The sequence below is a fragment of the Rhodomicrobium sp. R_RK_3 genome, from assembly GCF_002198715.1.
In the GTDB taxonomy this organism is placed as follows: Bacteria; Pseudomonadota; Alphaproteobacteria; order Rhizobiales; family Rhodomicrobiaceae; genus R-RK-3.
In genome coordinates, this window is record NZ_MWLK01000036.1 from 1 (window position 1) to 115,343 (window position 115,343).

General features: G+C 64.8%; 85 protein-coding genes and 1 tRNA gene (1 of these 86 running past the window's edge). 40 read left to right on the top strand and 46 right to left on the bottom strand.

The features are described 5' to 3' along the window. Positions 1-470 precede the first annotated feature (470 nt). Positions 471-2,825 carry a heavy metal translocating P-type ATPase gene (locus BLEFHOIH_RS21775; RefSeq protein ID WP_245297143.1) on the bottom strand — a complete coding sequence of 785 codons (2,355 nt, stop codon included), beginning with the start codon at positions 2,823-2,825 and terminating at the stop codon, positions 471-473. Between the two features lie 87 nt (positions 2,826-2,912). Here BLEFHOIH_RS21775 and BLEFHOIH_RS21780 point away from each other — a divergent pair, with 87 nt between their 5' ends. Together BLEFHOIH_RS21780 and BLEFHOIH_RS21785 are read left to right on the top strand one after the other, a co-directional pair. Further along, positions 2,913-3,188 carry a metal-sensitive transcriptional regulator gene (locus BLEFHOIH_RS21780; RefSeq protein ID WP_088348465.1) on the top strand — a complete coding sequence of 92 codons (276 nt, stop codon included), beginning with the start codon at positions 2,913-2,915 and terminating at the stop codon, positions 3,186-3,188. Between the two features lie 271 nt (positions 3,189-3,459). Beyond that, the gene (locus BLEFHOIH_RS21785) at positions 3,460-5,103 is read left to right on the top strand and encodes an MFS transporter (RefSeq protein WP_088348154.1); all 1,644 of its coding nucleotides are present in this window, start codon (positions 3,460-3,462) and stop codon (positions 5,101-5,103) included. 31 nt (positions 5,104-5,134) lie between these two features. Here BLEFHOIH_RS21785 and BLEFHOIH_RS21790 read toward each other — a convergent pair whose 3' ends face one another. After that, on the bottom strand, positions 5,135-5,956 hold the full coding sequence (locus BLEFHOIH_RS21790) for a GntR family transcriptional regulator (RefSeq protein WP_088348155.1): 822 nt from the start codon (positions 5,954-5,956) through the stop codon (positions 5,135-5,137). Positions 5,957-6,475: 519 nt separating this feature from the next. On the opposite strand from BLEFHOIH_RS21790, the gene BLEFHOIH_RS21795 reads away from it, so the two are divergent. After that, entirely contained in the window at positions 6,476-6,940 is a 465-nt protein-coding gene (locus BLEFHOIH_RS21795; RefSeq protein ID WP_125461851.1) for a hypothetical protein, read from the top strand. A 113-nt stretch (positions 6,941-7,053) separates the two neighbouring features. After that, positions 7,054-8,202, top strand: coding sequence for an MFS transporter (locus BLEFHOIH_RS21800; RefSeq protein WP_125461852.1), 1,149 nt, complete (start codon positions 7,054-7,056; stop codon positions 8,200-8,202). On the opposite strand, the gene BLEFHOIH_RS21805 is transcribed toward BLEFHOIH_RS21800, so the two are convergent. The 7 genes from BLEFHOIH_RS21805 to sbnA all read right to left on the bottom strand — a co-directional run bounded on the left by BLEFHOIH_RS21805 (position 8,199) and on the right by sbnA (position 15,913). Next, the gene (locus BLEFHOIH_RS21805) at positions 8,199-8,996 is read right to left on the bottom strand and encodes an IclR family transcriptional regulator (RefSeq protein WP_088348158.1); all 798 of its coding nucleotides are present in this window, start codon (positions 8,994-8,996) and stop codon (positions 8,199-8,201) included. The genes BLEFHOIH_RS21800 and BLEFHOIH_RS21805 overlap by 4 nt on opposite strands. 68 nt (positions 8,997-9,064) lie before the next feature. Next, on the bottom strand, positions 9,065-10,594 hold the full coding sequence (locus tag BLEFHOIH_RS21810) for a tripartite tricarboxylate transporter permease (RefSeq protein ID WP_088348159.1): 1,530 nt from the start codon (positions 10,592-10,594) through the stop codon (positions 9,065-9,067). Between the two features lie 4 nt (positions 10,595-10,598). Beyond that, entirely contained in the window at positions 10,599-11,012 is a 414-nt protein-coding gene (locus BLEFHOIH_RS21815; RefSeq protein WP_088348160.1) for a tripartite tricarboxylate transporter TctB family protein, read from the bottom strand. Further along, positions 11,009-11,992 carry a tripartite tricarboxylate transporter substrate binding protein gene (locus BLEFHOIH_RS21820; protein WP_088348161.1) on the bottom strand — a complete coding sequence of 328 codons (984 nt, stop codon included), beginning with the start codon at positions 11,990-11,992 and terminating at the stop codon, positions 11,009-11,011. The genes BLEFHOIH_RS21815 and BLEFHOIH_RS21820 overlap by 4 nt, the downstream gene beginning before the upstream one ends. A gap of 288 nt (positions 11,993-12,280) precedes the next feature. Further along, a complete protein-coding gene (locus BLEFHOIH_RS21825) occupies positions 12,281-13,588 on the bottom strand; it encodes a pyridoxal-phosphate dependent enzyme (RefSeq protein ID WP_088348162.1) in 1,308 nt (435 codons plus the stop codon). Continuing rightward, complete coding sequence (locus BLEFHOIH_RS21830; RefSeq protein WP_088348163.1) at positions 13,585-14,772, bottom strand: Xaa-Pro peptidase family protein; 1,188 nt, start codon at positions 14,770-14,772, stop codon at positions 13,585-13,587. The genes BLEFHOIH_RS21825 and BLEFHOIH_RS21830 overlap by 4 nt, the downstream gene beginning before the upstream one ends. Positions 14,773-14,923: 151 nt before the next feature. Then, the gene (gene sbnA, locus BLEFHOIH_RS21835; protein WP_088348164.1) at positions 14,924-15,913 is read right to left on the bottom strand and encodes a 2,3-diaminopropionate biosynthesis protein SbnA; all 990 of its coding nucleotides are present in this window, start codon (positions 15,911-15,913) and stop codon (positions 14,924-14,926) included. Positions 15,914-16,200: 287 nt separating this feature from the next. Between sbnA and BLEFHOIH_RS21840 the strand changes: the two genes are divergently transcribed. Next, entirely contained in the window at positions 16,201-16,626 is a 426-nt protein-coding gene (locus BLEFHOIH_RS21840; protein ID WP_170937321.1) for a ParB N-terminal domain-containing protein, read from the top strand. 9 nt (positions 16,627-16,635) lie between these two features. On the opposite strand, the gene BLEFHOIH_RS21845 is transcribed toward BLEFHOIH_RS21840, so the two are convergent. Further along, on the bottom strand, positions 16,636-16,893 hold the full coding sequence (locus BLEFHOIH_RS21845) for a hypothetical protein (protein WP_245297145.1): 258 nt from the start codon (positions 16,891-16,893) through the stop codon (positions 16,636-16,638). Between the two features lie 286 nt (positions 16,894-17,179). Between BLEFHOIH_RS21845 and BLEFHOIH_RS21850 the strand changes: the two genes are divergently transcribed. Together BLEFHOIH_RS21850 and BLEFHOIH_RS21855 are read left to right on the top strand one after the other, a co-directional pair. After that, complete coding sequence (locus BLEFHOIH_RS21850) at positions 17,180-17,497, top strand: hypothetical protein (protein WP_088348467.1); 318 nt, start codon at positions 17,180-17,182, stop codon at positions 17,495-17,497. 9 nt (positions 17,498-17,506) lie between these two features. Continuing rightward, positions 17,507-18,097 (top strand): hypothetical protein, encoded by a 591-nt coding sequence (locus BLEFHOIH_RS21855; protein WP_088348166.1) that lies wholly within the window; start codon positions 17,507-17,509, stop codon positions 18,095-18,097. A 66-nt stretch (positions 18,098-18,163) separates the two neighbouring features. Here the strand turns inward: BLEFHOIH_RS21855 and BLEFHOIH_RS21860 are convergent, their stop codons facing one another. Both BLEFHOIH_RS21860 and BLEFHOIH_RS21865 read right to left on the bottom strand, forming a co-directional pair. Next, positions 18,164-20,689 carry a PBP1A family penicillin-binding protein gene (locus BLEFHOIH_RS21860; protein ID WP_125461853.1) on the bottom strand — a complete coding sequence of 842 codons (2,526 nt, stop codon included), beginning with the start codon at positions 20,687-20,689 and terminating at the stop codon, positions 18,164-18,166. Positions 20,690-20,718: 29 nt separating this feature from the next. Continuing rightward, positions 20,719-21,885, bottom strand: a complete 1,167-nt coding sequence (locus tag BLEFHOIH_RS21865) for a carboxylate-amine ligase (protein ID WP_088348168.1) — start codon at positions 21,883-21,885, stop codon at positions 20,719-20,721. A 51-nt stretch (positions 21,886-21,936) separates the two neighbouring features. Between BLEFHOIH_RS21865 and BLEFHOIH_RS26430 the strand changes: the two genes are divergently transcribed. The 7 genes from BLEFHOIH_RS26430 to BLEFHOIH_RS21900 all read left to right on the top strand — a co-directional run bounded on the left by BLEFHOIH_RS26430 (position 21,937) and on the right by BLEFHOIH_RS21900 (position 29,920). Beyond that, a complete protein-coding gene (locus BLEFHOIH_RS26430; RefSeq protein WP_125461854.1) occupies positions 21,937-22,173 on the top strand; it encodes a hypothetical protein in 237 nt (78 codons plus the stop codon). A 316-nt stretch (positions 22,174-22,489) separates the two neighbouring features. Next, positions 22,490-23,872 (top strand): 3-deoxy-7-phosphoheptulonate synthase class II, encoded by a 1,383-nt coding sequence (locus tag BLEFHOIH_RS21875; RefSeq protein ID WP_088348170.1) that lies wholly within the window; start codon positions 22,490-22,492, stop codon positions 23,870-23,872. Positions 23,873-24,103: 231 nt separating this feature from the next. Further along, positions 24,104-25,057 carry a hypothetical protein gene (locus BLEFHOIH_RS21880; RefSeq protein ID WP_125461855.1) on the top strand — a complete coding sequence of 318 codons (954 nt, stop codon included), beginning with the start codon at positions 24,104-24,106 and terminating at the stop codon, positions 25,055-25,057. 26 nt (positions 25,058-25,083) lie between these two features. Beyond that, positions 25,084-25,557, top strand: coding sequence for a cupin domain-containing protein (locus BLEFHOIH_RS21885; protein WP_088348172.1), 474 nt, complete (start codon positions 25,084-25,086; stop codon positions 25,555-25,557). 101 nt (positions 25,558-25,658) lie between these two features. Continuing rightward, positions 25,659-27,323 (top strand): NAD+ synthase, encoded by a 1,665-nt coding sequence (locus tag BLEFHOIH_RS21890; RefSeq protein ID WP_088348173.1) that lies wholly within the window; start codon positions 25,659-25,661, stop codon positions 27,321-27,323. After that, positions 27,320-28,657: a glutamate--tRNA ligase gene (gene gltX / locus BLEFHOIH_RS21895; RefSeq protein WP_088348174.1), complete on the top strand. Its 1,338-nt coding sequence runs from the start codon at positions 27,320-27,322 to the stop codon at positions 28,655-28,657. Before BLEFHOIH_RS21890 ends, gltX begins: the two co-directional genes overlap by 4 nt. A 423-nt stretch (positions 28,658-29,080) precedes the next feature. Beyond that, a complete protein-coding gene (locus BLEFHOIH_RS21900; protein ID WP_170937323.1) occupies positions 29,081-29,920 on the top strand; it encodes an ankyrin repeat domain-containing protein in 840 nt (279 codons plus the stop codon). A gap of 211 nt (positions 29,921-30,131) precedes the next feature. On the opposite strand, the gene BLEFHOIH_RS21905 is transcribed toward BLEFHOIH_RS21900, so the two are convergent. Next, positions 30,132-31,919, bottom strand: coding sequence for a zinc-ribbon domain-containing protein (locus BLEFHOIH_RS21905; protein ID WP_125461857.1), 1,788 nt, complete (start codon positions 31,917-31,919; stop codon positions 30,132-30,134). 156 nt (positions 31,920-32,075) lie between these two features. Between BLEFHOIH_RS21905 and ftsE the strand changes: the two genes are divergently transcribed. The 5 genes from ftsE to BLEFHOIH_RS21930 all read left to right on the top strand — a co-directional run bounded on the left by ftsE (position 32,076) and on the right by BLEFHOIH_RS21930 (position 37,795). Then, on the top strand, positions 32,076-32,735 hold the full coding sequence (ftsE, locus tag BLEFHOIH_RS21910) for a cell division ATP-binding protein FtsE (protein ID WP_088348177.1): 660 nt from the start codon (positions 32,076-32,078) through the stop codon (positions 32,733-32,735). A 4-nt stretch (positions 32,736-32,739) separates the two neighbouring features. Continuing rightward, positions 32,740-33,714, top strand: a complete 975-nt coding sequence (locus tag BLEFHOIH_RS21915; protein ID WP_125461858.1) for an ABC transporter permease — start codon at positions 32,740-32,742, stop codon at positions 33,712-33,714. Between the two features lie 46 nt (positions 33,715-33,760). Then, on the top strand, positions 33,761-34,495 hold the full coding sequence (locus tag BLEFHOIH_RS21920) for a YdcF family protein (protein ID WP_170937324.1): 735 nt from the start codon (positions 33,761-33,763) through the stop codon (positions 34,493-34,495). 4 nt (positions 34,496-34,499) lie between these two features. Beyond that, a complete protein-coding gene (locus BLEFHOIH_RS21925; RefSeq protein WP_088348180.1) occupies positions 34,500-35,261 on the top strand; it encodes a lysophospholipid acyltransferase family protein in 762 nt (253 codons plus the stop codon). A 224-nt stretch (positions 35,262-35,485) separates the two neighbouring features. Then, entirely contained in the window at positions 35,486-37,795 is a 2,310-nt protein-coding gene (locus BLEFHOIH_RS21930; protein ID WP_088348181.1) for an adenosylcobalamin-dependent ribonucleoside-diphosphate reductase, read from the top strand. Positions 37,796-37,881: 86 nt separating this feature from the next. Here BLEFHOIH_RS21930 and BLEFHOIH_RS21935 read toward each other — a convergent pair whose 3' ends face one another. After that, the gene (locus BLEFHOIH_RS21935; RefSeq protein ID WP_088348182.1) at positions 37,882-38,178 is read right to left on the bottom strand and encodes a hypothetical protein; all 297 of its coding nucleotides are present in this window, start codon (positions 38,176-38,178) and stop codon (positions 37,882-37,884) included. A 718-nt stretch (positions 38,179-38,896) separates the two neighbouring features. Here BLEFHOIH_RS21935 and acs point away from each other — a divergent pair. Then, on the top strand, positions 38,897-40,846 hold the full coding sequence (gene acs, locus BLEFHOIH_RS21940) for an acetate--CoA ligase (RefSeq protein WP_088348468.1): 1,950 nt from the start codon (positions 38,897-38,899) through the stop codon (positions 40,844-40,846). A gap of 85 nt (positions 40,847-40,931) precedes the next feature. Here acs and BLEFHOIH_RS21945 read toward each other — a convergent pair whose 3' ends face one another. The 7 genes from BLEFHOIH_RS21945 to BLEFHOIH_RS21975 form a co-directional block, all read right to left on the bottom strand. Then, on the bottom strand, positions 40,932-41,675 hold the full coding sequence (locus BLEFHOIH_RS21945; protein WP_088348183.1) for a response regulator transcription factor: 744 nt from the start codon (positions 41,673-41,675) through the stop codon (positions 40,932-40,934). Between the two features lie 148 nt (positions 41,676-41,823). After that, positions 41,824-42,195, bottom strand: a complete 372-nt coding sequence (locus tag BLEFHOIH_RS21950) for a hypothetical protein (RefSeq protein ID WP_125461859.1) — start codon at positions 42,193-42,195, stop codon at positions 41,824-41,826. 199 nt (positions 42,196-42,394) lie between these two features. After that, complete coding sequence (locus BLEFHOIH_RS21955) at positions 42,395-42,952, bottom strand: toxin-activating lysine-acyltransferase (RefSeq protein WP_088348185.1); 558 nt, start codon at positions 42,950-42,952, stop codon at positions 42,395-42,397. Between the two features lie 44 nt (positions 42,953-42,996). Further along, positions 42,997-44,328, bottom strand: a complete 1,332-nt coding sequence (locus BLEFHOIH_RS21960; RefSeq protein ID WP_210191742.1) for an HlyD family type I secretion periplasmic adaptor subunit — start codon at positions 44,326-44,328, stop codon at positions 42,997-42,999. Then, positions 44,325-46,121, bottom strand: a complete 1,797-nt coding sequence (locus BLEFHOIH_RS21965; RefSeq protein WP_088348186.1) for a type I secretion system permease/ATPase — start codon at positions 46,119-46,121, stop codon at positions 44,325-44,327. The genes BLEFHOIH_RS21960 and BLEFHOIH_RS21965 overlap by 4 nt, the downstream gene beginning before the upstream one ends. A 233-nt stretch (positions 46,122-46,354) precedes the next feature. Continuing rightward, the gene (locus BLEFHOIH_RS27435) at positions 46,355-49,933 is read right to left on the bottom strand and encodes a putative Ig domain-containing protein (RefSeq protein ID WP_170937325.1); all 3,579 of its coding nucleotides are present in this window, start codon (positions 49,931-49,933) and stop codon (positions 46,355-46,357) included. Positions 49,934-50,042: 109 nt separating this feature from the next. Then, positions 50,043-56,267: a peroxidase family protein gene (locus tag BLEFHOIH_RS21975; protein WP_088348188.1), complete on the bottom strand. Its 6,225-nt coding sequence runs from the start codon at positions 56,265-56,267 to the stop codon at positions 50,043-50,045. 522 nt (positions 56,268-56,789) lie between these two features. Here BLEFHOIH_RS21975 and BLEFHOIH_RS21980 point away from each other — a divergent pair. The 7 genes from BLEFHOIH_RS21980 to BLEFHOIH_RS22010 all read left to right on the top strand — a co-directional run bounded on the left by BLEFHOIH_RS21980 (position 56,790) and on the right by BLEFHOIH_RS22010 (position 68,346). Further along, positions 56,790-57,938 carry an ABC transporter substrate-binding protein gene (locus tag BLEFHOIH_RS21980; protein WP_088348189.1) on the top strand — a complete coding sequence of 383 codons (1,149 nt, stop codon included), beginning with the start codon at positions 56,790-56,792 and terminating at the stop codon, positions 57,936-57,938. 57 nt (positions 57,939-57,995) lie between these two features. Next, positions 57,996-58,871 carry a branched-chain amino acid ABC transporter permease gene (locus BLEFHOIH_RS21985; protein ID WP_088348190.1) on the top strand — a complete coding sequence of 292 codons (876 nt, stop codon included), beginning with the start codon at positions 57,996-57,998 and terminating at the stop codon, positions 58,869-58,871. Continuing rightward, positions 58,868-60,640 carry a branched-chain amino acid ABC transporter ATP-binding protein/permease gene (locus BLEFHOIH_RS21990; RefSeq protein WP_088348191.1) on the top strand — a complete coding sequence of 591 codons (1,773 nt, stop codon included), beginning with the start codon at positions 58,868-58,870 and terminating at the stop codon, positions 60,638-60,640. The genes BLEFHOIH_RS21985 and BLEFHOIH_RS21990 overlap by 4 nt, the downstream gene beginning before the upstream one ends. Then, positions 60,640-61,371 carry an ABC transporter ATP-binding protein gene (locus BLEFHOIH_RS21995; RefSeq protein WP_088348192.1) on the top strand — a complete coding sequence of 244 codons (732 nt, stop codon included), beginning with the start codon at positions 60,640-60,642 and terminating at the stop codon, positions 61,369-61,371. The genes BLEFHOIH_RS21990 and BLEFHOIH_RS21995 overlap by 1 nt, the downstream gene beginning before the upstream one ends. A 48-nt stretch (positions 61,372-61,419) precedes the next feature. Continuing rightward, a complete protein-coding gene (locus BLEFHOIH_RS22000; RefSeq protein ID WP_088348193.1) occupies positions 61,420-62,205 on the top strand; it encodes an SDR family oxidoreductase in 786 nt (261 codons plus the stop codon). 96 nt (positions 62,206-62,301) lie between these two features. Beyond that, the gene (locus BLEFHOIH_RS22005) at positions 62,302-64,872 is read left to right on the top strand and encodes a PAS-domain containing protein (RefSeq protein WP_125461860.1); all 2,571 of its coding nucleotides are present in this window, start codon (positions 62,302-62,304) and stop codon (positions 64,870-64,872) included. A 198-nt stretch (positions 64,873-65,070) separates the two neighbouring features. Beyond that, positions 65,071-68,346 (top strand): diguanylate cyclase, encoded by a 3,276-nt coding sequence (locus BLEFHOIH_RS22010; RefSeq protein WP_088348195.1) that lies wholly within the window; start codon positions 65,071-65,073, stop codon positions 68,344-68,346. Positions 68,347-68,409: 63 nt separating this feature from the next. Here BLEFHOIH_RS22010 and BLEFHOIH_RS22015 read toward each other — a convergent pair whose 3' ends face one another. Then, on the bottom strand, positions 68,410-69,336 hold the full coding sequence (locus tag BLEFHOIH_RS22015; RefSeq protein ID WP_088348196.1) for a manganese catalase family protein: 927 nt from the start codon (positions 69,334-69,336) through the stop codon (positions 68,410-68,412). A 224-nt stretch (positions 69,337-69,560) separates the two neighbouring features. On the opposite strand from BLEFHOIH_RS22015, the gene gntA reads away from it, so the two are divergent. Next, positions 69,561-70,253: a guanitoxin biosynthesis heme-dependent pre-guanitoxin N-hydroxylase GntA gene (gene gntA / locus BLEFHOIH_RS22020; RefSeq protein ID WP_210191744.1), complete on the top strand. Its 693-nt coding sequence runs from the start codon at positions 69,561-69,563 to the stop codon at positions 70,251-70,253. Then, a complete protein-coding gene (locus BLEFHOIH_RS22025; RefSeq protein WP_088348198.1) occupies positions 70,250-70,837 on the top strand; it encodes an urea carboxylase-associated family protein in 588 nt (195 codons plus the stop codon). Before gntA ends, BLEFHOIH_RS22025 begins: the two co-directional genes overlap by 4 nt. A 135-nt stretch (positions 70,838-70,972) precedes the next feature. Here the strand turns inward: BLEFHOIH_RS22025 and BLEFHOIH_RS22030 are convergent, their stop codons facing one another. Then, a complete protein-coding gene (locus tag BLEFHOIH_RS22030) occupies positions 70,973-75,796 on the bottom strand; it encodes an NAD-glutamate dehydrogenase (RefSeq protein ID WP_088348199.1) in 4,824 nt (1,607 codons plus the stop codon). 224 nt (positions 75,797-76,020) lie between these two features. Here BLEFHOIH_RS22030 and BLEFHOIH_RS22035 point away from each other — a divergent pair, with 224 nt between their 5' ends. Continuing rightward, positions 76,021-77,028, top strand: coding sequence for a glycosyltransferase (locus BLEFHOIH_RS22035; RefSeq protein WP_170937326.1), 1,008 nt, complete (start codon positions 76,021-76,023; stop codon positions 77,026-77,028). Between the two features lie 14 nt (positions 77,029-77,042). Here the strand turns inward: BLEFHOIH_RS22035 and BLEFHOIH_RS22040 are convergent, their stop codons facing one another. The 5 genes from BLEFHOIH_RS22040 to BLEFHOIH_RS22060 all read right to left on the bottom strand — a co-directional run bounded on the left by BLEFHOIH_RS22040 (position 77,043) and on the right by BLEFHOIH_RS22060 (position 80,986). Further along, complete coding sequence (locus BLEFHOIH_RS22040; protein WP_088348201.1) at positions 77,043-77,282, bottom strand: CDGSH iron-sulfur domain-containing protein; 240 nt, start codon at positions 77,280-77,282, stop codon at positions 77,043-77,045. Between the two features lie 114 nt (positions 77,283-77,396). Beyond that, positions 77,397-78,017, bottom strand: coding sequence for an ABC-type transport auxiliary lipoprotein family protein (locus BLEFHOIH_RS22045; protein ID WP_088348202.1), 621 nt, complete (start codon positions 78,015-78,017; stop codon positions 77,397-77,399). A 69-nt stretch (positions 78,018-78,086) separates the two neighbouring features. Continuing rightward, positions 78,087-79,037, bottom strand: a complete 951-nt coding sequence (locus BLEFHOIH_RS22050; RefSeq protein WP_088348203.1) for an MlaD family protein — start codon at positions 79,035-79,037, stop codon at positions 78,087-78,089. Between the two features lie 6 nt (positions 79,038-79,043). Beyond that, positions 79,044-79,820, bottom strand: a complete 777-nt coding sequence (locus BLEFHOIH_RS22055; protein ID WP_088348204.1) for an ABC transporter ATP-binding protein — start codon at positions 79,818-79,820, stop codon at positions 79,044-79,046. After that, positions 79,820-80,986: an ABC transporter permease gene (locus BLEFHOIH_RS22060; protein ID WP_170937328.1), complete on the bottom strand. Its 1,167-nt coding sequence runs from the start codon at positions 80,984-80,986 to the stop codon at positions 79,820-79,822. The genes BLEFHOIH_RS22055 and BLEFHOIH_RS22060 overlap by 1 nt, the downstream gene beginning before the upstream one ends. A 112-nt stretch (positions 80,987-81,098) precedes the next feature. On the opposite strand from BLEFHOIH_RS22060, the gene dgcA reads away from it, so the two are divergent. Beyond that, positions 81,099-82,073 carry an N-acetyl-D-Glu racemase DgcA gene (gene dgcA / locus BLEFHOIH_RS22065; RefSeq protein WP_088348470.1) on the top strand — a complete coding sequence of 325 codons (975 nt, stop codon included), beginning with the start codon at positions 81,099-81,101 and terminating at the stop codon, positions 82,071-82,073. Here dgcA and BLEFHOIH_RS22070 read toward each other — a convergent pair. After that, entirely contained in the window at positions 82,039-83,250 is a 1,212-nt protein-coding gene (locus BLEFHOIH_RS22070) for an MFS transporter (RefSeq protein ID WP_170937329.1), read from the bottom strand. The genes dgcA and BLEFHOIH_RS22070 overlap by 35 nt on opposite strands. 116 nt (positions 83,251-83,366) lie before the next feature. Between BLEFHOIH_RS22070 and BLEFHOIH_RS22075 the strand changes: the two genes are divergently transcribed. Then, entirely contained in the window at positions 83,367-84,098 is a 732-nt protein-coding gene (locus tag BLEFHOIH_RS22075; protein ID WP_210191855.1) for a hypothetical protein, read from the top strand. A 210-nt stretch (positions 84,099-84,308) separates the two neighbouring features. On the opposite strand, the gene BLEFHOIH_RS22080 is transcribed toward BLEFHOIH_RS22075, so the two are convergent. Next, complete coding sequence (locus tag BLEFHOIH_RS22080) at positions 84,309-87,494, bottom strand: hypothetical protein (protein WP_088348208.1); 3,186 nt, start codon at positions 87,492-87,494, stop codon at positions 84,309-84,311. Positions 87,495-88,000: 506 nt separating this feature from the next. On the opposite strand from BLEFHOIH_RS22080, the gene BLEFHOIH_RS27095 reads away from it, so the two are divergent. From BLEFHOIH_RS27095 to BLEFHOIH_RS22105, 5 genes are all read left to right on the top strand, one after another. After that, positions 88,001-88,390, top strand: a complete 390-nt coding sequence (locus BLEFHOIH_RS27095; protein WP_088348209.1) for an Hpt domain-containing protein — start codon at positions 88,001-88,003, stop codon at positions 88,388-88,390. 197 nt (positions 88,391-88,587) lie between these two features. Then, positions 88,588-88,908, top strand: a complete 321-nt coding sequence (locus BLEFHOIH_RS22090; RefSeq protein WP_088348471.1) for a 2Fe-2S iron-sulfur cluster-binding protein — start codon at positions 88,588-88,590, stop codon at positions 88,906-88,908. An 85-nt stretch (positions 88,909-88,993) separates the two neighbouring features. Next, positions 88,994-90,025, top strand: a complete 1,032-nt coding sequence (locus BLEFHOIH_RS22095) for an NAD(P)/FAD-dependent oxidoreductase (RefSeq protein ID WP_088348210.1) — start codon at positions 88,994-88,996, stop codon at positions 90,023-90,025. Positions 90,026-90,388: 363 nt separating this feature from the next. Further along, positions 90,389-93,925, top strand: coding sequence for a hybrid sensor histidine kinase/response regulator (locus BLEFHOIH_RS22100; RefSeq protein ID WP_088348211.1), 3,537 nt, complete (start codon positions 90,389-90,391; stop codon positions 93,923-93,925). Positions 93,926-93,941: 16 nt separating this feature from the next. Beyond that, entirely contained in the window at positions 93,942-94,622 is a 681-nt protein-coding gene (locus tag BLEFHOIH_RS22105; protein ID WP_088348212.1) for a response regulator transcription factor, read from the top strand. 117 nt (positions 94,623-94,739) lie between these two features. Here the strand turns inward: BLEFHOIH_RS22105 and BLEFHOIH_RS22110 are convergent, their stop codons facing one another. The 9 genes from BLEFHOIH_RS22110 to BLEFHOIH_RS22150 form a co-directional block, all read right to left on the bottom strand. Further along, entirely contained in the window at positions 94,740-95,444 is a 705-nt protein-coding gene (locus BLEFHOIH_RS22110) for an ABC transporter ATP-binding protein (protein ID WP_170937347.1), read from the bottom strand. Continuing rightward, positions 95,437-96,171 (bottom strand): ABC transporter ATP-binding protein, encoded by a 735-nt coding sequence (locus tag BLEFHOIH_RS22115; protein ID WP_088348214.1) that lies wholly within the window; start codon positions 96,169-96,171, stop codon positions 95,437-95,439. The genes BLEFHOIH_RS22110 and BLEFHOIH_RS22115 overlap by 8 nt, the downstream gene beginning before the upstream one ends. Next, positions 96,168-97,187, bottom strand: a complete 1,020-nt coding sequence (locus BLEFHOIH_RS22120; RefSeq protein WP_088348215.1) for a branched-chain amino acid ABC transporter permease — start codon at positions 97,185-97,187, stop codon at positions 96,168-96,170. Before BLEFHOIH_RS22120 ends, BLEFHOIH_RS22115 begins: the two co-directional genes overlap by 4 nt. After that, the gene (locus BLEFHOIH_RS22125; RefSeq protein WP_088348216.1) at positions 97,187-98,065 is read right to left on the bottom strand and encodes a branched-chain amino acid ABC transporter permease; all 879 of its coding nucleotides are present in this window, start codon (positions 98,063-98,065) and stop codon (positions 97,187-97,189) included. Before BLEFHOIH_RS22125 ends, BLEFHOIH_RS22120 begins: the two co-directional genes overlap by 1 nt. 211 nt (positions 98,066-98,276) lie before the next feature. Then, positions 98,277-99,530, bottom strand: a complete 1,254-nt coding sequence (locus BLEFHOIH_RS22130) for an ABC transporter substrate-binding protein (protein WP_088348472.1) — start codon at positions 99,528-99,530, stop codon at positions 98,277-98,279. A 56-nt stretch (positions 99,531-99,586) separates the two neighbouring features. Next, the gene (locus BLEFHOIH_RS22135) at positions 99,587-100,393 is read right to left on the bottom strand and encodes a putative hydro-lyase (protein WP_088348473.1); all 807 of its coding nucleotides are present in this window, start codon (positions 100,391-100,393) and stop codon (positions 99,587-99,589) included. Positions 100,394-100,521: 128 nt separating this feature from the next. After that, the gene (locus tag BLEFHOIH_RS22140; protein WP_245297148.1) at positions 100,522-101,448 is read right to left on the bottom strand and encodes a LysR family transcriptional regulator; all 927 of its coding nucleotides are present in this window, start codon (positions 101,446-101,448) and stop codon (positions 100,522-100,524) included. Between the two features lie 138 nt (positions 101,449-101,586). Then, positions 101,587-103,635 (bottom strand): TRAP transporter fused permease subunit, encoded by a 2,049-nt coding sequence (locus BLEFHOIH_RS22145; protein WP_088348218.1) that lies wholly within the window; start codon positions 103,633-103,635, stop codon positions 101,587-101,589. An 11-nt stretch (positions 103,636-103,646) separates the two neighbouring features. Then, complete coding sequence (locus BLEFHOIH_RS22150) at positions 103,647-104,633, bottom strand: TAXI family TRAP transporter solute-binding subunit (RefSeq protein ID WP_245297149.1); 987 nt, start codon at positions 104,631-104,633, stop codon at positions 103,647-103,649. A gap of 398 nt (positions 104,634-105,031) precedes the next feature. Between BLEFHOIH_RS22150 and BLEFHOIH_RS22155 the strand changes: the two genes are divergently transcribed. Together BLEFHOIH_RS22155 and BLEFHOIH_RS22160 are read left to right on the top strand one after the other, a co-directional pair. Continuing rightward, positions 105,032-106,033, top strand: a complete 1,002-nt coding sequence (locus tag BLEFHOIH_RS22155; protein ID WP_170937331.1) for an HWE histidine kinase domain-containing protein — start codon at positions 105,032-105,034, stop codon at positions 106,031-106,033. Beyond that, entirely contained in the window at positions 106,030-106,407 is a 378-nt protein-coding gene (locus tag BLEFHOIH_RS22160; RefSeq protein WP_088348220.1) for a response regulator, read from the top strand. Before BLEFHOIH_RS22155 ends, BLEFHOIH_RS22160 begins: the two co-directional genes overlap by 4 nt. A 10-nt stretch (positions 106,408-106,417) precedes the next feature. On the opposite strand, the gene BLEFHOIH_RS22165 is transcribed toward BLEFHOIH_RS22160, so the two are convergent. After that, on the bottom strand, positions 106,418-107,674 hold the full coding sequence (locus BLEFHOIH_RS22165) for an MFS transporter (protein WP_088348221.1): 1,257 nt from the start codon (positions 107,672-107,674) through the stop codon (positions 106,418-106,420). Between the two features lie 738 nt (positions 107,675-108,412). Between BLEFHOIH_RS22165 and BLEFHOIH_RS22170 the strand changes: the two genes are divergently transcribed. Then, complete coding sequence (locus BLEFHOIH_RS22170) at positions 108,413-111,031, top strand: type III effector HrpK domain-containing protein (protein WP_088348222.1); 2,619 nt, start codon at positions 108,413-108,415, stop codon at positions 111,029-111,031. A 239-nt stretch (positions 111,032-111,270) separates the two neighbouring features. Here the strand turns inward: BLEFHOIH_RS22170 and BLEFHOIH_RS22175 are convergent. The 6 genes from BLEFHOIH_RS22175 to ssuC all read right to left on the bottom strand — a co-directional run. Continuing rightward, positions 111,271-111,345, bottom strand: a tRNA-Thr gene (locus BLEFHOIH_RS22175). Between the two features lie 114 nt (positions 111,346-111,459). Then, positions 111,460-113,142 (bottom strand): cyclic nucleotide-binding domain-containing thioredoxin-disulfide reductase, encoded by a 1,683-nt coding sequence (locus BLEFHOIH_RS22180; RefSeq protein ID WP_088348223.1) that lies wholly within the window; start codon positions 113,140-113,142, stop codon positions 111,460-111,462. 137 nt (positions 113,143-113,279) lie between these two features. After that, on the bottom strand, positions 113,280-113,687 hold the full coding sequence (locus BLEFHOIH_RS22185; RefSeq protein WP_088348224.1) for a cupin domain-containing protein: 408 nt from the start codon (positions 113,685-113,687) through the stop codon (positions 113,280-113,282). Positions 113,688-113,748: 61 nt separating this feature from the next. Continuing rightward, entirely contained in the window at positions 113,749-114,228 is a 480-nt protein-coding gene (locus BLEFHOIH_RS22190) for a hypothetical protein (RefSeq protein ID WP_088348225.1), read from the bottom strand. 26 nt (positions 114,229-114,254) lie between these two features. Continuing rightward, on the bottom strand, positions 114,255-115,094 hold the full coding sequence (locus BLEFHOIH_RS22195) for an ATP-binding cassette domain-containing protein (protein WP_088348226.1): 840 nt from the start codon (positions 115,092-115,094) through the stop codon (positions 114,255-114,257). Further along, positions 115,091-115,343, bottom strand: the end of a protein-coding gene (gene ssuC / locus BLEFHOIH_RS22200; protein ID WP_088348227.1) for an aliphatic sulfonate ABC transporter permease SsuC. The gene runs 536 nt beyond the window's last position; 253 of the gene's 789 nt are visible here — the last part of the coding sequence; the start codon falls outside the window, past its right edge; its stop codon occupies positions 115,091-115,093. The genes BLEFHOIH_RS22195 and ssuC overlap by 4 nt, the downstream gene beginning before the upstream one ends.

Consider the following 115,343-nt stretch of genomic DNA (forward strand, 5'->3'; position numbering starts at 1 on the left):
CCATCCCCCTCCCGTAAACTCACCCCCGTTCCTTCCCCGGAGGGACGCAGGGACTCGAGACCGGCTCGCCATGTGGGGATGGAATTGCGGCGCCTGAGGAATCCGCGAGGGACCCGCCAGCGCTTAACGGCGCCCGGCCTTGCGGTGGGTGTAACGGACCCGCACTCGGGGGCTCGATGGAACGGCCCTCCTGCCGCTGGGATGCGGCAGGGCTCAGGCCATGTGACGCGATTTCGCGTGATGCGCCAGCGGCGTGATGGCCTTGGTGTGCATGGACCACGCTCGATAAGAGCGCCGGACAGAGCTTGGAATACCGCCGCGCGCGGGCAGCCCGCAGGCTGCACTTTATACCAATACGGACCAGCCAACCGGCGGCCCGCGCGTCCCTCAAGGGACGGATGACCGAACTGCCGCCGAGCCTCGCGGGCAAAAGCCCGGCGAGGGGACCGGCGCTGGCGCGGCGGCGCGCCTCAGATCGCCGCCCGCCGCAGCCGGAGCGCATTGCCGATCACGCTGACGCTCGACAGCGACATCGCCGCCGCCGCGATCATCGGCGACAAAAGCAGCCCGAACAGCGGATAGAGCAGCCCGGCCGCGACCGGGACCCCGGCGGCGTTATAGACGAAGGCGAAGAACAGGTTCTGCCGGATGTTGCCCATCACCGCCGCCGACAGTTTTCGCGCCCGCACGATGCCGGCGAGGTCGCCCTTCACCAGCGTCACGCCGGCGCTCTCGATGGCGATCTCGGTGCCGGTGCCCATGGCGATGCCGACATCGGCGGCGGCGAGCGCGGGCGCGTCGTTGACGCCATCGCCGGCCATGGCGACGACGCGGCCCTCGGATTTGAGCCGCGCGACCACCCGCGCCTTGTCCTCGGGCAGGATGTCGGCCTCGATCTCGTCGATGCCGAGGACGCGCGCGACGGCCTCGGCGGTGGTGCGGTTGTCGCCGGTCAGCATGACGATGCGCAGGCCCGCGGCGCGCAGGGCGGCCAGCGCCTCGGGCGTCGAGGCTTTGATCGGGTCGGCGATGGCGAGGATGCCGGCCGGCGCGCTGTCGATGGCGGCGAAGATCGCGGTGGCGCCGTCCGCGCGCAAACGCTCGGCCTCGGCGGCGAGCGGGGCGGTGTCGATGCCGGACGCCTCCATCATGGCGCGGTTGCCGATGACGACGCGGCGGCCATCCACCACGCCGCTGACGCCCTTGCCGACGGGCGCGTCGAACTCCGCCGCCTCAGCCAGCGTCAAACCGCGCGCCGTGGCGGCCTCGACGATGGCGGCGGCGAGCGGGTGCTCGCTGGCGCGCTCAAGGCTCGCGGCGAGGCGCAGCAGCTCGTCCTCGCCGATGCCGCCGGACGGGCGGATGGCGACCAGCGTCGGCTTGCCCTCGGTCAGCGTGCCGGTCTTGTCGATGACGATGGTGTCGACCGCCTCCAGCCGCTCCAGCGCCTCGGCGTTCTTGATCAGCACGCCGGCCTGCGCGCCGCGCCCGACGCCGACCATGATCGACATCGGCGTAGCGAGTCCGAGCGCGCAGGGGCAGGCGATGATGAGCACCGAGACCGCCGCCACCAGCGCGAAGCTGAGGCGCGGCTCGGGGCCGAACACGCTCCAGGCGATGAAGGCGAGCGCGGCGGCCGCGAGCACCGCCGGCACGAACCAGGCGGAGACCTGGTCGGCGAGGCGCTGGATCGGGGCGCGGCTGCGCTGGGCTTCGGCGACCATCTGCACGATGCGCGCCAGCATGGTGTCGCGGCCGATCTTGTCCGCCCGCATGATGAAGCCGCCGCCCTGGTTGACGGTGCCGCCGATGACGCGCGCGCCGGGCGCTTTGGTGACCGGCATGGATTCGCCGGTGACCATCGACTCGTCCACCGCGCTGCGGCCTTCGAGCACCTCGCCATCGACGGGAATGCGGTCGCCGGGGCGCACGCGCAGCCGGTCGCCGGCGGCGACGAGCTCGAGCGCGATGTCCTCGTCGGAGCCGTCGGCTTTGATGCGGCGGGCGGATTTCGGGGCGAGGTCGAGCAGGGCGCGGATGGCGCCGCTGGTCGCCTCGCGGGCGCGCAATTCCAGCACCTGGCCGAGCAGCACCAGCACGGTGATGACGGCGGCGGCTTCGAAATAGACGGGGACCGCGCCATGTTCGCCGTGCAGCGCATGCGGGAAGAGGCCGGGGGCGAGCGTCGCGGCGACGCTATAGCCCCACGCGACGCCGGTGCCCATGGCGATCAGCGTGAACATGTTAAGATTGCGCGTCACCAGCGACTGCCAGCCGCGCTCGAAGAACGGCCAGCCGGCCCAGAGCACGACCGGGGTGGCGAGGAGGAGTTGCACCCAGTTCGAGGCCGGCGGGCTGAACGGATGCCAGCCGAACAGGTGCCCGCCCATCTCCAGCGCGAACACCGGCAGCGTCAGCGCGAGGCCGATCCAGAATCGGCGCGTCATGTCGACGAGTTCGGGATTGGGGGCGGCGTCGGCGGTGACCAGTTCGGGCTCCAGCGCCATGCCGCAGATCGGGCAGGAGCCGGGGCCGATCTGGCGGATCTGCGGATGCATCGGACAGGTGTAGATGGTGCCTTCCGCGACCGGCTCGGCGGGCGCGGCAGTCTCCGGCGACAGGTAGCGCGCGGGGTCCGCCTCGAATTTCGCCCGGCAGCCGCCGCAGCAGAAATGATAGTTGTGCCCGTCATGCTCGGCGCGGTGCATACTCGTCTCCGGATCGACGCTCATGCCGCAGACCGGGTCTTTCGCCGCGGCGGGCGCTCCGGAGTGGTGATGATGGCCGTGAGACTGGTCGGGCGCGGCATGGTCATGGGGTGTCATCGGAGATCCTCGCATCGGCGCGCCGGGCTATACCCCGGCTGGGTATTTTGCGTTGACATTTATACCCCCGCAGGGTATCTGTCAATGATGCAAGTCAAGACGAAAGAATCCTGCGCCAAGCGGCTGAGCCGGGTCGAGGGGCAGGTGCGCGGCATCGCCCGCATGGTCGAGGACGACCGCTATTGCATCGACATCGTCACCCAGATCGGCGCAGCCCGGGCGGCGCTGCGCCGGGTCGAGGAGGCGATTTTGCGCGATCACGTCGCCCATTGCGTCGAGCACGCCATCGCCAGCGGCGACGCCGAGGAACAGCGGCGCAAGATCGCCGAGCTGATGCAGGTGCTCGCCCGCACCGAGCGCTGAATTCCGCTGATGCAGGCATTTTTCCGGCGGCATTTTGGCATCTGATATGTTTCGCCTCTTTACGCGCGCGGCAACCCCAATATAGATTAAGAGTTTGCGCCGTAAAAACCGGCGGCAAAAGAGTCCGGGCGCGTTCCACTGAGGGCTGGTCAATAAGTTGCCGTTCCTATAAGTTGGCACCGCAATCCGTTGGGGCTGGTGGAATAATAACAAGCATTTAGGGTGAGCGCCGTGCCTCGCCCCTGCGCCAGTTGGGTTTGGGGGAGGGTCTATGCGTTACGTCGCTGCTGAACGTGCGGCAAAGCGGCCGGCGATTGTCTTCGTAAGCCCGGCCGAGCACCGCAGGGTCGTCTTCGCCTCATCGCTCGGGACTGTATTCGAGTGGTATGATTTCTACCTCTACGCGACGCTGGCGCCCTTCTTTGCTTCGCTGTTTTTCCCGCCCGGCAATGACACTGCGGCTCTGCTTTCCGCCTTGGCGACCTATGCGGCCGGCTTCCTGATCAGACCTTTCGGCGCCATCTTTTTCGGCCGCATCGGCGACCAGATGGGGCGCAAATATGCGTTCCTGATCACCATCGTGCTGATGGGCACCTCGACCTTCGCCGTGGGCCTGCTGCCGACTTACGAGCATATCGGCTGGCTGGCGCCATTGATGCTGGTGCTGCTCCGCCTCGCGCAGGGATTCGCGCTGGGCGGCGAATATGGCGGCGCGGCCACCTATGTCGCCGAGCACACGCCGGTTTCGCAGCGCGGCCTCGCCACCAGTTGGATCCAGACCACGGCGACCGTCGGCTTCCTGCTGTCGCTGATGATCATCGTGCTCTGCCGCTCGTTCATTCCCGAGGACCAGTTCAAGAGCTGGGGCTGGCGCATCCCCTTCCTGATCTCGATCGTGCTGCTGGTCTTTTCCGCCTATATCCGGCTCAAGTTGAACGAGTCGCCGCTCTACCAGCACATGAAGGAAGCCGGCGAGATCTCGCGCGCGCCGATCTGGGAGAGCTTTTTCCGGCTCCCGAACGGCTGGTACATCTTGCTGGCCCTGCTCGGCGCCACCGCGGGCCAGGGCGTCGTCTGGTACACGGGACAGTTTTACGCGCTGTTCTTCCTGCAGATCACGCTGAAGATCGATTATGACGCGGCCTATCTGATCATGATGATCGCGCTCCTGATCAGCACGCCGTTCTTCGTGATCTTCGGCTGGCTGTCGGATAAGATCGGGCGCAAGCCGATCATCCTGGCCGGCTGCCTGCTCGCCGCGCTCACCTATCTGCCGATCTTCACGGCGCTGACCAAGGCGGCGAACCCGGATCTGGCCAATTTCCAGCGCAACGTCAAGGTCACGCTGACGACCGATGCGAGCACTTGCCAGTTCCACCTCTTTGTCGGCCCGTGGTCCGAGTTCTCCGATTGCGACCGCGCCAAGGATTATCTGACCAAGCTCGGCCTCTCCTTCGAAACGCTGGACCGGCCCGGCGCGCCCGGCAGTATCAAGATCGGCAATCTGACGGAGCTGCCGATCGACCGCTGGGACGCCAGGAACCGCAAGGACAATGTGCTGATGGCCCTCACCATCCAGGGCTATCCGCTCTCCGCCGACCTCGCCAAGATGAACATGCCGGTGGTGGTCCTGCTGCTGGTCTTGATGATGATTTATGTCTGCATGGTCTACGGCCCGATGGCGGCCTTCCTCGTCGACCTCTTCCCGACACGTATCCGGTATACCTCGCTGTCCTTCCCCTACCACATCGGCAACGGCTGGTTCGGCGGTCTGCTGCCGCTGGTGGCAACCGCAATGGTGGCGGCGTCGGGCAACATTTATTACGGCCTTTGGTACCCGATCGGCATCGCCCTGATGACCTTCGTCGTTGGCCTGATTTTTCTGCGCGAGCGAATCGGACGGCCGCCAAGGTGAATGCGCTGCGCCGCAGGCATCCGCCCAGGCGCTACCGGCTCGAGCCTGGCCGCAAGAGCGGATAGGCTTCGTAGATCTTATGCTGCCGTGTGCTCGCCAGGGCGTGCATCTTATGCGTCTTGGCCTGGAAGCGCTTCTGAAGTTTCTCCAGCGCCGCCTGGTTTTCGCCTGCCTGGAACAGCCTGACCCAATCGTCGAGCTCCTCGGCGGCCAGATCGCTATCGGCGCATTCGAGCCAGAGAATTCGGCTGATGCGGGTGCGCTCGCATAGATTACCGACCAGTTCGGTGAACTGATCGTTGCCCAGTGGCAGGACGAGGTGCCGATACAGCTTCTCCCGCGCGATCGCCGCCGCCAGTCCGGGTGACAGACGTTCTGTGTGGCCATTACCGTTCAGCGGCGGTGCCGTTAGCTCGGCGGGAAACTGAAACGGCTTTCGGCTGCGTGTTTCAACGGCGCATTTCAGCAGGCAGAACAGCAGCTCGAGAATCTTATTCTGCTCCGTGGGAATGAACTCCTTGTAGAAGAATCCGCGCCCGGGCTTCGGATCGATGAGATGCTCGGCGGCAAGCCGGATCAAGGCTTCGCGGATCGGAGTGATGCTCATGCCGAAGTGGCGCGATAATTGTCCAATCTGCAATCGTTCCGGCGGCCGGATCACGTCGCAGAGAATGTAATCCTTGAGACGACGATAGACGTCGTCGGACAGCAAATCGTCCTGCTGGGCGTGATCCACAGGGCTCATGCTTTCGCTCACCGGAAAAAAGACGCGCGCGCCCGCTATTGCTGGGGCTAGATGCTCGATGCGCGGGCCAAAGGAGTCTTTATAGGAGGTGATGGCATCCTGGGTCAAGGTAAATTGCGACGGATTGTATGGGATGACTAAGATTGATAATGCATAGGTTAGATATGATAACACGAATTTCTTTGTTATATTGCTGTCACTGACCGCATGACTGGATCGAATTGCGCGTAAAGCATCATCAAGAATGGTCAATACGTTCAAACACTTCGGTTGTGAGTACTGCTTAGAGCGGCGGCTTTGCTGCGTTGCCGCCTCCGGGTCCCACCTCTCCGGGCACCCGGAAAAATCGCCCAAATCCGAAAGGCCGTTCGTCGATATCTCCGCAATAAATTAAGTTGGAATATATTCTTTACTGCCGCTTTTAAGCGCCTAACTTGGCTACTCACCAAATGTGAGTGGTAAACGGCAATGTTGAATACTAAATCTCGCCTGCTTCCTGGAGCAACGGGGCGGGCAGGGGCGGCTGTTGTCGAATGCGATGTGCTGCGCGGCGTGTTTGAAGATCAAAATGGCCGCCTCCGGCAAGCCACAGTGGTCTTATCGGCCGGGAGCCCAGGCGCGCCGGTCTTGCTGGCCGCGGACAATGGCACCGTCATCGATGTGCTCGGCCGGTTTCCGGGGCTGGCCATCCTACCGGTCACGATACCGGCCCGGCATCCTGTCGCGGCCGGGCCCCTCCCCCTGCCGCGCTATGATGGCGCCGAGATCGAGACATTTCACCTGCTGCGATGCCTGTTGCGCCGCGCCATCCGCGATGCCGATTCCTGGCTGCTCGGACAGGTCGCGACATCGAGCGCGCGCATCCATCAGCGCCGCCAGCCAAAACCGGGATTTGATGCCTTGCTGAACGTGGCAGCGAGTTTCGATGCCATCGGCGTCGCCGTTGCGGCCGGAAACCGTGCGGCGCTGCTTTTTGATCCGGGAAAGCAGGACCTCGAATGGTCGATGCACGCTGCCGCAAGGGCCTTGCGGGAACTCGGCATGGGCTGCGTCGTCGATGCACCGTCACGCTCAATCCGTCCCGGGCTCTAACCGGAGCTGCACGCGTGTCATCCGCAGAGCATTTTGCGCGCGACGGCCTGGCCGGTCGCGCGAACGCCTCCCCGCCAGTTATGGAGCGGCGAGCGATTCTCGTCGTTCTGGCATTGGGCATCACACAGATCATCGGCTGGGGTTCGCTGCTGTTCATGCCTGCTGTGCTGGCGCGATCGATCCAGGCCGATCTCGGCATGTCGCCGGAGATGACTTTCGGCGGCGTCGCGCTGATGTATCTGGTCGGCGCGCTGGGAGCCCCCGCCGCCGGGCGGTCGATCGACCGCTGGAGCGCGCGCTTCGTCATGGGCGCCGGATCAATGGCGGCCGCCACCGGCCTCATCTGGCTCGCGCACGCGCAAGGACCGGCAGGCTATCTCGCGGCCTGGGGCCTGCTCGGCGTGACCTGCGCCTCGGCGCTGACCAACGCGGCTTGCGCAGCGATTGCCCAATCGGCCGGGGGCGCGGCCTTGCGCGGCGTCACCGCTCTGATGTTCGTCACAGGGCTCGCCGGCCCGCTGACCCTGCCGGCGGTTTACTTGCTGGACGGCGAACTCGGCTGGCGGGGCGTGTGCCTGCTGCTGGCGGCAATGCATCTGGCGATCTGCCTGCCGCTTCACCTCGCATTGCCCGGGCGGGCAACCGCGCACGCGCCCGCACCCTGCCTACCCCCAGATGGCTGGACTTGGCGCTGCCAGCACGAAGCCTTTCCCCTGCTTTCCGTCGCGCTGGGGCTGAATGTTTTCGTCACGGCCGGGCTCTCCGTCCACCTCGTCGGGCTGCTGCGAACGGCTGGGTTCGCCGACGCGACAGCCATCTCATTGGCGAGCCTCGTCGGCATCGCGCAAGTCGCGGCGCGGGCGGCGCAATTCACGGCGGGACGGCATTGGCTGCCGACAAGCTTCGCCCTGACCGGCGCGGCGCTGCTGCCCGCCGCGATGGTCGTGCTCCTGCTGCCGCTCGCGCTGACGGCGGCGGTCGACGCCGTTTTGGGCGGGATCTTCGTGCTGCTGCTCGGTCTGTCGAACGGGCTGATGATGGTGGCGCGGGCGGCCGTTCCCGTGCAGATCTTCGGCATCGCGCAATTCGGCATGTGGACGGGAAAGCTAGCCGCGTTCCAGAACGCCGCCGCCGCGATCACCCCGGTTGCCTTCGCGGCGGTGCTTGGCAGGGGCGGCGCGGTTGCGGCATTGCTGCTGGCGGGGATCGCCGCGCTCATCTCGCTGACGGCGGTGGTCGTGATGATCCGGCGGAAGGCTTAAGCCGCGTTGAACTGCCGGTCCGGCTGAGGCAGCAGAGATTGCGGGCAGCCGAGGCCGCGCGACAATCTGGATGCCGCATCCAGCACCAGCCTCGCCGGCGCGCGTAAATCCGGCGCCGTCGCGGCACTTCCCGCGAAGGCCACGCTGAGGCCCGCGACCACCTCGCCATCCGCATTGCGGACCGGCGCGCCGATGGAGATCACGCCGGGCAGATTTTCCTCGAGCGAGGTCGCATAGCCGAGACGCCTGACCTCTTGCAGGCTTTCGATAAGCGCGGGCAGGCTGACAATCGTCCTCGGCGTGAGCTTCAGCAGCGCCTCCTTGCCTAGGAGTTTATTGACCGCCTCATCGCTCATCCCGGCGAGCAGCGCTTTGCCCATCGCGGTGCTGTGGAGATAGGCCGCCTCCCCCGGGATGGCGGTAATCGCAATCGGCCCGCTGCTCTGCACGGCAAGCAGGTAGACCGCGCTTGCCCCGCGCACGCCGCACAGGAAGCCGCTCAGCCCATGCTCATTGGCGAGCACCTGCAATTCGGCATTGGCGCTCGAGATCAGCTTGTCGTGCCGCAGCAGCGAGCTGCCCAGGCCCAGCGCGCGCGGCCCGATGCGGTAGCGCCGGGTCTCGGCGACCTGTTCCAGATAGTGAAACTCCGTCAGCGTGTTCACCAGCCGCTGCACGATGGTCGTGCTGATCTCGAGGCGGCGCGCCATCTCTCGCACGCCGAGGGCGGTCGGCGAAGCGTCCAGCAGTTCCAGGACCATCAGGCCGCGCTCAAGCGATTGGCTGGTATTCATTCAAATCCCGAAAGGAACGATGTTCCGATAGTTGAGAGATCGCCCGGCGCTGTCAAGCCGGGCTCCCGTTATTCGGCCGGCAAAGTCGGAGCCTGCGCGATCTCGGCCCGGCCCCGCCCTAGGAACCTCAAGGCATAGGGTCCGACGATGACCGCAGCCGCCGCAACCAGGAACCCGAGGCTGATCGGGCTTTGCAAGAACACCACCGGATCGCCGAAGCCGATGATCAGCCCCTGCCGCAGATTCTGCTCAAAGAGCGGCCCCATCACAAACGCCAGCAGCAAGGGGGCGACGTTGAAATCCGCCTTGCGCAGCACGTAACCGAGGACACCGAAGCCGATCATCGCGGTGACGTCGAACAGGCTGTTGTTGAGGCTAAATGCACCGATCACGCAGAAAGACACGATCAGCACCGCCATGATGCCGCGCGGCACCCTGAGCAACGCCACGAACAGGCCAATCAGCGGCACGTTGAGCACGATGAGCATCAGATTGCCGACGAACATGCTGGCGATCACGCCCCAGAACAATTCCGGATGCTCGACGATGAGCTGCGGTCCGGGCGTCACGCCCTGGACCAGCAGCGCGCCCATGATGACCCCGATAACGGCGTTGGCGGGAATGCCAAGGCACAGCAGCGGAATGAAACTCGCCTGCGCGCCGGCATTATTGGCCGCTTCCGGTCCCGCGACGCCCTCGGGCGTGCCGGTGCCGAAGCGCTCGGGATGACGCGAGATGCGCTGCTCGAGCATGTAGCTGGCAAAGCTGGAGATCAGCGCGCCGCCGCCCGGCAGCAGGCCGAGGAAGAAGCCGAGGACGCTGCCGCGCAAGGCAGGCCCGACCGAGGCCCGCGTTTCGGCGCGGTTGGGCAGCAGGTCGCGGACGCGCGTGCCGTAGCGCAGGATCTCGCTCTTGCCGTCCCGCTCCTCCGCCATGGCGAGCACTTCGCTGAGCCCGAACAGACCCATGGCGACGATCGCGACGCCGAAACCGTCCCGCAATTCCGGCACACCGAAAACATAGCGCTCCTCGCCCGAGACCAGATCGACGCCGACCGTGCCGAGCAGCAGCCCGAGCGCGACCATCGCCAGCATGCGGATGCGCGAGCCCTGCCCGATCCCGAGGATCAGCGTGAAGCCGAGCACCAGCAGCGCCGTCTTCTCGACCGGGCCGAAGGCGAGCGCCATGCCGGCGACTTGCGGTCCGACCAGCGCGATGCCGAGTGTCGCTATGATCCCCGCGCCGAAGCTGGCGAAGGCGCTGATGCCGAGCGCGGCGCCTGCCCTGCCCTTGCGCGCCATCTGATAGCCGTCGAGGCAGGTGATGACGCTGGCCGCCTCGCCGGGGATCTTGATCAGGATCGAGGTGATCGAGCCGCCATACATGGCGCCGTAATAGATGCCCGACATCAGGATGATGGACGAGGTGCGGTCGAGATAAACCGAGATCGGCAGTAGCAGGCTGATCGTCGCCGTCGGCCCGAGGCCGGGCAGCACGCCGACTGCGGTGCCGACCAGACAGCCCAGGAGCGCGACCAGCAGATTAGTCGGGGTCAGGACGATTTCGAAGCCCATGCCGAGATTGTGGAGGATTTCCATGCGGTCACCAGAATATCGGCTTGGGGAGGGCGACGTGCAGCAGCCGGTCGAACAGCAGCCAATTGCCGAGCACACTCGCCCCCGTCACCGCCGCGACGGTCGGCATGCGGAAGGCTTCGACCAGCCGCAGGATGATGGCGGTGAACAGCGCCAGCGCCGGGAGCATGCCGAGCAGCATCACCGCCGGAGGGATGGCAACGAGCCCGACGGCGTAGCAGGCGGCGCGAGGCAGATTGCCCGGTCCTTCGGCGCTGCCCGGCTCGCGGGTGAAGGAGCCCAGGCTTGCGAGCAGCAGGATGACCGCGGCAGCCATCGGCAGGAGGCCGCTCCCCGGCGCGCCGTAGGACCAGATTTCAAGCCCGCGCCCCAGATAGAGCGCGAGCAAGGCGGAGATGCCGAGTGCGAGCGGGCCGATCATGGCGACCCCTTGGTTTTCAGGCCGAGTTCATCGATCTGCTCGCCGAGCTTTTTGTAATTCTCCTCGACATTGGCCCTGAATTCCGCACTGGAGAGATAGATCGGGCTGGCATTGGCGGTGGCCAGCGCGGTCTTGTAGGCCTCCGAGCCGGTCATCTCCTTGATCAGCCCTTCCCAATAGGCGACGACGTTCTTCGGCAGCTTGGCCGGACCGAACAGGCCGTAAAGCGCCTCGGTGGCGAGCGGATATTTCAGCTCCCTGAAGGTCGGCAGGCTTTCGTAGCCGGCAAGCTTTTCGGTACCGGTAAAGGCCAGCAGCCGCACCCTTTTGGCGGCAACCTGCGGCCCGTAATCGGCCGACACCACCGCCTCTATGTGATTGCCGAGCAGCGCGGTGATCGCCTCGGAGCCGCCTGCGAAGGGCACGAAGGTCGCCTTGATGCCCTCTGTGCGGAAGGCGGCCTCGACGGCCAGATGGGCGATGCCGCGCACGCCTGCCGTACCCCAGCGCAATTTGCCAGGATTGTCCTTGGCGAATTTGATCAGCCCGGCCCAATCGGTGATCGGGCTTTCGGCGGCGACGTAAAAGGCGATCGGGATATAGGCGTAGATGGAGATGAAGGTGAAATCGGCGAGCGTCTGGTAGGGCAGGCTCTGCAGATGCGGCACCGTCAGGAACGGGCTCACCGAATAGAAGCCGAGCGAGGCGCCGTCGGGCACGGCGCGGGCGACCTGGCTCGGGGCGATGGTGCCGCCGGCGCCGGGCCGGAATTCGACGCCGACCGCGATATTGCGTTTGGTGCGGGCATAGTCGGAGACGAGGCGGGTGAGGATGTCGCTGGCGCCGCCCGCCGCGAAGGGCACGTAGATGGTGACCGGCTGGGTCGGATAGTCCTGCGCGGCTGCGCGTCCAAAAATGCCGGGGATCATGCTGCCCGCGCCGAGTGAGGCCGCGGCGAAGAGAAAATCGCGTCTCTGCATGGTTTGGCTCCGGTTCTGTTGACCTCCCGCACCGCTGTATTCGCCCGCATTGATCCGATTATCGGGACAGCGTTACGATATATCTCACTAAAATATTATCTTTGGATGTGGCTGTCAAATATTATGACAGTATTTTGACATCTATGCGGGCAGTTGCGCGGCATCGCACCAGGATCTGACATAGATCACGGTTGTAATACGCATTTTTGTTTGGATATTAATAAATAGATACCCAAGCTGAGACGCGAGGGTCGCGCCCAAGACTTGCAGATCAGGTGGCGATCAGCGCTAGCCGGCGGATGTCACGATCTTCTTCCGCTCGTCCGGCGACGTGCCGAAACCGTAATGCTCTTCGAGATAATCCAGCGCGTTGTCCAGCGAACCGCCGGTAGCCGGCAAGGGCCGCGCCTCGGACAGGGAGCGGTCCAGATCCTTCAGCCCGCTTGCGGTGACGACGGCCAGCACGGTTTCGGCTGGCTCGATGACGCCGCCGGCGCGAAGCCGTGCAATGGCCGCCAGGGGCGTCACCGAGGCCAGTTCAGCAAAAATCCCTTCGCTGGCGGCGAACTCTTCCTGCAGGCGGATCAGCCCGTCATTGCCGATCGCCACCGCCGTGCCGCCGGACTGCCTCAACACCTGGAGCGCCTGGAATGCCCCTTGCGCCGCACCGATGGAGACCGCCAACGTGTCGAATTCGGCATCGACCTCGGGCACGAGATCGCCGCCCACGGCCAGCGCCGCCCTCAGCGAGCCGAAGACCTCCGCCGCCGCCATTTTCGGCAGCCGGGCGATGACGCCGCGCTCGTGGAGATCCAAAAAGCCCTGCCACATGCCGAACAGCGCATCGCCATAGCAGACCGGCATCACCACCCAATCGGGCACATCGCCATCCATCTGCTGCGCGACCTCATAGGCCAGCGTCTTATAGCCCTCGAGGCCGATGGGATGGCTGCCGACCACCGGCGCGCGGAAAGGCGAAGTGACGAACCAGCCGAGCCGGTCGACCGCGTCGGCGAGCAGAGGCCAGCGCGCCGATTTCGACGCCAGCGGCAAGACCATCGCGCCATATTTGCGCGCCTGCGCCAGTATCGGCCCGGCGCTATGAGCGTAGGTGACCATGACACAAGGCAATCCCGCTCGCGCGGCATAGGCGGCGAGCGAGGCGCCCGCATTGCCCGACGAACTGGTGGCGACGATCTTCGCCCCCATCTGCCGCGCCGCCGAGATCGCGACGGTGCTGAGCCGGTCCTTATACGACCAGGTCGGATTGCGCGTCTCGTCCTTGAGCAGCAGCCGGCCGACGCCGAGCCGCTTGCCCATGGCAGGCGCGGCGAGTAGCGGCGTCATGCCCTCGCCGAGCGAGACCGCATCGCGAGCGGCGACCGGCAGCATCGCCTCATAGCGCCAGAGGTTTTGCGGGCCGCCTTGCGTGGCGGCAAAATCCCATCCGGCGCGTGTCTCGTGGGAATAGGCGACGCGGAGATTGGCCGGCGCATCGCTTTGGCAATCGAGACAGCCGCGCGAATCCAGCACGAGTTGGAGCGGCGAGGCGCGGCCGCAGCGGATGCAGGCATATCCTGCGAGGGCCTTGCTCATAGCATCACCATGCTGCCGTCGGTCTGCATCAGCGATTCCACCCCGTCCGCGCGTACCACCAGCATGTCCTCGACCTGGAGGCCCCAGGCGCCGAGTTCGTAATAGGGCGTCTCGACGCAGAGCACCATGCCCTCCTCGATGGTCTCGCTGCTGTTCGGCCCGAGGTCCGGCGCGTCATAGCCGTCGAGGCCGATGCCGTGGCCGACATGGGTGCGCCGGTAATGCGGCAAGCCCTCGCGGCGGACGGTCTCGACGACGGCATCGAAGAGGTCACGGACCGCAAGGCCCGGGCGGAGGATGTGACAGGCGCGGCGGACGCCGGCCTGCAGCGCGCGGTGATAGGCGGCGGCTTTGGCAGATGGCTCGCCGAGGACTCCGATGCGAGCGATGTCGGAGCGGTAATGCGCGTAGCGGCCGCCGACATCGAAGCGGATGATCTCGCCGGGGCGCAGCGCCCGGTCGGAGGGCTGGACGTTGGTCATTGCGCTGCGGGTGCCGAAGCCGATACAGCCGAGCACGGGCATGCCGCCTTCGAGCACGGTGCGGGCGTGGAAGGCGAGCGCCAGATCGCGCTCCGTCGCGCCTTCGCGGGCGATCTCGAGCGCGGCGGCGATGGATTGCTCGGCAATGCGGGCGGATATTCGTAAGCGTTCGATTTCTGCCTCGGTCTTCACAGCACGGCAGCGGCGGAAGATGCTGTCGGCGGGCACGAATTGCGCGCCGGGAAATGCGTCGCGCAGGGCGGTCAGGTAGCCGGGTGTCAGGCCGAGCTCTTCGACGCCAATGCGGGCGGCGGCCAATCCGCCGTCGCCGATGGCGTTGCACAGCGCCGCCAGCGGGGTGCGCTCGTCGGGCAGCGCGTAGAGTTCGGCGTGATGCTGATCGATGGCATCCAGCACGGCCTCCTCATCGCGCTCGATGACAAAGTCGCTAAAGCGGCGAACCTGCCGGACCCAGGGCTTCTGGTCCGCGATCAGGTCAAGCATCGAGGTTCCGGTGATGATGACGGGCTCGCCGAGCTTAGGATCGGGCAAGAGCACATAGGTCTGCGGCCCGCGCCGCACCCATTGGGACAGCGCCCAGAATCCGCTGCAATAGGTGACATTCTCCGCGCTCGTTGCGACGACGGCTTGAAGCCCATCGGCAGCCATCAGACGGCTCAGTCGGTCTGCGTTCAACAGCATCGACAGCCTCTCGATTGAGCGCGGGCGCCTGAACTGGGGGCGCGCCGCGAACGCAAAATGTCCCTATATTCGGAACGATGTTCCTGTATTTAAAGTATAAACGCCTGCCGCCAATGTTGTCAAATGCGCAGCACTGCGGATGGGATGCGGGTCAGGCGGCGGTCGCCGGCGAAAAGCCAAGTCTCGGCACCTCTCCGAAGCGCGCCTTCACCCAATCATCATTATAGATCGTATCGAGATAGCGCTCGCCGAGGTCGGGCGAGATAGCGCCGATCACCGCTTCCTTGCCGAGGCGCGGCTTCCATGCCAGCACCGCCGCCAACACCGTCCCTGTCGAGCCGCCTGCGAGAAATCCATGTCGCTGGGCCAGATGCCGGCACATGCCGATGGTGTCGCGCTCATCGATCATTTCCATTGCGAACAGCCCAGCCGGATCGAACAGCTCCGGCCGCCGGCTCGCCCCGAGCCCGGGAATATGCCGCTTGCCCGGCTTGCAACCGAAAGTGACCGAGCCGGCCACGTCGACGGCGACGATCTTTACCTCCGGCCGGTGCGCGCGGAAATGCCTGACGCAGCCCATCAGCGTGCCGGTCGTGCCCGCGCCGATGAAGAGATAGTCGAGGCGCGGAAAGCGCTGGTCGATGGCGGTCGCGGTCCATTGCCGGTGCGCCTCGGCATTGGCGGGATTGGCATATTGATTGGTCCATACGACCCGCGGGTCCTCGCCGAGCAGCCGCTTGATGTAGCGGATGCGGGTGCCGAGATAACCGCCATTCTCGTCCGGCTCCGTGACCGTGACGATATGGGTGCCGAGCGCTTCCATGATCTTGATGTTGCGGGCCGAGGCATTGGGATCGACGACGCAGGTGAAGTCGTAGCCGCGCCCCGCGCAGATCATGCTGAGCGCCACGCCGAGATTGCCGGACGAGGACTCGATGATCCGGCTGTCGGGCAAAATCTGCCCTTCCTTTTCCATCGTGTTGATAAGGTTCAGCGCGGTCTTGATCTTGACCGAGCCGGCGGTATTCAGCGCCTCGATCTTGACGAAGACGGGCTGCGGCAAGATCCCTTCGAGCGGCACGAAGACATCGTCGTTGAACAGTTCGCAAGCCCTGGAAAAAGCGGGAGCGTTCGCGGTCATCTGGAGATCTCCTCTTGGATCGGAGAAGCGAACCGCGCGCCTTGCCCAGGCGAGCCAAGCGTCGTTAAGAATACGCCGGACGGGGTCTGCTCCTTCAGAAGCCACTAAGCTGCACAAATATTGAGCTTCTTTCAAGCAAAAATGATGCATAAATTACTGGGTTGCAAAATATATACTGTAAAAATATTATGATCGAACAAAATATTTCTTCCGAATATTCTTGCTCACCAAACTTGTTTGCGCTGTTTAGGGCCTCCCCTGATGTCGGGGTTTGTGGAGGTGTTCCAATGAATGACATGCATGCGCTGCCCCATGGCGATTGGGTTGCTCTCCTGCCGCTGACGGCATTGCTTCCGCATGAGGAGCACGACGCCGAGCGCGCCGGTCTTCTCTCCGCTGAGATCCAGGCCCAGGGTGTCTGGACGGAGCCCTTGCTGATCGAGCGGCGCCATTTCATCATCCTCGATGGACATCATCGGTGGGAGGCGGCCAAGCGCTTGAATCTTGCCACCGTGCCGGCCCGCATGATCGCATATGGCGATCCCCGGCTCTCGCTGACATCGTGGCGCCCCGGCGAACGCTGGACGCCGCGCGACGTCATTGCCCGCGCCCTGACCGGCAATCTGTGCCCCATCAAAACGACGCGGCACACGTTGCGCGCCGTCTCAGCCGCCCTCCCCTTCGGCCTGGCCGAGCTGAGGCGCGCTCTGTAGGTCAACAGGTCAACGCGCCTCGAGCAACCGTTCTTCATTGGCTCTGACATGGGTGCGGAAGCGGCAGATCACGCTGCGCACCGATCCGCCGTAAGCCAGAGTGCCCAGCGCTTCAGCCACGGCGTCGCTCTTTTCGGCGACCATGCCATAGGCTTCGGACCGTGCGGCGGCGCCGCCATCCGCGAGCTTTCTCATTCTCAGGCCGATGACCGCTTGCGCCTCGATCCCGAGCAACATCGTCTGCAGCGTCAATTCGATGCAAGCCAAAAACATCTTCTTCTCCTAGGAGGCATCGAACTCACGGGCGGTCGGAGGGGTGGGCGCGGAACCCGATGCATCTGAAGCCGTCCCACGCATTAGCAACAACCTTTAGCGGTGCGCTCTGTTCCTGCGGCGCAAGAGACAGTCTTGCAGATGAATGCAATGCCGGCTGTGCAGAATCAGACAGTGCGAACGGCTACGGAATTCGCAGCGCGCGGAACAAACAGACGCCCGTCTGGCTTGTCGAAGGGAGCCGCTCGAAAACGCGGCCCCCAAAATTATGGAGAACCAGATGCGCAAAATTTCATTGGGATTGGCAGCGCTCGCTTTGACCTGTTCGGCCGGACTGGCACTTGCCCAGACCGCTGGCTCGGCGTCCGAGCCTGCCGCGGAAAAGCCAATGACGTCGAACCAGGCGGAAAAGCCCCCGCTGACCGGCGCCAATAGCTTCACCGAAGCCCAAGCCCGCGAACGCATCGCGGACGCCGGCTTCCAGGAAGTAAAGGGGCTGAAGAAGGATGACAAGGGCGTCTGGCGCGGCCAGGCGATGAAATCCGGTCAATCGGTCGAGGTCGCCCTCGATTTTCGCGGCAATGTCGTTCAGCAATAGGGGACATCCATGACACGCACACTCACTCACGTTTATGACGACCCGTCCGTGGCGAGCGAAGTGGTCGCCGCATTGGAGGGCGCCGGTTTCACGTCCAGCGAAATCAGCATCGTGAAGCAGCATGACACCGAAGTCGCCACGACGGCCAGGGACGACAGCGCCCAGGACGGCGCGACGACCGGAGCCGGCATCGGCCTGGTTGCTGGTACCGGCGCCGGTTTGCTGGCGTCGCTCGGCATCATCGCCATTCCGGGCCTTGGACCGCTGGTCGCAGCGGGTGTGCTCGCCACGACGCTGGCGACTGCTGCCGCCGCGACGGTGACCGGCGGCTTGCTTGGCGCGCTCGTCGACTACGGCATTTCGCCCGAGGATGCGGAGGTTTATGCCGAGAACGTCCGGCGCGGCGGCACGCTGGTCTCGGTCCGCACCGACGAAAAGCGCGCCGATGAAGCCGAGGACATCATGCAGGAATTCGATCCGGTGGACATCTCCGCTCGCGGCGATGCGTATCGCGGCGACGGCTGGACTCGTTACGACCCGGATGCCCCTGCCTACACGAGCAACGAGGCTCAGGCCGAGCGCAACCGCCAGCGCCTGTAATTCAGGGCTTGCATACCTGATGAAGCTGGGCCCCTCGCGGGCCCAGCTTTTTTTGCACCAAACGGTCTACTCGGCTTGGTCTCCCATATCGCAGCGCTGACGCGCACCGCCATCATAGGGCTGGTAGGTGCAATCCGACTCGTCGAAGGATCGGTATCGCCGTGAGCAGCGGTTGACATCGCAAGACGCGCTGCGGGCGGAGGTCGGCAGCAGATCGGCTGTCGGCTGCAGAACGTCACCACCGCTCGGCGCCATTTCGCAAAGCCGCCGGGGACCGGCATACGACCTGTAGGTGCAGTCGGACGGATTGAACGACGAGTATCGGGCGGCGCAGGCGTCCAGATCGCATTGTGCGCGCGGAGAACTCGCCATCGAATTTCCTGCGGAACTTGTTGCCGCATTCGCATCGAAGCCGAATGGCGCATTCCCCGCAGAGAGCGCGCCGCCCGGCTTATCGAGCAGCGGAGTTGCGGCGCTTACGAAACGCTTCCAGATCTGCGCCGGCAGCGATCCGCCGGTCACGCCCTCCATCGGCGTGCGGTCGTCGTTGCCGACCCACACGCCCACCACCAGCGCCTCGTTGAATCCCACGAACCACGCGTCGCGATAGTCCTGGCTGGTCCCCGTTTTGCCGGCCGCCTCGCCGCGGTCGAGCCTGGCCGCCCGGCCGGTCCCGTGTTCGACCACTCCCCGCAGCAACTGGATCATCTCCTCATCATGCGGCAAGGGTTGAGCCGATACGATCGGCGGCCCCAGGGAGCGCAGGCCGCTGCCCTCCTGGCCAATCGCCGTGATTCCCCAGGGTTCGATCCTCGGATGGGCGGCGCGGACCGAGGCGAAGGCGCCCGTGAGATCCAGCAAGCTGACTTCATTGGTGCCGAGCGCCATGCTGGGCACTTTCACCAGCGGCGCGTCGAGACCAAGCTCCCGGGCGGCGGCAACCACCTCGTCGAGGCCGACCGTCTGAGCGAGGCGGATGGCGGCAGAATTGATCGATCCCGCGAAGGCGCGTGCCAGCGTCACATCGCCATATTCCTGGCCGCCGTAATTCTCCGGCTCCCACCGGCCCATTTCCACCGGCGAAGCATCGATCATGTCCTCGGGCGAATAGCCTTTACGCAAGGCGGCGTAATAGACGAACAGCTTGAAGGTCGATCCCGGCTGGCGCAGTGCGTCGGCGGCGCGGTTGAACTCGCTCTGCTCGTAATTGCGGCCGCCGACCATCGCGACAACGGCGCCGTTGGGCCGCATCGCCACCAGCGCGGCCTGCCCGGCGCCGCGGCCGCCTTCCGGGCCGGACAGCGCTTCATTCACGACCCGCTCCGCCAATTGCTGCAATCGCGGCTGCAAACTGGTGCGCACGCGGAGGGCCCGGTTGCCGGACCCGGCGATCTTGGGGACTTCATATTTGGCGATCCAATCCGCGAACCAGCTCCCCGCGCGCACTGTCCTCGGGGAAAGCCTGAGCGCCGCCGGGTGGGCTTTGGCCTCCCGCGCCGAGGCCGCATCGATGGTGCCGGTCTCCAGCATGGCGTCGATGACATTCGCCGCTCGGCGATGCGCGGCCTCGAGGTCCCGGAGCGGATTAAATTTGGAAGGCGCCTGGATCAGCCCGGCGAGCATTGCCGCTTCCGGCAAAGTCAGCTCCGAGACATTCTTGTCGAAATACATGCGCGAGGCCGCGGACATACCGTGCATGCCGGCCCCCAGATAGACCGTGTTGAGGTAGCGCGTGAGGATCGCGTCCTTCTCCAGGCGCAGTTCGAGCCAGATCGCCGTGCACGCCTCGCGAAGTTTGCGCGTCATGGTGCGCTCCGAGCCGACGATCAGCAGCTTGGCAAGCTGCTGCGTGATCGTGCTGCCCCCCTCGACGACATTCCCGGCCGTCCAGTTCGCGTAGCTCGCCCGCGCGATGCCGCGCAGATCGATGCCGTGGTGGCTGTAAAATCGCCTGTCCTCGATACTGATGACCGCGTTGATGAGGATGTCCGGAAAATCCTGCCGCCGGACGGCATCCCCGAACGAGCCGATGCGGCCGAGCGGCTCCCCATTCGCCGCCTCGACCAGCAGCGACGGCGTGCTGATCGCGCCCGGCCTCTCGAGCGGCGCGTCCCGCAGCGCCCAAAGCATGACCGTGGCGACCCCGAGGAAGAGCACGATTGCGGCAAAGAGGGCCGTCTTCATGAGGAAGACCACCGAGCGACGCGACGGGACGAGCCAGCGCAATAGTCTGACCGTGTCGGCGGCTATCGCCGCGAAAAGCTGCCCGACGCCGCTCGTAATGCGCTGCCAGGCTTCGCGCCGCAACGCGTCGGGGTTCGTCGGAGCTTGCTGAAATTGATGTTCGCTGCGAGGAAAGTCCTGCTCCGTGCCTGCCATCCGATACCCCGATCGTGGATCGCGCCGCGACTGCCGCTGCTCAAATTGTGCGAAGATGATTGCGAGGGGTGAATGTCTCCAGGGAACGTTGCGTTCCAGTGCCGTTAAGCAAAATGGCGGCGCAGTAGCGCCGCCCGCACAGCCACGCGCAATTAACGGACCAATGCGAGGAGAAATTGCGAGCACATGCTCGGTCTCGGCAAGACCGGGCATGTGCAATGGTCTGGAGGCGGCCCGAAAGCCTAAGCTTTCGCCGTTTCAGCGCCGGTGCCCTGGACCGTCTCCACGATCAGCGTATCGACGACGGCTTGAAGCGCCTCGCGTTCATCGGCGCCAGCCTCCAGCGACGCGGCAAACACGGCAACCTGACGTTCGGCGCTCGTGCCTCGCTCCAGGATGTTGCGGCTGTGCTCGACCTCGATCCGACAGTTCAGCGCCTCGGCGTCCTCACGGATCAGGACCAGGATCTCATCGAGCAGCGAGCGGAATTCCACCAGCTCGCTCTTGCCGAAATCGACGAGCCCGTTGGTTGCGCCATAGCGCTGCGCGCGCCACCGGTTCTCCATGATCAGAAACGGCGAGTAGGATCGCCAGCGCTGGTTGCCACCGCGCAGCCGATAAAGCATCCGGCAGATGCACAGATACATCGCCGCGATCGAAATGCCGTCCTCCAGGAACGGGCAGATGTCGGTGATGCGCATTTCCAGCGTCGGGAACCGCCATGAAGGCCGTAAATCCCACCAGATCTTGGTGCCGTCCTCGATCAGCTTCGACTTCACCAGCACATCGACGGTCCGGGCATATTCGGCGAAGCTGGCGAAATGCTCCGGCAGGCCGGTGCGCGGCAGTTCGTCGAAAATGGCGAGGCGGAAGGAGTTGAGGCCGGTCTGCCTTCCGCGCCAGAACGGCGATGAGGTCGACAGCGCCAGCAAGTGCGGCAGGAAATAGCTGGCCTGGTTCATGATGTCGATGCGGAGATCGTCATCCTCGATGCCGACGTGAACATGCATCCCGCTGATCAGCATCCGCCGCGCGATCATTTGCAGATCGGCGACGATGACGTGGTAGCGCTCCTTGTCGGTATGCTGCTGGTCCTCCCATTCGGCGAAGGGATGGGTGGAGGCGGCGATCGGGGCGAGGCCGTAATTGGCCGCGCAATCGGCGATGGTCCGCCGTAGCCGCGCCAGATCCTCGCGCGCCTCTTTGATGGTCTTGCACACCCGCGTGCCGACCTCGATCTGCGAGCGCATGAATTCCGGCGTCACCTGGCCGCCAAACTCGGCGAGCGCGGCTTCGCAATCGCTGAACAGCTCCTTGGGAGGATCGGCGGCCAGATCGCGGGAAACTTTGTCGACGAGGAGATATTCTTCCTCGATGCCCAGAGTAAAACTCGGTTCCCGAAGACTCATAAAGCTGTCACGCATAACCCTCTATACCCACGCCGCGCGTGAGCCACCTGTTTGAGTTTAGCTGAAAACTTCTCAAAAATCACCGGGCCCGTAAATCTCAAGCGTCGCAAGGCGGCCTCCGCCACCGGCCGAATTGATGTGCAAATCCAGTTTCTCGGCGGCCATCGCGAACGCTTTGACACAATACGAAAAAACCGCCAGGCCGTCACGGCCGCGAAGAGCCATGATATCCTCAGAACCGGCGCCGGATGGTCCATTCATGACGCAATGACAAAAATAAATGCGTGAAAGGTCACAAATAGCGACTATTCAAGCGCTCGGCGCGCCGAAGGCAAACCCGGCCTCTCGGCCCTAGATTTGCTCATCGGCCCGCGCGTCCACGAGGTGTTTAGGCGAGCCACAGCAGGGCAAAACAATGTCGTCCCGTGAAGGAACATCGCGAACGGTCGGCGGGTTCCGCGCCCCAGCACGCGCCCGTTGACAAGCGCGCGACATCCCGTCTAGCCACATTGGCCGGCATCGCTTATAACGAGCGCAATCGGCATTGGGCGGCGGTTCTCCCGCCATGACCCATTCGCAGCACAGCCTAGTTAGGAGCCCTCCCGTGACCAGTTCGTGGAAGCCGGATAGTTGGCGCGTAAAGCCCATCGAGCAGAGCCCGGAATATCCAGACCCGGCCGCCTTGGCGTCGGTCGAGGCGGAGCTCGCGACCTTTCCGCCGCTGGTTTTTGCAGGCGAGGCGCGCGACCTGAAGCATGAGCTCGCCGAGGCGGCGCATGGCAGAGCGTTCCTGTTGCAGGGCGGAGATTGCGCCGAAAGCTTCGCCGAACATCGCGGCGACACCATCCGCGACTTCTTTCGCGTCTTCCTGCAGATGTCGGTGGCGCTGACCTATGCGGGCGGCTGCCCGGTGGTGAAGGTCGGCCGCATCGCCGGCCAGTTCGCCAAGCCGCGCTCGGGCCCGACCGAAAAGCAGGGCGACGTCGAGCTGCCGAGCTATCGCGGCGACATCGTCAACGACATCGCCTTCACGGCGCAGGCCCGCACGCCCGATCCGGTGCGCCTACTCAGCGCCTACCGGCAATCCGCCGCGACGATGAATCTGCTGCGCGCCTTCGCCCAAGGCGGTTTCGCCGATCTGGAGCGCGTGCATCAATGGACGATGGGCTTTGTCAATGACAGCCCGGCCGGTGCCCGCTACCGGGAACTGGCCGACCGTATCAGCGACAGCCTGACCTTCATGCGCGCCTGCGGTCTGGTGCCGGAGAATCTGCGCGAGCTTCGCACCACAAATTTCTACACCAGCCATGAAGCGCTGCTGCTCGGCTATGAGCAGGCGATGGCGCGCATCGATTCCACCAGCGGCGGCTGGTACGCAACCTCGGGCCATTTCCTCTGGATCGGCGACCGCACCCGCCAGCTCGACCACGCCCATGTCGAATTCCTGCGCGGCGTGCACAATCCGATCGGGCTGAAATGCGGGCCTTCGCTGAAGCCCGACGACCTGATCCGGCTGATCGACATCCTCAACCCGAAGAACGAGCCGGGCCGGCTGACCCTGATCGCCCGCTTCGGCGCGGACAAGGTCGGCGACTACCTGCCGGCGCTGATCCGGGCGGTCGAGCGCGAGGGCAAGGTCGTCGTCTGGTCCTGCGACCCGATGCACGGCAACACCATCAAGGCGATGAGCGGCTACAAGACCCGGCCCTTCGATCTGATCCTGAAGGAGGTCGAGAGCTTCTTCGACGTCCACCGCGCCGAGGGCACCTATCCGGGCGGCCTGCATGTCGAGATGACCGGCAAGAACGTCACAGAATGCACCGGCGGCGCGCAGCTCATCACCGACACCGACCTGTCGGACCGCTATCACACGCATTGCGATCCCCGGCTGAACGCCAGCCAGGCGCTGGAGCTTGCTTTCCTGGTGGCCGAAAGGCTGCGCCGCGACCGCACCAAGCCGCCGCTTGACGTGGCCGCCAACTCTTAGACGGAGAGCTTCTCTACGCGGGACAAAGCCCTCCCGATCAGCATTCGTTCAGTATGGACGGGTCAAGATCGAGGCGTCCCCATTGCTTGCGAGTGCCGCCTGCCTTGTGTAGGAAGGCGCTCGGCCATTGACGGATATATTAAGAAAAATTTGAGCTGGGTGGCAGTCATGGGAAGCAGCGCGCGCAAGACGACTTCAGCCTACAAGAAATTCCAGCTAAAGCCGCGAGAAATGACCAAAACGGTGCAGGAGGCGGTCGTCGAGGCCGTCACCAACCGCGCCAAGGGCGGCCTGTCCGATCCGAGCCTCAGCGTCTGGGCCGACCGCCCTGCCCCGATCGTACCCGCGCCGAAGCCCGCGACCTGGCCGATGCCGGTCACCGAATTCCGCGACGGCCAATATCTTGAGCCCGGCGACATCGTACTCTCGACACGGCTCGAAAGCTTCTTCGCTTTCCTCGTCAAGCGCTTCGACGACAGCCGCTTCGCCCATGCCGCCCTGACCTTCGTCACGCCCCGGCATTATCCGGGCGTCGACCAGAGCTATCTGATCGAGTCGACCTTCAGCGGCGTCGATCTCGGCTCGCTGTCCGAAATCCTCGCTCCGACCGCCGTGTTCAAGGACACGCGCGAAAAGCCGCGTTATCTCGTAGGCATCAAGCGGCTGGAGACGGACTGGTTCACCCCGCAAATGCGGCCGATGGTCAGCGGGCGAATGCTGCGCTTCATCAAGGATGACGAGTATAATTTCCCGCTGCTGGTCGCGCTGGCCACCAACCGCTCGAAATTCTTCTTCCGGCTGCGCGATTCCCTGTTCGGCGGCGCCCCGACCATTGGCGACTTCCTGAAGCGCAGCAAGAAATTCGCGCCGGTGGAATTCATCTGCTCGGGCTTTGTGCAATTCGCCTATGTCGACATGGTGCGCTCGGCAATCGAACTGGGCCTGCTGTCCGAGGACCGCGCCGAGGCGGCCCGCGACGACGTCTTCTTCGCGCCCTGGGTCTCGCCGCGCTCCTCGATGGAGGAGCTGATGGCGGTGAAACCGCTGGAGCTGGCCTCGAGCGAGCGGCTGAAGTGGAAATATCTGATCTATGACGGCCTCGTCTATCAGGTCAGCACGGAGCAGGAAGTCGGCGAGATCTACGACCGCATCAACGACAATCGCCGCGCCAACCACGCCGCCTAAGGCCGATCGTCACGATTGGGGGAACTATGAGCGACAAACCCATCGCCCTTGTCGCGGGAGACGCCGCGCCGCGCGCCATCCAGACCACCTATCCCGAGCCCTACGCCTCCAAGATGCGGGCGCGCATCAAGCGCCCGCTCGGCGACCTCTTCGGCCTTCGCAATTTCGGCGTCAATCTCACCCGGTTGCAGCCGGGCGGCCTCTCCGCGCTGCACCACCGCCACAGCCGACAGGACGAATTCGTCTACATCCTCGAAGGGCATCCGACGCTGATCACCGATGCCGGCGAGATTGTCCTGGCGCCCGGAATGTGCGCGGGCTTTCCTGCCTCGGGCACCGCGCATCACCTGCATAACCGCACCGACGAGGACGCCGTCTTCCTCGAAATCGGCGACCGGCCGCAGGACGACGAGGTGGTTTATCCCCATGATGACATCGTGGCGACATTCGGCGAGGACGGCACCTGGCGCTATACGCGCAAGGACGGTTCGCCCTTCTAAGCACGCTCTTGCTTGTCACTGGGCACAATAACCGCCAAATTGCATACACTAGCTTGGGAGTTTGATTGCAAACCCCGAGCACCCCTTATATTGATCGCAAGATGCCTGCTTCTTTGCTCAAGATCGCCCTGGCGCAATTGAACCCCGTGGTCGGCGACCTCTCCGGCAACGCTGCGCTGGCGCGCCGCGCGCGCGCCGAGGCCGCCGCGCAGGGCGCCGATCTGATCCTCTTCTCCGAACTGTTCATCACCGGCTATCCGCCGGAAGACCTGATCCTGAAGCCGGCCTTCATCGACGCCGCCCGCGACACGATCGAGGCGCTTGCCCGTGAGACGGCCGATGGCGGCCCGGCCATGCTGATTGGCACTCCATGGCCCGGTATCGACCGCCCGCATAATTCCGTCGCGCTGCTCGATGGCGGCGTCGTCCGCGATGTCAGGCACAAGGTCGACCTGCCCAATTACAGCGTCTTCGACGAAAAGCGCGTCTTCGCGCCCGGCCCAATGCCGGGGCCGGTCAATTTCCGCGACATCCGCATCGGCGTGCCGATATGCGAGGACATCTGGACCGACGAAGTCTGCGAATGCCTGAGCGAAACTGGGGCGGAAATGCTGCTGGTGCCGAACGGCTCGCCTTTCACCAAGAACAAGCACGATACCCGCATCCGCCTCGCCGTCGCGCGCGTCGCGGAAACCGGGCTGCCGCTTGCCTATCTCAATCAGTTCGGCGGCCAGGATGAGTTGGTGTTCGACGGCGGCTCCTTCGTGCTCAATCCGGGCGGCAAACTGGTCGCGCAAATGCCGGCCTGGGAATCCGCCATCCGGATGACCGAGTGGACGCGCACCCCCCAAGGCTGGCGCTGCGCTCCCGGTGAATTGGCGCTGCTTGAGGACGGCGACGCCGCCGCTTACCTAGCCTGCGTCATCGGCCTCAGGGACTATGTCGAGAAGGCCGGCTTCCCGGGTGTCGTGCTGGGCATGTCCGGCGGCATTGACAGCGCGCTGACCGCCGCCATGGCCGTCGATGCGCTCGGCGCTTCGCGCGTGCATTGCGTCATGCTGCCCTACCGCTATACCTCGAACGAGTCCCTCAGAGACGCCGCCGCCTGCGCCGAGGCGCTCGGCGTGCGCTACGACATCCTGCCGATCGAGGCGCCCGTCGAAGGTTTCGAAACGGCGCTTGCCCCGGTCTTCGCCGGCCGCGTGCCCGATATCACTGAGGAAAACCTGCAATCCCGCACGCGCGGCACGCTTTTGATGGCGATATCGAATAAATTCGGCTCGATGCTTGTTACAACAGGGAACAAGTCCGAGGTTTCAGTCGGCTATGCCACGCTCTATGGCGACATGAATGGCGGCTTCAACCCGATCAAGGATCTGTACAAGACGCAGGTCTATGCGCTCTCCCGCTATCGCAACGCGGCGCGCCCCAAGGGCGGGCTCGGGCCGGAGGGCGTGGTGATTCCAGAAAACATCATCACCAAGGCGCCGACCGCCGAGCTGCGCGAGAACCAGAGGGACCAGGATTCGCTGCCGCCCTACGACGTGCTCGACGACATTCTCGAATGCCTGGTCGATGGCGAAATGCCGCTTGCCGACATCATCGCGCGGGGTCATGCGCCGGAAACGGTGCGTAAGGTCGAGCGCCTGCTTTATCTGGCCGAATATAAGCGCCGCCAGTCCGCGCCCGGTGTAAAGATCACAAGCCGCAATTTCGGCCGCGACCGGCGTTATCCGATCACCAACAAATTCCGCGAAGCGCCATGAAACCCATCGTCCGCTTCGCCCCATCACCAACCGGCCGCCTGCATATCGGCAATTTGCGCCCGGCCCTGCTGAACTGGCTGTTCGCGCGGCGCGACGGCGGCTCCTTCATCCTGCGCTTCGACGACACCGACCTGGAGCGCTCGCGCGAGGAGCATGTCGAGGGCATCCGCGAGGATCTGCGCTGGCTCGGTCTCGACTGGGACCGCGAGGAGCGGCAGTCGCTGCGCTTTGCGCAATATGCCGACGCCGTCGAGACGCTGAAAGCGTCCGGCCGGCTCTATCCGGCCTATGAGACGCCAGACGAATTGGAGCGACGCCGAAAGCGTCAGCTCGCGCGCGGCATGCCCCCGGTCTATGACCGCGCCGCGCTGCAGCTCACCGATGAGGACCGCGCCGGGCTTGAAGCGGAGGGCCGAAAGCCACATTGGCGCTTTCTTCTCGAAGACAGCACCGTCGCCTGGGACGATCTGATCCGCGGCCCGCAGACGATCGAGACCTCCTCGCTCTCCGACCCTGTGCTGGTGCGCGAGGACGGTACCTATCTCTACACGCTGCCGAGCGTGGTCGACGATATCGAATTCGGGGTGACGCATGTCATTCGCGGCGAGGACCACGTCGCCAATACCGGCGTGCAGATCCAGCTCTTCGAAGCGCTCGGCGCGACGCCACCGGCTTTTGCACATCATAATTTGCTGATCGGCGCCGATGGCCACGCGCTCTCAAAGCGCCTCGGCTCGCTCTCCCTGCGCTCATTTCGTGAGGAGGGACTTGAGCCTATGGCCGTATTGTCGCATTCGGCGACCATCGGCACCTCGCATGCGGTCGCGCCCTATAAGAGTTTGACCGCACTTGCGCAGCTCTTCGATTATGACAAACTGTCACGTGCGCCCGCGCGATTCGACATCGATGAGTTGCGGGCCCTGAATGCAAGGCTGCTGCAAGAGCTGGATTACGATGAGGTTGCGAGCCGCCTTGAGGCCGAGGGAATCGGCGGTGGTACCGCGTTTTGGAACGCGGTCCGTGCCAATCTGCATCTATTCGACGAGAGTAAAGAATGGTGGCGCGTCGTCGCCGGCCCGGTCGTTCCTCAGATCGAGTCGGTCGAGATACTGGACGCGGCGCGTGAATTATTGCCGGCCGAGCCATGGACGGGTGAAAGCTGGGGCGAATGGACGAATGCTGTGAAGACCGCGACCGGCGCCAAAGGCAAGGCGCTTTTCCATCCTTTACGGCTTGCGCTGACCGGTCGCGGTGACGGACCGGAGCTAAAAGCGCTATTGCCGCTGATCGGCCGGGCGCGGGCAACCGCCAGGCTCAGCGGACAGACGGCATAAGCATCCTGCCGCAATGGCGCGGCAGCAGACCGGCCTTCCGAACCAATTTCAAGCGAACGACCCGTGAGAAAGCGGACAGTGACCCAAAATATTTCTCAAAAATCATTTCCATTCCGGTGGCGCTGGCCGCCGCAAGCCGCAGCGAAGCCGATGCCAATCACGGCTAAGGCTTTTCCGCAGATTTTCGCCGGGACCCACCGGATCGCGCGCCTGAATTGCCCCGCTTCGCATTCATTATCAAGCCGTTATTTGAGTAATGCGGATTCTACTCAAACGGAGGGGACAAAGTGGCATTTCTTGTTTATGATAAATCACCGCGCCGCCCTTGGGGGGACAAGCGGTTGGGCCGCATTGCACCGGATTTTGCCACGGCGGTTCCTGGGTAGGGGCTGGCTGTGCGCCGGCGGTTTTTCTTGGAAGCCAATGCGGGACCGCACTCTCATAACCCATGCGCTGCGGATCGATTCGCGCTCTCCCCGTATCTCGGCCATGTCGCTCGCCGCGATCGCGATGCTGTCGCCCGCCTTTTGCGAGGCGGCCAGGGCCGGCGAGATACCGCCTTCGCGCCTGCTGCAATCCCCCGCCATCACCGCACGCGCCAAATCCGCGACGGCGCCGAGCGGCCCCGACCAGCTTCGGCTCTCCCTCGAACAGGCGATGTGGACGGCGCTTGCCTTCGAGGACGAGGTCAAGCTCGCCAGCCTGTTGAAGCAAGGTGCCAATCCGAACAAGCCCGACGAATTGTCCCAGATGACGCCGCTTATGGCGGCCGAGACGGCGCCGATCGCCAAGATCCTGCTGGAAGCCGGCGCCGACCCCAATCTTCGCGACCGCACCGGCCGCACGCCCATGCATCACGCGGTCAAAATGCGCGAGGGCGCCTCGATCGTGCATTTGCTGTTTAGCGCCGGAGGCGACGTCAATGCCCGCGCGCAGGATGGCGGCCAGAGCACGCCGCTCTTCTGCGCCATCGATAATTACCTCGAAAGCAAAGATCGCAAGGAAGCCGCGCTCATCATCCGCGTGCTGGCCCATCTCGGCGCCAAGCTCGACACGGCCGACGCCGCCGGCAACACGCCTCTGGCGCTTGCCGCCACCAACAACCAGCCCGAGCTGATCCGCCTGCTGCTGGAACTCGGCGCTGACGCCTCCCGTCCCCTAGGCGATGGCCGCACCCCCCTGGACTACGCCCGCGACGCCAACGCCGAAGATGCGATCCAGGCTCTAGCGGCGGGGCCATCGAAGGCGATTCCGGCGAATTGATGCGCGGCGCGAGAAGCGCTGCCGCACCGCACGCCGGTCCCAGATGTTTGAGCGCACCGTCGCCACGGCGTGGGGTGCCCTGTGCCGACCGGCCAAGCCAGCGCGCATTGGCGGTCAACACGCTTCCGCTATATGACAGACGCGCCGCTCGGCTTCGACGCCAGCTCCCCGCCGGAGGGAAGAGCGCCGTATTCGCGTTCCTGGGCGGAAATCACCGGTTCTGGTCGAACTCCAGCTCGATCTGCGAAATGTTCTTCGGCGGAGAGAGGAATTCCAGCGTGAAGCTCGCGGTCTCACGCGGCGCCAGCTTGTCGGTTTGCACGCTTGCCGTGGCCTTGACGCTGTCGGCGCTATTGGCGTCGCGGACGTTGATAAGCACGCGGGGGACGGTCACCGTGCGGTTGGTGACGTTGACGACCTGGCCCTTGACCTCGATCATCGGCTTGCCTTCGGCGCTGGTCCACCGGTAGCTGACATCGGCGAAATCGACACCGGCACTGGCGACGCTGAAGCCGATGGCGCGGTAGAGCGAGGTGGTGCCCGGCAGCGCCGTCATGATTTGCTGGCGGAAGCTCACGATGCCAAGCGCCAGCCCGCTGATGATCGAGAAGAACATCGCCCAGGCCGCGGCGACGGCCAAACCTCCGCCGCGCCTGGCCGATTCATATTCGGTAAGGTCGGTGGTCGCTTCGAGCTGCGCCTGCAGCGCGGCGGTGTCGGCATCATATTCGTCGCCCGGCGCCGCGCCTTCGCCGGCCGACCGCGCGGGCTGCTCGTCGTAGGCGCCGTCGAAATCGGTGAGCGGCTCGTCATGCCGCAGCTTGCCGCGCGATGGATCGACGGTCTTCTTGGGCAAAGCGCCGGCGCGGAAGACGTGCTCGATATCGGTCTGAAAGGCGCTGTCGCCCAACGCCTCGGCATTATCGGGGCCGTCCACGTCATCGCTGTCACTGTCGCCGTAGATCGGGCGCTTGGCGGAAGCGCCTGACAGCTTGAAGGGCGGGTCCTCGTCCAGCGCATGATCCGAATGCGGGTCATGGCCGGGGATGCGGAATGGCGGATAGTCGCGCTCCGGCTCCGGCTCGGAATCGTGCTCCGGTTCCGGCGCGGCTTCATGCTCGGCGCTCGCCGCCTGCTGCGCCGTGAACGCGTCCCAGTCAAAGTTCGAACGCGGGCGGGCCGCGGGCGGCTCGGGCTGCTCGAGCGCCTTCCGCAGCGCGTTGCGAATAGAATTCTCGGTGTCTTGCTCGTCAACCTCCGGCTCAGGCTCCGGGATGGCGGCGGTGATCTCGCGCCAGGGGCGGCTCATCCGCTGCGCCCAGCTCAACCCGGCATCCTCGTCGGCCGAGGCGCTGACCGTCGAAGCCTGTGGAGGTAAGCCTGGCGCAAGCTCCGGCTCCTGTTCGGGCTCTTCCTCCGGCTGTTCATGCCTATGCAGGGGGGCGGCGAAACGACTGGCGAAGGCGGGCATTTCCGGCTCCGGCTCAGCCTCGCTGTGCGGCGCCGCGTCCTCGGCCTCGGCCTCATCTTCGGCGGCGCTCTCATGATAGGCCACACTCGCGTGCTGCTCGAAGCCTCGCCAGTGGGTCTCTTCCTCGGCGGGGGCTTCTTCGGCGGCAGGCTCATCATAGTCCGGCGATTGCGGCTCCTCGCTGAAGCTCGAAAGCCGGGCGGCCAGATTCTCGCGCCTTGCCTGCCATTCAGCGGCTTCGGCAGCCGCATCATGGACCGGCGCACGCTCGGGCCTGCGCCCGTATGGGAAGCCTTCGTCGCCTCCAGCGGCAGCGTCAGGCGCCTCGGCGACGGGTTCGCTGGGCGCGTCTGCAACCGGATTGTGCTCCGGCTCGTCTAGCTCTATGGTCTCCTCGACGACGCCTTCAGGAACGAGCCGCCATTGATTTCCGCAGCGCGCGCATTTCACAGACCGGCCCCCTTCCGGTATGGCCTTATTCATTTTATACCGGGTCGTACAGGCCGGGCATTCAATGATGGTAGACACGGTGTTGTCCTCTAGATCAGGGGGAGACGGTTTAGGCGGCGTTCACGTCGTAATCCGCCTTTGCCGATTTGCATTGATACAGCAGAGTCGGTTCAGCATAAAGGCCGGCATCGTTGGCTGTTGATCCTTCGCGGTTAAGCTTGTGCAGGAGCGGGCGTGATCAGATTCGAAAATGTGGGACTCCGTTACGGCCTCGGTCAGGAAGTCCTGCGCGACGTGAGCTTTCACCTGCTGCCCGGATCGTTCCACTTCTTGACCGGTTCATCGGGCGCAGGCAAGACGTCCCTGCTCAAAATGTTGTTCCTATCTCTGAAGCCGAGCCGTGGGCTCGCCTACATCTTCGGCAAGAATGTGACGCGCTCGCCCCCCGAGCAGCGCGCCGAGCTGCGCCAGCGCATCGGCATCGTGTTCCAGGATTTCCGCCTTCTCGACCATATGACGACGTGGGAGAATGTGGCACTTCCCTTGCGCGTGCATGGCAAGCGGCAATCCGAATATGCCGAGGATGTGACGGAGCTGTTGAAATGGGTGGGGCTGGGCGAGCGGATGCACGCCTATCCGCCGGTTCTGTCGGGCGGTGAGAAGCAGCGCGCCGCCATTGCGCGGGCGGTGATCGGCAAGCCCGAGCTCCTGCTCGCCGACGAGCCGACCGGCAACGTCGACCCGCAGATGGCGCGCCGGCTCCTACGCCTTTTCATCGAATTGAACCGGCTTGGGACATCCGTCATCATTGCCACGCATGATTATCAGCTGATGACGCAATTCGCTGCGCCACGGCTGATGCTGGAGCATGGCCGGATGCATATCCAAGGCTGACACGATGAACAACCAAGCGCTCGACCGCCGCCTCCCCGCCGTCATGCAGCCCGAACAGCCCAAGCGCCGCTTTTCGCCCGGCAAGGCGCCGATCGTACCGCCCGGCTCGGTGACCGGCCGGTCGCTCGTGCTGGTGATCGCCATCATGGGCTTCCTCGCCTGCCTGACGGCGGGTGCGGTCTACATGATCAACCAGTCCGCCAATGACTGGCTGCGGGACGTCTCGAGCGAAGTCACGGTGCAGGTCAAGCCCGAGGGCACGCAGGAGGACACGGAGAAAAAGTCGCAGGAGATCGTCAAATTCCTGACCGGCCAGAACGGCGTGCGCAACGTTTCCCTGCTGACGCTCGACCAGTCGGCCGAGTTGGTCGAGCCTTGGCTGGGCCAGATTTCGGCGGTGAAGGAACTGCCCCTGCCGCGCCTGATCACAGTGCAGGTCGAGCGCGATCCCGCCCCCGATCTGGCGACGCTCAAAACCGTGCTGACGAATAAATTTCCCAGCGCCGCCCTCGACGACCATCGCGGCTGGCAGCAGCAGATCCGCCGCGTCACCGGCTCGCTGGCGCTCGGCGGCGTCGCGGTCATCATTCTGATGGCGGCGGCGACCGTCGCCATCATCGTCTCCGCGGCCCGCAGCGCCATCGCTTCGAACCGCGAGATCGTGGAAGTGCTGAATTTCGTCGGCGCGGAGGAGCGCTTCATCGCCCGACAGTTCGAGCGCCACTTCTTGAAGCTGGGGATAAGGGCGGGGATCGTCGGCGCGCTCGCGGCGGGCGCGGTGTTCATGTTCCTGCCGATCCTGACCGAATATCTGAGCGGCGCGGCGACCCATGCCGAGATCCGCCGGCTGGTCGGCACGGGGCGGCTCGACGCGCTCGGCTATGCCAGCCTGCTGATCGTCGTCTTCGCCATCGCCATGATCTGCCTTCTCACCTCGCGCTACGGCGTTCGTCGTATTTTGAACGCGCAGAACCAATAAACCATACTCGCGGACATGCGGTTGGGATCGCCTCTTCATGCGGGAAATGGCATTTTCAAAAGCGGAAAAAACCTACAATGTCGCGGGCATGGAAGGCGCGCGAGAATTTCCGGTTCGCGTAACACCGCAGAACCGCTTCATCTCATGGTTTAAGATTGCATGCCTCGCAGGCGCGGCTGTGCTGCTGCTGGCCGGCATCGGTTTCCTGCTGTTCTCGTGCCTCATCCACGACCAGCCCGTCGCCAATGTGCGGGCGGGCGACGCCATCGTCGTGTTGACCGGCGGCGAGGCGCGCATTCCCGAAGCCATCAAGCTGCTGGCGCAGGGCAAGGGGCGCCGGCTGCTGATCTCAGGCGTCAATCCCGTCACCACCCGCACCGAGCTGTCGAGCCTGATGCCGGACAGCCGGAAATGGTTCCGCTGCTGCATCGACGTGGACAAGGTCGCCCGCGACACGATCGGCAACGCCAATGAGACGCGGAGCTGGGTGAAGAAGCGCGGCTTCCGGTCGCTGATCGTGGTGACGGCGAGCTATCACATGCCGCGCAGCATCGCAGAGCTGCGCCGCGCCCTGCCGGATGTCGAGTTGATCCCCTATCCGGTGCAACCACGAAATCTGCATACCGATAGCTGGTGGGCGCATCCGGGCACGCTGCAATTCCTCGCCATGGAATATGTGAAATTCGTCCCCGCCCTGGGCCGCTGCATGGCCATCGAGATCGGCCGCAATCGCGGGCTGTTCGGCGGAACGCGGCAATGCCTCAACATGGCGAGCAGCTAGCACCATGCTGCGTTCGCTGATCTTCGCGGTCGTCTTCTACGTCAATATCGCGGTTTTCCTGATCTTTTCGCTGCCGCTGCTGCTCGGCCCCCGCCGCTGGGCGATGGCGGCGCTGGAAGCGCACGCGCGCGTGTCGATCTGGTGGATGCGGGTCATCGTCGGAACCGGGCTCGAAGTGCGGGGCCGCGAGAATCTGCCCGCCGGACCGGCTCTGATCGCCTCGAAGCATCAATCGGCCTGGGACACGTTCGGCCTCATTCCCCTGACGCGCGACCCGGCGATGGTCATGAAAAAGGAGCTGCTCTCTCTGCCGATCTACGGCTGGTTCTGCCGCAAGTTCGAGATGATCCCGATTGCCCGCGAACTGGGGCCCGCGGCGCTTCGCCAGATGGTGCGCGAGGCGGCGAAGCGGGCCGGCGAGGGGCGCGATGTGGTGATCTTTCCGGAGGGCACGCGGCGGGCTCCGGGTGCGCCGGGCGCTTATATGCCGGGCGTCGTCATGCTGTATGAGCAGCTCAAGCTTCCATGCGTGCCCGTCGCGCTGAATTCCGGCGTGTTCTGGCCGCGTCGGAGCATTTGGCGCCGCCCGGGCACCATCGTGGTCGAGTTCCTGCCCGCCATTCCTCCGGGCGTGCCGCGCCGCGATTTCCGGGCGCTGCTCGAGGATCGCATCGAGACCGCCACCGCGCGACTGGTCGCTCCCTACGCCGCCGAACTTGCCGCGCGCAAGAGCGCAGCCGAGGCGAGCGATGAGGGCCGCCTCTGACGGTGCTTTTTCGCCCGATCTTCGACTCGATACCTTATAGCGAGACGGCGTTCGTGCCGCCAAAATCGGCTGCTCCAGGTGGCATTTCTACTGGTTATCCCCATATCTAGTGGCATAGCGGGGGTGCGAAACACGCCCCCTTGACAACAGAGTACAAAACAAGAACATTAGGCGCTCCCGGCTACGGCCTGGAACCGCGTTCTTGATTTCATGTTGGATACGCGATGTCCCTCGATCAGCTTCCTTCCATCTCCCGGCAGATCTGGGAGCAGAAATACCGCTTCACGTCGCCGGACGGTCCGGCGGAAGCTTCGGTCGAGGCGAGCTGGCGGCGTGTCGCGCGCGCGGTCGCGGCGGCCGAGGCCGAGCCATTGCGAGCCGAAACCGAAGCGCGCTTCTACGACGCCCTCTCCTCTTTCGAATTCCTGCCCGCCGGACGCATCCTGTCGGGCGCGGGCACCGGGCGCAGCGTGACGCTGTTTAACTGCTTCGTGATGGGCGCGATCGAGGACGACATGGCCTCGATCTTCGAGAATGTGAAGGAAGCCGCGCTGACCATGCAGCAGGGCGGCGGCATCGGCCACGACTTCTCGACGCTCCGCCCGAAAGGCGCGTTAGTCCACGGCGTCGGCGCGGACGCGTCCGGTCCGGTCAGCTTCATGGATGTCTGGGACGCCATGTGCCGCACCATCATGTCGGCGGGTTCCCGGCGCGGCGCCATGATGGCGACGCTCGCCTGCGACCACCCTGACATCGAAGCCTTCATCGAGGCCAAGTCCGATCCGGCGCGCCTGCGCAATTTCAACCTGTCGGTGCTGGTCAGCGACGCCTTCATGCAGGCGGTCGAGCAGGACGCGCCGTGGGAGCTGGCATTCGGCGGCAAGGTCTACCGGACGCTGCCGGCGCGCGCGCTATGGGACAAGATCATGCGCTCGGCCTATGAGTTCGCCGAGCCCGGCGTGATCTTCATCGATCGCGTCAACCGCGAAAATAATCTGCGCTACTGCGAGACCATCCACGCCACCAATCCGTGCGGCGAGCAGCCCTTGCCGCCCTACGGCGCCTGCCTGCTGGGGTCGATCAATCTGGCGCGGCTGGTGCGCGACCCGTTTACCGACGCGGCGGCGCTCGACGAGGCGCGGCTGGCGGAGCTTGTGGCGGTCGCCATCCGCTTCCTCGACAATGTCGTTGATGTCTCGAATTTCCCCCTAGAGGCGCAGCGGCGCGAGGCGCAAGCCAAACGCCGCCTTGGCCTCGGTGTCACCGGGCTAGCCGACGCGCTGATCTTCTGCCGGCAGCGTTATGGATCGGCGGAGGCGGCGGCTCTCGCCGAACGCTGGATGGCGCTGATCGAGGCCGCCGCCTATCGGGCGAGCGCGCAACTTGCCGCCGAGAAGGGCGCCTTTCCGCTTTATGACGCCGCCCGCTTCGCCGAGGGCACGAGCTATGCTCGGCTTGATGCCGAAACCAAAGCGCTGATCGACGCGCATGGCCTGCGCAACGGCCTCTTGACCTCCATCGCGCCGACCGGGACGATCTCGCTGCTCGCAGGCAATGTGTCGAGCGGCATCGAGCCGGTCTTCGACTTCACCTATGATCGCCGCATCCTCGCCGCCGACGGCTCGACGCGCGAGGAGGGCGTCGAGGATTACGCCTATGCGCAGTTCCGCCGGACATTCGGGCCGAGCGCCCCGCTGCCGGATTATTTCGTCGCCACCGGCGCCCTGACCCCCGCCGATCACCTGCGGATGCAGGCCGCGCTGCAGCGCCATGTCGATGCCTCGATCTCCAAGACCGTGAATTGCCCGGAGGATCTGAGCTTCGAGGCGTTCAAAGAGCTCTACCGCGATGCCTTCCAGCTGGAGCTGAAAGGCTGCACCGCCTACAGGCCGAACGCCATCACCGGCAGCGTGCTGGCGGTCAAGCCGGATGCGGCACCCGTCGAACAGGCGTCGGCGCCGGCCGCCGCATTGCTGCGGGCGGATGGCGGCGGCGGCTCCGCCGATGTCGTCTATATGGCCAAGCCGCTGGAGCGCGATCCGGTCCTGGCGGGAAACACCTATAAGTTGAAATGGGCCGATAGCGACCACGCCATCTATGTCACCATCAACGACATCGTGCAGGACGGTCGGCGGCGGCCCTTCGAGATTTTCATCAACTCGAAGAACCTCGAGCACTACGCCTGGACCGTTGCTCTGACGCGGATGATCAGCGCGGTATTCCGGCGTGGCGGCGACGTCTCCTTCGTCGTCGAGGAACTAAAGGCGGTGTTCGATCCGCGCGGCGGACAATGGATGGGCGGGCGCTACGTGCCGAGCCTGCTCGCGGCGATCGGCGCCATCATCGAGCAGCACATGCTGAGCAGCGGATTCCTGCAGGCGGAGGGCACCGAAGATACGATGCAGCCGGCGCGGAAGATGGCCGTGATGGGAGCAAGCGGCGCAAAATATTGTCCGCGCTGCGGCTCGGCCGCGCTGCACTACAGCGAGGGTTGCCTGCAATGCCGGGACTGCGGCTTTTCCAAATGCAGTTGATCGCGCCGCGATGGCCGCGCGGAAATCCTCGCTGACACCTGCCGGTTGGGAGCGCGAGGCACCGAAAAAAAAGCTGTGATATCCGGCTAATGCTTGGACGGGGAGCCGGCTTTCGCGACGCGAAGCCAGTCCAAGCCGGCGTCTTCCCGCGTCAATTGCCGTGCCCGCCGCTTGCCCGAGGCCCCCGCGCGCGGCGTTTCCTGGCTGATTTCGAGCGCCAGCCGCCTCGTATGCTCCAAGGTCAGCGCCGCCTGCTTGATGTGATCAGCGCTGGCCCGGAGCGCCGGGTCGAGCGACATCTGCATGTAGACTTCCCAAAGATGCTTGATCAGCTCGGGCACGTTTTTCGTGTTGAGATCGTCTTGGCCATCGAAAGGTTTCATCAGTATACACCTTACTTTCGTCAGAACCTCAGCCAAGCGGCGCGTCGGGCCGCCGATAGTGCGATAATTCTTAAGACCTGCGGCCTCATTTTGATTTGAAGTCGATACGGGCCGTGATCGTTTTCGCGCTTTGCAGAAGCTTTGGATTCAAGATCGACCCCGGTATTTAGTCATGCCGTCCCCCGCAAAAATTTACGCGAAATCATCGAGAGCAATATAAATTGCAGGCTGACCGATTTCGCCAAATGGGTTAATTTACCCGCACAGCTTTAACCGCCAACCCAAAGCACAGGCTTAGAAAATCCTTATAGCATAAGACGCTAGCACGGCGACAATGGGTTTACAATTGAATCATGGATCGTATACCGTTTGGGAGATTCTGCGTTCAAATGTTCCGGAACGGTGAGGCGGACCGTCGCTCGGATCGACATTTTCGCCGTCTTCGGACCCCGCCGCGTTGCCTCAAAGCCCATATCGGCTTTCGCCGGAAACGCCGTTCGGCGCTTCTCGTCGAGCGCTTTCACCCCGCCCTTGCCGGCCGAAACGTGGCGCCAATCTGACCATTCTGTCACAGCAATATAGCTGCGCCTACCCAAATTGCTTGGACGCATCCCTCGCGAGGGCCACCCGTCGCATTCGGCATTTTCGACGAAGGTCAGCTTGCGGGTTGCGGGTGGGGCCGACATAATGCGCGCAACCAATGCACAGGGAGGATTTCATGTCCGACGCCAAGGTGTATGCCGTTCCCGACGAATGGCAGCGTACGGCCTTTGTCGACAGCACCAAATATTACGAGATGTATGAGGCCAGCACCGCGAATCCGGACGCTTTCTGGGGCGAGCAGGCCAAGCGCATCGACTGGATCAAGCCTTTCAGCAAGGTCAAGAATACGAGCTTCGCGCCCGACAACGTCTCGATCAAATGGTTCGAGGACGGCACGCTGAACGTCAGCGTGAACTGCGTCGACCGGCATCTTGAGACGCGCGGCGATCAGGTGGCGATCCTGTGGGAAGGCGACGAGCCGGACATGGACCTCAAGGTCACCTACCGGCAGCTCTACGATCATGTCTGCCGTTTCGCCAATGTGCTGAAAGCGCTGGGCGCCAAGAAGGGCGACCGCATCACCATCTACATGCCGATGATCCCCGAGGCGGTCTATGCGATGCTCGCATGCGCGCGGATCGGCGCGGTGCATTCGGTGGTGTTCGGCGGCTTCTCCCCGGACAGCCTCGCCAACCGCATCCAGGACTGCGACAGCAACATCGTCATCACCGCCGACGAGGGCGTGCGCGGCGGCCGGAAAATCCCACTCAAGGAAAACACCGACATCGCCGTGGAGAAATGCCCGTCCGTCGAGAAGGTGCTGGTGGTGAAGCGCACCAACGCGCCGATCGGCTGGGTCAGCGGGCGGGACCATTGGTATCATGAGGAGGCCAGCGGCGTGCCGGGCGACTGCCCGCCGGAAGAGATCAGCGCCGAGGATCCCCTGTTCATCCTCTATACCTCCGGCTCGACCGGCAAGCCGAAAGGCGTGCTGCACACCTCCGGCGGCTATCTCGTCTATGCCGCGATGACGCATCATTACGTCTTCAACTATAAGGACGGCGACATCTATTGGTGCACGGCCGATGTCGGCTGGGTCACCGGGCACAGCTATATCGTCTACGGACCGCTGGCGAACGGCGCGACGACGCTGGTGTTCGAGGGCGTGCCGAACTATCCGACCGCCTCCCGCTTCTGGGAGGTGATCGACAAGCACCAGGTGAACACCTTCTACACCGCACCGACGGCTCTACGAGCGCTGATGGGCGGCGGCGACGGAAATGTCACCAAGACCAGCCGCAAGTCGCTCCGGCTGCTCGGCTCCGTCGGCGAGCCGATCAATCCGGAAGCCTGGGAGTGGTATTACAATGTGGTCGGCGACAAGCGCTGCCCGATCGTCGACACCTGGTGGCAGACGGAGACCGGCGGCATTCTGATCACGCCGCTGCCGGGCGCCATTCCGCTGAAGGCGGGGTCGGCGACCAAGCCCTTCTTCGGCATCAAGCCGGCGCTGGTCGATGCGGAGGGCAACATCATCGAGGGCGCCGGCTCCGGCAATCTGGTCATCACCGATAGCTGGCCGGGGCAGATGCGCACGGTGTTCCGCGATCATGAGCGCTTCGTGCAGACCTATTTTTCCGCCTATAAGAACATGTACTTCACCGGCGACGGCTGCCGCCGCGACGCGGATGGCTATTACTGGATCACCGGCCGCGTCGATGACGTGATCAACGTGTCCGGCCATCGCATGGGCACGGCGGAAGTGGAGTCAGCGCTGGTCGCGCATCCGAAGGTGGCCGAGGCCGCCTGCGTCGGCTATCCGCACAACATCAAGGGGCAGGGCATCTATGTCTATGTCACGCTGATGGCGGGCGTCGAGCCGACCGAGGAGCTCCGCCGCGAATTGCGGGACTGGGTGCGTAAAGAGATCGGTCCGATCGCCGCGCCGGACCTGATCCAGTTCGCCCCCGGCCTGCCGAAGACGCGCTCAGGAAAGATCATGCGCCGCATTCTACGCAAGATCGCCGAGGACGATTTCAGCAATCTCGGCGATACGTCGACTCTGGCGGAGCCGGCGGTGGTGAAGGACCTGATCGAGAACCGGATGAACCGCTCGACGGCGTAGGCGGGCCGCAGGCAAAACCGAACCCGAACCTAACCCAATCCGCAGCAAAGCCCCTCTCCGACGGGAGAGGGGTTATGACCGCCGCTCAGGCCCCGTAGGACCCAAGTCGTTCCCGCGCGATCAGCGCGGCTTCGACGCGGTTCCTGGCATGCAGCTTTTGCAGAATGTTGGTCATGTAGTGCTTCACGGTCTTTTCGGTCAGACCGATATTTTCCCCGATTTCCTTGTTGCTCTGGCCTTCGCAGACGAAGCGCAGGATCTGCTCTTCCCGAGTGGTCAGATCGACGAAGGTCTTCGTGAAGGCGCCGGGCACCATGTGAGTGCCGCGCGTGCCGAGCAGCTTGGCCGCGAGGCCCGGCGAGACATAGGCCTCGCCGCTGTAGACCGCCTGCGCCGTCTTCAAAAGCTCATCCGAGGAGACGCCCTTGACGACATAGCCGCTGGCGCCCCCGCGCAGCGCGTCGACGACATGCTGCTCGCCATCATGCGCCGTCAGCATGATGATGCGCACCGCCGGGCAGGAGCGCGAGATCTTGCGCGCCGCCTCGACGCCGTCGCCGGGCATGTTGATGTCGAGCAGGATGAGATCCGGGAGCAGCATTTCGGCGATCTGTATTGCCTCCGCGCCGGTGCCGCCTTGGGCGACGACCTCGAAGCGCGGCTCCCGCTGAAATGTATACACGAGGCCATCCCGCATGATAGGGTGATCGTCCACAATTGCGATGCGGATCACCTCTTCGCGTGCGCCTGTGGGAATGTCGCGCAAGGCATTAATATCAGGCCCCACTCTGAGCGGCGAATCCTCGGGGGGCGACTTGTCACTGCGCATGTGAACTCCGCTACCTTGGCTTCCCGCTCCCCCGCTCGCGACTATACCAATACCGCTGGTCGTCGGAAACGTCCCTTGGTCCGATAAACGTCAGACCATCGTGCCGGTTGCGGACATGCGCGCCTCGATATGAGACGGACATTCGCAGCTAAACGTCCGGCCGTTCCATTTGTTCCGTGGGAATTAGCACAATTTTTTCTATCGGACGCCAGGGGGTTTGAGGCGGCTGGAGAGTAATAGCGATGGGCAGCGGATGGGGCCGTTGCCGCAGATCCTGGACCTGCGTGTCCCCATCCGCAACCATCGCCGCCATTCCAAGACCCACGAGCAGCACGAGGACGATTGCGCCAACGAAACCGACCAGCCAGCCGGGCGGGATAGGGACGCCAACAGCCTGCCCTCCGAAATGGACAACGGCAGCCCAGAACGCTGTGACGAACAGCACGACCAGGAATAAAATGAAGCGGCGCTGCAGCTCTGCGCGGCCAGCAGCCGGATGCGGGCGGTCGAATTCCGACACGCGCCATACCTCTCTCAAGATGGGATTTGTGTCCCCTCAGTATAGTGAGGCAAGTCAGCCGGATGCACCACATCCAATGGTCGAGTACCAAGGTCTGATTATGGATAGTCTCGGCGCGTCGTGGGATTGTCTTGTTCAAAATGCCCAAGCCTTTGGCATTTTTGGCGAAGATGCCCCCGGCGCGCGCAGACCGCTCGCTTCAGCCGGTCGCAGCCGGTTCCTTCTTCAGGCCCGCCATCAAATCCTTCACCGTCGTCAGCGTCGCGCCGCCGCCGCCGGGGACGGCGATCTGGGCGGTGATCGGCTGCCCCTTGCCGACCTTGGCGTCGAGATCGTGAAGGATGGAGCCGGCCAGCGCGGCGGGCGCCACCAGATCGACGAGCCAGAGGTGGGGGCCGCTCTTCCATTCCTCATAGGTTAGGCGGAGCGGCTGTTGCGGGTTGGCGCGGAGCCGCTTGTCGATCGCGTCCGAAACGCTCGCCCACATGGCGAGGCCCGCCGCGAAGGTGCCGCCATTCTGCTGCCGGCGGGCGCGGGCGATCATATATTGATCGTGCAGCAGCGCTGGCAGCACGAAGACCCGCAGCGCGTCCAGCGACAGCGCCTTGTGCTTGGGCGCGCGCATCAGGATCGTCACCATGTCGCCAAAGGCCGCCGAGCGGATTAGCGCCTGCATCCGCTGTCCGGAAATCTGGCGCGGCGGCACCGCTCTGAACGGGCGCACCGGGGTGTTTCCGGCAATGCTGTTTTCGGCCATCTCATCCTCCTCGTTTGTCCCTCGCGCCGCTTGTACGGGCGCGCCTATTCCTCGCGCCAGGCGCGGTTGAAGCTGTCGACCATCGGCTGCACCAGATATTGGAAGGCCGTGCGGTCGCCGGTGCGGATCATCACCTCGACCTGCATGCCGGGCGTCAGCTTCAGCTTGCCGAGCTTGGCGATCTCGTCATCGGGCACTTCGATGCGGGCGAGGAAATATTGCTGGCGCGTCGCCGGATTCTCCAGCGCGTCGGCCGAGACATAGCTTACGGCGCCATGCAGCAGCGGCGTGGTGCGTTGCTTGAAGGCGAGCAGGCGCACCGCCGCAGTCTGGTCGAGCGTCACATTGTCGATGTCCTGCGGGCGGATGATGACTTCCGCGATCAAGCTGTCCTTGTCGGGCACGATCTCGAGGATGGTCTCGCCGGGCTTGATGACCGCGCCGACGGTATGCGCCACCATGTTCACCACCGTGCCGCCTACGGGCGCGGTGATGTTGATGCGCTTCAGCACATCGCGCGCGGCGACGGCCCGCTCCTGCAGGTCGCGCAGCTTCGATTGCGTGGTCTCCAATTCCTCGGTGACCGTCTTCTGGAATTCCTGCTGGCGCTGGATGATCTGCAGCTTGGTTTCGCCGACCGCCGTGCCGGTGCGGGCGATGTTCGACAGCAGCTCGCCTTCCTCGCCCTGCAGTGCGGCGGCGGAGCGCTCCAGCGCCAGGATGCGCGGCTTGGTGGTCTGGCCGAGCGACATGAGCTGGCGCAGGCCCTTCAGCTCTTCCTCGATGAACTCCATCTGGCGCTGTTTTGAAGCGCGCTGGGATTTCATGCCGCTGATCTGTTCATCGAGCTGGGAGACGCGCTGCTCGAGAATGGCGATCTCGCCCTGGAGCGAGGCGCGGCGGGCTTCGAAAATGGCGTTCTGGCTGGCGATCACCAGCCGGGTTTCCGGTGTCTCATTGTCACCGGTCAGTTCAGCCGGGTAGGTGATGGTCTGCGAGCCGTCGCGCTCGGCGATGAGGCGCGCCTCGCCCGCCAGCTCCTTCACCAGAGAGCTGGAGACGATGGCCAGCATCGAGCGCGAGCGGACCGGGTCGAGCTTCACCAGCACATCGCCCGCATTCACGACATCGCCGTCGCGCACCATCAATTGCTCGACGATGCCGCCTTCCAGATGCTGGAGCGTCTTGCGCTTGCTATCGACCATGATCGTGCCCTGCGCGATGACGGCGCTGGAGAGCGAGGCCGTCGCCGCCCAACTGCCGAAACCGACGAAGATCAGCACGATCCAGAACATGCCGAACAGGATCCAGGGCCGGGCATTGGTCTTGACCGTGACCTGGGGCGGGATGGTCGGGCGCTTGTTGGGAGCCTTCATTTCTTCGCTCCGGCTTCGGCTTTCTTCATCATCGGCGCGGCCTGTACGGTCACGCTCGCGGCGGGTGCTGCAGGTGCAGGCGCGGGCGCCGCTCCCGGCGGCTGGTTGGCGACCACTTGCGGCTTCCACAATTGCTGCAGCACATCGGCCTGGGCGCCGAAGCTCTTCACGCGGCCGCCGTCCAGCACCAGCAGCTTGTCGGTGTCGGCCAGCGTCGAGCGCTTATGCGAGATGATGACGACCGTCTTCTTCAGCTCCTTGAGCTTCTTCAGCGTCACGCGCAGCGCCGCCTCGCCCTCGGCGTCGAGATTGGCGTTCGGCTCGTCGAGCACGATGAAGCACGGGAGCCCATAGATGGCACGGGCAAGGCCGATGCGCTGGCGCTGGCCGCCCGACAGCACGCAGCCGCCTTCGCCGATCTGGGTGTCGTAGCCCTCCGGCAGATGCAGGATCATGTCATGCGCATTGGCGATCTGGGCGGCTTGATTGACCGCCTCCGGCACCAGATCCTCGAAGCGGGCGATGTTTTCGGCGACCGTGCCGTCGAACAGCTCGACATCCTGCGGCAGATAGCCGAGATGGCGGCCGAGATCCTTGCGGTCCCATTCCGCCATGTCGGCGCCGTCAAGCCGGACATGGCCGACCTTGGGCGCCCAGATCCCCATCAGCCCGCGCGCGAGGCTGGATTTGCCCGCCGCGCTCGGGCCGACCACGCCGAGCAATTCGCCGGGCATGAGCTGGAAGGTGATGTTGATGAGCGCGGGCTTGTTGGCGCCGGGCGGAACCAGGGTCATGCCCTCGACGCTGACCTTGCCTTTCGGCGCGGGCAGCTTCATGCGCTGGCGGTTGATATCATATTCGACCAGCAGCTTGCTGAGGCGCCCATACGCGGATCGTGCCGAAATGAACGAGCGCCAGTGGGTGATCGAGGCCTCGACCGGGGCCAGCGCGCGGCCCATGACGATGGATGAGGCGATCATCACGCCGGCGCTGATGGCCTGGTCGATGACGAGATAGGCGCCGAAGCCGAGCATCGCGGTTTGCAACAGCGGCCGCACGAATTTGGCGATGGCGGAGAAGGTGCCGAGCTGGTCGGTCGCGGCGCCGGAATAGGCGAGGGCGGAGAGATGCTTTTCCTGCCAGCGGCGGCGCAGGTCGCCGAGCATGCCGAGCGCCCAGATCACATCCGCATTGCGCAGCGAGGCTTCCGCGAAGCGGTGAGCCTGCAAGGATTCGCTGCTCGCCCGCTGCCAGGGCGCGCGCGTCATGAATTCCGACAGGATCGCCAGCCCGAACAGGATCGCCGCGCCGACGCAGGCGACGATGCCGAGCACCGGATGAAACAGGAAGATCAGCCCCAGGAACAGCGGCACCCAGGGCGCGTCGAAGAAGGCGAGCAGGCCCGGCCCGGTCAGGAAGCCGCGCACCGATTCAAGATCGCGGATCGGCTGGCTGCCGGTGCTGCGGCGCGTGGCGATGCGGTCCTCGATCAGCGCCGCGAAGAGGTCATGCGTTACATGCCGGTCGAGCCGCGCGCCGAGCCGCACCAGGATGCGCCCGCGAATCCATTCCAGCAGTGCGCTGATGGCGAGCAGCCCGACGGCAAGAATGGAGAGAACGTAGAGCGTGTCCTTGCTGCCGGAGGTGAGAACGCGATCATACACCTGCAGCATGTAGAACGGCGACACAAGCATCAATAAATTCAGAAAAAAACTAAAAATGGCAACCGACAGGAAAATGAAACGGGCAGCGTAGACGGTTTCCCGCAGTTCGTTGCTCAATTTATTCCGCATTTTACTAACACACTTGAAGCAACAGAGTCAATTGGCTGCCGCACAGACTTTAGTCAGCGACGATAATCCTATGGGCAATCCTGCCATCATGTCAAAACACGCTTTGCGAATCCAGAAACGGGAGCGATCGGCACGCGGCGCCGGCCCCCAACCCCAACTCGCCTGCCCGATCCGTCCGCGCCTCCATGCACGTCCCGCCACGGCCGCCGTGCGCCCTCCGCGGCGACCCGCCCTCAATAGAGCAGGCTGTAATCTTCCGGCCCGACGGCGATGCTGTTAACGCCGAGCAGCGAATGCAGCCCCTGATCGTCCGCCCATTCCGTAAGCGTCGTTGTGTAATGGACGTCCTGCGGGACGTCCGGCGCGTACGGATCGATGACGCCCGAGGCGATCAGGTCCGTCCAGTCGCCGGCATCGTCGCCCGCAAAACCCTGGCTGCCGAAATCGTCATAGTCGAACTCATCGTCGAAGCCGGAGCCATGGCCGCTCTGGTCCTCGCCGCCATTGCCGGAGCCGCTGTTCCCCGAGCCGCTATTGTCGGAATCGTTGTCGCCCGAGCCATGGCCGCGATTGCTGTGGACCGAGAGCCTGTGACCATCGTTGAAGGTGTAGTCGCGGCCATAGCTGGTCTGGCTGACGGCATAGGTGAGATCGTCGCCATCGAAATCGAGGTGATCGTAGTCGTCCTCGAAATCCATGATGGAATCGTCGCCGTCGCCCCAGCGATAAACGAAGCGATCCTGGCCGTCGCCGCCATAGAGGATGTCATTGCCGACGCCGCCGAGAATGGTGTCGTCGCCGCCGCCGCCATAGAGCGTGTCGTCGCCGGTGCCGCCGCTAAGCGCGTCGCTGCCGTCGCCGCCATAGAGGGTGTCGGCATCCGCGCCGCCCGCGAGGATGTCCGAGCCGTCACCGCCGGTCAGCGTATCGTCGCCGGAGCCGCCCGACAGCGCGTCATTGCCGCTGCCGCCATAGAGCGTGTCGCTATCCGCATTGCCCTTGATGAGGTCGCCGCCATCGCCGCCGCTGAGCGCATCCTGGCCCGCGCCGCCCGCCAGCGCATCGGCGCCGGACCCGCCGTCGAGCGTGTCCTTGCCGTCCCCGCCATCCAGGCTGTCATTGCCCGAACCGCCGCTGAGCACGTCGTCGCCCGTGCCGCCGGATAAGGTGTCCACGCCGGAGCCGCCGCTCAGCGTGTCGTCACCCGCGCCGCCAGCCAATGTGTCATTGCCGCTGCCGCCGTCGAGGGCATCATGGCCGTCGCCGCCGTCCAGCGTGTCGTGGCCGTGGCCGCCGGTAAGCGCGTCATTACCGGCGCCACCCGACAGCGTATCGTCGCCGCTGCCGCCGTCTTCGGTGTCGTTGCCGTCGCCGCCGTCGAGGACGTCATTGCCCTGATCGCCCGCCAGCGTGTCGTCGCCCACGCCGCCCGCGAGCAGATCATCGCCCCTGCCGCCGTAGAGATGGTCGTTGCCGGTCCCGCCATACAGCGTGTCATTGCCCTGGCCGCCGAACAGATGATCGTCGCCGCCCTCGCCGAACACCGTGTCGTTGCCCCGGCCGCCATAGAGCCAGTCATTGCCTTCGCCGCCATGCAGGATGTCCGCGGCTTTGCCCGTATAGACGACATCGTTGCCGTCCCCGGCATAGACCGCATCCGAGCCGCTGCTGCCGGTCAGATGATTGTCGCCGCCATCGCCCTGGACAACGTGAGTGTCGATGGGGAGCTCTGGAGCCGGGCCGTTATTGCCGCCGCCGCCGTTGTCTGTGGGCGGCGGCGTGTCGTCCGGCGTGTCGCCGGTCTGGCCGCCATGCGCGGTATCGACGCCGTCGCCCCCATTGCCGCCGCCGATATCATCCGTAGGCGGCGCGACCGTCGTGGTGTTTTCGCTCTCCGGCGGCGGCGGCACATGTTCGGTCGCCTCGGAATAGGTGGTCTGCGCGGCGAAGGCGGCGTCGATGAAAATATAGGTCAGCGCAACGCGCAGCATGTTGCCGGTGTCGGAGGCGCGCGGGGTGTAGCGCGCATTGGTGGCGCCCGGAATGGCCGACCAGTTCTGCCCGTCCGCCGAGGACTGCCACTGATAGCGCAGCTCCGCCACGCCCTCATGATTATAGACGACCTGCACGTTCAGCGGCTGGTCCTGGCCGAGTGTCAGCGAGCCGTTGCCGGGCGTGTCGTCCTCGATATGCGCCTGACCGGGAAGTGGCGGCGCGACATCGAGCTGGAAGCTGGTCTGCGCCGTCAGACCGCCGCGATCGGTCGCCGTGATGGTGACCTGCCCGCCGCCGCCGGCGGAGAGGGTTTCGATGGTCGAGACGGTGACCGCGACATTGGTGTCGTCGAAATCATTGTCGCCGCCACCGCGCAGATCTTCCCAATTCTGGTTGCCGCTATTGCCGTTGTCCCTGAGGTGGTCGAGCCCGTCCCCATTCAGGCCCGCGTCGCTGAAATAGATGCTGGCGCCCTCGCCATTCAGCTTGACGCCATTGGCATAGGCGGCCCAGCTTCCATTGACGAGCTGGAAGGTCAGCGCCTGTCCGTCGCCGAGCGAGCCGTTCTTATGGGCGCTGTCGGGGATGATGAAGAAGCCCAGTTTCACAGCGCCGGGGTAGTCGTCGAGATCGATGGTGGTGGTTTTGGGACCGAGCGTCTTGACGTTGTTCTCGATGACTGCGCCGCCAATCGGCTTGCCGTCCGCGCCGGCGAGGTAGTAGCCAAAGCTCGAATGATAGGCGGCCTCGCCGGCAAAAGTCTGGGCGGCGATTTGCACCACGCCCGACGCGGGCAGCACATAGCCGCCATCCCCAGCGGCCGTCAGCGCGTGCGAGACGGTGCGCGTCGGCGGCGTGCCGGTGACGACGCCCGTCACGGGGTTGATCGACAGCCAGGACGGACCGCTGATGCTGTAGCGCAGCGTGTCGCCCGCATCAGGGTCGGCGAAATGGCTTGCCGCGCTGAACGAGAATTGCGCGCCCGGATGGGCGGTCTGGTTGCCGATGGCGGTGACCGTCGGCGCGGAATTGTCGCCGGGCTCTTCATCGCTCGGAACCAGTGGCGGCACGACGATGGCCTGGTCGGAGAACTGCAATTGCTCGATGGCGGTGAAGACGTCGGTGCCATCAGCGCCGCCATTGCGGTGGCTGACGGTGGTGGTGCCGTCTTGGTGTGTGGTCACATCATAGTCGGCACGCGCGCCTGAGAAAACGGCAGTATCTTCACCCTCGCCGCCATCCAGTTCGTCGTCGCCGGCGCCGCCCTGCAACTCGTCGTCGCCCGCGCCGGCGGAGAGATGGTCGTTGCCCGCATCGCCGTGCAATTCATCATGCCCGGCCTCGCCGAACAATTCGTCATGGCCGGTCCCGCCGTGCAGCGCGTCGTTGCCCGCGCCGCCATGCAGCACGTCATTGCCGCTGCCGCCGTGCAATTCATCGTGGCCCGCATCGCCGAAAATCTGGTCGTGATCGGCGCCGCCGTCGAGCAGATCATTGCCCTCGCCGCCGCTCAGATCGTCATTGCCGTCACCGCCGAACAGCTCGTCATTGCCGCCTCCGCCCAGGATCGCGTCATTGCCTCCCAGCCCGTCGATCGCGTCATTGCCGCCGCTACCGACGAGATCGTCCGGCCCGCTCGTCGGAACGCCGGCCGAGAGCGCCGCGAGTTGCTGATTTCGCAGCATGGTCAGCGCGTGGACCTCGATCGCCTGATCCTCCTCGTCGGGATCGGCAGCGGCGCTGCCTTGCCCGTCCGGCTCCCGGACATCGCCCGAGGCGACAAGATCGAGCAGGAATTTCAGGTCGTCTTCACTCATTTCGGCGGCCATGTCGCAAAACCCCGCTAGGACCCAGCCCGTTTACGCCATAGGGCGGGAGAGGCGCCTTCGCCCCTCCCGCCTTGTTCTCTTCCGTCCGGCGCGCGCCTCAGAACACGAAGTCGTCCGCGCCGAGATTGTTGGCCGTCACGCCCGCCACGACGATGGTGCCAAAGGTTCCGACCGTGATCTCCGCGCCATCGGTGCCGTTGACGATGATGAGGTTCTCGAAGGCCATGTCGAAGGCCGTCAGGTCGAGGATGTCCTGGCCGCCGCCGGCATCGTCCAGATCGAGGATCATGTCGGTGCCGAAGACGCCGCTGAAGACGAAGGTGTCGACGCCGGCGCCGCCGGTCAGCTCGTCATTGCCCGCGCCGCCATCGAGCGTGTCCGCTCCGGCATTGCCGAACAGTTCGTCGATGCCGTCGCCGCCGAGCAGCGTGTCGGCGCCCGCGCCGCCATTCAGCGTATCGGCCCCGCCTTCGCCATTGAGGAAGTCGGCCCCAGCATCGCCGTTCAGTTCGTCGGCACCCGCGCCGCCGAGCAGCACATCGGCGCCGGCACCGCCATTCAGCGTGTCCTGGCCGCCATTGCCGAACAGCGTGTCGGCGCCGCCATTGCCATTTATGGTCTCGTTCGCACCGTCGCCGATGACGAATTCGGCCGCCGCGCCGCCTTCGAAGGTCGTCGCCGCACCCAGCCGGATGGCGCCGGCAAGGTCCTGCGCCGCCGCGAGGGTGATGCTGGCATCGTTGAAGGTGAGATTTTCGATGTCGATGATCTCGTCCTCATTGGCGCCCTGCACCAGTTCCAGCGTGCCGGTCGGCGTCACCTCGAAGGTGAAGTCGGCCAGATTGCCTTGGAACACGGCGGTGTCGTTGCCCGCGCCGCCGTCGAGGATGTCGCTGCCCGCGCCGCCATTCAAAGTATCCGCGCCCGCGCCGCCGAGCAGATCGTCGTCGCCCGCGCCGCCATTCAGCGTGTCGGCTCCCTCGCCGCCGTCGAGCAGGTCGGCACCCGGGCCGCCGATCAGCGTGTCATTGCCGGCAAAGCCGAACACCTCGTCGTCACCCGCCAGCGCGTCGATGACATCGGCGCCCGCCGTGCCGAACAGGATGTCGTCGCCGGTGGTGGCGACGGTCGCCGCCTGCGCCGCCAGCGCGACGGTCGGAGCGGAAACAACGACTTCCGGGATGCCGTGCCCGTCGATGAAGGTCGCGATCGCACGGATGCGCAGCCCTTCGAGCTCCATGGCGGTGGTCGGCGTGAAGGTCGGGCCGTTGGGGACGACGTCGTCCGCGACCGGATCCTCGATGGTCACCCAGTCGCCCACGCCCGGCGTTTGCTCGACCTGCCAGGTGATGGTGAAGCCGGAGAGTGGCGGCACCCCGTTCGCATCGACGATGGCGCTGATATCCACCGTAAAGGTGTCGCCGACCGCCGCCGGCGTGCCGGGCGTGCTGTCGAGCAGGATGAGCTGGCCGGTCGCCGGGCTGTTGGCGATATCGCCAATGATCTCGATGCCGTCGGCGAATTGCAGCACCTCGATATTGCGCAGCGTGTCGGTGGCGTCGGTGACGGCGCCGCCATTGGGAGCCGCCCGCGTATGGGCGACGGTCCAAGTGCCGTCCGCATTCTCGGTGATGTCGTATTCCTGCCGCAGCCCCCGGAACACCGCGATATCGACATCGCCAGCCTGACCGCCATCCAGCACTTCGCGCATGATCCGCAGATCGCTGGTGTTGAGCTGGCGGGTGAAGATGAGCTCATCGAGCGAGACGCCGTTCAGGGCGCCGAAGGTGGCGAGGAAGGCCGGGTGGATGACGACGTCGCTCTGCATGCGCGAGGCGGTGCCGATCTCGGTATTGCCGTCGAAGATGCCGATGCGGACGCTCAGCCACTTATCGCCGTCGATGATGTCGTCGCCGCCATTGCCCTGGATGGTGTCGCTGCCGCCGCCGCCGAGCAGGATATTGCCGTCGTCGAAGACAATGTCGGTCGCCGCGAAGGCCGCAAGTTCCGCAGCCGTCAGGCCGAGCACGTCGCGCAGGCCCGAAATGCGCTCGACACCCGCGCGATCCAACCCGTCGCCGTCGAAATCGCCTTCGCCGGGCGGCACGCCGGGGTCGAAGATGCCGTCGCCCGCGATGCGGTCGTCGCCGATGAGCGTGTCATCATTCTCCCAGCCTGACAGCGCCTCGGTGCGGTCGAAGCGGTTGCGCAGGATGTCGGCTTCCACCGTGGTGAAGATCGGGATGCGCATATCGGCATAGGCATCGAGCTGCATGTCCTGGAAGGTCGCCCAGTCGAAGCCGAACATGCCTTCGTTGCGCATCACGCTTTCGCCCTGGACCATGATGTCGTCGCCGGATTCGGCGTCGAAATCCTGCTCGTTGGTGCCGGCGAACATCACGTCATGGCCGATGATGGTAGAGTTGAAGAACAGCTCCGAATTCTCACCCGAGATGGTGTCGAAACCCTCGCCGCCCTCGATCCAGTCGTCACCCTCGCCGCCGATCAGATTGTCGACATCCGGGCTGCCGAACACCCAGTCATTGCCGAGCCCCGCGAAAACCTCCTTGCCGTCGATGCCGGCGATGACGAAATCGTCGCCGTCGCCGGCAAAGATCAGCTCGCCGAGGCCCGCGCCGCCGGAAATGGCGTCATTGCCTTCCTCGCCATGGATGAAGCTGATGTCGCCGCCATCGAGGATGATGTCGTCGCCCGCGCCGCCATGCAGATGGTTCACGCCATGGCCGCCATTGATGTAGTCGTCGCCGCCGTCGCCCCAGAAGGTGTCGTCGCCGAGATCGCCGATGAGGGCATCGGACTGCTCGGTGCCGCCGAGCACCACATGCTCGCCGCCGGTGAATTTCAGCAGGTTCTGATAGACATTGCCGTCGATGGTGACATTGGTGCCGCGCGCGACCTTGTCCTCCAGCGCCGCGAGCACCGGATCGTCATGGTCGGGATCCTTGCTGGTGGCGTCGTCCGGGTTGTAGTCGACCTGGACCGCCTGGTTGACCTCGAAGATGTAATCCATGCTGTCGAAGAGCTGGCCGGGCAGATGCGTGGTGCCTTCCTCGCCCAGATCGGTGTTGAGCTGCACGAGGTGGGCAAAGGTGTTGGCCTCCAGCTCGGTGATGAAATGCAGGCCCTGCGTGCGCGACAGGTAATAGAGTCGGTCGCCGTTCTGCAGGTTCTCCATCTGCATTTCGAAGACGAAGGTGAAGGTCGAGCCGAGCATGCCGCCGAAGGGCAGGATCGCCTCGGCGAGACCGCCGATCCAGAGATCGACATTGTTGAGGCCGCCGAGATCCTCGTTGTTGTAAGCGCCGGTGCCGTTCAGAAAATCGAGCCGGTCCGCCGGAGCCCCAGTGCCGCCGAGCACGAGCAGAGTCGCCGCGTCGCGCTTGGCTTCGAGCGTCGTGGCGCTGGTGATGGTCTCATGCGTGCCGTAGGCCGCGATGAAGTTGATGATCGAGGCCGGGTTCTTCAGATGCTGGGCGAAGTCCACCCAGCCCGTATAAGGCTGGAGCCATTCGCTCCGGGTCATCTCGTAGAACTGCTCGCGCGCCTCGTTCAGCGAGGGGACGCCGGCTTCCCGCGCGCGGGTCATGTTAATGGTGGCGAGATCGAGCGGCAGGCCGAGCAGGTTGTTGCGCAGCGCGTCGGTGACGAATTCGTCGATCTCGTTGCCGGTCTGGCTGGTCATGCCGCGGATGATGGCGCCCGCGGCCTGATCGGCGGTGAGCGTGCCGCCGTTGAACTGGTCGAAGCCGAGCGGATTGAGGAACGCCTCGATCAGGCCGACATCGTCCGAGGTCTGGCCGTCGAAGCCGGTGCGGTCGACGGTCTCGGTCAGCATCGAATGGCCGAAACGGTAAACCACATGGGCGAATTCGGCGAAGATCGAGGGATTGACGTCCATGGTCGGGTTGAACACGAACAGGTCGACGGCCGGGTTCACCTTGCGGGCGAACTCCTCGAAGACGAGATGCTGATATTGCATCTCGGTGCCGAAGCGGGCGGCCTGGAACAGGCGCTCGCCATTCCAGTCGAGCGCGTCGATGCCCTCGGCCGTGGTCGGGATCTGGTCGATGGTGATCGGCGTCGCCAGCCACTCATTGATGAAGCTGAGATCGCCGCTCTGGATGACCACGTCCTTGGTGTGCTCCACGAGCCGATTGTGCTCGGAATGGAAGACGTGATGGACGGCGGTCAGGCCGAAATTCTCATTGGCGCGGCCGTCACCGGCGACGTAATGGGCGTCGAGCAGCTCGTTGTCATATTGCAGGTTGTTGCCGCCGGGGCCGACCGGCACGGCATTGCCTGCGATATCGTCGGCGTCCGCCTGCAGCACGCCGCCCACCACGACGGGCACGGCGGTATGGGCGATGTCGTCGAGGAAGGCATGGCCGGTGCGGACCACGGTGCCGCCGAGATCTGCAGGGGTCAGGTTGATGCCGAGGCCGCCATTGGCGGTCGGATCGCCTTCCACCAGGATGGTGGTGTCATCGGCGTTGCCGGCAATGCCGTCAGCGCCCGCCGTGCGGACGACGACCTGGGCAAAGCCCTCCGGACCGCGCAGGAAGCGGCCATATTCGTCCGTCGCCAGCAGCGGCACGTTGCCGACATCGGCGTCGGTCAGATTGATGCCGAGCATTTCGCGCGCCTGGGCCTTGATGTCGGCCCAGGTGGCGAGGCCGCCATTCTCGCCGGCGAGCAGATGGCCCGTCGCGACCGGATTGCCATTCGCATCGAGCACATATTCGCGCAGGAAGACCTGATGCGAGGCGTGCGAGGTATAGGTCTGGTTCTGATCGACGAAGGAGGTGGTGGTGTTGCGCTGCTCGACCGTGTCGTCGGCCGTGCCGACAATGCCGTCGGCGCCGGGTCCGGCGAAGGGCGTGGTGCGGGTCAGCACCATGAAGTTCGAATTGCCGCCTTCGACATAGAGCGGATCGTCGGGTTGCAGCGGAATGAAGACGGTGCCGTTGCCGCCCTTGGTGACGAGGTCGAGGCCGTGGTCGAAGAACTGGCCGAACAGCGTCATCCAGGAGTTGAACGGGGCGGAGATGCCTTCGTCCGGCGCGATGTTCGGGATCACCAGCGAGCCGTTGCCGGTGATCTCGACGCTGTACTCCGCCAGCACCTCGTCGAGCGCCACCTGGCCCTCTGCGGCTGCGGTGGTGGCTTCGGCCAGATCGGTCTGGGCCTCGGCGAGATCGGTCTGCGCGGCGGCGACGGCGGCGAGAGCGGCGGCGATGGCCGGGTCGGATGAGGGGACAGCTTCCTGGGAATCGGTGAGCTGCGCCTGTAGGTCACCGGCGTCCGCGATCAATTGCTGCGCGGTGGTGGCGACGAGATTGGCGAAATTGTCCTCGAGAGCGGTAACGCCGTCGGCGGTATTGATCAGCCCGATGGCCCCTTGCAGGCTTTCCACCGTGGAGATGAATGCCTGCGCGCTGCTGATGTCGGCGGCCTGAACGTTAACGTCGCTCTGCAGCGCGGTGAGGATCGCCGTGGCTGCATCGTGCAGTGCTGTCAACGCGTTTACCGCTGCCGCGAGCGCGCCCGCGTCATTCGCATCGACCCCGCCGACGACGAGTTCGGTGGCCAAAGCCGACGCGGTCAATGCCGCCTGCTGCGCCGCCGTTACGGTCTCAGCGGTGGCATCGATGGCGGCCTGATAGGCGGCGATGGTCGCGCCGAGGCCCGGGTTTCCGGCCTGCGCGGCGGCGAGGGCCGCATTGGCGCTGGCGAGAGCGGCGGTCGCCGCTGTCTGCGCCGCCTGCGCACTCTGCACGGCGGCCAGCGCATCCTTGACCGTGTCATAGACGGCGAGGATCGCCGCCTGCCCGGCGAGGGACTGCTCATGCGTGATCGAGCCGGTCATCTCGGCATATTTCAGCGCGGCCTGGATCGCGGCGGGATTGTTTAGCGTCTGATCGACGATCAGGTTGGAGATGGTGCGCGGGTTGCCATCGACGACGCTGCCGGGCGCCCCGTAATCGGTGTTCGTTATGGGGCCGGCGGGGCCGGGCCCGTCGGGATCGAAGGTCTCGCCGTCCTGCTCGTTGCGGTAGTCGGGATCGGTCAGCCGGGGGAAGAGTTCGTCGGCGGCGCCCCAATCCTCGCGGCCGGGAATGATGTTGTTGTTGCGTCCGTCCACGGTGCGCAGGCCGTAGGGCAGCAGCGGATTGTCGATCAGCTCGGACAGGGGCGTCCCGGCGACGGGATTGCCGTTGGCGTCCTCAGTGGTGGCGTTCTGTTCGGCAATCTTGATCTGGGCGAGAATAAAATCGAGATCGTGTTTGACGTAACTGACCATCGTGAAATCTCCTTAAGGCTATCTGCCGGCCCTGGCGGCGGCAGGTAGCGCGCCCAGGCTGTTGCTTGGCTCGATCAATCAAACGAGAAAAAATGACTGGCGCCGGCCATCGTTATTCAACGTCCGAGCTTATAATTGACGGAATTACGCCTGCCGCAAAACCCACCAACGTCCAAAAGTACCACCCGACTGAGGTCCGATGACCATGGGTCCGGATCGCGAAAAAAACCTACGATTTCAGCGCCTTTTGCGCCGCTACCGATCCTCCGGGACCGCCGTATTTTTTTACTCGAGTCCCCTCGTGGGCGAATCTGGACGTGACTTTCGACTGGATGGACCGAACTCTGGTCGGACAAAAGAGGGCAAGGTCCGCGCCGCGCCTGCCGTTTTCCTGGAGCTGAAAACGCCGATGATCGGCGCGGTTAGACTTGCGCCGTCCGTCGGGGACTGGACATGGGCGCGACTTCACCATCTAATGGTGCATTCAAAGGTCCAAAGAGGCCTAAATTCTGGGAGGAATACATGAAATTGACGAGGCGTCAGTTTTCCGCTGCGCTTGCCGCAAGCGTCGCCATGCCGGGCGTACTGAGAACGGCACATGCGCAAGGCGCGACGATCAAGATCGGCATGGTCATCCCCGTCACCGGCCCCGCCGCCGAATCCGGCAAATACGCGCTGACCGGCGCCAAGATCGCGCTGGAGCGCGTCAACAAGGCGGGCGGGGTGCTCGCCAAACAGGCCGAAATCATCACCGAGGACGACCAGACCACCAATCCCGGCGCGGTGCTCGCCTTCTCCAAACTCGCCGCGCAGCCCGACATCGTCGCCTTCCTCGGCTCGATCCGCTCGACCCAGGTGCACGCGATGACGCCCGACCTCATCAAGGTCGGCAAGCCGATGATGTTCGGCGGCACCGATCCGGCGCTGACGAAACTGGGAAATCGCTGGCTGTTCCGCTTCCGGCCGAATGACAGCTATTCGGGCCGCGTCATCGCCTCATTCGGCACCGAGACGCTGGGCAAGAAGAACTGGGCCGTCGTGCATTCCACCGACGCCTTCGGCACCAACGGCTCGAAGGCGCTGACGGAAGCGCTCGGCAAGATCGGCGCAAAAGTCGCCATCGACCAGGGCTATCCGAACCAGAGCCAGGATTTCACGCCCGTCGTGCTGGCCATCAAACAGTCCGGCGCCGACATCATCGGCTCCTATTTCACCTTCGAAAACGATCTGGCGATCTTTGCCCGCCAGCTCCGCCAGCTCGGCGTCACCATTCCCTGGGTCGGCTCGCCCTCGATCACGGTCGCAACCGCCGTCAAGCTCGCCGGCCCCGCGCTCTACGGCACCTATGGCGTCGCCGACTATGCCGAGGAATCCAGCGATGCGGCACGCGAATTCGGCAAGCTCTACCGGGCGGCCTCGGGCGGCGTCTCGCCCGACAATTTCGGCTCCTGGACCTACGACGCCATCGGCGTGCTCTGCGCCGCGATCAACAAGGCCGGCAGCACCGATCCGGAGAAGATCCGAGAGGCGATCATCGCCACCAAGGGCTACAAGGGCGCCGAGGGCGAGTATAATTTCGACGAGTTCGGCGACGGCCTGCACGGCTACAACATCGTGCGTAACGAGAAGGGCACGATCATCTTCGACAAGCATATCGAGTTCGAAAACTAATTCCCGGTGCTGCCCTGGCGCCGGCCGGGGCAACGCCCTCTGACTCGTGGGCTGTCGATGGATTTTTTTCTGCAACTGCTCTTTCAGGGCATCGGCATCGGCTCGGTCTATGCGCTGGTCGCGCTCGGCTTCGTGCTGATCTTCCGCGCCACCAATGTCGTCAATTTCGCGCAAGGCGAGTTCTCGATGGTGGCCGCCTTCCTGATGGTGATCTGCGCCGTCGACCTCGGCTGGCCCTACTGGCTGTCCTTCCTGGTCGCCATCGGCGGCATGGCCCTGCTCGGCGCGCTGTTCAATCTCGGCGTCTATTATCCGCTGCGGCACCGCTCCTATCTGCCGGTCATCATCTCCACTATCGGCGCCTCGATCCTGCTGACCAACGGCATGCTCGCGCTCTACGGACCCGAGCCGCAGGTGCTGCCGGGCTGGTTCGACAATCCCGGCTTCCAGGCGGGCGGCGTCTATCTGGACAGCCAGTATCTGCTCATCATCGGCGTCACCATCGCGCTGGTGGCGTTCCAATATTGGTTCTTCGAGCACACGCTGCTGGGCAAGAAGCTGCAGGCAACCAGCCAGGACAAGGAAATGGCGAGCCTGCTCGGCATCCGCGTCTCGACGATGATCATGATCACCTTCGTCTATAGCGCGGTGATCGGCGGCATCGCGGGCATCCTCGTCGGGCCGATCCTGTTCATCTCCGTCCACATGGGCTCAGCCATCGCGCTGAAGGCCTTCGCCGCCACCATCATCGGCGGCTTCGGCGACGTTGCGGGCGCGATCATCGGCGGCCTCGCCCTCGGCATCATCGAGACTTTCGGCGCGGCCTATGTCTCGGTGCCCTACAAGGACGGCTTCGCCTTCCTGGTCCTGGTCCTCTTCCTCGTCTTCAGGCCGCAAGGTATCTTCGGCGAACGCGTCGCGGAGAAAGCATGATGACCAGCATCAGCGAAACCCGCGCCGCCCCCCTCCCCGCCGGACGCCAGCTTGCCGGCCATATCGCCTACGGCCTGTTCGCCATCCTCGCCGCAACGCTTGCCGCGACGATGTCCTTCGACGGCTACATCCTCAACGTGCTGATGCAGGCGACGACCTATGCGGTCGCCGTGTTCGGGCTATCTGTCGTGCTTGGGCTTTGCGGCCAGATCAATCTGGCGCAGGCGGGCTTCTTCGGGCTCGGCGCCTATGCGGTCGGCCTCGGCACCACCGATTACGGCATGTCCTACTGGATCTGTCTGGCCCTCGGCATGTCGATCTCGCTGATCGCGGGCGGCCTGCTCGGCGCGACCACGCTCAGGCTCGGCGGCCATTACCTCGCCATGGTGACGATCTCGTTCCAGCAGATCCTGACGCTGTTCATGATCAACTCCATCGCCTTCACCCATGGCCCGGACGGCGTGCGCCAGATCGCCCGGCCGACACTGTTCGCGGGACAGCAGGCCTATCTCGCCTTCTGCGTCGTCGTGCTGGCGGGGGTCGGCTGGCTGGTCTGGCACCTGCCGGACACGCGGCTCGGCCGGGCGATGCGGGCGGTGCGTGACAATGAGTTGGCGGCGAGCGTCGCGGGTATCGACGTCTACCGTACCAAGGTCGCAGCCTTCGCCATCTGCGCGCTGCTCGGCGGCCTCGGCGGCGGATTGTTCGCGGGCGGCTTCTCCTATGTCAGCCCCGATCAATTCTCCTTCGCCGAGTCCATCGTCTTCATGACCATGGCGCTGCTCGGCGGCGTCGCCTCGCCGATTGGCTCCGCCATCGGCACCGGCCTCCTGATCCTGATCCCGGAATGGTTGCGCTTCCTCAAAAGCGTGCCCGGGCTTTATCTCGCGATCTACGGCCTCTCGGTCATCCTCATCATGGTGTTCATGCCGGACGGCATCTGGGGCTTCATCGCCAAATATTTTCACCGCGCCAAGGCATTGCCGAGCAAGCTCGGCGAACTGGCGCTGGTACCGGCGGAGACCGGCGGTCCGGCGGTGCTCGAGGTGCAAAACCTGTCCAAGCATTTCGGTGGGCTGAAAGCCGTCGACCAGATCAATTTCACCGTCAGGCGCGGCAGCGTCCACGCCCTGATCGGACCGAATGGCAGCGGCAAGACCACAACACTGAACATGCTCTCCGGCCTTTACCGGGCGACCGGCGGCAAGGTCATCCTGGACGGGCGCGACATCTCCAGCCTTCCGGCGCATCAGCGAACGGAGGCCGGGCTGGGGCGGACCTTCCAGAATATCCGCCTGTTCCGAACCATGACCGCGCTGGAGAACGTCGTCATCGGCGCCGAGCGGCCGGGCAATACGTTGATCGACGCCGACGGCGGCGGACGCGCCGCGCTACAGGCGCGAGCGCTCGCGGCGCTGAACTTCGTCGGTCTCGGCTCGCGCGCCAATGAATATGTCACCGCCTTCAGCTATGGCCATCAGCGGCTGATCGAGATCGCCCGCGCCCTGGCCGCCAATCCGACGCTGCTGCTGCTCGACGAGCCTGCCGCCGGCCTCAACACCACCGAGAAGCGCGAATTGCACGACCTGCTGAAGCGCATTGCGGCCTCCGGGCTGACCATCCTCATCATCGACCATGACATGACCTTGGTCAGCGAGGCGGCGAGCCACATCACGGTGCTGAATTTCGGGCGCCGCATCGCCGATGGCGAGTCGCTGGCCGTGCTGCGCCATCCCGATGTCGTCTCGGCCTATCTCGGAGTGGAATGATGGCGCTGCTGGAGATCGCCGACCTGTCCGTGCGCTATGGCGAGATCGAGGCCCTGCGTGCCGTCACCCTCGCCGTGGAGGAGGGTAGCGTCGTTACGCTGCTGGGCTCGAACGGCGCGGGCAAATCCACCACGCTGCGGGCGATTTCCGGCCTCGTCGCGCCGGCCTCGGGCGAGATCGTTTTCGAAGGACAGTCGATCGCGGGCCTCGGGCCGGAAGCGATCGTGCGGCGCGGCATCTCGCATGTGCCGGAGGGGCGGCGCGTCTTCCCCGGCCTCACAACGCGGGAAAACATCATGCTTGGCGCGTCGAACCGGCGCGAGACCACGGCCGCCATCCGCCGCGAGGCCGACGAGATGTTCGAGCTGTTCCCCGACATCCGCCCGTTCGCCGACAAGCTGGGCTGGACGCTGTCCGGCGGCCAGCAGCAGATGGTCGCCGTCGCCCGCGGGCTGATGGCCAGGCCGCGCCTTTTGCTGCTGGACGAGCCCTCGCTCGGCCTTGCCCCGGTGATCGTGCAGGCGGTGTTCCGCATCATCGCCGAGATTCGGCGGCGCGGCGCGACCGTGCTGCTGGTCGAGCAGAATGCGCGCATGGCGCTGAAGGTCGCCGATTACGGCTATGTGCTGGAGACCGGCCGTCTTGCTCTCGGCGGCAAGCCGGACGAGTTGCTAAAGGACGAGAGCATCGTCAATGCCTATCTCGGCGGCAGTCGGAAAGCGGCGGTTTAGGCCTCGGCGGCCTGATCCCGCAACCAAGCCGCATTTTCGGAGGACCCCATGAATCGCTTCACAGGCAAGACCATCATCGTCACCGGCGCGGCCTCCGGCATCGGCCGGGCGAGCGCGCGCATGTTCGCGGCCGAAGGGGGCCGGGTTGTCGCCGCCGACCGCGCGGCCGACGTGCACGCGACGGCATCGGCCATCCGCGAGGCAGGCGGCGCCGCCGAGTCCGTGGTGATGAACGCGGGCGCATCCGCCGACGTCGCCGCTCTGGTCGATTTCGCCGAGAAGACCTATGGCCGCCTCGATGTCGTCTTCGCCAATGCCGGCATTTCCGGTGGCGCGCCGACGCTGTTCGAGCAGAGCGAGGCGGCCTGGCTGGACATCCTGCAGGTCAACCTGATCGGCCCGATGCTGGCGATTCAGATCGCAGCGCCGGTACTGGCTAGGCATGGCGGCGGCGCCATCGTCTGCACGGCCAGTGTCGCGGGCCTCCGGTCGGGTGCCGGGAGCCCGGCCTACTCGGCCTCGAAGGCGGGAGTCATCAATCTCGTCAGCGTCGCCGCGCAGGAACTGGCGGGAACCAAAGTGCGCGTCAACGGCATCTGCCCCGGCCTGATCGAGACCGGCATGACCCAGCCGATCTTCGAACGCGCCGCCGTGAAAGGAACCTCTGGCAAGATCGGTCAGCTGAATCCGCTGCGCCGCGCCGGGCAGCCCGAGGAAATCGCCAAGGCCGCGCTCTTCCTTGCCTCGGAGGATGCTAGCTACATCAATGGACATGCGCTGGTCGTCGATGGCGGTTTGTCCAGCTCTCTGCCCATCGTGCCACCGCGCGGGTGATCCGGGTTCCTTAAATGCGATGTAGAAATATTAACCACTCGTTAAATCTGGCGTTGTTAGTCTGATTGTCTCCCATGGACAATTCAGGTGTTTATCGTGCTCGCAGATGCCGAGTATCAGTTCGTTATTGCCTTCGCGCTTGCAGTGATCGGCATCGCCATTTTAACCATCGGCCTGTGGCTGCGCCTCAAATATCTGGAGCGGCCGTGGCGGACCAAGTGCGATCAGCTTTCGACGGCCATAGATAACCTGGACCAGGGTGTCGTCGTATTCTCGGAGCATCAGGAGATCGTCTTCTGCAACCGGCGCTTCCGCCAGATGTACGGGCTATCGGCGGGTTGCACGAAGGCCGGCACGCCGATGGCCTATCTTGCCGGCCGCCTTGACCCCGGCCTGACGCCGGTCGGATCCGGCTCCCGCTCGCAAGAGGCCGGCGCGGTTCCGGTCACGGCGTTGAACGCGGTCCGGGAGCTCCCGGACGGCCGCATCATTTCCTATGCGCTTCGGCCCGTCACCGGCGGCGGCGGCATCGCCACCCATGAGGACATCACCGAGCGCGAGGCCGTCAGCCGGCAGCTCAAAGCCCAATATGAGATCGTCAAGACGCAGCAGGCCGAGTTGCGCGAGCGCAGGCTGCAATTCGATGCCGCTCTGAACCAGATGTCCGAAGCCCTGTGCTTCTTCGACCGGGATCAGAAACTTGTGGTCTGCAATGATCGCTTCGCCGAGATGTACAATATCGCCCCCGATGCCATCCAGCCCGGCATGAGTCTGCGCGAGATCATCGAAATGCGCTATCAGGCGGGCAGCTTTCCCGCCATGACCAGTGACGACTTCTACGCCTGGCGCAATCAGCTCCTGGTCGCCGAGACGGCGAGCGATACGCTTTTCAAACTCAGCAATGGGCGCGTCTTTGCCATTCACCACCGGCCGCTGGAAGATGGCGGCTGGATCGCGACGCATGATGACGTGACCGAACGCGAGGAGTTGCACCGCCAGCTCAAGGAGCAGCTTGCGATCGTCATGCAGCAGAAGCGGCTTCTGCATTTGCAGAACATTCAGCTCGACATGGCCATCAACAACATCCCGCAAGGCCTATGCTTTTTCGACGGCGCGCATCGGCTCGTGATCTGCAACAACCGCTATCTCGATATGTACGGTCTCGATCCCGGCGCCGTCGTGCCGGGCACGACCTTGCGCGAGATCATCGATCTCCGCTACGAGGCCGGCAGCGCGCCCGCCATGTCTCCCGACGATTACTACAATTGGCGCATCGACGACGACCTGCGGAACCGGCCGAACGACACCGTCGTCGAATTGATGAACGGGCGGGTCTTCGCCATCCGGCACCGGCCCATGCCCGACGGCGGGTGGGTGGCAACCCATGAGGACATCACCCCGCAGCGTCTGACCGATGAGCGGAACGCGCTGATGGTGCAAAGCCTGCGCGCGGCAAAGGATGAGCTGACGCGGGCGGTCGCCGCCGCCGAAGCCTCCAACGAAGCCAAATCCTCGTTCCTGGCCAATATGAGCCACGAAATCCGCACGCCGCTCAACGGCATCCTCGGGATGGCGCAGGTGCTGGCGAACGAACCGCTGGCGCCGCATCAGCGCGATAGCGTCAAGGCGATACTGGATTCCGGCCAGACGTTGATGACACTGCTCAACGACGTGCTCGACCTCTCCAAGATCGAGGCCGGGAAGCTGGATATCCTGCCCATCGACGGCGAAATCGAGAAAGTGTTCCTGCATCTGCAGAAGCTGTTCCTGCCGCGGGCGATGGAGAAATCGATCGTGCTGCGCATCGATATCGACCCGGATATTCCGCGCATCTTGCGCTTCGATTACGTGCGCGTGCATCAATGCGTGGCCAATCTGATCTCCAACGCGATCAAATTCGCAACCGCCGGCGAGGTCACGGTGTCGGTGCTGCAAGAGACCGTCGGCGCCCAGGAATACCGGATCTCGGTCGCCATCAGCGACACCGGGATCGGCATCAGCGAGGAAGCTGCGGCGCGGCTGTTCTCGGAATTCTCCCAGGCCGACAACTCGACGACGCGGCAATTCGGCGGCACGGGGCTAGGGCTTGCGATCACCAGGAGGCTCGCCCGCATGATGGGCGGCGACGTCACCGTGGCCAGCCAGCCCGGTCACGGCAGCACCTTCACCCTGAGCTTCCGGGCCTTTGCGGCCTCCAAGAAGCCGGTGCCAGATCGGGCGCGGGCGCCGGGCCACGACGGCGGGACGCTGGGCGCGAATTTTGAGGGGCTCCGCATCCTGCTGGTGGACGACAATCCGATCAATCGCAATGTCGCGCGTCTGCTGCTTGTCCCGAGCGGCGTCGTCATCACCGAGGCGACCGAGGGCAACGAAGCGCTGACTCTGCTCGAGGCACGGCCCTTCGACCTCGTGCTGCTGGATGTGCACATGCCGGTGATGGACGGCATCGAAACCATCCGCCGCATCCGCGCCACGCGGTCCATCTGGCGCGACGTCCCCGTCATCGCCCTGACCGCCGACGCGATGAGCGGCGACAAGGACCGGCTGCTCTCGCACGGCATGACCGGCTACGTCTCCAAACCGATCGAGCAAAGAACGCTGGAGCAGGAGATCCACCGCGTGCTCAGCGCCTCGGCGATGCGCCGCGAGATGATGCGCTCCTGCTGAGGCCGGCCGTTAAGGCCCATGGCAACAATCCAGCGCTTTGCATGGAAAGAATTAATCCCCAAGCCCCAAGGTGGAGACTGGTCGAGATGCGCTGGCATTGACCCCGCCCCGTGAGGGCCCTCACGCCGCCCTGCAAAACGCGGCTTGCTCGGATTTCACGCCTGTTTGACGAATACTGTTCAGTATCGGCAACGTTTTATGCAAATCAAACAAGAGGACAGCCCAACCGCCGGCTCATTAAACCCGGCCAATAACGGTTCGCTCAAAACCCTTCTTATTGTCGAAGACAATCCCGGCGACGCACGGTTGCTGCGCGAGATGCTGCACGATTCGGATGCGCAGCAGGTCGATCTAACAGTCGTAACGGATATGCGCGCCGCGGAGACATTTCTCACCGAGCATTCCGTCGATATGATCGTGCTCGATCTGGGCCTGCCCGATGCCCAAGGCCTCAATGCGGTCCGCCGCGCGCATTTGGCGGCGCCGAATATTCCCTTGGTGGTGCTGACCGGTGTGGACGACGCCTCGCTGGCCGCCAGGGCCCTGCAGGAAGGGGCCCAGGACTATCTGGTCAAGGATCATCTGGAGCCGCGCGGCCTGTTGCGGGCGCTGCGCTACGCCATCGAACGCAAGTCGACGCAGATGGCGGCCAAGGCCATGGCGCTGCTGATGGTCCATTCCGCCGAGCACGACAGCCTGACCGGGCTCCCCAATCGCGCGCTGCTGAACGACCGCGCCAACCGCGCCATCGCCCGCGCGCCGCGCCATGGGGAAAAGGTCGGCCTGCTGTGCCTCGACCTGGACGGCTTCAAGCGCATCAACGATTCGCTCGGCCACCCGACCGGCGACAAGCTTCTGCAATCCGTCGCCCGCCGCCTTCTGGACATTGTGCGCCCCGGCGACACGGTCAGCCGGCAGGGCGGCGACGAGTTCGTCGTCATGCTGTCCGACATGGAGGAGGTCGACCACGCCACCGCAACGGCGAGGCGAATGCTCGAGGCGGTCGCCATGCCGCATTCGCTGGACGGACAGGAGCTGCACGTCACCGCCAGCATCGGCGTGAGCATCTATCCAGACGACGGCCGGGACGTGGAGGCGCTGGTCAAGAACGCCGAAACGGCGATGTATCAGGCCAAGGCGCACGGGCGAAGCCGATACCAGTTTTTCGAAGAATCGATGAACGCCCAGGCGGTCGAGCGGCAATTCATCGAGGAAGGTTTGCGCCGTGCCCTGGAGCGGCGGGAATTCACCGTCTTCTACCAGCCTAAGATCCACATAAGAACGGGCGCCATATCCGGCGCGGAGGCCCTGATCCGGTGGACCCATCCGGCGCGTGGGCCGATCTCGCCGATCGAGTTCATTCACATCGCGGAGGATTCTGGTCTCATCCTGGCAATCGGCGCCTGGGTGCTGCGTGAAGCCTGCGCGCAGGCGCGGAGCTGGGTGGATGCCGGGCTGCCGCCCATCACCATTTCGGTCAATGTCTCCGCCGTCGAGTTCGGAGAGCCGAACTATCTCGACGGCGTGCTCGCCATCCTCGCCGAGACACAACTCGAACCGCGCTCCCTGGAGCTCGAGCTGACCGAAAGCGTGCTGATGAAACGCGCCGCCGCGGCGGCTGTCACTCTGCACGCGCTGCGGGCGAACGGCGTCCAGGTGGCGATCGACGATTTCGGCACCGGCTATTCGAGCCTGAGCTATCTGCAAAAGTTTCCCGTCGATTGCTTGAAGATCGATCAATCCTTCATTCGGCAGATCAGCGCCGGCGGGGACGGCAGGACCCTCGTGGCCGCGATGATCGGCATGGGCCGCAACCTCAATCTGCGCGTCGTCGGGGAGGGTGTGGAAACGCCCGAGGAATTGGCATTTCTGCGCGCGCAGCATTGCGACGAAGCGCAAGGTTACCTCTACAGCCGCCCGGTGTCTGCCGAAGCCTTCGGCAAATTGCTCGCGACCGGCATCGCCCCGCCCGGCGCGGCGCCCGCTGAAATCGACGCGGCCCCGAGCGGGCCGCTCAGAACCCAGGCCGGCGGAATCGATAGCCCGGCAACTCAGGAAGTCTACTTGGACGAGCGGCCGGTCTTCCTCTCGCGGCAACTGGCCGGCGGGCGCGAATTCAAGCTGGCGCTTGCCGCCGTCGCCGTCTCGGCGCTCGGCTTCGTCGCGGTGCTGCCGTTTGTTACGAAACCGCTGGCCAACATCCCCGCTTTCATCCCCGCCTATGAATCGGCGCTGATGATCTGCGATCTGATCACGGCCGTGCTGCTGTTCAGCCAGTTCAACGTGCTGCGGTCGCGCGCGCTATTCCTGCTGGCTTGCGGCTATCTGTTCACCGCCTTTATGGCCTTCACGCACGGACTGACCTTTCCCGGCGTGTTTTCGGCGACCGGGCTGCTCGGGGCTGGGACGCAGACCACAGCCTGGCTCTATATGGTCTGGCATGCCGGCTTTCCGCTTTTCGTCATCCTGTACGCCCTGTTCAAGGATGAGCTGACGGACGAGAGACTGGCGGGCGCGGGGAAACACACGCAGAGCCTGAGTTCCGGCGTGCTTATTGTGGGCGGCATCGCCGGCGTGTTCGCACTTGTCGCCGGGGTGACGCTCATCACCACGCTCGGCCATGAAAGTCTGCCGGTGCTCGTCGTGGACAACCGCTTCAGCCCGACAATGTCCCTGGTCGTGTCGAACGTCTGGCTGCTGAGCGTCGCGGCGCTGGTCATGCTCTGGCTGCGCAAACCGCGCACCGTGCTGGATCTGTGGCTGATGGTGGTGATGAGCGCGTGGCTGTTCGACATCGCCCTGTCGGCGGTCTTCGCGGGCGCCCGCTACGATGTCGGTTGGTATGCCGGCCGGATCTATGGGCTGGTGGCGGCCAGTTTCCTGCTCATCGTTTTGCAGATCGAAAACGGCACCTATTACGCGCGGCTCGCGCAGCTCTCGGCGGAATTGCGCCAGCTCTCGCGCCATGACGGCCTGACCGGGCTCGCCAACCGCCGCTTCTTCGACAGCTATCTCGACCGCCAGATCGCCGTCGCGCGGCGCGGCAAGCAGCCGCTTGCGCTCATTCTGTGCGACGTCGACGCTTTCAAGGCGTTCAATGATCAATGCGGGCATCAGGCCGGCGACGAATGCCTGAAGCGCATCGCGGAGGTGCTGGAAATGAGCTGCCGCCGCCCGGCCGACCTGGCGGCCCGCTATGGCGGCGAGGAGTTCGTGATGATCCTGCCCAATACCGACCTCGCGGGCGCCACACGCATCGCCGAGGCGATCAGGAGCGCCGTGGAGCAAATGAACATTCCCCATCCGCGCTCGCCCGTCGGTCCCTTCGTCAGCATCAGCGGAGGCGTGGCGGTCTTCCTGTCCGACACCGAAATGTCCGCGCAGCAGCTTATTACCGCCGCCGACGACAAGCTGTTCCGCGCCAAGCGCCTCGGACGCAACCGCATGGTCTCGGCTCAGGCCGAGGCGGCCTGAGTCCTTACGCGTGATGGCGAAGAGGGGACTCTCCGCCATCACAAGCGCAACGGGCCAGCCGTATTATTTGCGGGAGGCTTTGTACAATTTGGTCGCGATCTCAAACATCTCTTCCGGCGCGTAATCCGGCGTGAAAGCCGAGGGCACGCCCGTGAGCTGATGGATCTTGCCGCCGTCCGGCATGCCTTCGACCACGGTCAATTCACCCTCCGGATCGCCCGGCAGAGCCGTTTCGCCATTGCCCCAGAGCGCCGAGATTTCCTTGTAGTCATTGGGGCTGAAAGTGTAGAGGCGGCGATGCGAACCCTCGGCGAGGTATTTCGCGCATTCCGGGATCTTGTCGAGATTGATGTTCGGCGTCGGCAGCATCTTTTCGATCTCGACGCCGGTGAGCTGCTTCAGCGCCAGCGCGTAGGCATGGGCGTGGACCGAGCCGCGCACCAGCAGATAGCCGCAGACTTCACGACCGGTCGCGTCGGTCAGCGTCTCATAGACGCGCAGCTTATGCAGGCGGGCGCCGCATTCGAGATGGAAATTATGCAGGAGGTCGATAACGACATTGCCGGTCGTGGTGATGAAGTCGTTGTTCCAGGACTGGCCGTTGCTGTTGACCGGGGTCGCCCCGCCCGCATTGGAGAAGAACGCCGCCGCAAGCCGGATGTCCTTCATGTCCTCGAAGGGCGCATCGGCAATGTCACCGCCATCGGTCTTGTCGCCGTCATTGTCCGGCCCGTTATTCAGCATGGCGACGCCGTTGCTAACCAGCTCTACATGGCCAAGTTCTTCGGCGGTGATCGCCGCAACCAGGCTGTAAAACGGCCGAAGCTTGGCCTTGCTGCGAAAATTGAAGCTTTGAAACAGATAGTTTCCAAGCGTCGACATCTCACCATATTTGCCGCCGAGCAGTTCTTGCAGCGCTGCGCCGGCGTTTGGGTCTTGCCGCGTGGGAGCGGGCAGTTCCACTTGTAGCTTGTCGACTCGCATGAACATTTGCGTAGGTCCTTTGGGTTGAATGTAAGGACCGAACTGGCGGGAGCGGCGGGATGTTCCTGAAGATTGCAAATACCGTCAACCGCACGTAGAGGCCGTGGGCGCCCCAGTGCCCAATTACGTTAACCCTGCGGCAATTCCTGCGGAACCAATGGCATCGCACTCAGCTTGTTAGCCTTGCATTTAACAAGAGGAGGTAGCGCGGGTAGCAGGGACGGAGGTCGTTGCGTGTCGCGCTTGCGCACGCGATGGCACAATCGAAGGCTCCTACCGCGATTCAATCGTTTTTGCAGCGCCCGGAATACCCCTGCGTCGGGGCCAAAAGTGCGTTAAAACAAGGTAAAATCACCGTCCATTCCTATGGCGGCCTGGATGACGGCGCCCATGACGAGCGGATTCTCGCCGACATCGATGCCTTCATCGCGCTGTATCATCAGCGCGGATCGCTGTTCCAAAGCTTGCTGTTGGAGTTCGAGGGCGCCGGGGCCTATTCGGAACTCGAATTCGAGCAGGCTTTGTGGCGGCGATTGCAAGCCTTGCACGAACTGGACGCCCGGCGCTCGCGGCGCGACATCCGCGTCGGCACCGACCCTGATGCGGCCGATTTCAGCTTCAGCCTCGGCGGCGAGGCGTTTTTCATCATCGGCATGCACCCGGGCGCCAGCCGTCTCTCACGCCGTTACGCCGTCCCGGCGCTCGTCATGAACCTGCACGACCAATTCGAGCGGCTGCGCGCCGACGGGCTTTACGAACGCATGCGGGATGTGGTCCGCGACCGCGACGAGGCGTTTTGCGGCACGCCCAATCCCGCGCTTGGAAATTTCGGCGAACTCTCTGAGGCCCGGCAATATAGTGGACGCGACACGCCGGCGGATTGGAAATGCCCGTTCCGGCCACGCCAGGGAGAGACCCAATGATCGCCCGCATCCCGCCCCGCAGCGGCGTCGCCTTCGAGTTGCCGGCGGGAGCGAGCCTCAAGGTCATCGATCCTATGGGGGAGCAGGTCGCCGACCTGCTGGCCATCAATCGCAGCGACATTGGTGAAATGCTCTCCTCCGGCCGCTCGATCGATTACGCCAGCAGCCTGCTGCTGACGACGGGCAGCGTGCTCTACTCCAACCGCAGCCGCCCGATGCTGACGATCATGGAAGATCGCGTCGGACGGCATGATTTCTTGCTGACGCCGTGCAGCATGGACACGTTCCGGATCCTTTATGACGATCCGGAGCCGCCGCATGGCTGTCACGAGCATCTGGCCCAGGCGCTCGAGCCCTATGGCATCGCGCCGGACGCCATCCCGGTGTGCTTCAACGTATTCATGAACGTTGCCATGGATGGCGATACGGGCCGCATCGACGTCAAGCCGCCGCGGAGCAAGGCCGGGGATTTCACAGTCTTCCGTGCCGAGATGGATCTGATCGTCGGCTTGACCGCCTGCTCGGCGGGGCAAAGCAACAACTTCGCGTTCAAGCCGATCGATTACGAGATCCTCGGTCCTTAAACAACGCGCCTCTTATTGTCATCCCCGCAAAAGCGGGGATCCAGTAAAGGGCAACATTGGCGGTGCCGCATCGCGTCAGACGCGATTGCTGCCACTGGATTCCCGCTTTCGTGGGAATGACATTGGGTTAAGCCTCTAATGCTCCGCCAGCTCCCGGAAATGTGCGACGGCAACCGTCAGCTTGGCCAGAGTCAGCTCGCTACCGTTGAGGATGTCGTTGAGGCTGCGCCTGGCGCGCTCGACGGCGGCTTGGTTGGCCTCCGCCCAGGCGGCGAAACTGGGTTCTCTGCCCTCCGCCGCCGAGGCGAACACCTTCTCCACGATTGCACGCTGGGCGGAGGCGACGGCATCCAGCGTGCTGTTGACCGCGAGGCGGCTATAATGGTCGGCCTGTCCCAGATGTTCGCTCGCGGCGCGGATCTCGTCGATACGGAAGAAGCTGCTGGCTTCGAAATAGACGCGGCCGACGCTGAGTTCTGAACGATCCAGCTTGACCGCCAAGGCCACGATGTCCGGCGCGGATGTGAGGGCGCCGAGCAGTGCCAGACGCCGGGCCAGCGGCTGCGGCACCTCCTCCACGACCAATCGCTCCTCGGCTTCGGCGAGCCGCGCGTTCATGCCTTCGTCGAACAAGTCGCCGATGGCCCCGCTCAGGCGGTCGAGGCCGGTCTGATAGCGCTCGATCAGCGTCGACAGCCCCTCCTGGAAATTGCCCTGACGCAGGAACCAGGCGGTCTGGCGGCGCAGCACGTCCTGCACCAGGAGATAAAGCGAGATCTGGCGGGCGCCGTCGATCTTGCCGTCGAGCGCGTCGATCATCTTGCCGAACTCGGTGAGGCGGAACACGCCGATAGCCGCCGCGACGGCATAGGCGATCTCCTCGGCGTCACGGCCGGTTTCCTCCTTCAGCCGCACGATGAAGGTCGAGCCGCCGCGATTGATGACGGCGTTGGCCAGCACGGTGGCGACGATCTCGCGGCGCAGCGCGTGAGTCTCGATCTCGTCATGGAAGCGCTCGCGCATCGGCGCCGGGAAATAATCGGCGAGCACGCGGCTCAGATAGGGATCGTCCACAACCGGCGAGTCGATCAGCTCGAAATAGAGCGCGATCTTGGAATAGGCCAGCAGCACGGCGAGCTCCGGCCGGGTCAGCGGCTGGCGCTTCTGCCGGCGCTCGGCGAGTTCGGCGTCGGAAGGCAATTGCTCGATGGCGCGGTCGAGCAGCTCGGTCTGCTCCAATGCGTGCATCAGCCGGGTTTGGAAGCCAAGGTCGGCGAGACCGCGGCTTTCGCCCAGGCTGATCGCCAGCGTCTGGAGATAGTTGTTGCGCAGCACGGTTTCGGCGACGTCATCGGTCATCTCGGCGAGAATGACATCACGGTCAGCCATGGTGAGCCGGCCGCCGCGCATTGCAGCCGCCAGCGCGATCTTGATGTTCACCTCGACGTCGGATGTGTTCACACCGGCGGAATTGTCGATGGCGTCGGTGTTGATGCGCCCGCCCGCCAGCGCGAATTCGATGCGGCCGCGCTGGGTCGCGCCCAGATTGGCGCCCTCGCCGATCACCTTAGCGCCGACATCCAATGCCGTGACGCGGATGGCGTCGTTGGCGCGGTCGTTCACGGCCTCGTCGGTCTCGGTCGAGGCGCGGACATAGGTGCCGATGCCGCCGAACCACAACAGGTCGGCCTTGGCCTTCAGCAGCAGCCGGATGATTTCGGCGGGCGAGGCGGCCTTCTGCGTCGTGCCGAGCAGGACCTGCATCTGCGGCGACAGCGGAATGCTCTTCGCCGAGCGCAGGAAGACGCCGCCTCCTTCGGAAATCAGGGAGCGGTTATAATCCTGCCAGCTCGAACGCGGCAGCTCGAACAGCCGCTTGCGCTCCTCGAAGCTGGCTTCCATGTCGGGGGCCGGGTCGATGAAGATGTCGCGATGGTCGAAGGCCGCCACGAGCTGGATCTTGCGCGACAGCAACATGCCGTTGCCGAAGACGTCGCCCGACATGTCGCCGACGCCGATGACGCGGAAGGGCGTGGTCTGGATGTCGATGTTCATCTCGCGGAAATGCCGCTTGACCGCCTCCCAGGCGCCGCGCGCGGTGATGCCCATCTTCTTGTGGTCGTAGCCGGCCGAGCCGCCCGAGGCGAAGGCGTCGCCGAGCCAAAAACCCTTCTCAAGCGAGAGGGCGTTGGCAATGTCGGAGAAGGTGGCGGTGCCCTTGTCGGCGGCAACGACGAGATAGGGGTCGTCGCCATCGATGCGGATGGTCTGCGCCGGTGGCACCACGGCGCCATCCTTCAGATTGTCGGTGATCGAGAGCAGGTTGGCGATGAAGGAGCGGTAGCAGGCGACGCCCTCCGTCATCATCTCGTCGCGGCTGGCGGTCTTGGGAATGTTGCGAGGGACGAAGCCGCCCTTGGCGCCTTGCGGCACGATGATGGCGTTCTTGACCTGCTGCGCCTTTGCAAGGCCCAGCACCTCGGTGCGGAAATCCTGCGGCCGGTCGGACCAGCGCAGCCCGCCGCGCGCGATCGGGCCGCCGCGCAAATGCACGCCTTCGAAGCGCGGCGAGGTGACGAAGATCTCGGCGAAGGGCTTGGGCGCCGGCATCGCATCGACATTCTGGCTGCGGATCTTCAGCGCGATGGTGTCCTGGCCGACCAACGGCGTGGGGCTGCGGAAGAAATTGGTGCGGATGGTCGACTGGATCAGATTGAGGATGCGGCGGATCATCCGGTCCTCGTCGAGGCTGGAGACGTTCTCCAGCGCGCCCTCGATGCTGGCGATGATCGGCGCCGATTCGGCGCGGCGCTCCTCATTGGACCGGGCGCGGGCCGGGTCGAACAGCACGGTGAAGAGTTGGACGAGATCGCGGACGATGCCGCCATGGCGGGCGAGCGTCTGCGCCAGATAGACTTGGCCGAAAGGCGCGCCGATCTGGCGGAGATAGGACGCATAGGCCCGCATCAGGGCAGCCTCGCGCCAGTCGAGCCCGGCCTGCACGATCAGCCGGTTGAACTGATCGTTGCCGGCGTCGCCCCGCCAGATGGCGAGGAAGGTTTCTTCCAGCCGCGCATCATGCACGGGAAGGTCGATCGGCTGGCCGTTCGCGGTCTCCAGCCGCAGCTCATGCAGGAAGACCGTGATCGGCTTGCCATCGCGCTTGGTCGCGATTTCGAAGGTCTGCTCGGCGATGACGGAAAAGCCGAGGTTTTCGAGCACCGGCACCCGCTTGCTGAGCGAGATCGGCTCATCGAGCTGATAGAGCGTCACCTGAAGCTCGTTCGGCGGCGACCTGCGCTCGCGGAAAAAATCGATGCCGACCGGCAGCTCAGGCGAAAGTTTTTCGATCCGGTCGATATCCTCCAGCGCCCGCTCCGGCGGATTGGAGTCTTCATAGCCGGGCGGGAAGGCCTCGCCGAAGCGGCCGAGAATGCCATTGGTGCCGCGGCCATAATGGCGCCGGATCAAAGTCTGCAATTCATCGCGCCAGGTATGGACGAAGCCCTGCACTTCGGCTTCGAGAGCGTCCTCGGAGACGTCGGCAATCGAGCCCTCGTCGCGCCAGACAACGACATGCAGCCGCACCAGCGGCCCGACCGTGAAGACGGGCGTGAATTCGGTCAGCCGCGCATCGAAGGACTTCTCCAGCAGCCCGACGATTTTCTGGCGGACGTCGGTGGTGTAGCGCTCGCGCATGACATAGATGAGCACCGAGGCGAAGCGGCCGAATTCATCGCGCCGGACGAAGACGCGGGTGCGCGGCATCAATTCGAGGCGCAGGATGGCATCGGAAATCTCGGCGAGCTGATCGACCGAGATCTGGAAGAGTTCGTCGCGCGGGAAGGTTTCGAGGATGTTGGTCAGCACGCGGCCGGAATAGCTGTTCGGCCCATTGCCGAGCCGCCGGAACACCTGCTCGATCTTGTGCCGCAGAAACGGCACCTGGCTGAGCGAGGCGTTGTAGGCGGTCGCCGAGAACAGCCCGACGATGCGCAATTCGCCGGTCAGCTTGCCGTCATCCGAATAAAGCTTGATGCCGATGGAATCGACATGCACGCGGCGCTGCACCGGCGACAGGAAATTGCCCTTGGCGATCAGCAGCAGGGCCGGCGCACTGAACAGCTCGCGCGCGATCGGGCTCATCTCACTCGCAGCCCCTGTCCGGCGCAGCACATGCAAGTCGGGATCGCGCAGCAGGCCCATGCTGGCATCGTGCTTGACTTCGAGCTGCGGTCCGTCCGCGCCGACCGAGAAGGCGTATTCGCGCAGGCCCAGAAAGATGAAATGCCCGTCGGCGAGCCAGCGCAGGAATTGCAGCGACTCCGCCAGCTCGTCCACGGCGATCGGCGGCGGCGCGGCGACATAGGCGTCGATGGTGTGCTGGAGCCGTTCGGCCATCGCCCCGCGATCGGCGACGACCGTCCGCACGTCCTCGAGGATCTTGGCCAGTTTGCGCAAGAGATCGTCACGCGCCGCATCGCCGTCGAGCGGATCGATCTCGATATGCAGGAAGCTTTCCGTGTCGGTGCCGCTATCGCCGCCATTGGCGGCCGAAAGCTGCGTCACCACGCCGGCGGCGTCGCGGGTGACGTTGAAGATCGGGTGTGCGACGAAGCGCACGGTCAGGCCGCGATCGATGATCTCGGCCAGGAGCGACGACAGCAGGAACGGCATATCGTCATTGACCGCCTCGATTACCGTCACCGGCCCAAGCGCGGCGTCGCTGTCGAAATCATAGGCGCGCAGCTTATGGCCACCGGCAGGGCGCTCGGTAAAGAAGGCGAAGGCGTTGACGGCGAGCTGCGCCAGCTCGGAGGGCGGGGCGTGGTCGCCGTCGACCCCCGTTCCGGCAAACAGCGCCGACGTGAACTCCGCCGCAAGCCGCCCATCCGGCCCGCTTGCGGAAACGGCCTGCTGCACGGCCTGTGAAATTGCGGAGATATTGATTTCGTTCATCTTCCAGCCCTAGACCCTACTCGGCATCGCTGCCTTCACGAAAACAGACACCCTGTCCGAGCCTGACCGCCGCCGCAAGGCAAAATGATGAATTCATAAGCAGAGCCGGACGCCGCGCCGAGGCAACTTTACCACCTTGTGGATAATCGAAAATCCTGTCGTGCTAATGAATGCCCGCTCTGGGAGTGTTACCTAATCATTTACGCGCAATAGGTGTATCGCAGATGCTGTTGGATCAGCAGCCACGGGCGCCGTCCGGCCTTGCCGCGACAGCAACCTCTCAGGCCGCTATTCGCAAGGTGTGCATCGGGATTTGCACGGCGGGGCGGCCGCAATTGCTCGCGAAATGCCTCGCTTCGCTCGTCCGGCAGCAGGCGCCGCCCGGACATGAGATCACGCTTGTGGTCGTGGATAATGACACGCCGCCGCGTGCGGCCCCCATCGTCGAAGCCGCTGGCGCACATGCGCGTTTCCCGATGCGGCATCTGCACGAACCCGTACGGGGCATTCCCTATGCGCGCAATCGCGTGCTGGACGCGGCGCTGGCGCTCGGGGCGGATTGGGTCGCCTTCATCGATGACGACGAGGCGGCGAGCCCGGATTGGCTGGATAAGCTGATCGGCGCCGCAGAACGCTATAAGGCGGACGTCATCCAGGGCGCCGTGTTGCGCCATTACCAAGGCCGCGTGCCGTTCTGGGCCGTTCCGGCGCCGCCCGAATTGCGCGAAGGCGAGGGCATGAAATTCGCCGCCACCAGCAATGTGCTGTTCGCCGCAAGTCTGATCCGCGCGGACGGCCTGGCTCTGCGCTTTGACGAGGCCATGGCGGTCAGCGGCGGTGAGGACACCGATTTCTTCCTGCGCGCCCGCCTGCGAGGTGTCAGCATCACTTTCTCCGAAGAGCCGTTCGTCACCGAGGAAGTCCACCCGGAACGCTTGAGCTTCGCCCGCCAGATGGGCCTCGCCTACCGCACCGGCGCCAACGACGTCTATATCAAGCGCAAGCTCTATGGCGGCATCCGCATCTTCCTCCGCCGCCTGCCGCAGATTCTGCTGCGCCTGCTGCGAGGGATGCTGCAATTGCTGCTTTCGCCGCTGCTTGCGCCGTTCGGCCTCGACCGCTTCAAGCGGGCAGCGCTGACCGGCGGACGCCACGTCTTCAAGAGCGCCGGCGTCATCGCCGGATTGCTGCGGGTGCGGCCCAGCCCTTACCGGAAGATCGATGGCTATTGAAGCGGCGCGCCGCTCTACAGGATATTATGCGAGCCGTCGCAATAGGGCTCGTCGGAGGTCTGCTTGCAGCCGCACAGATTCACCGCCTCGGTGCGCGGCGCGGTGAACAGCAGCGGCTCGATGCCGGTGCCCTTGTGCGAGTCGTCGCAAAAAGGCTGGCGCGAGGACATGCCGCAGCGGCACCAGCGATAGGTGCGGCCCTCGACGAGTTCCACCAGATAGGGGCTCAATTGCGCGGCGACGGGCTCTGCCATGACGGGTCTCCCTCTGGGCTGGCCGCCTCGGCACCGCCAGCTCCTTCCCTCGCCATGCCATTACCCAGCGTCCGCGCGAAATGCAAGCCGCGCATTGACCGGATTGCAAGGCGCTCACGCCCCCGAGCGGCCCTTATGCGCGGAGGCGAGCCAGCCGACCAGCTCTTTCGTCACATCGTTGAAGCCCGTCTGCAGCGCGGCGACGCCGTTGGCCGGATCGTCGCTGGCGACGGGCAGGCGCGCGGTGAACTCGCGGGTGGCGATGACGCGCCCACGCTGATCCTGCGCCAGCTTGGCGAACAGCGTCACGACCGCCGAAGCGCTGCCCTTCTCCACCTCGACCTGGAACTCTCGGATCTCGATGGCCACGCTGTAATCGCCGTCGAGGCTGTCCTGGGTGGTCAGCACGGCGCGGAAGCTCTTGGTGTCCTGCATCGCCTCGACCAGACGCGCCTGCACCAGCGCCGTCAGCCGGTCGCTCCAGGCGGCGTCCTCGAAATAGGACAGCCGTCCGCCGGGCGCCATCACGACGATGCGGTCGGTGTCGATGGCGCGCATGGCGGTCGGACGCTGCACGGTGAGTTGCACCGGCCAGCGCGCGGCGCTCGCGGCGGTCATGTCGGGCGCGGCAAGATTATAGGTGGCTGGCGGCGCTGAGCCACCGACACCGGCGAATGCACAGCCGCCAAGGGCCAGGCAAACCAAGCTTGCGCGTACAAATGGAAGTACGTTCATGCCCCTCTACGTATTTTGCCCCGGTTTTCAGCCCAGGCTAGACCTAGCACGGAAGCCTCCCCTGTCAAATCATTGTTGGCCGGGCTTATATTCCGGCACTTGCGAGCCGCCGAAGATCAGGGTCGACGGATTGGCCTCGACTTTTTGCAAGACGCGATCCAGATTTTCCGCCAAACGCCTGCCATCGCGCATGAAAAGCTCGAATTCCTTCATGCTGCGCTTGGCCTGTCCGGTCAAACCGTCGGCCTGATCGCCGAGCGTCTTGTCCAATTTCTCGGCCAGCTTACGGAAAGATTGCGCCGCCTGTTGCGCTTGGGTCACAAAACTGTCAGGTCCGCCGGCGAGCGAGCCGGTGAACTGGTCGACCGCGCCGTTCAGCTTCACTGCCAGCCCGTCGAATCGCTCCGACAGCTTGCGCGCATTGGTGATGACGGCAGCGACCTCGTCCTTGTTGGAGTCCAGCATGGCTGTGAACGCCTCGACATTCTTCGTCGTGCTGGTGATCATCTTCTCATTGGCGGCGATCAGATCGTTCAGCCGCACGAACAGCGCATTGGCGTTGCCGATCGCCTCGGGGACACCGCCCATGATCGAGCCGGAGCCGGTGTCGTCGGCATAGATGACGGGATAGGCCTCGCCTGGCTTGGCGGTCAGCATCGGCGCATTGGGCGAGCCGGGCGACAGCGACAGCCCGACCCATCCGGCCAGACCCTGCTGCAGCACTTGGGCGCGCGTATCTTCCCGCACCGGCGTGCCCTCGGCGAGGGCGATCACCACCTTCACCTTGCGGGTGTCCTCCGGCAGGATGCCGAGCGAGGTCACCGTGCCGACGCGCAATCCGTTGAAGGTCACGGCGGAGGCTTCGACCAGCCCTTGCACCGAGCCGGAGAAGATCACGTCATAGCGCCTGGCATTGCCGCCATTGACGTAATTATCGATCCAATAGACGAAGCCGAACACCGCGCTCAGCATCAGGATGACGAAGCCGCCGACGATCAGATGATTTGCTTTGGTTTCCATTCTGCCTCACCGATGCGCGGCGCGAGCCCGCTCTCCGCAAAAATATTCCTGCACCCAGGGGTGCCCGGGGTTGGTCACCAGCTCCTCCGGCGTGCCGCTGCGCACGACCTTGTGGTCGGCGACGACGGCGACGCGGTCGCAGATGGCGAAGATGCTGTCGAGGTCGTGGGTGACCATGTAGACCGTCAGTCCCAGCGTCTGCTGCAAGCTGCGGATGAGCTGGTCGAAGGCGGCGGCGCTGATCGGGTCGAGGCCGGAGGTCGGCTCGTCGAGAAAGACGATCTCCGGATCGAGCGCCAGCGCCCTGGCGAGCCCCGCGCGCTTGCGCATGCCGCCGGAAAGCTCGGACGGGTATTTGTGCGCGGCGTCGAGGCTGAGGCCGACCATGGCGAGTTTCAGGAAGCCGAGTTCGTCCATCGCCGATTTCGGCAGCTTCAACTGCTCGCGCATCGGCACCTGTACGTTCTGCAAAACCGTCAGCGAGGAGAACAGCGCCCCGTCCTGGAACAGCACGCCCCAACGCCGGTCGAGCCGCAGCCGGGCGCGCCAGTCGAGCGCCGCGAGGTCCTGGCCAAAAACTTCGACATTGCCATTGTCGGCCGGAACCAGCCCGGTGATGCAGCGCAAGAGCACCGATTTGCCCGTGCCTGACGCGCCCGCAAGGCCGAGCACCTCGCCGCGATAGACGTCGAGATCGAGATTCTTGAAGATCTGCTGGCGGCCGAAGCGCTTCGACAGGCCGCGGATGCGGATGACGGGCTCGCCCCGTTGATAGCGCTCCATCAGTAGCCGCTCGCGGAGAGATACATGGCGAACATCGCATCGAATATGATGACGAGGAAGATCGCCTTCACCACCGAGCTGGTCACATGCGTGCCGAGCGATTCCGCGCTCCCCGATACGCTCATGCCTTCGAGGCAGCCGACGAGGCCGATGATCAGCGCGGCGAGCGGCGCCTTGACGAGGCCGACCAGCAGGTGCCGGAGGCTGACAGCGTCATGCAGCCGGTCGATATAGGCGGGGATGGAAATATCGAGATAGACCATCGCCATCAGCCCGCCGCCCGCAAGGCACATGATGTTGCCGATGAAGGCCAGGATCGGCAGCGCCACGATCAGCGCGGCGACGCGGGGGAGGACCAGCGTCTCGATCGGATCGATGCCGAGCGTGCGCATGGCGTCGATCTCCTCGCGCATCTTCATCGAGCCGATCTCGGCGGTGAAGGCCGAGGCCGAGCGTCCGGCGACCATGATCGCGGTGAGCAGGATGCCGACTTCGCGCAGCGCCAGAATGCCGACCATGTCGACGGCGAAGGGCTCGGCGCCGAAGGTGCGGAGCTGCAACACGCCCTGCTGGGTGATGACCGCGCCGATGAGCAGGCAGATCAGCGCGATGATCGGCACGGCGCGCAGGCCGGTATGCTCGATATGATGGATGAAGGCGGTCCAACGGAAGCGCCAGGGCCGCATGGCGGTGCGAAAGGCGCAGGCCGTCGTCGCGCCGAGGAAGGCGGTGAGCTGAACGAGGTCGCCGACGGCCTTCAGCACCGCATTGGCGGCATCGCCGAACAGCGGCACGACCGGGCCGCGCCTGATGCGCGCGGGTTTCTCCGCCACCGTATTGTCGCCGACCACGCCGAGCAGGATTTGTTGCTTCTCGGAGGCGCCCTTGAACGCCGCCGGAATCCCCGCCGCCTCAAACTGCTTCTTCAGATGATGCAGCATCCAGGCACCGGCGGTGTCGAGATCTTCGACGATGGAGAGATGAATTTCAGCTTCGCCGATTTCGCGCTTGCGGCCGTCGATGTTCAGCGCCTTAATCTCGGCGTCGAGGCGGGCGAAATCCTGCACGCACCAGCGCCCGGCCGGAGCCACGCGCAAGGTCCGCCCCTGCAGATTGACGCGGAGCGCGGGGGCGCTGGCGCCGGCATTCGCCGCGATGTCGAGCATAAACGGTCTGCTTATGGTAAAGAATGGCCTTCGCCGCGACCTTGCCAATAAAACTGAGGCGGGTCTATGGCCTGTCGCGCTTATGCCGCTTTTTACGCTTTGGAGTCGAGACATGGTGGGACCGCTGACGGTGACGGCGCGGATCGAATCCTGGCCGATCGCGGGCGGCTTTACCATCGCGCGCGGCGCGAAACGCGAGGCGGTCGTCGTGGTAGCCGAGATCGGCGACGGGCGTGTGACGGGCCGAGGGGAGTGCGTGCCCTATGCGCGCTACGGCGAGAGCGCCGAGGCGAGTTTGGCGCAGATCGAGGCGGCGCGGTTTACGGATCGCCTGTCACTGGCCGAGGCATTGCCTCCGGGCGCGGCGCGGAATGCGTTGGATTGCGCCCTCTGGGATTTCGAGGCGAAGTCGCGCGGGGTAACGGCTTTTGCGCTGGCTGGACGCAATGAACCCGGTCCCGTGCTGACGGCCTATACGATCAGCCTCGCTACGCCGGAAATAATGGCCGCCAAGTCGAAGGAGGCGGCGAGATTTCCGCTGCTCAAGCTGAAGCTCGGCGGCGAGGGCGACGCCGAGCGGCTGCGGGCCATTCGTGCTGCCCGCCCCGATGCGCGCCTCATCGCCGACGCCAATGAGGCATGGCGCCCGGAGATGGCGGCAGCATTGCTCGCCGTCTGCGCTGAAATCGGGGTCGAACTGGTGGAACAGCCCTTGCCCGCAGGCAACGATACCATTCTCGCCGAAATCGACCGTCCGGTGCCCGTCTGCGCCGATGAATCGGTGCATACGGGCGGCGATCTGGCCGCGCTCGCGGGACGCTATGACGCCGTCAACATCAAGCTCGACAAAACCGGCGGCCTCACCGAAGCGCTCGCGATGGCCGATCGCGCCCGCGCGCTCGGGCTGAAGATCATGGTCGGATGCATGGTCTCGACCTCGCTCGCCATGGCCCCTGCCCTGGTGCTGGCGCAAGGCGCCGACTGGGTCGATCTCGACGGCCCGCTGCTGCTGGAGCGCGACCGCGAGCCGGGCCTCGCCTTCGACGGCCCGCTCATTCTGCCGGCACCGCCCGCGCTATGGGGGTGAGGATCAGACCGCCGCGCCAGCGGCGCTGCAAAAGGATGCTCGCCGCCAGCCCGACCGAAGCGAGAACCGCCATCGCCAGATATGCGCCGCCGCCGAAATTCCGGTAGAGCGGCCCCGCCGCCAATGAAGCCGATCCCATCACCACCCCTGCCGTGACCGAGGCGTAAAGCCCTTGCGCCGACGCCGCCAGCCGCTCCGGCAGGGCCTTGCTCATGAACTGCATCGCGCCAAGATGCGCCGCACCGAAGGTTAGACCATGCAGCGTTTGCGTCAGGAACAGCACCGGCAATGGCGGGGCGTAGGCCGTGATCGTCCAGCGCAGCACCGCCGCGCCTCCCGCCAGCACCAGCAATTGCGCCGGCCCGAAATAGCGCGAGACCAGAGCGCCATAGCCGAACAGCACGATCTCGGCGATGACACCGATGCCCCAGAGGGCGCCGATCACGGTGGGCGAAATGCCGTCCGCCTGCCAATTCAGCGTGCCGAAAATGTAATAGACCGCGTGGGCCGCCTGGATGGCGCTGGTCGCCGCCAGGAACAGCCAGACCATCGGCGAGCCGACGAGCTGCCCGAGATCGGCGAGCCGCAATTTCGGCAGCGGCAAACCGTCGCCCGCGACCGGCTTCACGTCCGGCAGCACGTAAACCGTAACCACCACCGAGACGGCAGCGGCGACGAAGCTCCACAAAGCCGCGACCGGTCCCCAGAGGCCGACCGCCGCGCCCGCGCCGACCGTCATGGCGATATAGCTGAACGAGCCCCACAGCCGCATCCGGCCATAATCGGCCTTGCCGTTGCGCGCGCCGGTCAGGGCGACGGCATCGGTCAGCGGAATGACGGACATCCAAAACAGCGTGAACAGCAGGATAACCGCGAAAATCTGCGGAAATCCATCGGTGGCGGGCAGCAGCAGCACCGACAAAAGGGCGCTCCAGGCCAGCCATTTCAGCAGCATCACCGGCCGTCCGGTTCGGTCCGCCATGAAGGTCATGAGGGGCGTGAAAATGGCCCGGACGAACACCGGCACGGCGTAGATCAATGCGATCTGCGCATCGTCCACGCCCCGCCAGCGCAGCCAGACCGGCAGGAACGGCATGTAGCAGCCGACGATGAAAAAGCTCGCGACATAAAAGGCGGAAAGCCGCCAGGCGAAGCCCGGATCGCGGGCCTCCGCCATAGATTCATTCATCCGCTGCACGGGGTATTAAACCAATCGCTAATTGTTTGGACCCATAGTCTGGGGCGTGGGATCGCGCCCATTTCCGTAACGTCAGCCAAGCGTAAGACCCAATGATGCCGTCACCGCCGTCATCTATTACAGCGATTACGACCGATTACGACGCCATCGAGCGCGCAATCCGCGAGACGAGCCGTGGCCGCTGGTTCCTGGCCTGCTATCTCGAGCGCAATCGCTCGGCCGAAACCAATATGCTGCTCGCCGCCATCGGCAAACTCGAATCGGCGATGCGCGAAAGCGGCAAGGTCGTCGATGATGGCAGTCCGCTCGATACGCTCGCCACTTTGCGCGAGGCGATCGGCCAGGCCCGCAGCGATATGGCGCAGATGCCGGGCGTATCGGGCGAGGTCACGGCGCTGCCCGTCCGCCGCTTCAGCTTCGAGACCATCCCCGCCGCGCTTGGCGAGGAGACCCGCGTCATTCGCGACGCCGCCGCGAGCATTCACAGCGCGGCCTATGCGTTGCAGGCTGCAGGCGTGTTCCAGGGCGTTGCCCGGCAGATCCGCGAGCGCGCCGAGGAGATCGAGCGGGCCTGCGGCGCGCAGGAGACCGTCGTCATCCGCGCCGAACGGATGTCCGCGCTGCTGAGCGAGATCGAAGCCGAGCTGATGAGCGTGTTCGACGATCGCGATGATGCGCGCAATAGCGAGTATTATTCCGGCGAGATCCGCGATTTCGTCCGCAGCCGCGATTTCGAGCGGCCGATCCCCGACGGTGTTGCCGAGGAAATTTCCGCCGCGCTCAGCATCGACGAAGGCGACTATCGCGGGCCTTCGCGCTCGGTCTAGACGCAGCGCCTCAATCGCAATACGCAGCCAGACTCCCACTCCCCACGGGCAATGGGAGTGAGTTCGGCTGCGGTTTGCAGGTGCTTTGTCTGAACCGAAATGCTGCGCCGTCGGCCCCTGCCCCGACCAGCATCTTTGGCGCGGACCATTCACAAACGCAAATCACGGGCACAAGAAGCCGGACCGGCGCGACGCTAAGCGCGCCGCAGATCAGACCACCAGCCGCCCGCTGGCATGGCCGAGCACCAGATAGATGCGCCCCGTCTCGGAGGTGAGATGCGTCTGCACGGTCCGGCCCTTCGGGTCGGCTTTGCTGGCATCCTGCAGCATCCGCTCGAAATCGGCGAGGTAGCGGTCGACGATGTGACGGAAAGTGGTGTCGTTCTCGTAGCGGCGCTGAACCTGTTCGAAGGTCGCCTGACCTTCGCGGTTGTAGATGCTGCGGCTGATGATGTGCCGCTCGCCCTTGTTGTAGCGCATCCACACCTCGGCGGCGACCTGCTCGTCGACGGCGGAGGCGATGTCCTTCATGTCGAAGATCATCGGGGTGGATTCGGGCTTGCCGCGGCCGGCGTCCATCGGAGCGGCGACCGGCGGCATGCCGTAAGAATCGTCGCCCCTGCCGCCACCGCCGCCGAAACCGTCATCCGAGCGGGAGGCGCGGGCCAGCAGATCGCCCAGCGACCATTTCGCCGAGCCGCCCATGTCCGGAACCGGCGCCGGGCTGCCGATCACCGGCGGACGCCCCATCATATCGAAATCGGACTGCGAGTCCCGGTGCGGAGGCTGGCTTTCCATGCGCTCCATGAGGCCGGCGCTGACCGCTTCCAGCGAATCATGCCCGTGCGGCGCGCCCCAATCGTCGGCATAGCCGCGCGGCGCCTGGGGCGGCGGGGCGTCGCGGCGCATCGGGTCATGCTGCGGCGGCATCGTCATGTCGCGATTGTCCGGCTGCTGCATGCGCGGCGGACGGCCCTGCTCGGGCGGCTGCTGGCGCGCGAGCGGCGGCAGGGGCTGCTGCTGAGTTGGCTGCTGCGGCGGCTGCGGCTGTTCCGGCTTGGAAACCTGGTTGGAATAGCCGTGGCGCGAGGTGAGCTCGGTCAGCGAGTCGAGGGCGGAAAGCTGGTCCTGCAGCGCCCGGCGCATGGCCTTGGCGCTCTCCTTGGTGGCCTCGGGCAAGGCTTTGGCCTGCCGCTTCAGCTCGGTCTGGGTCATCTCCAGCTCGCTGGCGGCCTGATGGGTCGCGCCGCGCACCTGCTGCGTGGTTTCATTGAAGCTGTTGGTGAAGCCGGAGAGCTGGTTGGAGACCTGTTCCGAAAGCGAGGAGAAGCTGGATTTCAGCTCCGAGATGGCGCGGGACGTATGCGCCTGCGCCTCGGCCCGCAGTCGTTCGAGATCCTTAACCGCCGTCTGCGACTTGTCGGCGCTGTCGCGGGCCAGCATCTCCGTCACCTGCCGGGCGCGGACCTCGGCCTGGGCCAGCGACTGCTCCAGCATGTTGGAATAGTTGTGCATCATGCGGTCGAGTTCGACGGCCCGGCCGTTGATGCCCTCGATCATCTTGGAGAGCTGGGCCTGGCGCGACTCCATCATCGAGTCGACCTTGGTGTTCTGCGATTCGAGCTGGCGGGCGGCGCTGATGATATTGGCGCCCTGGTCCTCGAAGCGCTTGGTCAGCGTGTGGATTTGGGTGAGGAGGCCGTTCGAGACCTCCTTCAGCATGTTCGCATGGGCCCCGAGCGCGTCCGAGGAGCTGCCCGAACCGCGCGCCAGCTCTTCCACGGCGCGCTGAATCTGCGTCGTCGAGGTGGTGACCACATGCTGGATCGAGCCGGCCTGCCGCGACAGCGATTTCTCCATCGCCCGCGAATGTTGCTCCAGCGTCTCGCGGATGTTGCCGGTATAGCGCGACACCGACGCGTCGAGCGACTTGGTGCGCTCGGCGAGGGTGGCGTCAAAGGCCTGGGCGCGGCGGCCGAGGATGGTTTCGAGGGCTTGTGTGCGTTCGGCCAGGGAATCGTCGATCACGCGGCTTTGCTCGCTCAACACGGTTTGCAGCATCTTCGTTCGGTCGTGCAGCGAAGTGTTAAGCGATTCCGTGCGTTGTGCCAGCGCGCCTTCCAATGCCGACAGATTTTTCGTCGCACCCTCGATGATGCCGCTGAGGCGGGTCTGCTCGCTGCCGAGCCGTTCGAGCAGCACCGGGATTTCGCGGCCGACGCGCTCGCTCATGCTCATCACGGAGGCGACGAGATTGTTGCCCTTGGCGGAGATGGCGGCTGCCGTGCGGTCGGAGGTTTCCTGGATCGAGCGGGTAACTTCGAGGCCCGAGCGATGGAGCTGCTCGGCCGCCTGGGCGCCGTGCTTGACGAGCTGTTCGGTAATGCGCGCGCCGCGGTCGGCGAGCTTCTCGTCGATGACCGAGCCGGCGGCGGTGACGGCGGCGGTGATCTTGTTGCCGCGGCTGGCCAGCGTATCGGCGAGCGTCGAAGTGGCCTGAGTCATGGCCTGGCTGGCGCGCTCGCTGGCCGCGCTGATTTCGCGCGTCACATGCGAGCCGATGCCGCGCAGCGCCTCGCTGACGCGGTCGCTGTTATTGGCAAGCGCCTCACGCTCGCTGGCCAGTTCGTTGATGAGGTTGCGGATGCGGTTTTCGTTTTCGCTATAGGACCGCTCCAGCGCCGCGACTTCATTATGCACCAGCGCTTCGAGTTCGCCGGCGCGGCCGAGCGCACGCGAGATCGCGTCGTTCATGGCGGCGACCTGGCGGCGCACCGTCTGGCCGAGCGAGGCGACCGACTGCTCGGCCATCTTGTCGGGCTCGGCGAGGCGAATGGCGACCTCTGTCATGGCCGAGGACATCAGCCGCAATTCCTGGGCGCGCCAAACGAGGATGGCGAGGAACCAGAACAGCGCGATCGGGATGATGATGGTGGCGATGACGGCGACGATGGAGGGCGTCGAGAACACATCGGAGAGACTGGTGATGCCGTCCGGGTTCTTCGAGATCACCGACCAGGCGATCAGGCAGCCGAGCACGAACCAGATCGCGGACGCCGCCAGCGCGATGTAGAAGGGCGATTTCGAGGGGCGCTGCTGGAGGGCGTAGACCAGCCCGCCGATCGAGGGCATATCGTCATTGGCGGCGATGGCGCGCACCGGCCCGGCCTGGGCGCGGGAGACGGACGCGCCGCGCGGCGACTGAGTCGCGACGGCGGCCGATCCTCTGACGGCAGCCTGCGTTCCCGGTGCCCTGCCGGCGGCGGGAGGAAGCTTCTTGCCGGCCGGAGCGCCGGAACTCTCCTGCGATTCGCCGGAGTTTTCCGCCGCCAGATTGTCCCGGGAAACGACTGAGTCAGCGCCGTTATCGCGGGATTTTGCCGGTTTTTGAGACATTCCGCCGTCCTAATCAAAGGTGAATGCGTGTCATGCAGGGTGGGATAGCACAGGAAAGGTCCCTCACGGAATCCGTTATACTTTAAACGGCCGAGTTGCAAGACAGAGCGTGCCGCAACCCACTGAATTCCCCCCGGTGCTTACGCCTTACTCGCCGATCACACCACTCCGTTGCCAAAGAGCACTACCCAGTAAAAAAAGCAAAATTGGCCCCATAGAAAGAGATCTTCTTTTACCCAGAATTTGAGGCTAAAAAAAGATGAATCTCTCCAGGCGTGCCATAAGTAGTGACCGCTAGGCGCCTGGAAATGCGGGATTTTTCCTTGGCCCGCGCCGCTCTGGCCAGAAACTTTTATGGGGCAGCCGAAAAACATAAAAGGGTCAAATTGGGCCGCTTACCTCGCATTGAACACAGCTTGACAGCCTGTAGTTGATAAGCTTGCTTCTGCGCAGCCCTAAGTGGTGGCGCCGGGCAGGCTTTTTGATTTATTCGCGAGGGAGACAGAATGGAACTGAGTTTGCAGCATGGCCGTGAGCCGGAGATCGAAATGGAAACGCATGTCGCCTTTCGTCACCGGCCGGTCGATCTCGCGCATCTGTCGCGCTACACCATGGGCAACAGCGCGGTCGAACGCGAGGTGCTGGAGCTGTTCCGCCGGCAGACCGGGCTGTATTTCGACAAGCTGTCGCGCGCCGCGGACGGCGATGCGTGGCGCGAGGCGGCCCGCGTGCTGAAGGCGTCGGCCCGCGGGGTCGGCGCATGGCAGATCCTGCAGACGGCGGACGCCGCCGAACAGCTCAGCTTCGACGGTCCGCAAGCCTCGCGCGACGACATTCTGCGCACCCTCGCCAACCAGATCCGGGACGCCAATTTGTTCATCGCCAGCGTGCTTTAAGCCCTTCCAGCCCCTTCCCGTCACCGCCCTCGGCCGCGCGCCCCGAAATACCCGGGCGCCGTTTTGATTTTTGGCGGTGTGCGAGACGGAAAACGGGCTGGAAGCGGGGCGTCCGATCGCCTATATACCGCTCCGGGTGCATTGCCTCGGCAGGCCGGTTGCGCCTTGCCCTCCAACTGGACTGGACCGACGCCACGATGCCCAAGATCACCTATATCGATCACGAAGGCCGCGACTTCATCGTCGATGGCGAAGTCGGGCAGACGGTGATGGAAACGGCGATCAAGCACGACGTGCCCGGCATCGTCGCCGAATGCGGCGGCGCCTGCTCCTGCGCCACCTGCCATGTCTATGTCGATCCTGCCTGGCGCGAAACCACCGGCGAGCCGTCGCAAATGGAAGAGGACATGCTGGATTTTGCCTTCGATATCCGCCCGGAAAGCCGGCTGAGCTGCCAGCTTCGCATCTCCGATGCTTTTAACGGACTAATCGTTCGGATTCCCGAACACCAGGGTTGAGCTTTTCCGCTCAGCCTCTTAATTATCCGGTGAGCGCGCCGGAGAGCATGGCCGCGCCGCACTTGGTTTCGAGGGCGTGACAGATATGAACGGCGATTCTCCCATTCAGACGGACGCGATCATCATCGGCGCTGGCCCGGTCGGCCTGTTCGCCGTGTTCGAGCTGGGCCTGCTCGACATCAAGTCACACGTCATCGACATTCTGGACCGCCCCGGCGGCCAATGCGCCGAGCTCTATCCCGAAAAGCCGATTTACGACATCCCTGCCCTGCCCATCGTCACCGGCCAGGAACTGACCGACCGGCTTTTGGAGCAGATCAAGCCGTTCCACCCGACCTTCCATTTCAACGAGCGCGTCGACAGCCTGACCCGGACCGAGGACGGTTTCGAGCTCGCGACCGATGGCGGCATACGCTTCCGCGCCAAGGTGGTGGTGATCGCCGCCGGCGGCGGCTCATTCACGCCGAAGCGCCCGCCGCTCGAAGGCATCGAAGGCTTTGAGGGCAAATCGGTTTTCTATGCCGTCAAGCGCATGGACGAGTTTCGCGGCCGCGACGTGGTGATCGTCGGCGGCGGCGATTCGGCGCTCGACTGGACGCTGAATCTGCAGCCCATCGCCAAATCCATGACGCTGATCCACCGCCGCGACGAGTTCCGCGCCGCGCCCGATAGCGTGAAGAAGATGCGCGAGCTGGTCGCGAGCGGCGCCATGCAGCTCCGCATCGGCCAGGTGACGCAGCTACGCGGCGCCGACGGGCAGCTCGAAGGCTTGAGCGTGCGCGGTCAGGGCACCGAGGTGTTCGACCTCGCCTGCGACCGTCTGCTGCCGTTTTTCGGCCTGACCATGAAGCTCGGCCCGATCGCCGATTGGGGGCTGAACCTGGAAGAGAACCTGATCCCGGTCGACACCGAGAAATTCCAAACCTCCGAGCCCGGCATCTTCGCCATCGGCGACATCAACACCTATCCCGGCAAGCTGAAGCTCATCCTTTCCGGCTTCCACGAGGCCGCGCTGATGGCGCAGCAAGCCTATCACATCATCTTCCCGGGCAAGCGGCTGCTGTTCCAGTACACGACCTCGTCCTCCAACCTGCAGAAGAAGCTCGGCGTCATTTAGAGTGGGGGCGGGCTAAGTAAAAGCCGCCCGAGCGCCGCGATTGCCCTCAGCGTAAGCAATAAAATACGTCGCCCCGACCGTAGAGCCGGGGCCCACTAGCCCATCGCTGACCACGGTGCCCGCTGTGCCGCGAGTGGGTCCCGGTTCGGCCTGACGGCCGCCCGGGACGACGGGAGGAGTTCAGGCTTAGGATCGGGCGTTAGTCAGATCCGTCTGAACCGGCCCCACACCTGCAGCAGCGCCACAACCCGGCCCGCTTCCGCCCCAAAACTGAAGAAACCGTAACTTGACGGCTTGCCATAAATTGCGTTCGCTTTGCGGCGATGGCGCGGGGGCCGGGTGTGTTGCGTTGCAGGTCTTCGGATGCCGGCGTGGATCGTCATTCTGGTCTCGACCGCCTATGTCGGGATCCTGTTCATGGTGGCGTGGTGGGGCGACCGGCGCGCCGCGCGCGGCGACCTGTTCCGGCGCGGCGGCCTGGCCGCGATCTGCGCCTACGCGCTGACGCTCGCCATCTACAACACCTCCTGGAGCTTTTACGGCTCGGTCGGCCGGGCGGCGGCGAGCGGCTTCGATTTCCTGCCGATCTACATCGCGCCGACCTTCATCCTGCTGTTCTGCCAGCCGCTGCTTTTGCGCATCTACAGCATCACCAAGGCCTATCACGTCAATTCCATCGCCGACTTCATGGCCTCGCGCTACGGCAAGAGCCAGACCATCGCCGCCATCGTCACCATCGGCGCGCTGATCAGCGTGCTGCCCTATATCGCGCTGCAATTGAAGGCGGTCGGCGCCAGCTTCGACGTCGCCACCGGCACCCCTGGCGGGCAAAGCGCGCCATCCTCCGGCCTGCATGACACGCCCTTTGCCGTGGCGATCGCGATGGCGGCCTTCGCCATCATCTTCGGCGTCCGCCATGTGCAGGCGAGCGAGCATCATCGCGGCCTGATGCTGGCCATCGCCTTCGAAAGCCTCATCAAGATGGCCGCCTTCCTGACCGTGGCCGCCTTCATCGTCTTCGGCATGTTCGACGGCTTCGACGATCTCTTCAGCCGTGCGGCCTCGGATCAGAGGCTCAGCCGCCTGCTCGAGGTCGACCTCGGCAACCCGACCTGGTTCTCCGGCACGCTGATCTCGTTCTTCGCCTTCATCTGCCTGCCGCAGGCTTTTCACGTCGCCATGGTGGAGAATGAGTCGCCGGGCCATATGCGCTCCTCCCGCTGGCTCTATCCGGTCTATCTGGCCGCCTTCAGCCTGTTCATGGTGCCGATCGCCGTCGCCGGCATCGTGACCTTCGGCGGCGAGGTCAGCCCCGACACCTTCATGATCAACCTGCCGATCCATGCGCAGAGCCGGGCCATGACCTTGCTGTCCTTTATCGGCGGGTTCTCGGCGGCGACCGGCATGGTGATTGTCTCGGTGGTGGCGCTTAGCACCATGCTGTGCAACGACGTCGTCGTGCCCGCCATCATGCGCGCGGGCTATCGCGGCTTCGTGCTCGGCGGCGATGTCGGCTCGCGGCTTTTGATGATCCGGCGCATCGCCGTCGTCGCCGTGCTGCTGCTGGCCTACGCCGCGCACCGGCTGATCGACCAGAACTATCCGCTGACGCTGATCGGCCTCGTCTCCTTCGTCGCCATCGCCCAAATCGGGCCGGCCTTCATCGGCGGCCTCTATTGGCGGCGGGCCAACCGCTATGGCGCGGCGGCCGGCATTTGCATCGGCCTCGCGGTCTGGGCCTATACGCTGCTGTTCCCCTCGCTGGCGCAGGGCTTGCATTTCGTCGCCGACCTGCCCTTCGGTCCGGGATGGTTCCGCCAGAACGCGCCCTTCGCGACGGGCCAGCTTGACATTATCAGCTTCTCCAGCCTGTGGAGCCTGGCCGCCAATTGCGCCACCTTCTGCGCGGTCTCGCTGCTGACCTTCCAAAAGCCCATCGACCGCATCCAGGCCGAAGCCTTCGTCGGCTTCGAGACCGAGGGGCGCCCGGCGCAGGGCCGTTTGCGCGCGCTGGTGCGGCTGGAGGATCTGAAGGCGCTCGCCATCAGCTTTCTCGGCGCGGCGACGGCGGCGGCGGTCTTCGACGATTACGTCAGGCGGCGGCGGACCGGCGCGGGCGCGGCGGTCATGGACATGGGCTATGCCGATCTCGACGCTATCCGCTTCACCGAGCAGCTTCTTTCCCAGGCGATCGGCGCGGCCTCGGCCCGGGTGGTGATGGCGGCGGCGCTCGAGAACAGCACGCTGTCGCGCTTCGCCGCCAAGGAGATGCTGGACGAGGCTTCCGAAGCCCTGCGGATCAATCACACGCTGACGCGCGGAATGCTCGAGGGCATCCCGCAGGGGCTGTGCGCCTATGACGACAAGTTCCGCCTGACCGCCTGGAACAACCGCTTCCTGACCCTGCTGGATCTGCCGCCCGGCTTCGTCCAGACCGGCCTGCCGATCCAGCGCGTCATCGAGTTCAACCTGACGCGCGGCGAGCATGGCGGCGAGGCGCTGGCGGCTTTCATCGACAAGGTCGAGGCAGGAGCGCCGGGCCTGCGCTGGCCGTTCGTCTATCAGCGCACGCGGCTCGACGGACGGGTGATCGAGATCATTTTCGACCGGATGGCGGAAGGCGGCTATATCGCCACCTTCACCGATGTCACCGAACGGATGCAGGCGGCGGCGGCGCTGCGCGATGCCAAGGACCGGCTGGAGCTGCGCGTCGCGGAGCGCACCCAGGCGCTCGAAGCCGCCAAGGCCGACGCCGAGCTTGCCAATGCCGGCAAGACCCGCTTCCTCGCCGCCGCCAGCCACGACCTGCTGCAACCGCTGCACGCGGCGCGCCTGTTCGTTGCCGCCCTGGTGAGCAATTTGGCCAAGGACGCGCACGGCCCGGACGAAATCGCCGAGGTGAAGGGCCGCCAGGTCGAGCACGCGCTGAGCGCCGATGCCGCGCTGCGCTCGACCGAGCAACTGATCGAGAGCCTTTTGGACATTTCCTCGCTCGACACCGGCATCGTCCAGCCCAAGATCGAGCCGGTTTCGCTGAAAATCCTGCTCGGCCAGTTGAAGCGCGAATATTCCGTGCTGGCCGAGGAGCGCGGGCTGGATTTCCGGGTGGTCGCCAATGCCGGGATGATCGAGACCGATCCGGGCCTGCTGCGCCGGGTGCTGCAGAACATCCTGTCGAACGCCATCCGCTACACGCCGAAGGGCAAGATCGTGCTCGGCTGCCGCCATCGCGGCGACATCACCCGCATCGAGATCTGGGATAGCGGCGTCGGCATTCCGCCGGAACATCTCCGGTCCGTCTTCGAGGAATTCAAGCGGCTGGACGATACCCCGGCCGGCGATCGAGGCCTCGGCCTCGGTCTCGCCATCGTCGACCGCACCTGCAAATTGCTCGGCCATCGCATCGAAGTGCGCTCCGAACAGGGCTCCGGCTCGGTGTTCTCGGTGCTCGTCCCGCGCCTCCGCCGGCCCGAGGCGGAGCCCCCCGCGCCCGCCCGTCCGACGCATGACGCGCTCGCCTCGCGTCCGCTGACGGTGCTGTGCATCGACGACGAAGAGGCCGTCCGGCGCGGCACCAAGGCGCTGCTGCAGGAATGGGGCCATCGCTGCATCGCCGCCGCCGATGCCGAAACCGCCCTCGCTGCCCTCGCCGGCCGCATTCCCGACGCCGCGCTGCTCGACTATCATGTCGGCGCGGGCCGCACCGGCCTGCAGGTGGCGGCCGAGCTGCAAGCCCGCTGGGGGCGCGGTATCCCCATGGCGCTGGTGACCGCGAACGGCTCCGAGGCCGTGATAGAGCAGGCGCGGGCGCAAAGCTGCGAGGTGCTGCTCAAACCATTGAAACCGGGCGCGCTGCGGCGCTGGCTGATCAGCACGGCCAGCCGCTCGCTCGTGCCATGAACCGCCGGGACCGCCCATGACCACCGTGCCGCCCGAAGCCGGGCTCTGCCACCCGACCCGTATCATCATCGGCGACGATCACCCCTTGGTGCTCGGCGCCCTCTGCGGGGCGATGCAGGAAGTCTGGCCGGAGCTCGAAGTCGTCCAATGCCTGACGCTCGCCGAGGTCACGGCGGCGGCCGACCGCGCCAAGCACCATGTCGATCTGATCCTGCTCGACGTCCGGATGCCCGGCGCGAACGGCCTGGACGGGCTGACCGCGCTGCTGGCGCGCTATCCGGCGACGCCGCTGCTGGCGATCTCCGGCTATGGCGACCCGGACATCATCCGCCGCATTCTCGGCGCGGGGGCATCGGGCTTCATCTCGAAGAACATGGAACTCGAGGAGATGCTGCTCGCCATCACCAAGGTGCTGCAGGGCGAGATCTGGGCGCCGGAGATCCAGCGCGAAACCGGACCCGCCCATGAATCATCCGAGGCCGAGCGGGCGCGCCGCATCGCGAGCCTCTCGGCCCAGCAATTGCGCATCCTGCGCCGGATCATGGAGGGGCGGCTGAACAAGGAAATCGCCGCCGAGCTCAACATCGCCGAGCAGACGGTGAAGATCCACGTCTCCAACATTTTCCGCAAGCTGGGCGTCCGCACCCGCACCCAGGCCGCCGTCGCCGCGCAGGATGTGATCGCGCCGGACGGCTGACAGGCGGCGACCCGCTCCGGGCTCGCGCAGCGCTTTGGCGCAGCCCTGCCCTCTCCCACAAGGAGAGAGGGCTATGGCCGTCGCGGGCGAGGTGCTGCTCAGGGAATGATGGCGGGGCTAAATTCCCAGATAGGCGCGCCGGATATCCGGATTGTCGCGCAGATCCGCCGCGCTGCCGGAGAGGACCACGCGGCCCGTCTGCAGGACGTAGCCCCGATCCGCGATCTCCAGGCTTTCGGCGAGACGCTGCTCGACGATCAGGATCGTCACCCCCGTCGCGCGGATCGACAGCACCGCCTGGAAAATTTCATCCACCAGCTTCGGCATGATGCCTTGCGACGGCTCGTCCAGCATCAAAAGCTTGGGCCGGGTCATCAGCGCGCGGCTGATGGCGAGCATCTGCTGCTCGCCGCCGGACAGCGTCTCCGCCCGCTGCGACAGGCGCTCTTTCAGGCGGGGGAACAGGGCAAAGCAGCGCTCCAGCGGCGCATCGCGATCCGGCAGCTTCCTGTGCATGTAGCTGCCGAGGCGCAGATTGTCATACACGGACAGGCGCGGGAACAGCCGCCGGTTCTCGGGCACATAAGCCAGCCCCCGCGCGGTGATCAGATGCGCGGGCAGCGTCTCGATGCGGTCCCCGGCGAAGGTGACGGCGCCGTCGCGCGGCCGCTCCATGCCGGAGATCGACTTCAGCAAAGTGGACTTGCCTGCCCCATTCGCCCCAGCGACGGCGACGATCTCGCCCTCCGCCACGGCCAGCGAAATATCCGAAATCGCGATCAGGCCGCGATAGGAGGTGGTCAGCTTTTCGACGTCAAGCAGCACGGTGACGCTCTCCCAGATAGGCGGTGATGACGCGCGGATCGCGCACGACTTCGGCCGGTGTTCCCTCGGCCAGCACGCGGCCGAGATCGAGCACGACGGCCCGGTCGACCAGCGGCATGACGATTTCCATGACATGCTCCACCATGACGACGGTGACGCCCTGATCGCGCACGCGCTTGACCAGATCGACGCCGAGCCGGGCTTCGCTGGGCGTGAGGCCGGTCATCACCTCGTCGAGCAGCAAGAGGCGCGGCTGGGTGGCCAGCGCCCGCGCCACTTCCAGGCGGCGCTTCTCCGGCGGCGTCAATTCGCTGGCGGGCGAATTGGCGCGGTGGCTCAGCGCGGCGAAGTCGAGCACTTCGAGTGCCGCCCGCCGCGCCGCCGCCGCCCCCGGATGGCGGACGAAACCGCCGACGATGACATTCTCGATCACCGTCATCGTGTCGAAGCTCTTGGGCACCTGGAAGGTTCTCGCGATGCCGAGCTGACAGCGCCTCGGCGCCGAGAGATTGGTGATGTCCTTGCCCTCGAAGATGAATTTGCCTTCCGAGGGCGGGAACGCTCCGGCGATCAGGTTGAACAAGGTCGACTTGCCGGCACCGTTCGGGCCGATCAGGCCGAGGATTTCGCCCTGCCTCACCTCGACATTGACGCCGCTATTGGCGACGAGGCCGCCGAAGCGCCGCGTCACATTTTCGACTTTCAGGATGGGTTCGGCGCTCATGACGCGTTCTCCGATTTGGCGCTGCGCCGGAAGATGCTCAGGATGCCTTCGGGCTTGGCGAGAGCGACGACCATGATCAGCGTGCCGTAGATGATGAGGTCGAGGCCCGAGCCGCCACCGCCGGCATAGGAGCGCGTGATCTCGGTGATCGGGATCAGGATGGCGGCGCCGACGGCCGGTCCCCACAGCGTTCCGATGCCGCCGAGTACGGCCGGCAGCGCCATCAGCAGCGAGAAGCGGAAGGCCATGACGCTTTCCGGGTCGATATAGGCGACGAAGGCCGCGTAGAAGGCGCCGCCGATGGCGGTGAAGAAGGCGGAGATCGCGGCGGCGGCCATCTTGGATTCGAACACGGTGACGCCGAGGCTTGCAGCCGCTTCCGGATTGTCCTTCACCGCGCGCCACCAATAGCCCCAGCGCGATTCCTCGATGAAATAGGTGACCAGCCAGGTGACGATGAACAGGCCGAGCGCGAAGTAAAAGTAAGGGATCTTGTCACGCGCGAATTGCAGCGTTGCCCAATTGTCCGGGCCGAACGGCCATTGGATGCCGAGCGCGCCGCCCAGATAATCCCAATTATGCACCAGCAGCAGGCCGATCTCGGCGATGACGATGGTGGCGATGGAGAAATAATGCCCCTTCAGCCGGAAGCAGGGCCAGCCGAGCGCCAGTGCCAGCACCGCCGACATCGCGCCGCCGGCCAGCATCCCGAACCAGGGGGACACGCCGTATTTGACGAACAGCACCGTCGTCGCATAGGCGCCGACGCCGAAATAGAGGGCGTGTCCCAGCGAAATCTGGCCGCAATAGCCGCCCAAAATATTCCAGCTCTGTGACAGCGCCGCGAACATCAGCGTCAGGATCAGGACGTTCTGCATGTAGACGTCGGTGACGAACCGGGGGAGCGCCGCGACGGCTGCGAAGATCAGGCCGGCGATGATGAGTTGGTTGCGCCGCCGCGAGGCGAAGGCGTTCTCGTTGGCGAGAACCGAGTTAGGAAGAACCGCTGACGTCATCAAAGCCTCCCGAATAGGCCGCTCGGCCGCACGAAAACCACACCGAGATAAAGCGCATACACCCCGACCGCCTTCAGCGAGGAGGGCAGGATCACCGCCGTCAGCGCCTCGACCAGCCCGACGATCACCCCGGCGACCAGCGCGCCGAAAACGCTGCCGAAACCGCCGAGCGCAACCGTCACATAGGCGATCAGCGCGAAGGTCGCCCCGACCTGCGGGTGGATGTAGTAGAAGATCGCCAGAACCGCCCCGGCGATGCCGACAAGCGCCGCGCCGAGACCCCAGCCGAGCGCAAACACTCGGTTGCGGTCGATGCCGACCAGCGCCACGGCGCCCTGGTCCTCTCGCGTCGCCTCAAGCGCCCGTCCGAAATCGGTGCGCGACATCAGCAGGTAGAGGCCGCCGAACACCAGGACCGAGATCACGCCGCCATAGATCTGCGGCCAGGGCAGATAGACGCCGAACACATTCAGCGTATGGCCGCCGAGCCAGGTGTTGGAGATGCTGCGGTAATCGGGGGTGAAGAAATATTGCGACAGCCCCTGGATCAGGATCGCAAGGCCGAAAGTGGCGAAGATCTGCACCATGCCGATATTGGCCTTGGCCCGCATCGCATAGCGGACGATGCCCAGATAGACCAGCGCGCCCATCACGAAGAGCAGCGCGGTCACGGCGGGCGCGAGCAGGACCGGATCGATGCCGCTGACGAGCCAGAGTCCGAACGTGGCGTACATCGCCACCATCAGGAACTCGCCATGGGCGAAGTTGACGACGTCCATCAGCCCGAAGATGAGCGACAGACCGACTGCGATCAGCGCGTAGATGAGGCCCATGAGGAGCCCGCTCGCGATGACCTGGATTAGGGCCTCGGTCGACATTGTGGGATTGTCCGTGGTTCGGGCGTGATCCGCGAGGTCTCCCCCCGCGGATCACGCGCAGACAAAAGGTCGAGCATCTTCCGCGAGGCCGGTGCCGGCCCCGATATCGACGCTCATTGAAAAGAACCTAAGCTGGCATCCGCGAGGAGTGTCCCGTTAGAGCCAGCTTAGGCGCCCGCTAGGTGGGGCCGAGCGGACGGGCTGGGCCAGGCTAGGCATTCATGGGCCATTTGGCGTCGGCGACGGCCGCGATCTCCGGGTAGATCGTGGTGAATTTGTTCTCGCCGACATATTGCAGCAACACCGGATCGGCGTCCTCGTTCTGGCCGTCCGGGCCGAACTTCACCCGCTTCCAGGGCATGATGGTCTTCTCGCCCGGAATGTCGGCGGCGGCGAGGGCGGCGCGGATCTGTTCGCCGTCGACCGATTTGGCGCGGTCGATGGCGTCGGCGAGGATCAGCAGGGCGGTGAACTGGCGCGAGGTGTTATCGTTGAGGTCGCGCCCGGCGCGGGCCTTGAACAGTTCATTCACCTTGGTGATGAAGGGACGCTTCGCCGCCAGATCGAGCGAGAAGCTGCCGCGCGAGATCAGCCCGACGAGCTGGTCGCCGACCGTGTCGAACACGGTCTTCTCGGAGAAGCCCGCCGCCTGTGCGATGATGTTCTTCGGCTTGTAGCCGAGTTCGGCCATGGTCTTGACCAGCAGGATCGCGTCGGTGGTGTAGCTGGAGGGCAGCAGCACGTCGGCGTCGCCGCTCTTGAGCTGCTGCACTTCGGCCGTCAGCGAGGGCGAATTGGCGCGGTATTTGATGTCCGCCGCGATCTTGTAGCCGCGCTCGGCCGCCAGTTTCTGCTGCACGGTGGAGCTGTCCGTCCCGAAAATCGTGTCCTCGTGGAACAAGGCGACGCTATCTATCTTTTTGCCCTTCTTCTTCTGCGCGTCCATGAAGTCGAACATCGCCTTCGAGAACATCTCGTCATGCGCGGCGGCGCGGAAGAAGAATTTCAGGTTGCGGCGGTGCAGGCTCGGCGAGGAGCTGTCGGCGGCGATATAGGGGATGCCGTAGCGCTCGGTGGTGGCGCTGACGGTCGCCGAGACGGAGGAGTGGAACGCGCCGATGATGGCGCAGACCTTGTCCTGGGTGATGAGGCGTTCCGCTTCGGCGCGGCCCTTCTGCGGGTCGGCCTGATGGTCGGCGAAGACCAGCCGGATCTTGGCGCCGCCGAGGCCGGCAATGCCCGCGCCCTTGGCGCCCTGCAGCTCGAGATCGTAGTCGGCATTGATGATATCGGCGGCGGTCTCCAGCGCGTGCTTGGCGTCGACGCCGATCTGCGCGTTCGAACCCGACATCGGATAGACGACGCCGATGACCACTTCGGTGGCTGCTTGCGCGAAGGCCATCCGGCCCATCGGCGCGAGCGCCGCGGCGGCGACGCCGCTCATCAGTAGCTGTCTGCGGTTCATCTTCATCGTCGTATTCCTCTTGAGTGCGACTTTGGTTTTTCGAAGGGGACGCCGGATCAGATCACGGCGTATTCGGTGTTGCGGCGGTCGGTGACCAGCATGCAGCCGGGCGCATGGGTGATGGCGAAGTCCGGGCGGGTGGCGGCGATCACCGATTGCGGCGTCACCCCGCAGGCCCAGAATACCGGCAGCTCGTCCGCCATGATCTCGGTCGGATCGCCATAATCGGGCTTGGAAATATCCGCGATGCCGATGTCGGCGGGATGACCGATATGCACCGGCGCGCCATGCACCGCCGGGAAGCGAGAGGTGATCTGGATGGCGCGGATGGCGTCGGCGGGGCGCAGCGGCCGCATGCTGACGACCATCGGGCCTTGGAACGGACCGGCGGGCTTGGTGGCGATCGAGGTGCGGAACATGGCGACATTGTCGCCGCGCGACACGTGCCGCATCGGCAGCCCGGCCGCGATCAGCGATTCCTCGAAGGTGAAGGAGCAGCCGATGACGAAGGAGACGAGGTCGTCGCGCCAGACCGCATCGACCGCGCCGGGCTCGTCGACCAGCTCGCCATTGCGCCACACGCGGTAAAGCGGGATGTCGGTGGCGATGTCGAGGTCGAGGCCGAGCTCGGGGATCGTGCGGCTGCCGGGCTCGGAGACGCCGAGCAGCGGGCAGGGTTTCGGATTGCGCTGGGCGAAGCGGAGGAAATCGCCCGCCAGCGCCTCGGGAAGCACCACCAGATTGCCCTGCACGAAGCCGAGCGCAAGGCCCGCCGTATTGCCGGTCAATGCCCCGCTGCGGGCCGCAAGCCGAACTGCGCGGCCATCATTAAGAATGCGATTTTCGGGGCTGGCTTTGCGCAGAGGAAGGGTCACTTTACGGCACTCCGGCGTTTCGAATTTCCTTATCGAAACATAAACCAAGCGCGCGCCGCAAATCGTTATTCCGGATCATTGCCCATAAGCTAGGCTTATCAATTCGTGCCCAATTTTCATGCTTGAGCGATTTCTCGCGCCAGTTGAGCAACCGGATCCGCGATCAATCCATCGGGGGTCAAAGGCAGGGATGCGGTGAAGGCGAGGTCGGGAAGCTTGACGTCCGTGCGCACGATGCGCAGCGCGCCGGTTGCCAATTCGCGGGGGATGACGACGGGGGGAATGACGCTGATGCCGATGCCGTCCTCGGTCATGCGGACGATGGTGGAGAGGGAGGAGTTGGAGAAGATGCGGGGGGCGGGAAGTTCGGCGCGGCTGAGCGTGTCGCGCAAGGTGAGATAAGGCCGCGTGGTCTTCGGGAAGGTGATGATTGGCATTTCGGTGAGCCGCGCCAAAGGCACCGGCTCGGGGCCGAGATCGATGTCCGAGCGCACGACGAAGGCGAGCGGATAGCGGCAGAGATCGTAATTGGTCATGTTCGGCTGGCTGACCGGGCCGAGCAGGAAGGCCATGTCGAGCTCATGCACGACGAGCGCGTCGCGCAGGTTCGGCGAGACGTCGACGACAATGTCCAGCGTGATACCGGGGAAGGTGGAATTCACGCGTTCGATGAATTTGGCAAGCCAGGTGTGAACGATGGTTTCCGACACGCCGAGCCGCATCAGCCCGCTGAGCGCGGCGGGTGCGGCAACGGCACGCATCATGTCGGCCCGCAGCCGCAGCATCCGCTCGGCATAGTCGAGCAGTTCGCGCCCCTTCGGCGTCAGGCTGACGGAGCGGGCGGCGCGGTCGAACAGCCGCAAGCCGAGCTCGGTTTCGAGCGCGGCGACGCGCTGCGAGACGGCGGGCTGGGTGGTGTTGAGGCGCTCGGCGGCACGGCGGAAGCTATTGAGCTGCGCCACCCAATAGAACACTTCCAGACTGCGTATCTCCGGCATCGGCGACCTTGCCCCCCAGATCACGCCGATTCCGGATGGTTTCATCCAGAATCAGCGGGCTGACGAGCGGTAGACGTTATGCAGTTTTGTTCATCCCGCTCCAGGACAAGGTCGCACGCGATCGCGCCGAAATCATGAGTTTTTTATTCAATTAGCAATAAATCGCCGAAAGATTGTCATCGATCAGGCCGGCGCCGCTTGTTGCCTCGCCGCCGAGACGTATTGCAAGGCGATGACGGCGATGACGATGGCGCCGCCGAGCGCCGGCTTATAGGGCAACGTCCCGCCGAGGAGCGAGCCGGTGATGCCGTCGATCAGCCTCGGGAAGATCAGCAGCAGCCCGCCGAAAGTCAGCAGCACGGTCTCGATGAGGTTGTTGCGCCGGAAGATCTGCCGCTGGGCCGCGAAAGCCAGCGCCGCGATGCCCGCCGCCGCCAGCAGGGTGACGGCCGGAATATCGAGCCAGCTTCCGCCAGCCGGGATCTTCAGCAAAAGGCCGCCGCCGATCGGGTCGAGCACGAAGACGAAAGGCATCAGGAAGGCCGGCATCGTATATTTCCACGATTGCAGCGTGGTGATGTAGGGGTTGCCGCCGGTGATCGCCGCCGCCGCGAAGGGCGAAAGCGCCGTCGGGGGCGAGACCTCCGAGAGCACGGCATAGTAGAAGATGAACATATGCGCGGCGTAGTCCGGCACGCCGAGCTTGGTCAAGGCGGGCGCGGCGATGACGGCGCAAATGATGTAGGACGCCGTCACCGGCACCGCGAGGCCGACGATCCAGACAATCAGCGCCGTATAGATGGCGGTCAGCAGCAGGCTGCCGCCGGCATAGTCGATGGCGATGGCGGAGAATTTCAGCCCCAGCCCGGTCAGCGTGACGACGCCGACGATGATGCCGGCGCTGGCGCAGGTCACCGCCGCCGTCAGCACGCCGATGGTACCGTCCGCCAGAGATTTCAGCAGTTTCGGCGGCACCAGTGCGGTGTCGCTGCGCAGGAAGCTGGTGGCGAAGGACAGACCCGTCGCCCAGAGCACGGCGCGCTCGGCGGAGAAGCCCATCAGCATGAAGACGATGATCGAGATCAGCGACAGGAAGTGGAACCAGTAGGTGCGCGCCAGCTTGCCGGCCGTGCCCTTCGGCGTCGAGAACACCGCGCCGCCGCCGCTGCCGCTCTTGGCCGCTTCCAGCTCGACCATCACCAGAATGCCGAAATAGTAGAGAATGGTCGGGATCGTCGCCATCAGGATGACGTCGAAATAAGAGATCTTCAAAAACTCCGCGATCAGGAATGCCGCCGCGCCGAGCACCGGCGGCGACAGGATCGCGCCGAGACCGCCGGCCGCCAGCAGGCCGCCCGCCGCGTTCTGGGTGAAGCCCGCCTTCTTCAGCATCGGATAGGCGACGGAGCCGATGGCGACCGTGGTCGCGACGCCCGAGCCGGACGGGCCGCCCATCAGGAACGAGGCGAGCACCACCGAGCGGCCCGCCGCGCTGCGCTTGCCGCCGAGCGCGGCAAAGGAGAAGTCGATGAAGAACTTCCCCGCCCCGGAATGCTGCAGGAAGGCGCCGAAAATCGTGAACAGGATGATCAGGCTCGACGACACGTCGACCGCGACGCCGAAGATGCCTTCGAGCGTCATATAGAGGTGCCCGGTCAGCCGCTCGAAACCGTAGCCGCGATGTGTCCAGGGCTGCGGCAGATAGGGGCCGTAATAGGCATAGGCGAGGAACAGCAGCGCGACGATCGGCATGATGATGCCGGTCGACCGGCGCGTCGCCTCCAGCAGCAGCACGATGAAGGCAATGCCGACTACCAAGTCCATGCGGTCGGGCAGGATGGCGCGGTCGCCGAAATCGGGGCCTTGGTATAGGATATAGCCGATCACGCCGAGGCTGGCCAAGCCGAGCAGGAAGTCCCAGCTCCGGATGCGGTCGCGAAACCGCTCCGCCACAGGGAACAGCAGATAGACCAGGAACAGCACCAGGCCGACGTGAACGGGCCGCAGGATATAGGCCGGCACGATGGCGTAGGCGGCATAGAGGTGGAACAGCGACACCGCCGCCGCGAAGAGGGTGATGGCAAGGCCGAGCTTGCCGGTCAGCCGGTTGGTGCGGCCTTCCTCCTCCTCGATATATTTCTGAGCTTCGGCAAGGGCCGCTTCGTCAAGTTCGGCGGAGGCGATGCCGGCTCCGCCGGCCGGATTCGCGGTCGCCTTGGTTGTCTCCGCCATGTCGTCTCTCCCTACTCGACCTTCACGCCTTTTTCGGCCAGGAACTTCACGGCCCCCGGATGGAAGGGAATGCCGCCGGTGTTGGCGGTCTTCTGATTGTCGAGCTTGATGTTGGCGGCTTCCTTATGCACCGCGATCAGGTCGTCCTGCTTGTCGAACACCGTCTTGATGATGTCGTAGGCCATCTTCTCGGACATGTTCTCGTTCACAACCAGGACGTTCCACACGCTCGACGCCTTGTTGTCGGCGGTCTGGCCGGGATAGACCGACTTGCCGATTGGCGTCGCGGCATAGAGCTTGCCATGCTTGGCGTTCATTTTCTCGACGAGGTCGGAATGGTCGATCAGCTTCAGCGTGGTATTCGGCGTGGCGGCGAGGTCGGTGATCGCCGCCGTCGGCAGGCCGCCGACCCAGAAGAAGGCGTCGATCTTGCCGTCCTTGATGGCGCTCACCGATTCTGAAGCGCCAAGTCGGGTGCGGTTAATGTCCTTGTCCGGATCGAGGCCGGCGGCTTCGAGCACGCGCAGCGCCATAACTTCGGTCGCGCTGCCCGGCGAGCCGGTGGAGACCCGCTTGCCCTTCATCTCGCCGACGCTTTTGATCCCGGTCGCCTCGGTCGTCGCCACATGCATGACGTTGGGATAGATCACGGCAAGCGTGCGGATCGGCAGTTTGGCGGTGAACTTGCCCTGGCCATTGGCCGCGTCGAGCCCGGCATCGACCATCGAGAAGCCGACTTCGGCCTGTCCGGCGCCGATGGCTTTCAGATTGTCGACCGAGCCGCCGGTGACTTCGGCGGTCGCCTGAATGCCGGGAAGGGCCTTGGTCAGGATGTTGGCGAGGCCGCCGCCCATCGGATAATAGACGCCGCCCGTGCCGCCGGTAACGATGGAAATCTGGGTGGACTGGGCCTTGGCCGCGCCCGTGCCGCCAAGCGTCAGGGCGCCGAGCGCCAGCAGCGCGACAGGCATGATGACGCGATGATTGAAATTGCGCATGTTTCCTCCTTGCGACCTCTAAGATTCTGATTTTTGACGCTTTTGGCCCTCAAGAGTGACGTTCTCCCGAAAGCCCCGCCATTATATACGGCTGGCCGCATTTCCAAATTATACATAGGTGCACATAGCGCAATGCATTTCGCGCCGGGATGTATACAGGCGCGGCAGCGGTGCCGCCAGTCGCGGCAATTTCGCGCAGGTTGCAAAATTTCGCTAGCCCGCCAATGAGTTGGAACATTATGGCACGAAGGCGGTTGAGTGCAAGGACCTGCTCACCCTTGAGTTGCGTCGCCTGAAACCTAGGATGGCGGAGCCATGTGCGTTGGCCCCGAATTGCCATATGGCGGAGGTTTTGTTAACCATGAAGCGGTGCTAGAAAACCCATGGACCCTTTGCCGATGCAAGCACACGACCGGGCAATGGCCGGGGACGATGCGTTCCGCGAACTGGCCGATTTCGCTCCTGTCTTGATCTGGCGGGCTGGCCCCGACAAGCTGTGCAATTGGTTCAATAAGCCATGGCTCGACTTCGTCGGGCGCAGCCTGCAGCAGGAGCTCGGCCTGGGATGGGCGGAAGGCGTCCACCCGGATGATTTGGAGCGGTGCCTCGCCACCTATGACGCCGCTTTCGATGCGCGCAAAGCCTTCAGCATGGAATACCGTCTCCGCCGCCATGACGGCGAATTTCGCTGGCTGCTCGACAATGGCTCGCCCTTCTACCGCAACGGCGAATTCGCGGGATTCTTCGGCAGTTGCGTCGACGTCACCGAGCACAAGCGCGCCGAAGCGCATCAGCGGCTGATGATCGATGAGCTCAACCACCGGGTCAAAAACGCCCTCTCCATCGTGCAGAGCCTCGCCCAGCAATCTTTCGGCGGCCCGGCGTCCACCACGGCGGAAGCCGCGAGCGCGTTCGAATCCCGGCTGCATGCCTTCTCCAACGCCCATGATCTGCTTGCCGACGACAGTTGGCAGGCGGCCTCGCTCGACAAGGTTCTCGGGAAAGTCCTGGCACCATGGTGCGGCAATGCCGGCCGCTACGCCCTCTCCGGCCCACCGGTGAGCCTGCCGCCGCGCACGGCCGTCACCTTCGCCATCGCGATGCACGAGCTGTGCATGAACGCGGTGAAATTCGGCGCGCTCTCCACCGAGGCGGGCCGTGTCCATGTTAACTGGTCGACGCGATCGGATCCCGCCCCCCGCTTCGAGCTGGAATGGCGCGAGGAGGGCGGCCCGCCGGTCGCGCCGCCCTCGCATCGCGGTTTCGGGCTGCGCATGCTGGAGCGGGCTCTGGCGGCGGAACTTCAAGGTGACATCGCCGTTCAGTTCCAGCCGGCAGGACTGGTATGCACCATCCGCGCACCCTTGCCCGAGGCGGCTTCCGCAATGGCGAGTTCATGACCGGCCCCCTGTTTCAAAAACATATTCTGACGGTCGAGGACGAGCCGCTGGTGGCCATGTTGCTCGAAGACATGCTCGAACAGGAGGGCGCCATCGTCGTCGGCCCCTCGATGCGGCTCGACCAGGCCATGGAGCTGGCCCAGACCCGCAAGATCGACGCCGCCATTCTCGACGTCAATCTCGGTGGCCAAAATAGCTTCGCCTTGGCGGAGTTGCTGAAGGAGCGCGGCGTGCCGCATCTGTTCGTCACGGGCTATGGCGAATCCGTCCGCAGCGAGGCCCAGACGGACGCCCCGATCCTGGCCAAACCCTTCCGCGTCACCGAAGTGCGCGATGTCCTCGTCCGGCTGCTCAGCGAGACGGCGGGGCGTTGAGCGCGAGGCCTTATTCCAGGCTCACCGGCCGCGTCATCGAAAGCGCGGCGGCAACCCAGAAGCCGATCGCCGTGATGACCGCGCCGGCGAAGATCGCCAGCAGCACCCCGTCATAATTCTGCGTCGCCGCCCAGAGCGCTGCCGCCCCGGCCGGCGCCGCCGCGCGCGCGATCAGCGACGGCCCCGACAGGGCGCCGTTGATCGCCCCGTAGGCCCGCCGGCTCAGCATGTCCAGCACCGCCATGCCGCGCACGATGGTCATGATGCCATTGCCCGCGCCGTAGATGACCGCCACGGCGGCCATGCCGGCGAAGTCCGGCGGCAGCAGCAGGATGGCAATGATCGCGATCGGGAAGGACACCACCACCAGCGAGCCGATGCGCCGGATCGAGGCGTGCGGCGCGAACAGCCAGATCAGCACCCGCCCCGCCACCTGCGCCGGACCGATGCAGCTCAGCACCGCGACGGTCGCCGTCGCGTCGAGCCCGCGCTCGATCAGCAGCGGGTAGAAATGGAAGGTGAAGGCGGAATAGCTCGCGGTATAGGCCGTGAAGGCAAGCGCAAGGGCCCAGAAAACGGGTGTGCGCAGGGCCTGGTGAAGGGCGCCGCGGTCGCCGGCCGGGCTCGCATCGGTTCTTGGCGATGGACGCGGGATGGCGTCCTGCGACGGGCGGATGGCGCCGTAATAGAGGCCGCCGCAGAGGATGATGTTGACGAGGCCGAGGCCGACCAGAGCACCGCGCCAGCCGACCTGATCGATCAGGATCTGGATCAGCGGAATGAAGACGGTGCTGGCGAAACCGCCCCACAGCGTCAGCGCCGTGATGCCGCGCCGCGCCTGATCCGGCCCGACGCGCCGCGCAACGACGGCGAAGGCCGGCTCGTAGAGCGTCGCCGCCTGCAGGCAGCCGATGCCTGCGAACAGCACGTAGAAGAGCGCAAGGCTCTCGACTTGCGACCATGCCAGCATCAAGAGGCCGGCAAGAATCGAGGCCGCGCCCATCACCGCGCGCCCATGCCCCCGGTCGATGGCGGCGCCGACCGGATAGGCGGCGAGCCCGCTGAGCGCGAGGCCAAGCGTCGCCGCGCCGTAAAGCTCGGGCTTGGACCAGCCGAGATCGCGCTCCATCGCCTGAGCAAGCTGGGGAAAGCTGTAATAGAGCGTGCCCCAGGAACAGATCTGCCCGATGCCGAGCGCGGTGATGAACCAGCGATCCGAGCGGGCCGGGCGGCTGGGGCCTGGAAGGGTTTCGGAGGCGGCAGTCACGCGGGCTCTCGGGCCGGCGGCATGATCGGTTGGCGGGAGCGTTGACGGCGGGAGGGCATGGGAGCTGGCTGCGTTGCGGTTCGCGGTGTGCCAAGGGAGCTTAGCAGGATCGGATGGCGAGGAAACCCGGTTTCGGACTCGGCGGGGAGAGCCGGCAAAATTTGCCGCGGCGTTTGAACCGCTTGCGCGCCCGGAGCGTCGGAACTCGCGAGACGTCGAGATGTCGCTGGGTCTCCCACCACGGCTTTCCCCCTCACCCCGGCGATCGGCACCCGCCGCTCGCCCCCCTCTGACCGCGCGGGAGAGGGCGGACGCAACAGCGTCAGGGGAGAGGGGCTTTTTTTGGCTTACCGAGTTGGCCGCCTTTAGGCCGCAGCATCCGGAGGCCGCGGAGACGCTCGCGCACGGAAATCCGTCATTTAAAACCGCCTGTTAGCCGGACCGCCGTCGGTCGCTGAGACCGTTTCCCGCCTCGCGGCCGGATTCGTATTGCAGTTGAAACAAACCGTAAAAAACGGCGTGGAATGCGAATGGATGCCGATGCAGACTTGTCACTGCGGGTTCGGCGGCTGATCGATCGCCTCGCCGGCAGATCGCTTAAAACCTATCAACACATCCCGGAGACAGCCAAGTCCGAAGCAGCACGACTTGCAGCGGTGCGAACGGCTGCGTGGGTGCGAGTAAGCGCTGCCCGATGGCGGCCCAGCGAATTGACATAGAACCGTTGCGAGGAATGACATGACGACTGTACCTCCGACCGATGCGGCCCCCGCCTCCCGGCTCCTCGAGAGCATGGACCGCCTTTGGGCCCAAGCCGTGCATGACGCCAAGGGGACCGGGCCGAACGATACCAACTTTCATATCTTCCTCGACGACGGCAGCGGCACCGGCCGTCCCGGGCCGATCGGCAAGGGGGACGAGGATCAGCAGGATCCGATCACGCCGCCGCCGGATTTGAAACCGGAATGGGCTGAGATCACGACCGATAATGACAAGGAACAGGACAAGATTGCGGCCCTCAGCAAGCCGCTCGAAGTCGAGACGCTGCTCTATTACAACTGGTTTGGCGCTGATCTGGCCAATGTCGACTGGGCGAACCCGCCGGCCAATCTTCCCGAAGACGTCAAGAACGCCATCAAGTTCGTTCACGACAATCCTGCGCTGTTCAAGGCCATGAGCGATGGCAATGGCCGTATCACCCGCGACTCCATGGTGAAATTCTACCGCGCGGCCAGGGAAGATATGGATGCCGCACAGAAAGATCTGGCGGAGTGGAAGAAGAAACATCCCAACGCCGATCCGATGGCCGTCGCCTATGCCGAGTCGCTGGCGATCCTGCGCGCCAATTCGACCCTGATGGGCGGTCAGTTATCCCGCGAGGAGCTGAAGGCATTCGCCGAAAACAATCCCGGCCTCAGCGACAGTCTGAAGGGCGCGGCCAAGATGTGGTCCGATGCTGGCATGTTCGAGCTTGTCGATCAGGCCGGCCAGTCGCTGGAGACCCATTCTGACGGCCTCGTGAATTCCGGCAATTTCAGCGCTTATCTCAGAGATGTGGCGCCCGGAAGCGACACCGATCTGATCGAAATTCTGAACGCCGCCGCGATCAACGGCGCCACGGCGGGGATCGATACCTCGACGCTGAATGGGGACATTTTCGAGCATCCGGAAAACTATACAGCCGCCCAGAAAGCTGCCGCGCTGCACGAGCTTCAGGAGCAATTGCTCAAAATGCTCGCCGCCGAAAAGTCCGGCTATCTCGACAATCGCAGTCTCGACGATGCGGGCCTCAATCCGACCACCAAGAAGCTTGCCGCCGAGACTCAGGCAAAAATCGCAATCCTTCAGGCTGACAAGGACGTCCAGGACTATTTGAAGGACAAGGTGACCACCAACCTTCAAACCATCGTCAATTCAAGCCCCGACCTGAAGGCCGCGTTCGACCAGAATTACGCAAATTTCAAAGACGGCAAGACCCTCAACGATCTCCTCAACGCCAAGGACCAGGATGGTAATCCCGTGCCGCAGCGGGATGCGATCGCGGCATTCATTGCCGAAGCCGCGTTTTACGAGGCGGCATCCGGAAGCGGCGGCAAGCCCGGCCCCACTCTCGACCTGAACGATATCGCCAAGAAGTCGGGCCGGTATGATGAGATTGTAAAATATTACAACGACAATATCGTTACCGGCAATGATCTGAAGGCGATCGCGGATCTCGGTCTCCCCCCCAGTAAGGTCCCGCTGCTTTTCCTGTCCGAGGCCGCAAACTACCAGTCGATTATCGACAGAGCGACGGTCGATGCGTCGAGGGCCGAATTCGATAAGAACTATTCCCAGGCGACATCTGAATTTCTGTTCGAAGGGCTCGATCCTCAAACCTTTGCGGCGATGTTCACGACGCCGGATGGCCAGTTCGATGAGGAACGTGCCAGGGCGGCCGCCGCGGCGGCCGCTAATCTCACGCTGGAGGATGGCAGCACCGATCAAGACGCGATCATCGCCGGCGCTGTCGGAGAGTTGAAAGCGGCGTGGAATGCCGCGCGCCATGGTTACCAGTCATGGATCGAATATGCCAAGACAGCGGGACCTGCCTGGTTTGGCGCAGAATCCAAAGATGGCGCCTGGAAGACGGGTTATAATTTCCATAAGGTCGGAGGTTCGCATCTTGCCGCGGCGATCTTTGGCGGCATCTCGCTCGGCGTCACTGCCGGCCTGAAGGGACCCTTTACGACCGAACAGGTGGTCGGGATGGTCGGCAACGGCGTGTCGGCGCTGGGGCTGATGGGGACGTTCGGCGAAAAATACGCTTCAGCCTTCAATGCGATCGCGAAGAAGGAAGGTTGGACCGGTTTCAACCACATCAAGGAATTGCCAAAGGGGACAGGACAATTTCTGAACGGCGCCGGCGGCATCGCCGCGGGCGTCGCGACGATCCTTTTCGGCACCGGTCTGAAGGGCGGCGAACGGGTCAATGCGATCGTCTCCGGAACGCTGTCAACCGTCGTTGGAACGGCCGATCTCTATGAATCCGGCATCCTGCTGGCGCAGAAATTTAAGCCTTCATGGCTGCCGAGATATCTCTCGGCGGGCGGCGCAGGCGCGCGATGGGCCGGGTTCATCAATGCCGGCCTGTCACTCGTGGGAGCCATCGGCACCGTTGCGACGATCATCGCGGATATCGTCATGAGCGTGCAGAAGACTCACGAAATCAGCAAGACCATGACCGGCGACGCGATCAGCTACCTGCAGAAATACGGCATCGACGGAGGCCCCAAGGACGCTGGCGACAGTCTGATCCCGGATGGGGATGTTCCCGACGGGTGGCGCCCGCCGCAGGGTTCGCCCGATCCGAAATAGCCTGGCCGGCAGAGGAGGGGCGAGTGGAGCGCAAGCTATCCCTCTCCCCGCCGGCGGTTGCGCGGGCCGGCGCGATGCGTCGCGACGTTTCGTAGTCAGGCGAGCGTGGCCAAGACAGTGCGATGAATGGGTGCGATCCTGTCACCTTGGACTTCGAGAGGGCGCTTGGCGGAGAGCCTGCCGCGCGTGAACGTGTGCGCCCACCTTGGAGCGACATGAGAACATTCTGTGCGGAGCGTTGGTGCCGGCTGAGGGATTTGAACCCCCGACCTTCGGTTTACAAAACCGCTGCACTACCACTGTGCTAAGCCGGCGAACGGGACAGGCGTCTTCGTGTCTACGGCGGGCATAAGCGGGCCGCATCCCAAGCACTTTACCTACTTGATCGAGGCCGCGCACGCAATCGTTCACTCCGCATCCGCGCCGCATCAATCCAGCGGCGGATTCAGATATTTATGCACGGCCTGCACCACCACCGATCCCTCGCCAACGCCCGAGGCAACCCGTTTCACCGACCCTGCCCGCACGTCGCCGACGGCGAAAATTCCCTGCCGCGAGGTGCCGAAAGGGGAATCGCCGCCCATGCCGGCATTCTCGCGCGACGCTTCGACGCCGGTGACGACAAAGCCCTTCGAGTCCAGCGCCAGGCAGCCATTCAGCCAATCGGTGTTCGGGGCGGCGCCGATCATCACGAAAAGGTTGCGGATCGGCTTCGTCTCGCTCGCGCCGGTCGCGCGGTTGGTCCAGGCCACCCGCTCCAGCGTCCGCTCGCCCTCGAGCCCGGTGATCTCGGTTTCCGTCAAAAGCTGGATACGGGGCGTCGCCTCGATCCGTTGCACCAGATAATCGGACATGGTCGCCGCCAGCCCCTTGGCGCGCACCAGCATGTAGACTTTCGCCGTGGTCCGGGACAGGTACATCGCGGCCTGACCGGCGGAATTGCCGCCGCCGACGACGATGATCTCCTCATTGGCGCAGAGTTGAGCCTCCATGGCGGTCGCCGCATAGTGGATGCCCTGGCCCTCGTATTTCTCGTAATTCTCGACATCGAGGCCGCGATAGCGCGCGCCGGTGGCGATGATGATGGCGCGGGCGGCCACCTGGCCGGAGCCTTCGAGGCTGACGCGGTAGGGGCTCGTATCGCAGTCGAGCCTGACCGCCGGGCGCGAAATCGCCAGCCGGGCGCCGAATTTCTGCGCCTGCACCTGGGCGCGGCCGGCGAGTGCCTGCCCCGAAATGCCGGTCGGGAAGCCGAGATAGTTCTCGATCTTCGAACTCGTGCCCGCCTGGCCGCCCGGCGCGAGCGCTTCGATCACCAGCGTCGACAGCCCTTCCGAAGCGCCATAGACCGCGGCGGCGAGACCGGCCGGTCCCGCGCCGACGACCAGCAGGTCGTAGACCTTGCCCTCTTCGAACGCCTCGGTCAGGCCGAGCGCGTCGGCAAGCTCAGAATTGGAGGGATTGCGCAACAGGCGGTGGCCGGGATAGACGACGACCGGAAGCTCGTCGAGCGTCAGGTGGAAGCATTCGAGGAAGCCGCGCGCGTCCTCGTCCTTTTCGGTGTCGATGAGCCGGTGCGGATAGCCGTTGCGCATCAGGAAGCGCTCGATCCGCAGCGTGTCGCCGCCGTGGCCAGGGCCGAGCACGGAGACGCCGGTCTGGCCATAGCGGATCAGCGCCACGCGGCGCAGGATATAGGCGCGCATGATGATTTCGGCGATATCGGGCTCGGCCGTCACCATGCGCCGGAAATCGGGGCGCTTGATGCGCACCACCCGGCTGTTCTTGGCGGTGCGGGCGCTGACCAGGATTTCGCGCTCGTTGAACAGGTCGAGTTCGCCGGTGAACTGGCCGGCGCGATGCACGACGATCACGATCGGCCGGTCTTCCTCGTCCTCGCTGGTGATTTCGATGGCGCCCTCCAGCACCAGGAAGAAATCCACCCCGCGCTGGCCGCGCTCGTATAGCGTCTGGCCCTTCGGGACCTCCTCCTCGGTGCCGAACTTCGCGACGCGCGCGATCATTTCCGCGCTGAGCTTGGGAAAGGTCTGCGCCTCGCGCTGCATCGGGTCGGACGGGTCTTTCGCATTATCCGCCGGCAATAGGCTCATGAGATCGTCCTTGCTGGTGTGGGTGGAAAGCTCGCGCCGAGCGTCATGGCTCGACTCTAGGCAAGGCATATTGTCCGCGCAAGCCCTTCGCGGCTTGCACGATCGTGAGGCGTCTTGCCGGTTCGGTCGTCCGCCCGCTAAGCCGCCGGCGCCGCGTTGTAGACGTCGTCGGTGACGCGCTCCAGCCAGACCGCCTGCTCGCCGTCGAGCGATTCCTGGATCGCCAGATGCACCATGGCATGGCCGGGCGCGGCGCCGTGCCAGTGCTTTTCGCCGGGCGAGATCCAGACCGTGTCGCCGGGCAGGATCTCGCGCAGAGGCCCGCCTTCGGCCTGGACGCGGCCGACGCCGCTCAGCACATGCAAGGTCTGGCCGAGCGGGTGGGTGTGCCAGTTGGTGCGCGCGCCAGGCTCGAAGCTTACGCGCAGGGCGCGCACGCGGGCCGGCGCCGGCGCTTCGTTGATGACATCCTGGAAGACGGTGCCTGTGAAATAATCCGGGCTGGCGCGGCGGGTCGGGCTGCTGGCGGCGTTGCGGACGTCCATGGAGAACCTCTGGGGGATGGTGGGGCTACCGCTTTTCTACACCGAACGCGCGGTGGCCGCATTAGCGGCGGATGAGCGCCCGGTAGATCAGGGCGGCCCCAAAACCCCAAATGCCGTTTAGCAGCGTACCGGCGACGAGGCGGGTGATATTGCCATCGGCGAGCAGCGGCAGGTCCTTCAGCCAGGGAACCAGCGTGAAGGCAATCAGGCTGGGAAAGATCGCGCCGAACAGGAAGGACCAGAGCCAATAGGCGGCGCCGCGCGGGAATCCGGTTTGAACGAAGGCGAAGACGATGCCCCAGACGCCGGCCCAGAACGCCGTCGAGACCAGTTGCGGCACGCCTGTCACTGCCGCCGGGGTCACGGAATAGGCGGGGATGGAGAGCAGGCCGAGAAGATCGGCGAGATAGACCGCACCCTGATGGAAGACGAGAAAGGCGAGAGCACCCGCGATAAATCCCGTAACGATCCTGGCAATGGCGCTGCTGGGCGGAGCACTGTAGCCGGCGCCCGTCGGCGCCGTGCGGAGGGTCTGGCTCATGGCCGGTGTCCTTTTCGAAACGCTGCTCAGACCTCCTTCAAGATCGCGGCCTGGAGGCGGGCGGCTGCCGGGTCGGCATGTTCGCGGCGCGGGCGCGGCAGGTCGACCGGAATGTCGAGCGCGATCTTGCCGTCTCTCAGTACCACAGCCCTATCGGCCAGGGCCACCGCCTCGGCCACGTCATGGGTGATGAGCAGTGTGCTGAAACGATGTGTACCCCAGATCCGTTCCAGGAGCTGGTGCATTTCCACCCGCGTCAAAGCGTCCAGCGCGCCGAAGGGCTCGTCGAGCAATAAGACGCCCGGGCGGCTGACCAGCGCGCGCGCCAGGGCCACGCGCTGCCGCTGGCCGCCGGAGAGCACGGCAGGCCAGTCGGTTTCGCGCCCGCCGAGGCCGACATCGGCGAGGGCGCGGGCGGCTTCCTGTTTCCAGCCCGGCTGGCGGGCGATGCCGACATTGCCGATCACCGTCTGCCAGGGCAGGAGGCGGGCATCCTGAAACAGCAGCCGCACTTCGGGGCGCAGGCCGGTGACTGGCTTGCCGTCGATGGTGATGCTCCCGGCGCTCGGCGCATCGAGCCCGGCGAGGAGGCGCATGATGGTGGTCTTGCCGCCCCCCGAGCGTCCGACGATGGCGAGGAACTGGCCCGCCGGGATGTCGAGATCGAGCGCTTCCAAAACCCGCCGCTCGCCGAAGGATTTCGCCACGCCGCGCAGCGAGACCAGCAAGCCGCCGACCTGACGCGCCGGCGCTGCCGGAGCCTGGGCCGGGGCATGCGTCTCATACAGATCGGTGATGTCGACGCCCTCGAACAGGCGCGATTCGGCATCGGCGTGAAGGCGGCGGGCGCGGATTTCGCCGGTCATTGGCGGACCTCGGCGGATTGATAGGCCGGGTGCCAGGATAGCGCGCGGCGTTCCAGCGCGCGGGTCAGCACATCGGCGAATTTGCCGAGCAGCGCGTAGATGATGATGCCGAGCAGCACGACGTCGGTCTGCAGGAATTCGCGGGCGTTCATGGTCATGTAGCCGATGCCGGACGAGGCCGAGATGGTTTCGGCGACGATCAGCGTCAGCCACATGATGCCGAGCGAGAAGCGCAAGCCGACCAGCACC

Coding starts and splice junctions, on each gene's coding strand:
- dgcA (WP_088348470.1), top strand. CDS start 81,099: ATGGTGGGACCGCTGACGGTGACGGCGCGGATCGAATCCTGGCCGATC.
- BLEFHOIH_RS22075 (WP_210191855.1), top strand. CDS start 83,367: ATGCCGTCACCGCCGTCATCTATTACAGCGATTACGACCGATTACGAC.
- sbnA (WP_088348164.1), bottom strand. CDS start 15,913: ATGACCGCGAACGCTCCCGCTTTTTCCAGGGCTTGCGAACTGTTCAAC.
- BLEFHOIH_RS21995 (WP_088348192.1), top strand. CDS start 60,640: ATGGCGCTGCTGGAGATCGCCGACCTGTCCGTGCGCTATGGCGAGATC.
- BLEFHOIH_RS22080 (WP_088348208.1), bottom strand. CDS start 87,494: ATGTCTCAAAAACCGGCAAAATCCCGCGATAACGGCGCTGACTCAGTC.
- BLEFHOIH_RS21805 (WP_088348158.1), bottom strand. CDS start 8,996: ATGAATACCAGCCAATCGCTTGAGCGCGGCCTGATGGTCCTGGAACTG.
- BLEFHOIH_RS22170 (WP_088348222.1), top strand. CDS start 108,413: ATGACGACTGTACCTCCGACCGATGCGGCCCCCGCCTCCCGGCTCCTC.
- BLEFHOIH_RS21990 (WP_088348191.1), top strand. CDS start 58,868: ATGATGACCAGCATCAGCGAAACCCGCGCCGCCCCCCTCCCCGCCGGA.
- BLEFHOIH_RS21965 (WP_088348186.1), bottom strand. CDS start 46,121: ATGCGGAATAAATTGAGCAACGAACTGCGGGAAACCGTCTACGCTGCC.
- BLEFHOIH_RS22090 (WP_088348471.1), top strand. CDS start 88,588: ATGCCCAAGATCACCTATATCGATCACGAAGGCCGCGACTTCATCGTC.
- BLEFHOIH_RS21785 (WP_088348154.1), top strand. CDS start 3,460: ATGCGTTACGTCGCTGCTGAACGTGCGGCAAAGCGGCCGGCGATTGTC.
- BLEFHOIH_RS22120 (WP_088348215.1), bottom strand. CDS start 97,187: ATGACGTCAGCGGTTCTTCCTAACTCGGTTCTCGCCAACGAGAACGCC.
- BLEFHOIH_RS22030 (WP_088348199.1), bottom strand. CDS start 75,796: ATGAACGAAATCAATATCTCCGCAATTTCACAGGCCGTGCAGCAGGCC.
- BLEFHOIH_RS22160 (WP_088348220.1), top strand. CDS start 106,030: ATGACCGGCCCCCTGTTTCAAAAACATATTCTGACGGTCGAGGACGAG.
- BLEFHOIH_RS22095 (WP_088348210.1), top strand. CDS start 88,994: ATGAACGGCGATTCTCCCATTCAGACGGACGCGATCATCATCGGCGCT.
- BLEFHOIH_RS27435 (WP_170937325.1), bottom strand. CDS start 49,933: ATGAGTGAAGACGACCTGAAATTCCTGCTCGATCTTGTCGCCTCGGGC.
- BLEFHOIH_RS21945 (WP_088348183.1), bottom strand. CDS start 41,675: ATGCGCAGTGACAAGTCGCCCCCCGAGGATTCGCCGCTCAGAGTGGGG.
- BLEFHOIH_RS21960 (WP_210191742.1), bottom strand. CDS start 44,328: ATGAAGGCTCCCAACAAGCGCCCGACCATCCCGCCCCAGGTCACGGTC.
- gltX (WP_088348174.1), top strand. CDS start 27,320: ATGAAACCCATCGTCCGCTTCGCCCCATCACCAACCGGCCGCCTGCAT.
- BLEFHOIH_RS22145 (WP_088348218.1), bottom strand. CDS start 103,635: ATGGCGGAGACAACCAAGGCGACCGCGAATCCGGCCGGCGGAGCCGGC.
- BLEFHOIH_RS21900 (WP_170937323.1), top strand. CDS start 29,081: ATGCGGGACCGCACTCTCATAACCCATGCGCTGCGGATCGATTCGCGC.
- BLEFHOIH_RS22055 (WP_088348204.1), bottom strand. CDS start 79,820: ATGGAGCGCTATCAACGGGGCGAGCCCGTCATCCGCATCCGCGGCCTG.
- BLEFHOIH_RS22015 (WP_088348196.1), bottom strand. CDS start 69,336: ATGTTCATGCGAGTCGACAAGCTACAAGTGGAACTGCCCGCTCCCACG.
- BLEFHOIH_RS22070 (WP_170937329.1), bottom strand. CDS start 83,250: ATGGCGGAGGCCCGCGATCCGGGCTTCGCCTGGCGGCTTTCCGCCTTT.
- BLEFHOIH_RS21985 (WP_088348190.1), top strand. CDS start 57,996: ATGGATTTTTTTCTGCAACTGCTCTTTCAGGGCATCGGCATCGGCTCG.
- BLEFHOIH_RS21980 (WP_088348189.1), top strand. CDS start 56,790: ATGAAATTGACGAGGCGTCAGTTTTCCGCTGCGCTTGCCGCAAGCGTC.
- BLEFHOIH_RS21975 (WP_088348188.1), bottom strand. CDS start 56,267: ATGGTCAGTTACGTCAAACACGATCTCGATTTTATTCTCGCCCAGATC.
- BLEFHOIH_RS21840 (WP_170937321.1), top strand. CDS start 16,201: ATGAATGACATGCATGCGCTGCCCCATGGCGATTGGGTTGCTCTCCTG.
- BLEFHOIH_RS22130 (WP_088348472.1), bottom strand. CDS start 99,530: ATGAACCGCAGACAGCTACTGATGAGCGGCGTCGCCGCCGCGGCGCTC.
- BLEFHOIH_RS21780 (WP_088348465.1), top strand. CDS start 2,913: ATGCAAGTCAAGACGAAAGAATCCTGCGCCAAGCGGCTGAGCCGGGTC.
- BLEFHOIH_RS22045 (WP_088348202.1), bottom strand. CDS start 78,017: ATGAACGTACTTCCATTTGTACGCGCAAGCTTGGTTTGCCTGGCCCTT.
- acs (WP_088348468.1), top strand. CDS start 38,897: ATGTCCGACGCCAAGGTGTATGCCGTTCCCGACGAATGGCAGCGTACG.
- BLEFHOIH_RS21865 (WP_088348168.1), bottom strand. CDS start 21,885: ATGAGTCTTCGGGAACCGAGTTTTACTCTGGGCATCGAGGAAGAATAT.
- BLEFHOIH_RS21775 (WP_245297143.1), bottom strand. CDS start 2,825: ATGACACCCCATGACCATGCCGCGCCCGACCAGTCTCACGGCCATCAT.
- BLEFHOIH_RS22155 (WP_170937331.1), top strand. CDS start 105,032: ATGCAAGCACACGACCGGGCAATGGCCGGGGACGATGCGTTCCGCGAA.
- BLEFHOIH_RS21920 (WP_170937324.1), top strand. CDS start 33,761: ATGGCATTTTCAAAAGCGGAAAAAACCTACAATGTCGCGGGCATGGAA.
- BLEFHOIH_RS22050 (WP_088348203.1), bottom strand. CDS start 79,037: ATGGAAACCAAAGCAAATCATCTGATCGTCGGCGGCTTCGTCATCCTG.
- BLEFHOIH_RS22040 (WP_088348201.1), bottom strand. CDS start 77,282: ATGGCAGAGCCCGTCGCCGCGCAATTGAGCCCCTATCTGGTGGAACTC.
- BLEFHOIH_RS27095 (WP_088348209.1), top strand. CDS start 88,001: ATGGAACTGAGTTTGCAGCATGGCCGTGAGCCGGAGATCGAAATGGAA.
- BLEFHOIH_RS21830 (WP_088348163.1), bottom strand. CDS start 14,772: ATGCTGTTGAACGCAGACCGACTGAGCCGTCTGATGGCTGCCGATGGG.
- BLEFHOIH_RS21925 (WP_088348180.1), top strand. CDS start 34,500: ATGCTGCGTTCGCTGATCTTCGCGGTCGTCTTCTACGTCAATATCGCG.
- BLEFHOIH_RS22150 (WP_245297149.1), bottom strand. CDS start 104,633: ATGCGCAATTTCAATCATCGCGTCATCATGCCTGTCGCGCTGCTGGCG.
- BLEFHOIH_RS21825 (WP_088348162.1), bottom strand. CDS start 13,588: ATGAGCAAGGCCCTCGCAGGATATGCCTGCATCCGCTGCGGCCGCGCC.
- BLEFHOIH_RS21890 (WP_088348173.1), top strand. CDS start 25,659: ATGCCTGCTTCTTTGCTCAAGATCGCCCTGGCGCAATTGAACCCCGTG.
- BLEFHOIH_RS21935 (WP_088348182.1), bottom strand. CDS start 38,178: ATGAAACCTTTCGATGGCCAAGACGATCTCAACACGAAAAACGTGCCC.
- BLEFHOIH_RS21820 (WP_088348161.1), bottom strand. CDS start 11,992: ATGCAGAGACGCGATTTTCTCTTCGCCGCGGCCTCACTCGGCGCGGGC.
- BLEFHOIH_RS21860 (WP_125461853.1), bottom strand. CDS start 20,689: ATGCCCGGTCTTGCCGAGACCGAGCATGTGCTCGCAATTTCTCCTCGC.
- BLEFHOIH_RS22010 (WP_088348195.1), top strand. CDS start 65,071: ATGCAAATCAAACAAGAGGACAGCCCAACCGCCGGCTCATTAAACCCG.
- BLEFHOIH_RS21885 (WP_088348172.1), top strand. CDS start 25,084: ATGAGCGACAAACCCATCGCCCTTGTCGCGGGAGACGCCGCGCCGCGC.
- BLEFHOIH_RS22025 (WP_088348198.1), top strand. CDS start 70,250: ATGATCGCCCGCATCCCGCCCCGCAGCGGCGTCGCCTTCGAGTTGCCG.
- BLEFHOIH_RS21850 (WP_088348467.1), top strand. CDS start 17,180: ATGCGCAAAATTTCATTGGGATTGGCAGCGCTCGCTTTGACCTGTTCG.
- BLEFHOIH_RS21930 (WP_088348181.1), top strand. CDS start 35,486: ATGTCCCTCGATCAGCTTCCTTCCATCTCCCGGCAGATCTGGGAGCAG.
- BLEFHOIH_RS22100 (WP_088348211.1), top strand. CDS start 90,389: ATGCCGGCGTGGATCGTCATTCTGGTCTCGACCGCCTATGTCGGGATC.
- BLEFHOIH_RS22125 (WP_088348216.1), bottom strand. CDS start 98,065: ATGTCGACCGAGGCCCTAATCCAGGTCATCGCGAGCGGGCTCCTCATG.
- BLEFHOIH_RS21855 (WP_088348166.1), top strand. CDS start 17,507: ATGACACGCACACTCACTCACGTTTATGACGACCCGTCCGTGGCGAGC.
- BLEFHOIH_RS22185 (WP_088348224.1), bottom strand. CDS start 113,687: ATGGACGTCCGCAACGCCGCCAGCAGCCCGACCCGCCGCGCCAGCCCG.
- BLEFHOIH_RS21810 (WP_088348159.1), bottom strand. CDS start 10,594: ATGGAAATCCTCCACAATCTCGGCATGGGCTTCGAAATCGTCCTGACC.
- BLEFHOIH_RS22195 (WP_088348226.1), bottom strand. CDS start 115,094: ATGACCGGCGAAATCCGCGCCCGCCGCCTTCACGCCGATGCCGAATCG.
- BLEFHOIH_RS22000 (WP_088348193.1), top strand. CDS start 61,420: ATGAATCGCTTCACAGGCAAGACCATCATCGTCACCGGCGCGGCCTCC.
- BLEFHOIH_RS22105 (WP_088348212.1), top strand. CDS start 93,942: ATGACCACCGTGCCGCCCGAAGCCGGGCTCTGCCACCCGACCCGTATC.
- BLEFHOIH_RS21880 (WP_125461855.1), top strand. CDS start 24,104: ATGACCAAAACGGTGCAGGAGGCGGTCGTCGAGGCCGTCACCAACCGC.
- BLEFHOIH_RS22060 (WP_170937328.1), bottom strand. CDS start 80,986: ATGCTCGACATCGCGGCGAATGCCGGCGCCAGCGCCCCCGCGCTCCGC.
- BLEFHOIH_RS22115 (WP_088348214.1), bottom strand. CDS start 96,171: ATGAGCGCCGAACCCATCCTGAAAGTCGAAAATGTGACGCGGCGCTTC.
- BLEFHOIH_RS22180 (WP_088348223.1), bottom strand. CDS start 113,142: ATGAGCCTATTGCCGGCGGATAATGCGAAAGACCCGTCCGACCCGATG.
- BLEFHOIH_RS22035 (WP_170937326.1), top strand. CDS start 76,021: ATGCTGTTGGATCAGCAGCCACGGGCGCCGTCCGGCCTTGCCGCGACA.
- BLEFHOIH_RS21815 (WP_088348160.1), bottom strand. CDS start 11,012: ATGATCGGCCCGCTCGCACTCGGCATCTCCGCCTTGCTCGCGCTCTAT.
- BLEFHOIH_RS21915 (WP_125461858.1), top strand. CDS start 32,740: ATGAACAACCAAGCGCTCGACCGCCGCCTCCCCGCCGTCATGCAGCCC.
- BLEFHOIH_RS22140 (WP_245297148.1), bottom strand. CDS start 101,448: ATGAAACCATCCGGAATCGGCGTGATCTGGGGGGCAAGGTCGCCGATG.
- BLEFHOIH_RS22190 (WP_088348225.1), bottom strand. CDS start 114,228: ATGAGCCAGACCCTCCGCACGGCGCCGACGGGCGCCGGCTACAGTGCT.
- BLEFHOIH_RS21955 (WP_088348185.1), bottom strand. CDS start 42,952: ATGGCCGAAAACAGCATTGCCGGAAACACCCCGGTGCGCCCGTTCAGA.